At 45.2% G+C, this 114,459-nt stretch carries 122 protein-coding genes and 2 other annotated features (2 of these 124 cut by a window edge); of the genes, 24 read left to right on the forward strand and 98 right to left on the reverse strand.

The genetic code is table 11. From position 1 onward, the window contains the following. The 18 genes from Q7C19_RS07045 to Q7C19_RS07130 form a co-directional block, all read right to left on the reverse strand. Window positions 1-158, reverse strand: partial view of a cell division protein SepF gene (locus tag Q7C19_RS07045; protein ID WP_230088523.1) — the 5' portion only. Its footprint begins 322 nt before the window's first position; the window shows 158 of its 480 coding nt (coding positions 1-158); its start codon is at window positions 156-158; the stop codon falls past the left edge of the window. A 40-nt stretch (window positions 159-198) separates the two neighbouring features. Continuing rightward, window positions 199-870, reverse strand: a complete 672-nt coding sequence (locus Q7C19_RS07050; protein WP_375091906.1) for a YggS family pyridoxal phosphate-dependent enzyme — start codon at window positions 868-870, stop codon at window positions 199-201. After that, on the reverse strand, window positions 857-1,633 hold the full coding sequence (gene pgeF / locus Q7C19_RS07055) for a peptidoglycan editing factor PgeF (RefSeq protein WP_375091907.1): 777 nt from the start codon (window positions 1,631-1,633) through the stop codon (window positions 857-859). The genes Q7C19_RS07050 and pgeF overlap by 14 nt, the downstream gene beginning before the upstream one ends. Before the next feature lie 84 nt (window positions 1,634-1,717). Continuing rightward, window positions 1,718-2,872, reverse strand: a complete 1,155-nt coding sequence (ftsZ, locus tag Q7C19_RS07060; RefSeq protein ID WP_029342137.1) for a cell division protein FtsZ — start codon at window positions 2,870-2,872, stop codon at window positions 1,718-1,720. A 48-nt stretch (window positions 2,873-2,920) separates the two neighbouring features. Beyond that, entirely contained in the window at window positions 2,921-4,225 is a 1,305-nt protein-coding gene (gene ftsA / locus Q7C19_RS07065) for a cell division protein FtsA (protein ID WP_035406809.1), read from the reverse strand. A 229-nt stretch (window positions 4,226-4,454) separates the two neighbouring features. Next, window positions 4,455-5,234 (reverse strand): cell division protein FtsQ/DivIB, encoded by a 780-nt coding sequence (locus tag Q7C19_RS07070; RefSeq protein ID WP_035406806.1) that lies wholly within the window; start codon window positions 5,232-5,234, stop codon window positions 4,455-4,457. A 60-nt stretch (window positions 5,235-5,294) separates the two neighbouring features. Next, window positions 5,295-6,389 carry an undecaprenyldiphospho-muramoylpentapeptide beta-N-acetylglucosaminyltransferase gene (gene murG / locus Q7C19_RS07075; protein ID WP_035406803.1) on the reverse strand — a complete coding sequence of 365 codons (1,095 nt, stop codon included), beginning with the start codon at window positions 6,387-6,389 and terminating at the stop codon, window positions 5,295-5,297. Continuing rightward, window positions 6,386-7,732 carry a UDP-N-acetylmuramoyl-L-alanine--D-glutamate ligase gene (murD, locus tag Q7C19_RS07080; RefSeq protein WP_290751545.1) on the reverse strand — a complete coding sequence of 449 codons (1,347 nt, stop codon included), beginning with the start codon at window positions 7,730-7,732 and terminating at the stop codon, window positions 6,386-6,388. The genes murG and murD overlap by 4 nt, the downstream gene beginning before the upstream one ends. 33 nt (window positions 7,733-7,765) lie before the next feature. Next, window positions 7,766-8,728 carry a phospho-N-acetylmuramoyl-pentapeptide-transferase gene (gene mraY / locus Q7C19_RS07085; RefSeq protein ID WP_035406797.1) on the reverse strand — a complete coding sequence of 321 codons (963 nt, stop codon included), beginning with the start codon at window positions 8,726-8,728 and terminating at the stop codon, window positions 7,766-7,768. A 22-nt stretch (window positions 8,729-8,750) separates the two neighbouring features. Beyond that, on the reverse strand, window positions 8,751-10,070 hold the full coding sequence (locus Q7C19_RS07090) for a UDP-N-acetylmuramoyl-tripeptide--D-alanyl-D-alanine ligase (protein WP_069201481.1): 1,320 nt from the start codon (window positions 10,068-10,070) through the stop codon (window positions 8,751-8,753). 108 nt (window positions 10,071-10,178) lie between these two features. Then, window positions 10,179-12,191: a penicillin-binding protein gene (locus tag Q7C19_RS07095; RefSeq protein WP_231496838.1), complete on the reverse strand. Its 2,013-nt coding sequence runs from the start codon at window positions 12,189-12,191 to the stop codon at window positions 10,179-10,181. A gap of 122 nt (window positions 12,192-12,313) precedes the next feature. Continuing rightward, window positions 12,314-12,700 (reverse strand): cell division protein FtsL, encoded by a 387-nt coding sequence (gene ftsL / locus Q7C19_RS07100; RefSeq protein WP_023468808.1) that lies wholly within the window; start codon window positions 12,698-12,700, stop codon window positions 12,314-12,316. A gap of 13 nt (window positions 12,701-12,713) precedes the next feature. Then, on the reverse strand, window positions 12,714-13,652 hold the full coding sequence (gene rsmH / locus Q7C19_RS07105) for a 16S rRNA (cytosine(1402)-N(4))-methyltransferase RsmH (protein WP_056062348.1): 939 nt from the start codon (window positions 13,650-13,652) through the stop codon (window positions 12,714-12,716). A 161-nt stretch (window positions 13,653-13,813) separates the two neighbouring features. Beyond that, the gene (bshC, locus tag Q7C19_RS07110; RefSeq protein ID WP_375091908.1) at window positions 13,814-15,376 is read right to left on the reverse strand and encodes a bacillithiol biosynthesis cysteine-adding enzyme BshC; all 1,563 of its coding nucleotides are present in this window, start codon (window positions 15,374-15,376) and stop codon (window positions 13,814-13,816) included. Between the two features lie 29 nt (window positions 15,377-15,405). Next, complete coding sequence (locus Q7C19_RS07115) at window positions 15,406-15,762, reverse strand: DUF3397 family protein (RefSeq protein ID WP_035406782.1); 357 nt, start codon at window positions 15,760-15,762, stop codon at window positions 15,406-15,408. Then, the gene (locus tag Q7C19_RS07120) at window positions 15,759-16,568 is read right to left on the reverse strand and encodes a ketopantoate reductase family protein (protein ID WP_035409503.1); all 810 of its coding nucleotides are present in this window, start codon (window positions 16,566-16,568) and stop codon (window positions 15,759-15,761) included. The genes Q7C19_RS07115 and Q7C19_RS07120 overlap by 4 nt, the downstream gene beginning before the upstream one ends. Before the next feature lie 84 nt (window positions 16,569-16,652). After that, on the reverse strand, window positions 16,653-16,826 hold the full coding sequence (rpmF, locus tag Q7C19_RS07125; RefSeq protein WP_012370841.1) for a 50S ribosomal protein L32: 174 nt from the start codon (window positions 16,824-16,826) through the stop codon (window positions 16,653-16,655). 46 nt (window positions 16,827-16,872) lie between these two features. After that, a complete protein-coding gene (locus Q7C19_RS07130) occupies window positions 16,873-17,397 on the reverse strand; it encodes a YceD family protein (protein ID WP_023468813.1) in 525 nt (174 codons plus the stop codon). Window positions 17,398-17,553: 156 nt separating this feature from the next. Here Q7C19_RS07130 and Q7C19_RS07135 point away from each other — a divergent pair, with 156 nt between their 5' ends. After that, complete coding sequence (locus tag Q7C19_RS07135; RefSeq protein WP_375091909.1) at window positions 17,554-18,705, forward strand: tRNA(Met) cytidine acetate ligase; 1,152 nt, start codon at window positions 17,554-17,556, stop codon at window positions 18,703-18,705. Here Q7C19_RS07135 and Q7C19_RS07140 read toward each other — a convergent pair. Genes Q7C19_RS07140 through Q7C19_RS07160 form a run of 5 tightly spaced genes read right to left on the reverse strand, consistent with a single transcriptional unit; the run spans window position 18,678 to window position 21,514 of the window. Next, window positions 18,678-19,676: a SepM family pheromone-processing serine protease gene (locus tag Q7C19_RS07140; protein ID WP_052018992.1), complete on the reverse strand. Its 999-nt coding sequence runs from the start codon at window positions 19,674-19,676 to the stop codon at window positions 18,678-18,680. The two genes, Q7C19_RS07135 and Q7C19_RS07140, sit on opposite strands and share 28 nt — an antisense overlap. Further along, a complete protein-coding gene (gene coaD / locus Q7C19_RS07145) occupies window positions 19,673-20,167 on the reverse strand; it encodes a pantetheine-phosphate adenylyltransferase (RefSeq protein WP_056062364.1) in 495 nt (164 codons plus the stop codon). Before coaD ends, Q7C19_RS07140 begins: the two co-directional genes overlap by 4 nt. Further along, window positions 20,164-20,745: a 16S rRNA (guanine(966)-N(2))-methyltransferase RsmD gene (gene rsmD / locus Q7C19_RS07150; protein ID WP_081780349.1), complete on the reverse strand. Its 582-nt coding sequence runs from the start codon at window positions 20,743-20,745 to the stop codon at window positions 20,164-20,166. The genes coaD and rsmD overlap by 4 nt, the downstream gene beginning before the upstream one ends. A 46-nt stretch (window positions 20,746-20,791) precedes the next feature. Then, window positions 20,792-21,049 (reverse strand): YlbG family protein, encoded by a 258-nt coding sequence (locus tag Q7C19_RS07155; RefSeq protein ID WP_035406768.1) that lies wholly within the window; start codon window positions 21,047-21,049, stop codon window positions 20,792-20,794. A 24-nt stretch (window positions 21,050-21,073) separates the two neighbouring features. After that, a complete protein-coding gene (locus Q7C19_RS07160; RefSeq protein ID WP_035406766.1) occupies window positions 21,074-21,514 on the reverse strand; it encodes a YlbF/YmcA family competence regulator in 441 nt (146 codons plus the stop codon). A 122-nt stretch (window positions 21,515-21,636) separates the two neighbouring features. On the opposite strand from Q7C19_RS07160, the gene Q7C19_RS07165 reads away from it, so the two are divergent. Together Q7C19_RS07165 and Q7C19_RS07170 are read left to right on the forward strand one after the other, a co-directional pair. Then, complete coding sequence (locus tag Q7C19_RS07165) at window positions 21,637-22,383, forward strand: ATP-grasp domain-containing protein (RefSeq protein WP_290782775.1); 747 nt, start codon at window positions 21,637-21,639, stop codon at window positions 22,381-22,383. A gap of 110 nt (window positions 22,384-22,493) precedes the next feature. Then, a complete protein-coding gene (locus Q7C19_RS07170; RefSeq protein ID WP_035406760.1) occupies window positions 22,494-22,844 on the forward strand; it encodes a YugN family protein in 351 nt (116 codons plus the stop codon). Between the two features lie 143 nt (window positions 22,845-22,987). Here Q7C19_RS07170 and Q7C19_RS07175 read toward each other — a convergent pair whose 3' ends face one another. The 9 genes from Q7C19_RS07175 to cyoE form a co-directional block, all read right to left on the reverse strand. Further along, the gene (locus Q7C19_RS07175) at window positions 22,988-23,245 is read right to left on the reverse strand and encodes a hypothetical protein (protein ID WP_035406757.1); all 258 of its coding nucleotides are present in this window, start codon (window positions 23,243-23,245) and stop codon (window positions 22,988-22,990) included. A 6-nt stretch (window positions 23,246-23,251) separates the two neighbouring features. Next, the gene (locus Q7C19_RS07180; RefSeq protein ID WP_035406755.1) at window positions 23,252-23,857 is read right to left on the reverse strand and encodes an SCO family protein; all 606 of its coding nucleotides are present in this window, start codon (window positions 23,855-23,857) and stop codon (window positions 23,252-23,254) included. A 12-nt stretch (window positions 23,858-23,869) separates the two neighbouring features. Next, window positions 23,870-24,331 (reverse strand): DUF420 domain-containing protein, encoded by a 462-nt coding sequence (locus Q7C19_RS07185; RefSeq protein ID WP_290751586.1) that lies wholly within the window; start codon window positions 24,329-24,331, stop codon window positions 23,870-23,872. An 18-nt stretch (window positions 24,332-24,349) separates the two neighbouring features. After that, entirely contained in the window at window positions 24,350-25,255 is a 906-nt protein-coding gene (ctaG, locus tag Q7C19_RS07190; protein WP_035406749.1) for a cytochrome c oxidase assembly factor CtaG, read from the reverse strand. A 131-nt stretch (window positions 25,256-25,386) separates the two neighbouring features. Further along, a complete protein-coding gene (locus Q7C19_RS07195) occupies window positions 25,387-25,716 on the reverse strand; it encodes a cytochrome C oxidase subunit IV family protein (RefSeq protein WP_035406746.1) in 330 nt (109 codons plus the stop codon). Between the two features lies 1 nt (window position 25,717). Then, on the reverse strand, window positions 25,718-26,347 hold the full coding sequence (locus tag Q7C19_RS07200) for a cytochrome c oxidase subunit 3 (RefSeq protein WP_035406743.1): 630 nt from the start codon (window positions 26,345-26,347) through the stop codon (window positions 25,718-25,720). Window position 26,348: 1 nt separating this feature from the next. After that, window positions 26,349-28,217, reverse strand: coding sequence for a cytochrome c oxidase subunit I (ctaD, locus tag Q7C19_RS07205; protein ID WP_052018991.1), 1,869 nt, complete (start codon window positions 28,215-28,217; stop codon window positions 26,349-26,351). A 35-nt stretch (window positions 28,218-28,252) separates the two neighbouring features. After that, a complete protein-coding gene (gene coxB, locus Q7C19_RS07210; protein ID WP_081780348.1) occupies window positions 28,253-29,284 on the reverse strand; it encodes a cytochrome c oxidase subunit II in 1,032 nt (343 codons plus the stop codon). A 64-nt stretch (window positions 29,285-29,348) separates the two neighbouring features. Further along, entirely contained in the window at window positions 29,349-30,281 is a 933-nt protein-coding gene (gene cyoE / locus Q7C19_RS07215) for a heme o synthase (protein ID WP_035406737.1), read from the reverse strand. A gap of 342 nt (window positions 30,282-30,623) precedes the next feature. Between cyoE and Q7C19_RS07220 the strand changes: the two genes are divergently transcribed. Then, a complete protein-coding gene (locus Q7C19_RS07220) occupies window positions 30,624-31,499 on the forward strand; it encodes a COX15/CtaA family protein (RefSeq protein ID WP_069201484.1) in 876 nt (291 codons plus the stop codon). Between the two features lie 48 nt (window positions 31,500-31,547). Here the strand turns inward: Q7C19_RS07220 and Q7C19_RS07225 are convergent, their stop codons facing one another. The 4 genes from Q7C19_RS07225 to Q7C19_RS07240 form a co-directional block, all read right to left on the reverse strand. Continuing rightward, a complete protein-coding gene (locus Q7C19_RS07225; protein ID WP_483867426.1) occupies window positions 31,548-32,903 on the reverse strand; it encodes a cryptochrome/photolyase family protein in 1,356 nt (451 codons plus the stop codon). Window positions 32,904-32,978: 75 nt separating this feature from the next. Continuing rightward, a complete protein-coding gene (locus Q7C19_RS07230; RefSeq protein WP_375091911.1) occupies window positions 32,979-36,413 on the reverse strand; it encodes a pyruvate carboxylase in 3,435 nt (1,144 codons plus the stop codon). Continuing rightward, entirely contained in the window at window positions 36,406-37,677 is a 1,272-nt protein-coding gene (locus Q7C19_RS07235; RefSeq protein WP_035406728.1) for an FtsW/RodA/SpoVE family cell cycle protein, read from the reverse strand. Before Q7C19_RS07235 ends, Q7C19_RS07230 begins: the two co-directional genes overlap by 8 nt. Before the next feature lie 71 nt (window positions 37,678-37,748). Next, window positions 37,749-38,027 (reverse strand): Fpa/YlaN family protein, encoded by a 279-nt coding sequence (locus tag Q7C19_RS07240; RefSeq protein ID WP_023468835.1) that lies wholly within the window; start codon window positions 38,025-38,027, stop codon window positions 37,749-37,751. Between the two features lie 123 nt (window positions 38,028-38,150). Here Q7C19_RS07240 and Q7C19_RS07245 point away from each other — a divergent pair, with 123 nt between their 5' ends. Beyond that, the gene (locus Q7C19_RS07245; protein ID WP_056062372.1) at window positions 38,151-38,612 is read left to right on the forward strand and encodes a hypothetical protein; all 462 of its coding nucleotides are present in this window, start codon (window positions 38,151-38,153) and stop codon (window positions 38,610-38,612) included. Window positions 38,613-38,650: 38 nt separating this feature from the next. Here Q7C19_RS07245 and Q7C19_RS07250 read toward each other — a convergent pair whose 3' ends face one another. Together Q7C19_RS07250 and Q7C19_RS07255 are read right to left on the reverse strand one after the other, a co-directional pair. After that, window positions 38,651-39,967 carry a PhoH family protein gene (locus Q7C19_RS07250; RefSeq protein WP_035406722.1) on the reverse strand — a complete coding sequence of 439 codons (1,317 nt, stop codon included), beginning with the start codon at window positions 39,965-39,967 and terminating at the stop codon, window positions 38,651-38,653. A 40-nt stretch (window positions 39,968-40,007) separates the two neighbouring features. Further along, window positions 40,008-40,460 (reverse strand): PNPOx family protein, encoded by a 453-nt coding sequence (locus tag Q7C19_RS07255; protein ID WP_375091912.1) that lies wholly within the window; start codon window positions 40,458-40,460, stop codon window positions 40,008-40,010. Between the two features lie 117 nt (window positions 40,461-40,577). On the opposite strand from Q7C19_RS07255, the gene Q7C19_RS07260 reads away from it, so the two are divergent. Beyond that, window positions 40,578-40,781, forward strand: coding sequence for a YlaI family protein (locus tag Q7C19_RS07260; RefSeq protein ID WP_035406716.1), 204 nt, complete (start codon window positions 40,578-40,580; stop codon window positions 40,779-40,781). Window positions 40,782-40,824: 43 nt separating this feature from the next. On the opposite strand, the gene Q7C19_RS07265 is transcribed toward Q7C19_RS07260, so the two are convergent. The 3 genes from Q7C19_RS07265 to typA form a co-directional block, all read right to left on the reverse strand. After that, window positions 40,825-41,919 carry a PQQ-dependent sugar dehydrogenase gene (locus tag Q7C19_RS07265; RefSeq protein WP_375091913.1) on the reverse strand — a complete coding sequence of 365 codons (1,095 nt, stop codon included), beginning with the start codon at window positions 41,917-41,919 and terminating at the stop codon, window positions 40,825-40,827. Window positions 41,920-42,041: 122 nt separating this feature from the next. Beyond that, window positions 42,042-42,395, reverse strand: coding sequence for a YlaH-like family protein (locus Q7C19_RS07270; protein ID WP_058264776.1), 354 nt, complete (start codon window positions 42,393-42,395; stop codon window positions 42,042-42,044). A gap of 26 nt (window positions 42,396-42,421) precedes the next feature. After that, the gene (typA, locus tag Q7C19_RS07275) at window positions 42,422-44,269 is read right to left on the reverse strand and encodes a translational GTPase TypA (RefSeq protein ID WP_035406711.1); all 1,848 of its coding nucleotides are present in this window, start codon (window positions 44,267-44,269) and stop codon (window positions 42,422-42,424) included. Window positions 44,270-44,453: 184 nt separating this feature from the next. Here typA and Q7C19_RS07280 point away from each other — a divergent pair, with 184 nt between their 5' ends. After that, window positions 44,454-44,624: a DUF5325 family protein gene (locus Q7C19_RS07280; protein ID WP_162236131.1), complete on the forward strand. Its 171-nt coding sequence runs from the start codon at window positions 44,454-44,456 to the stop codon at window positions 44,622-44,624. Between the two features lie 40 nt (window positions 44,625-44,664). Here Q7C19_RS07280 and Q7C19_RS07285 read toward each other — a convergent pair whose 3' ends face one another. The 3 genes from Q7C19_RS07285 to Q7C19_RS07295 all read right to left on the reverse strand — a co-directional run bounded on the left by Q7C19_RS07285 (window position 44,665) and on the right by Q7C19_RS07295 (window position 46,322). Beyond that, a complete protein-coding gene (locus Q7C19_RS07285; RefSeq protein ID WP_035406708.1) occupies window positions 44,665-45,450 on the reverse strand; it encodes an inositol monophosphatase family protein in 786 nt (261 codons plus the stop codon). 124 nt (window positions 45,451-45,574) lie between these two features. Beyond that, window positions 45,575-45,763 carry a hypothetical protein gene (locus tag Q7C19_RS07290; protein ID WP_023468845.1) on the reverse strand — a complete coding sequence of 63 codons (189 nt, stop codon included), beginning with the start codon at window positions 45,761-45,763 and terminating at the stop codon, window positions 45,575-45,577. 283 nt (window positions 45,764-46,046) lie between these two features. Continuing rightward, window positions 46,047-46,322: a UPF0223 family protein gene (locus Q7C19_RS07295; protein WP_375091914.1), complete on the reverse strand. Its 276-nt coding sequence runs from the start codon at window positions 46,320-46,322 to the stop codon at window positions 46,047-46,049. 130 nt (window positions 46,323-46,452) lie between these two features. Between Q7C19_RS07295 and Q7C19_RS07300 the strand changes: the two genes are divergently transcribed. Further along, entirely contained in the window at window positions 46,453-47,940 is a 1,488-nt protein-coding gene (locus Q7C19_RS07300; RefSeq protein ID WP_035406702.1) for an aminotransferase class I/II-fold pyridoxal phosphate-dependent enzyme, read from the forward strand. Between the two features lie 61 nt (window positions 47,941-48,001). Here the strand turns inward: Q7C19_RS07300 and Q7C19_RS07305 are convergent, their stop codons facing one another. The 5 genes from Q7C19_RS07305 to pdhA all read right to left on the reverse strand — a co-directional run bounded on the left by Q7C19_RS07305 (window position 48,002) and on the right by pdhA (window position 53,282). Further along, complete coding sequence (locus tag Q7C19_RS07305; RefSeq protein ID WP_375091915.1) at window positions 48,002-48,307, reverse strand: SAV0927 family protein; 306 nt, start codon at window positions 48,305-48,307, stop codon at window positions 48,002-48,004. Between the two features lie 107 nt (window positions 48,308-48,414). Continuing rightward, on the reverse strand, window positions 48,415-49,827 hold the full coding sequence (gene lpdA / locus Q7C19_RS07310; protein WP_056062389.1) for a dihydrolipoyl dehydrogenase: 1,413 nt from the start codon (window positions 49,825-49,827) through the stop codon (window positions 48,415-48,417). Window positions 49,828-49,830: 3 nt separating this feature from the next. Next, the gene (locus tag Q7C19_RS07315; RefSeq protein WP_375091916.1) at window positions 49,831-51,117 is read right to left on the reverse strand and encodes a dihydrolipoamide acetyltransferase family protein; all 1,287 of its coding nucleotides are present in this window, start codon (window positions 51,115-51,117) and stop codon (window positions 49,831-49,833) included. A 101-nt stretch (window positions 51,118-51,218) separates the two neighbouring features. Continuing rightward, window positions 51,219-52,196, reverse strand: coding sequence for an alpha-ketoacid dehydrogenase subunit beta (locus Q7C19_RS07320; protein ID WP_035406692.1), 978 nt, complete (start codon window positions 52,194-52,196; stop codon window positions 51,219-51,221). A gap of 3 nt (window positions 52,197-52,199) precedes the next feature. Next, window positions 52,200-53,282 (reverse strand): pyruvate dehydrogenase (acetyl-transferring) E1 component subunit alpha, encoded by a 1,083-nt coding sequence (gene pdhA / locus Q7C19_RS07325; protein ID WP_035406689.1) that lies wholly within the window; start codon window positions 53,280-53,282, stop codon window positions 52,200-52,202. Window positions 53,283-53,659: 377 nt separating this feature from the next. On the opposite strand from pdhA, the gene def reads away from it, so the two are divergent. Next, window positions 53,660-54,199 carry a peptide deformylase gene (def, locus tag Q7C19_RS07330; RefSeq protein WP_023468853.1) on the forward strand — a complete coding sequence of 180 codons (540 nt, stop codon included), beginning with the start codon at window positions 53,660-53,662 and terminating at the stop codon, window positions 54,197-54,199. Between the two features lie 46 nt (window positions 54,200-54,245). On the opposite strand, the gene rnjA is transcribed toward def, so the two are convergent. Together rnjA and Q7C19_RS07340 are read right to left on the reverse strand one after the other, a co-directional pair. After that, window positions 54,246-55,913 (reverse strand): ribonuclease J1, encoded by a 1,668-nt coding sequence (rnjA, locus tag Q7C19_RS07335; protein WP_035406688.1) that lies wholly within the window; start codon window positions 55,911-55,913, stop codon window positions 54,246-54,248. Further along, window positions 55,910-56,125, reverse strand: coding sequence for a DNA-dependent RNA polymerase subunit epsilon (locus Q7C19_RS07340; protein ID WP_029342182.1), 216 nt, complete (start codon window positions 56,123-56,125; stop codon window positions 55,910-55,912). Before Q7C19_RS07340 ends, rnjA begins: the two co-directional genes overlap by 4 nt. A gap of 173 nt (window positions 56,126-56,298) precedes the next feature. On the opposite strand from Q7C19_RS07340, the gene Q7C19_RS07345 reads away from it, so the two are divergent. Then, window positions 56,299-57,075: a Cof-type HAD-IIB family hydrolase gene (locus tag Q7C19_RS07345; protein ID WP_035406686.1), complete on the forward strand. Its 777-nt coding sequence runs from the start codon at window positions 56,299-56,301 to the stop codon at window positions 57,073-57,075. 37 nt (window positions 57,076-57,112) lie between these two features. Here the strand turns inward: Q7C19_RS07345 and Q7C19_RS07350 are convergent, their stop codons facing one another. From Q7C19_RS07350 to Q7C19_RS07370, 5 genes are all read right to left on the reverse strand, one after another. Further along, on the reverse strand, window positions 57,113-57,781 hold the full coding sequence (locus Q7C19_RS07350; protein WP_035406684.1) for a potassium channel family protein: 669 nt from the start codon (window positions 57,779-57,781) through the stop codon (window positions 57,113-57,115). A gap of 104 nt (window positions 57,782-57,885) precedes the next feature. Then, complete coding sequence (locus Q7C19_RS07355) at window positions 57,886-58,908, reverse strand: cytochrome d ubiquinol oxidase subunit II (protein WP_035406681.1); 1,023 nt, start codon at window positions 58,906-58,908, stop codon at window positions 57,886-57,888. Between the two features lie 12 nt (window positions 58,909-58,920). After that, complete coding sequence (locus tag Q7C19_RS07360; protein WP_035406678.1) at window positions 58,921-60,318, reverse strand: cytochrome ubiquinol oxidase subunit I; 1,398 nt, start codon at window positions 60,316-60,318, stop codon at window positions 58,921-58,923. 234 nt (window positions 60,319-60,552) lie between these two features. Next, a complete protein-coding gene (locus Q7C19_RS07365) occupies window positions 60,553-61,665 on the reverse strand; it encodes an N-acetyldiaminopimelate deacetylase (RefSeq protein ID WP_214854656.1) in 1,113 nt (370 codons plus the stop codon). Continuing rightward, window positions 61,649-62,539, reverse strand: a complete 891-nt coding sequence (locus Q7C19_RS07370) for a transcriptional regulator CcpC (RefSeq protein WP_023468861.1) — start codon at window positions 62,537-62,539, stop codon at window positions 61,649-61,651. Before Q7C19_RS07370 ends, Q7C19_RS07365 begins: the two co-directional genes overlap by 17 nt. Before the next feature lie 65 nt (window positions 62,540-62,604). Between Q7C19_RS07370 and Q7C19_RS07375 the strand changes: the two genes are divergently transcribed. Continuing rightward, entirely contained in the window at window positions 62,605-63,000 is a 396-nt protein-coding gene (locus Q7C19_RS07375; RefSeq protein ID WP_035406674.1) for a disulfide bond formation protein B, read from the forward strand. A 69-nt stretch (window positions 63,001-63,069) separates the two neighbouring features. Here the strand turns inward: Q7C19_RS07375 and Q7C19_RS07380 are convergent, their stop codons facing one another. From Q7C19_RS07380 to Q7C19_RS07410, 7 genes are all read right to left on the reverse strand, one after another. After that, a complete protein-coding gene (locus Q7C19_RS07380; RefSeq protein WP_375091917.1) occupies window positions 63,070-64,341 on the reverse strand; it encodes an FAD-dependent oxidoreductase in 1,272 nt (423 codons plus the stop codon). A 115-nt stretch (window positions 64,342-64,456) separates the two neighbouring features. Beyond that, entirely contained in the window at window positions 64,457-65,275 is an 819-nt protein-coding gene (nadE, locus tag Q7C19_RS07385) for an ammonia-dependent NAD(+) synthetase (RefSeq protein WP_035406669.1), read from the reverse strand. Between the two features lie 33 nt (window positions 65,276-65,308). After that, complete coding sequence (locus Q7C19_RS07390; protein WP_375091918.1) at window positions 65,309-65,755, reverse strand: BsuPI-related putative proteinase inhibitor; 447 nt, start codon at window positions 65,753-65,755, stop codon at window positions 65,309-65,311. Between the two features lie 78 nt (window positions 65,756-65,833). Continuing rightward, the gene (locus Q7C19_RS07395; RefSeq protein WP_035406663.1) at window positions 65,834-66,046 is read right to left on the reverse strand and encodes a hypothetical protein; all 213 of its coding nucleotides are present in this window, start codon (window positions 66,044-66,046) and stop codon (window positions 65,834-65,836) included. 358 nt (window positions 66,047-66,404) lie between these two features. Then, the gene (locus Q7C19_RS07400) at window positions 66,405-67,496 is read right to left on the reverse strand and encodes a conserved virulence factor C family protein (RefSeq protein ID WP_056062400.1); all 1,092 of its coding nucleotides are present in this window, start codon (window positions 67,494-67,496) and stop codon (window positions 66,405-66,407) included. Window positions 67,497-67,582: 86 nt separating this feature from the next. Then, window positions 67,583-68,296: an alpha/beta fold hydrolase gene (locus Q7C19_RS07405; protein WP_214854664.1), complete on the reverse strand. Its 714-nt coding sequence runs from the start codon at window positions 68,294-68,296 to the stop codon at window positions 67,583-67,585. 8 nt (window positions 68,297-68,304) lie between these two features. After that, a complete protein-coding gene (locus Q7C19_RS07410) occupies window positions 68,305-68,862 on the reverse strand; it encodes a GNAT family N-acetyltransferase (RefSeq protein ID WP_035406655.1) in 558 nt (185 codons plus the stop codon). A 132-nt stretch (window positions 68,863-68,994) separates the two neighbouring features. On the opposite strand from Q7C19_RS07410, the gene Q7C19_RS07415 reads away from it, so the two are divergent. From Q7C19_RS07415 to Q7C19_RS07430, 4 genes are all read left to right on the forward strand, one after another. Beyond that, window positions 68,995-69,726: a hypothetical protein gene (locus Q7C19_RS07415; protein ID WP_035406651.1), complete on the forward strand. Its 732-nt coding sequence runs from the start codon at window positions 68,995-68,997 to the stop codon at window positions 69,724-69,726. Between the two features lie 247 nt (window positions 69,727-69,973). After that, window positions 69,974-70,267, forward strand: coding sequence for a hypothetical protein (locus Q7C19_RS07420; RefSeq protein ID WP_035406649.1), 294 nt, complete (start codon window positions 69,974-69,976; stop codon window positions 70,265-70,267). A gap of 346 nt (window positions 70,268-70,613) precedes the next feature. Beyond that, window positions 70,614-71,939, forward strand: a complete 1,326-nt coding sequence (brnQ, locus tag Q7C19_RS07425) for a branched-chain amino acid transport system II carrier protein (protein WP_035406647.1) — start codon at window positions 70,614-70,616, stop codon at window positions 71,937-71,939. Between the two features lie 65 nt (window positions 71,940-72,004). Further along, the gene (locus Q7C19_RS07430; RefSeq protein ID WP_035406645.1) at window positions 72,005-72,880 is read left to right on the forward strand and encodes a DegV family protein; all 876 of its coding nucleotides are present in this window, start codon (window positions 72,005-72,007) and stop codon (window positions 72,878-72,880) included. A 56-nt stretch (window positions 72,881-72,936) separates the two neighbouring features. On the opposite strand, the gene Q7C19_RS07435 is transcribed toward Q7C19_RS07430, so the two are convergent. Genes Q7C19_RS07435 through Q7C19_RS07445 form a run of 3 tightly spaced genes read right to left on the reverse strand, consistent with a single transcriptional unit; the run spans window position 72,937 to window position 74,596 of the window. After that, complete coding sequence (locus Q7C19_RS07435) at window positions 72,937-73,434, reverse strand: hypothetical protein (protein ID WP_290751677.1); 498 nt, start codon at window positions 73,432-73,434, stop codon at window positions 72,937-72,939. Then, the gene (locus tag Q7C19_RS07440) at window positions 73,434-74,054 is read right to left on the reverse strand and encodes a phosphatase PAP2 family protein (RefSeq protein WP_052018989.1); all 621 of its coding nucleotides are present in this window, start codon (window positions 74,052-74,054) and stop codon (window positions 73,434-73,436) included. Before Q7C19_RS07440 ends, Q7C19_RS07435 begins: the two co-directional genes overlap by 1 nt. Further along, window positions 74,054-74,596 (reverse strand): phosphatidylglycerophosphatase A family protein, encoded by a 543-nt coding sequence (locus Q7C19_RS07445; RefSeq protein WP_035406640.1) that lies wholly within the window; start codon window positions 74,594-74,596, stop codon window positions 74,054-74,056. Before Q7C19_RS07445 ends, Q7C19_RS07440 begins: the two co-directional genes overlap by 1 nt. Window positions 74,597-74,741: 145 nt before the next feature. On the opposite strand from Q7C19_RS07445, the gene Q7C19_RS07450 reads away from it, so the two are divergent. Further along, a complete protein-coding gene (locus Q7C19_RS07450) occupies window positions 74,742-75,254 on the forward strand; it encodes a YjcG family protein (RefSeq protein ID WP_056062411.1) in 513 nt (170 codons plus the stop codon). 4 nt (window positions 75,255-75,258) lie between these two features. Here Q7C19_RS07450 and Q7C19_RS07455 read toward each other — a convergent pair whose 3' ends face one another. After that, window positions 75,259-75,477, reverse strand: coding sequence for a hypothetical protein (locus Q7C19_RS07455; RefSeq protein ID WP_035406634.1), 219 nt, complete (start codon window positions 75,475-75,477; stop codon window positions 75,259-75,261). Between the two features lie 119 nt (window positions 75,478-75,596). Then, window positions 75,597-76,370 (reverse strand): enoyl-ACP reductase FabI, encoded by a 774-nt coding sequence (gene fabI / locus Q7C19_RS07460; RefSeq protein WP_029342212.1) that lies wholly within the window; start codon window positions 76,368-76,370, stop codon window positions 75,597-75,599. Between the two features lie 144 nt (window positions 76,371-76,514). On the opposite strand from fabI, the gene Q7C19_RS07465 reads away from it, so the two are divergent. Further along, the gene (locus Q7C19_RS07465) at window positions 76,515-77,684 is read left to right on the forward strand and encodes an FtsW/RodA/SpoVE family cell cycle protein (protein WP_035406631.1); all 1,170 of its coding nucleotides are present in this window, start codon (window positions 76,515-76,517) and stop codon (window positions 77,682-77,684) included. Window positions 77,685-77,738: 54 nt separating this feature from the next. On the opposite strand, the gene Q7C19_RS07470 is transcribed toward Q7C19_RS07465, so the two are convergent. The 3 genes from Q7C19_RS07470 to yjbM are packed head-to-tail and all read right to left on the reverse strand — an operon-like array spanning window position 77,739 to window position 80,107. Then, on the reverse strand, window positions 77,739-78,623 hold the full coding sequence (locus Q7C19_RS07470) for an RluA family pseudouridine synthase (RefSeq protein WP_035406628.1): 885 nt from the start codon (window positions 78,621-78,623) through the stop codon (window positions 77,739-77,741). Between the two features lie 25 nt (window positions 78,624-78,648). Beyond that, window positions 78,649-79,452 (reverse strand): NAD kinase, encoded by an 804-nt coding sequence (locus Q7C19_RS07475; protein WP_035406625.1) that lies wholly within the window; start codon window positions 79,450-79,452, stop codon window positions 78,649-78,651. A 10-nt stretch (window positions 79,453-79,462) separates the two neighbouring features. Beyond that, a complete protein-coding gene (gene yjbM / locus Q7C19_RS07480; protein WP_035396676.1) occupies window positions 79,463-80,107 on the reverse strand; it encodes a GTP diphosphokinase in 645 nt (214 codons plus the stop codon). 117 nt (window positions 80,108-80,224) lie between these two features. On the opposite strand from yjbM, the gene Q7C19_RS07485 reads away from it, so the two are divergent. After that, window positions 80,225-80,785: a CYTH domain-containing protein gene (locus tag Q7C19_RS07485; RefSeq protein ID WP_052019082.1), complete on the forward strand. Its 561-nt coding sequence runs from the start codon at window positions 80,225-80,227 to the stop codon at window positions 80,783-80,785. Between the two features lie 94 nt (window positions 80,786-80,879). Further along, the gene (locus tag Q7C19_RS07490; protein WP_035406622.1) at window positions 80,880-81,671 is read left to right on the forward strand and encodes a DsbA family protein; all 792 of its coding nucleotides are present in this window, start codon (window positions 80,880-80,882) and stop codon (window positions 81,669-81,671) included. A gap of 212 nt (window positions 81,672-81,883) precedes the next feature. On the opposite strand, the gene pepF is transcribed toward Q7C19_RS07490, so the two are convergent. The 3 genes from pepF to cls all read right to left on the reverse strand — a co-directional run bounded on the left by pepF (window position 81,884) and on the right by cls (window position 86,231). Continuing rightward, a complete protein-coding gene (gene pepF, locus Q7C19_RS07495; protein WP_035406619.1) occupies window positions 81,884-83,686 on the reverse strand; it encodes an oligoendopeptidase F in 1,803 nt (600 codons plus the stop codon). A gap of 64 nt (window positions 83,687-83,750) precedes the next feature. Continuing rightward, window positions 83,751-84,701 carry a competence protein CoiA family protein gene (locus tag Q7C19_RS07500; RefSeq protein ID WP_290751698.1) on the reverse strand — a complete coding sequence of 317 codons (951 nt, stop codon included), beginning with the start codon at window positions 84,699-84,701 and terminating at the stop codon, window positions 83,751-83,753. 18 nt (window positions 84,702-84,719) lie between these two features. Then, the gene (gene cls / locus Q7C19_RS07505; RefSeq protein WP_290751702.1) at window positions 84,720-86,231 is read right to left on the reverse strand and encodes a cardiolipin synthase; all 1,512 of its coding nucleotides are present in this window, start codon (window positions 86,229-86,231) and stop codon (window positions 84,720-84,722) included. Between the two features lie 70 nt (window positions 86,232-86,301). Here cls and Q7C19_RS07510 point away from each other — a divergent pair, with 70 nt between their 5' ends. Beyond that, window positions 86,302-87,024 (forward strand): SDR family NAD(P)-dependent oxidoreductase, encoded by a 723-nt coding sequence (locus tag Q7C19_RS07510; RefSeq protein WP_290751705.1) that lies wholly within the window; start codon window positions 86,302-86,304, stop codon window positions 87,022-87,024. A gap of 62 nt (window positions 87,025-87,086) precedes the next feature. On the opposite strand, the gene mecA is transcribed toward Q7C19_RS07510, so the two are convergent. The 3 genes from mecA to Q7C19_RS07525 form a co-directional block, all read right to left on the reverse strand. After that, window positions 87,087-87,713 (reverse strand): adaptor protein MecA, encoded by a 627-nt coding sequence (mecA, locus tag Q7C19_RS07515; protein WP_035406608.1) that lies wholly within the window; start codon window positions 87,711-87,713, stop codon window positions 87,087-87,089. A gap of 171 nt (window positions 87,714-87,884) precedes the next feature. Then, on the reverse strand, window positions 87,885-88,283 hold the full coding sequence (spxA, locus tag Q7C19_RS07520; RefSeq protein WP_012370920.1) for a transcriptional regulator SpxA: 399 nt from the start codon (window positions 88,281-88,283) through the stop codon (window positions 87,885-87,887). A gap of 172 nt (window positions 88,284-88,455) precedes the next feature. Next, window positions 88,456-88,593, reverse strand: coding sequence for a hypothetical protein (locus Q7C19_RS07525; protein ID WP_023468890.1), 138 nt, complete (start codon window positions 88,591-88,593; stop codon window positions 88,456-88,458). Window positions 88,594-88,816: 223 nt separating this feature from the next. Here Q7C19_RS07525 and Q7C19_RS07530 point away from each other — a divergent pair, with 223 nt between their 5' ends. Next, window positions 88,817-89,350 (forward strand): HD domain-containing protein, encoded by a 534-nt coding sequence (locus tag Q7C19_RS07530; protein ID WP_035406605.1) that lies wholly within the window; start codon window positions 88,817-88,819, stop codon window positions 89,348-89,350. A gap of 46 nt (window positions 89,351-89,396) precedes the next feature. Here the strand turns inward: Q7C19_RS07530 and Q7C19_RS07535 are convergent, their stop codons facing one another. The 5 genes from Q7C19_RS07535 to Q7C19_RS07555 all read right to left on the reverse strand — a co-directional run bounded on the left by Q7C19_RS07535 (window position 89,397) and on the right by Q7C19_RS07555 (window position 95,359). Next, window positions 89,397-90,350, reverse strand: coding sequence for an ABC transporter ATP-binding protein (locus Q7C19_RS07535; protein ID WP_035406602.1), 954 nt, complete (start codon window positions 90,348-90,350; stop codon window positions 89,397-89,399). Next, on the reverse strand, window positions 90,350-91,423 hold the full coding sequence (locus Q7C19_RS07540) for an ABC transporter ATP-binding protein (protein ID WP_035406599.1): 1,074 nt from the start codon (window positions 91,421-91,423) through the stop codon (window positions 90,350-90,352). The genes Q7C19_RS07535 and Q7C19_RS07540 overlap by 1 nt, the downstream gene beginning before the upstream one ends. Before the next feature lie 32 nt (window positions 91,424-91,455). Continuing rightward, window positions 91,456-92,487: an oligopeptide ABC transporter permease gene (opp3C, locus tag Q7C19_RS07545; protein WP_035406596.1), complete on the reverse strand. Its 1,032-nt coding sequence runs from the start codon at window positions 92,485-92,487 to the stop codon at window positions 91,456-91,458. After that, entirely contained in the window at window positions 92,487-93,413 is a 927-nt protein-coding gene (gene opp3b / locus Q7C19_RS07550; RefSeq protein WP_035406592.1) for an oligopeptide ABC transporter permease, read from the reverse strand. The genes opp3C and opp3b overlap by 1 nt, the downstream gene beginning before the upstream one ends. A gap of 332 nt (window positions 93,414-93,745) precedes the next feature. Continuing rightward, window positions 93,746-95,359, reverse strand: coding sequence for a peptide ABC transporter substrate-binding protein (locus tag Q7C19_RS07555; protein WP_375091919.1), 1,614 nt, complete (start codon window positions 95,357-95,359; stop codon window positions 93,746-93,748). 272 nt (window positions 95,360-95,631) lie between these two features. On the opposite strand from Q7C19_RS07555, the gene Q7C19_RS07560 reads away from it, so the two are divergent. Beyond that, on the forward strand, window positions 95,632-96,012 hold the full coding sequence (locus Q7C19_RS07560) for a DUF3899 domain-containing protein (protein WP_375091920.1): 381 nt from the start codon (window positions 95,632-95,634) through the stop codon (window positions 96,010-96,012). Window positions 96,013-96,068: 56 nt separating this feature from the next. Further along, window positions 96,069-96,275 (forward strand) — a binding site (T-box leader). Between the two features lie 51 nt (window positions 96,276-96,326). Next, complete coding sequence (gene trpS, locus Q7C19_RS07565; RefSeq protein ID WP_056062436.1) at window positions 96,327-97,328, forward strand: tryptophan--tRNA ligase; 1,002 nt, start codon at window positions 96,327-96,329, stop codon at window positions 97,326-97,328. A gap of 98 nt (window positions 97,329-97,426) precedes the next feature. Here the strand turns inward: trpS and Q7C19_RS07570 are convergent, their stop codons facing one another. From Q7C19_RS07570 to recD2, 15 genes are all read right to left on the reverse strand, one after another. After that, on the reverse strand, window positions 97,427-99,070 hold the full coding sequence (locus tag Q7C19_RS07570; RefSeq protein ID WP_294740592.1) for a peptide ABC transporter substrate-binding protein: 1,644 nt from the start codon (window positions 99,068-99,070) through the stop codon (window positions 97,427-97,429). A gap of 205 nt (window positions 99,071-99,275) precedes the next feature. Beyond that, on the reverse strand, window positions 99,276-100,832 hold the full coding sequence (locus tag Q7C19_RS07575; RefSeq protein ID WP_290772603.1) for a peptide ABC transporter substrate-binding protein: 1,557 nt from the start codon (window positions 100,830-100,832) through the stop codon (window positions 99,276-99,278). A gap of 97 nt (window positions 100,833-100,929) precedes the next feature. Further along, on the reverse strand, window positions 100,930-102,168 hold the full coding sequence (fabF, locus tag Q7C19_RS07580) for a beta-ketoacyl-ACP synthase II (protein ID WP_035406574.1): 1,239 nt from the start codon (window positions 102,166-102,168) through the stop codon (window positions 100,930-100,932). A gap of 1 nt (window position 102,169) precedes the next feature. Then, on the reverse strand, window positions 102,170-103,114 hold the full coding sequence (locus tag Q7C19_RS07585) for a beta-ketoacyl-ACP synthase III (RefSeq protein ID WP_290785222.1): 945 nt from the start codon (window positions 103,112-103,114) through the stop codon (window positions 102,170-102,172). Between the two features lie 106 nt (window positions 103,115-103,220). Then, on the reverse strand, window positions 103,221-103,919 hold the full coding sequence (gene mtnN / locus Q7C19_RS07590; protein ID WP_029342223.1) for a 5'-methylthioadenosine/S-adenosylhomocysteine nucleosidase: 699 nt from the start codon (window positions 103,917-103,919) through the stop codon (window positions 103,221-103,223). Between the two features lie 52 nt (window positions 103,920-103,971). Beyond that, on the reverse strand, window positions 103,972-104,445 hold the full coding sequence (gene greA / locus Q7C19_RS07595) for a transcription elongation factor GreA (protein WP_029342224.1): 474 nt from the start codon (window positions 104,443-104,445) through the stop codon (window positions 103,972-103,974). 56 nt (window positions 104,446-104,501) lie between these two features. Continuing rightward, window positions 104,502-105,149: a uridine kinase gene (udk, locus tag Q7C19_RS07600; protein ID WP_035406565.1), complete on the reverse strand. Its 648-nt coding sequence runs from the start codon at window positions 105,147-105,149 to the stop codon at window positions 104,502-104,504. Between the two features lie 16 nt (window positions 105,150-105,165). Next, the gene (locus Q7C19_RS07605) at window positions 105,166-105,804 is read right to left on the reverse strand and encodes an O-methyltransferase (RefSeq protein ID WP_081780346.1); all 639 of its coding nucleotides are present in this window, start codon (window positions 105,802-105,804) and stop codon (window positions 105,166-105,168) included. A gap of 71 nt (window positions 105,805-105,875) precedes the next feature. After that, on the reverse strand, window positions 105,876-107,024 hold the full coding sequence (gene mltG / locus Q7C19_RS07610; RefSeq protein WP_035406563.1) for an endolytic transglycosylase MltG: 1,149 nt from the start codon (window positions 107,022-107,024) through the stop codon (window positions 105,876-105,878). Window positions 107,025-107,102: 78 nt separating this feature from the next. Next, window positions 107,103-107,396 (reverse strand): DUF1292 domain-containing protein, encoded by a 294-nt coding sequence (locus Q7C19_RS07615; RefSeq protein ID WP_023468908.1) that lies wholly within the window; start codon window positions 107,394-107,396, stop codon window positions 107,103-107,105. Beyond that, on the reverse strand, window positions 107,383-107,670 hold the full coding sequence (locus Q7C19_RS07620; RefSeq protein ID WP_023468909.1) for a DUF1292 domain-containing protein: 288 nt from the start codon (window positions 107,668-107,670) through the stop codon (window positions 107,383-107,385). Before Q7C19_RS07620 ends, Q7C19_RS07615 begins: the two co-directional genes overlap by 14 nt. A gap of 14 nt (window positions 107,671-107,684) precedes the next feature. Beyond that, on the reverse strand, window positions 107,685-108,107 hold the full coding sequence (ruvX, locus tag Q7C19_RS07625; protein ID WP_375091921.1) for a Holliday junction resolvase RuvX: 423 nt from the start codon (window positions 108,105-108,107) through the stop codon (window positions 107,685-107,687). Next, entirely contained in the window at window positions 108,104-108,373 is a 270-nt protein-coding gene (locus tag Q7C19_RS07630; RefSeq protein ID WP_029342229.1) for an IreB family regulatory phosphoprotein, read from the reverse strand. Before Q7C19_RS07630 ends, ruvX begins: the two co-directional genes overlap by 4 nt. Before the next feature lie 34 nt (window positions 108,374-108,407). Continuing rightward, complete coding sequence (alaS, locus tag Q7C19_RS07635) at window positions 108,408-111,050, reverse strand: alanine--tRNA ligase (protein ID WP_214853112.1); 2,643 nt, start codon at window positions 111,048-111,050, stop codon at window positions 108,408-108,410. A 57-nt stretch (window positions 111,051-111,107) separates the two neighbouring features. Continuing rightward, window positions 111,108-111,318, reverse strand: a binding site (T-box leader). Window positions 111,319-111,360: 42 nt separating this feature from the next. Next, the gene (gene recD2, locus Q7C19_RS07640; RefSeq protein WP_056062464.1) at window positions 111,361-113,586 is read right to left on the reverse strand and encodes an SF1B family DNA helicase RecD2; all 2,226 of its coding nucleotides are present in this window, start codon (window positions 113,584-113,586) and stop codon (window positions 111,361-111,363) included. Window positions 113,587-113,702: 116 nt separating this feature from the next. On the opposite strand from recD2, the gene Q7C19_RS07645 reads away from it, so the two are divergent. Next, entirely contained in the window at window positions 113,703-114,251 is a 549-nt protein-coding gene (locus Q7C19_RS07645) for a VOC family protein (RefSeq protein WP_290772620.1), read from the forward strand. Window positions 114,252-114,298: 47 nt separating this feature from the next. Here the strand turns inward: Q7C19_RS07645 and Q7C19_RS07650 are convergent, their stop codons facing one another. Then, window positions 114,299-114,459 carry the 3' portion of a tetratricopeptide repeat protein gene (locus Q7C19_RS07650; protein WP_056062473.1) on the reverse strand. The gene runs 505 nt beyond the window's last position, so only the last 161 of its 666 coding nucleotides appear in the window; the start codon falls outside the window, past its right edge; it ends in the stop codon at window positions 114,299-114,301.

Here is a 114,459-nt window from a genome sequence, read left to right on the forward strand (position 1 = left end):
CTCACGCTGTCCTCCTTTTGAGTAACACTTGGGGTAGATTCCTCGTAATACTCTTCGTACTCTTGTTGTGAAGCACCTCTACCTTTATTTATTGTAGCATCATTTTCATATTCGAGTTCATCTAAATCATCGCTGTTGCCGAGAAATAGATTTTGCATTTTTGATTTGAAACCCATATCCATTCTCCCTTCTTCTCGTTTAGGTGTGAACGAGCGTCGTCCCGATTCGGACGAACGTCGCCCCTTCTTCGATGGCAATCTCAAAATCCGATGACATCCCCATGGATAACTCTGTACATGGAGCATACGACAATTTTTTTGCCTTGACCTCTTCTTGCAATGTTTTTAATGACCGGAATACCTCACGTATACGCGTCGTGTCTTCCGTCAACGGTGCCATCGTCATCAGTCCGATGACACGAATCGCGGGATACTGACCGATTTCGTGTAAGAACGACGGTACATCCTCCGGTGCAATACCTTGCTTCGATTCTTCTCCCGAGATATTGACTTGAATGAAACAATCAATGATTCGGTCCGTTCGTTTATTGATCTCTTCTGCCAAATGAAGACGATCGAGCGAATGCAGTACATCAATGGCATCGATGATTTGACGAACTTTACGCGTTTGTAACGTGCCGATGAAGTGCCATGTACAGGCTGTACGTCCAAGTTCTGCTTGTTTTTCGAGCAGTCCATCCGGACGATTTTCTCCAAGATGCGTTACACCGGCTTCTAATAATTCAGAAGCAACTTGACTTGAGACTGATTTCGTCACGCCAATCAACTGTACCTGCTTTTTGGATGAACTCTTTTCACTCGCTTGTTTTATCCGTCGTGTAACCTCTTGTACATTTTCAAGAATTGACATCCAATGACTCCTTTACGATCAAACTCGCGAACCGACCGCCGTGGTCGCCGTGGCGGTAAGAGAAGTAATCTTCCGCCTGACAATGTGTACATAGACCTGAGTCAAGGACATCACCCACTCCACAACGCTCAGCAAGCGCAGCATTTGTTTTTTGTAGCGATAACATCGCTTTTCCATCTTCCTTGCGTATGTAAGGAGACTCATCGAGTTCAAGTGCGTCGATCGCATCGATGACGGGTTGATCGACTTCGTAACAACAATCACGAATCGATGGACCAATGACCATCTGAATCGATGAGCGACTCGCACCTGCACGCTCCATTTGTTTGACTGTCTCTTCAACGATATTGCCAACAGTCCCCCGCCATCCAGCGTGCGTATTCGCGATGATTCCTGTCGTCGGATCACAGAAGACAAGCGGAACACAATCAGCGAAGAGCATCATCAGTAAGACATTCGAATCGGTCGTCACCAATCCATCTGTACCCGGAATCGCTGTTTCGTAATCCAGAGCGCCGCGTCCGGAGTCAAGTGTCGTCACCTGTTCAACGTGATTCCCATGGATTTGCTGCGCCCAAATTGAGTTCTCAAGAGATAGATCAAGCTGTCGAGCAATGACTTGTCGGTTCTGGATGACGCCGTCACGATCATCGTTGACATGTAATCCTAAGTTACCGTTTCCATGTGGTGCTGCAAACTTCGTCGTAAAGGCGGCACGTACGGTACCTGTTGATGTATCCCATTTGATCCATTGTCCAAACATGTTGATGCCTCCTTCGATTTTAAAAAAAGAGGCGCCGCTTTCGCGACACCTCTTGGTTTAGCAGTCGTGTCACTGGAACATCGATCAACGATTATTCCGGCGAAGGAAAGATGGGATGTCCATCGTTTCTTCGACATCTGGCGCTTTAGCTGGTTCAGGATTTGAGCTGACAGGCGTCTCTTCGACTTGTGGTTTAGACTCCTCTGTTGGTGGTGGAGTCGCTTGTTTTTTCTTCAATAGGTTTTTCATCATCTCTTGTGCGGATGGAATTTCGAAGTCGAGTGGTTCGTTTTCGAATTCTGTCGCGATGACTGTGACGATGATTTCATCTTCTAGGTTATCATTGATGACCGAACCGAAGATCAAGTTAACTTCCTCATCTGCTGCACTTTGAACGATCTGTGCGGCTTCCGTTACTTCATACAAGCTGAGGTTCGCACTACCCGTGATGTTCATTAGAACACCTTTCGCGCCTTCGATTGATGTTTCAAGCAATGGACTTGAAATCGCTTTTTTAGCGGCTTCCGTCGCGCGATGTTCACCTGTTGCGACACCAACACCCATCAAAGCAGAACCTTTTTCAGTCATGATCGTCTTCACATCGGCGAAGTCGAGGTTGATTAGACCAGGAACGGCAATCAAGTCCGTGATACCCTGTACACCTTGACGTAAGACGTTATCCGCTTCTTTGAACGCTTCAAGCATCGGTGTGTTCCGATCGACGATTTCAAGCAACTTATCATTCGGGATGACGATCAACGTATCGACTTTTTCTTTGAAGTTCTGGACACCAGAAACAGCATGTTGCATCCGTTTACGTCCTTCGAACATGAATGGCTTTGTCACGACACCGACTGTCAATGCGCCGATTTCTTTTGAAATCTCAGCGATGACTGGAGCAGCTCCTGTTCCAGTTCCGCCACCCATACCGGCTGTGACGAAGACCATGTCAGCTCCTGAAAGGATTTCTGTTAATTGTTCACGGCTCTCTTCAGCCGCTTTTTTACCGATTTCCGGATTTGCACCCGCACCGAGACCACGTGTCAATTTTGCGCCGAGTTGTAATTTCACGTCAGCTTGTGACATGTTCAATGCCTGAGCGTCTGTGTTTACAGCGATGAACTCTACGCCTTGGACACCGTGTTCAATCATTCGGTTGACGGCGTTCGAACCGCCACCGCCTACACCGATGACCTTGATTTTTGCTACTTGGTCCATCATTTCATCAAAATGCAACATAAAAAGGGCCCCCTAATATTTTTTACTCATTGGATTTTTTTGTAGGCATTAACCAAAGAATTTCTCAAAGAAACTACTGAATGACTTTTTCTCTTTTGGAGGCTGTTCACGCGTTGGTCGTTCTTCACGAGCAGGTGATGCCTGTTCGTTCATGAGCAGTGCATCCTGCTCACGTCCGGATGCTACGACTTCTTTCTCTTCTGCCCGGTCGAAACCTGATTTCGATACGGCGCTTCTTGAGAGTACATAACGTAACATACCAGCTGCAACGGCATACTTCGGATGACGAATACCAAGACTAGCAGGCTGATAAACATTGACGCTCTGCTTGAAAATCCGTTTTCCGAGCTGATCGATGCCAGGTAGTGAAGAACTTCCACCACATAAGATCAAGCCGCTATTCATGTGAGCGTATCCCGCTTGCGTCATTCGTTTTTGAATCATCTCGAAGATTTCCTCAAGTCGCGCTTCTAAAACGAATCCGATCTCTGATTGTGGTTCGAAACGATGTTCCCCGTTGATCGTGACGTATGAGACTTTCTCCTCCGGATCACCGAGTGCTTCGAGTGCAACGCCGTATTCTTCTTTAGCGAGTTTCGCATCTTGGTATTTGCAGTTCATCTTGTACGTCAAATCACGTGTCAGATGATCTCCACCGTAAGGCAACGTCGTCGAGTAGACGAGATCGTTCTTTTCATAGATGGAAAGCGTCGTCGTCTCATGTCCGATATCGATGATCCCAACACCGAGTTCTAGTTCATCAATCGATGCTGCGATTCTAGATACCGCTAAACTCTCCAGCACATATCCAGCAAGCTCTAAACCAGCCCGTTCAATGGAACGTTTAATGCTATGTAGGATCGTCTTCGCTCCGATGATGAGCTTCCCTGTTACTTCGAGACGATAACCAATCATTCCTCTTGGATCAGTGATTTCTGTTTGCTGATCAACCGTAAACGTCTTCGGCAAGACATCAACTACACTGAGTTCATTTGGAATTCGCATGACCATCGCAGAATGCAAGACATCTTTCACATCATCATCCGTGATTTCATTGTCCTCACCTTTGATTGACGTCATCCCCTGGCAATCCTTGACTTGAATGTGCTCGCCCGAAATAGCGACATATACTTCACCAATTGGTTCACCAAGTGTACGTTCCACTTCTGTGACCGCTTGTTTAATGGCATGTACCGTTTGATCGATGTCAACGATGACACCTCGTTTAACACCCGCGGATGGTGCAGAACCTTCAGCAAGAACGTTCAGCGTTCCACCAAGTAGTTCACCGACGATGAGCTTCACCTCCGATGTCCCAATGTCGAGTGCGGCAATCGTACCTTTCGTTTCCATGGGAGTGACACCTCCACTTTCATAATACTAATCCTTTTTATTCCTAATTATATTCTAGGAATAGATCAGGCTTCTTCTCGTTTAAGTCTACACTATATAAATACTTACGAAAAGAAGTTATTGCCCGTCTTAGCGTCCTAATAGATTACGATTTGATGACGATTCAAATAAAGGTCGACGAATGAAAACACATGTTTGTTTTTTTGTTCGTCAGCCCTTTACGAATCTTCTATTTTTTCCCTTTATATGGTTTGAAATAGATACCACCATCAATTGTAATTGTTCCTGTCTTTCCTTTTGGTAAGGCAGAAATGACCTTTACATATTCATTCAATGAATTAGAAAAGGCAGAAGTACTGAGCAAAACCGTATTCCCATCCGTCATGAACAACTTCAGACCACCTTTGTCAGTCTTATCATTAGCGACAATCTCGGATATCCGGCTCCGTACTTTCGGCTCGATTTTAACAAGCTCCTTCGTCAATCGATTTAGAGATTGATCGGTGAAGCCAGTCAGGATCGGAGCGTCAAACAATTCTTCCTTCGACTTACCGGGAATGATCGTTCCATCCGCAAGGACGATCCGGTCTCCCGGTTTATCTTTCGCATAGGCAATCTCTTTCTCTTCCGTCACCGTCACGCGATATTGGTGCAAAAATTGCTTTTGCATCGTTGCTTCTTGAATACCTGGGACCTTCTCAATCCGTTCAAGAACGTCTTCCTCTGACACATTAAAGGCATGTGTCTCTTTCACCTTGATCCCGGATGCTTGCAAAATATCCTCTGATTTCACATTGACGTTACCATCAACATCAAATCGAGCGACCCGGGAATAGCTTGACTGCAGATAAAAGACGACACCGACCAATAGACCAATCAAAATCAGGACATAAATGAGTCTTCGGTTAGCTTTTTTGCGACGTTGTTCACGGATATAAGGTATCTTATCCTCGAGACTGCGGACGTTCTTGTCCTCTTGCGGTCGTTCGACCGCTCTCCGTTCCCTCACGTCTCATTCCTCCTCTATACGTAACAGTTCATTTCCCTATCGGTCTTTTCCTGCAATAGTTTAGTTTTTTTGTCCTGTTAGTCGTAACAATTCATCAACTAAGTCTCGTGATGCATTCGGCATACCGAGCGCAAGTGCTGCTTCAGACATCTTTTGTTGTTGCGCCAATGCTTTTTCACATGCATCAAATAACCGTTCACCTGTCAGTTCTTGTTCACGAATCAATAGACTCGCACCTGTCTCGACGAGCGATGAGGCATTGACTTCTTGATGGTTTTCCGTCACGTAAGGACTTGGAATGAGGACACTCGGTAACCCAAGCGTCGTCAGTTCTGCTAATGTACTTGCTCCCGAACGCGAAATGACAAGTTGACTTGCTTTTAGGATGTTCGGTAAATCATATACAAATGGACGCAGTTGAATGCGTTCAGGTACTGAGCCAACGCGTGAAACAATCGTATCGTAATGAATCTGACCCGTAACGAAGAGGAGCGACCATCCGGCTTGTTCAACTTTCGGCATCATGTCGACGACTGCTTCATTGATGGCAGGCGCACCACGACTACCACCATAGATGACGACGAGTGGACGCCCTTCCTCGAAACCGAAACGTTGACGCTCTTCCGTTGGGTTGATTTGTAACTCCGCTACTTCAGAAGCGCGTGGGTTTCCGATCAGAACCGTCTTTGTTTCGTTTTTACCGAAGTGATGACCGGATCCTTTGAAGGATAATGCGACACGGTCCACATAACGCGCTAAAAATTTATTGGTGATACCGGGAAGACTGTTTTGTTCATGAACGAGTGTCTTAAAACCCATTTTTGCTGCCGTGTACAGAACAGGTCCACAGACGAACCCACCTGTACCGACGACAATATCCGGTTGGAACTGGCGCAGTAGTCGGCGAACCCGTCGGACACTCTTGACGAACCGGATACCCGTCTTGACGTTCTCGAACGACAGCGAACGACGGATGCCAGAGATCTCAATCGATTCAAATGGAATTCCTGCCCGACGGACGATATCCGCTTCGAGACCGTTTTCTGTTCCGATATAGAGGACCTCACACGGCATGCGTTCTTCGAGCTCTCGGATCATGGCAAGTGCCGGATAGATGTGACCACCTGTACCGCCACCAGAGACGACGATTTTCATACTGTTGTTCCCCCTACTTCATGTACGGCACGAACGAAGTGATCGCCGCGCTCTTCATATGTCTTATACTGATCCCAACTTGCGGATGCTGGTGATAAAAGAATGATGTCTCCAGGTTGTGATACTTCAAACGCTACTTTCACGGCTTCATCCATCGTCTTGACGACCGTTGATGAATAGCCGTTTTCAGATGCAAGCGTTCCGAAGCGATGTCCGGTTTCTCCCAGTCCGATGACATGTTTGACGTGCTTCATCGCATCGAGTAGCGGTGTCAAATCCGCTCCACGCTCGAGCCCACCACATAACCAGATGATGTTTGTCGTGAATCCAGATAGGGCTGCTTCTGTCGCGACGTTATTCGTCGCTTTCGAATCGTTATAAACTTTTCGACCAGCAATTTCACCGACGAACTGTGTCCGGTGCTCTACTCCTCCGAATGTCCGTAGCACATGCTGGACATTCGCTAATGGTAAGTCGAATGGTTCGACGAGCGCTAAGGCCGCGAGGACGTTCTCAACATTGTGACCACCACCGAGAGCAAGTTCTTTGACGGGTAGAATACTCGATCCATTGATCGTCAGCACATCATTCACTATTTCTGCATAAGCAGATTGACGACGTGAGAATAGGAGCGGCGTCACATTTGCTGTCTTACCGAGCTCGTTGACCGATGCATCATCAGCGTTCAAGATAAGCCGATCCGAAGATGTCATGTTTTTGAAAATCCGAGCTTTTGCTTCTCCGTATGATTCAAAATCACCATGATAATCGAGATGTGCCGGTGATAGATTTAAAAAGGCTGCTGTGTATGGTCGGAACTGATCGATCCCCATCAATTGAAAACTCGATAATTCAATGACGATGATGTCATCTCGTTTCGCCTGACGTGCGATTTCAATTGCCGGGAATCCAATGTTTCCTGCCAAATGCACACGTCGAGACCCTGTTTTCAACAATTCATGAACGAGTGTCGTCGTCGTCGTTTTCCCGTTTGATCCTGTGATAGCAATCCACGTCGCATCTGTTGCGTGATACGCCAGTTCCACCTCTGTCCAAACGGGAATGTTGCGTCGTAATGCTTCTTGTAACAATTCGATCTGATACGGAATCCCTGGATTCTTGACGATCAAATCGATGTCATCGAGTAGTGTAAGCGGATGCCCACCATAAACCGTTTGGACATCGAGTGATGCAAGCACTGCTTGATCACTCTCGGACGGTGTTTTCCCGTCATTCACTGTCACTTCTGCACCTACGCTCGCTAAATAACGAGCGGCTGCGATTCCACTTTTCGCCGTTCCGAGAACGAGCACCTTTTGATCATTCCATTGTCGTTGTTCCATTGTTGAATCGCTCACTTTCTCTCTTCGTTTTTATCACATAAATACGTAGGCGATGAATGCCATCAAACAGCTGATTCCTGCGAATGTACCGACAATCCGCCATTCGCTCCAACCAACCATTTCAAAATGGTGATGAATCGGACTCATTTTAAAGATACGTTTCCCTGTCGTCTTAAATGAGATGACTTGTAGAATGACAGATAGTGTCTCTACAACGAAGACAATGCCGATCAAGACAAGGAGAAGTTCTAGTTTTAGGACAATCGATAGACCTGCTAGTGCGGCACCGAGTGCAAGGGACCCTGTATCGCCCATGAAGATTTTTGCTGGATGAGCATTGAATAAAAGGAATCCAATTAGGGCACCAACTGCTGAGAAGGCAAAACAAGCAGCACCCACTTCATCCGCGATGAACCAACTGTACAAACCGAAGAAGAGGAATGTCGGAATCGCCGTAAATGATACGAGACCGTCTAACCCGTCTGTCAAGTTGACAGCATTCGAGAATCCGACTAACCAGAACAAGGCAACGAACGGATAGATGATACCAAAATCAAGTTTGAAGTCTGTGAATGGAATCGACAGATACGTCGCGTCACTCGTAAATCCACCACTCAACCAAACGAATAACAATCCGACGACGATTTGCCCAATCAGTTTTTGCTTCGAATTCAAGCCGAGATTACGCTTCTTGACGACTTTGATGTAGTCATCGATGAAACCAATCGCACCATATGCAAGTGTTAAAAAGAGTAACGATAACTGTGTCGTTGATAAATCACCCATGACGATTGCTCCAAGAACACTGACGATCATCGCGACGAGAATGACGATCCCGCCCATCGTTGGCGTTCCCGATTTGACCTGATGCCATTGAGGTCCTTCTTCCCGAATTTCCTGACCGAACTTCAATCGGTGTAGAAACGGAATTGCCTTTGGCATAACAAGTAGTACAACAAGAAATGCAAGAATAAGACTGATGAATAATGTGATCATAGCAGACACCCTTTTTCAAAAATTAGTTTTCGTTCAGATAGGTCAATATCCGTTCGAGCGCCATCCCACGTGACGCTTTCAATAAAACGATTGTTCGTTCTCCAAGCAGCGAACGCAATTGTTCAGCAGCATCCTCAACAGTTGCCGCAAATTGGATTTGGACGGATGGGTCGCTGATTCCTTCAGCAATCCACGCGCCTTTCTCCCCTACTAGAATAGCATGCGAGACCGGTAACGTAATCCGCTTTCCGACCGAGGCATGTAACAAGCGTTCCTGGTCTCCTAGTTCATACATATCGCCGAGCACGAGAACACGCGTCGTATACCCTTCTAATGCAGTGATTGTCTCAATCGCTGCATTCATCGATGTCGGACTTGCGTTATACGCATCGTTGATGACCGCCGTCTCCTCAAAGAGCAGTCGTTCCATCCGCATTGGTGTCAGTTCAACCGCGTCGAATCCTTCTTGGATCCGGGCATCCGTCACGCCAAGCGCGCGCGCTGTCGCAATCGCGTACGCTGCATTTCGGACTTGGTGTTTTCCTAACACAGGCAGATGAAAGGCAGTACCATCGTAAGCAAAGGCTGTTCCGAAAAATGTTGCTTCTGTCGTCTCGATCCGGTACGTATTCCCAATCTGATAACCGATTTTCTCCGCTTCGACTTCTGCTAGAAGTGGTTCATCCCCATCAACGAACAGATGACCTCCTGGTTTAAGACCAGACCGAATCTCAAGCTTTGCTTTGGCGATTCCACTACGTCCACCGACTTGCTCCGCATGGGATTCACCGATGTTCGTGACGAGCGCAATATCTGGTTCAGCAAGATTCGATAAGAATTCGATATCGCCAAAACCGTTCATCCCCATTTCCAGTACGGCGACTTCCGTGTCAGCCGGCATCATGAGAATCGTTAACGGCATCCCGATATCCGAATTGAAGTTCCCTTGTGTCTTATGTGTCTTGAACGTTGTCTTGAGTACACTTTCGACCATGTCTTTCGTCGATGTCTTGCCATTCGATCCAGTGATGGCAACGATTTTTGGCGCAATCCGCATTAAGTATTGTTTAGCGATCTCTTGCAAGGCAACCAGTGGTTCATCGACTTCTAAGAAAACGACATCGATGTCCGGTCGATCAATCCCTTTCTTCCATAAGGTGACGATCGCTCCTTGATTTTTTGCGCCTTCCAGGAAGCGATGACCATCGACGCGTGCTCCTTGAATTGGAACATAGAGACCATCTTCAAGATGTGCGCGTGAATCCGTTGCGAAGTGGCGGACAACCCGGTCGTCTCTGACATCAAGATGCAGCCACTCAGCAATTTGCGTAATTGTTAACATGATATATACCTCCATTCGATGACAGCAAAAGAGGACGAATGCAAAAGTCAACGAATGACTCCTGTTCGTCCTCGTCTTCCTGTAGAAATCAGGAAACTTGCCCCACCGTTATTCTTTAGGTTCAGCTAGTTCGACCGTCAACTTTCCATTTTCCTTCACTAGTGTACCAGTTCGAGCTGATTGTTTGGTTACAAAACCTTTACCGATGACATCGAGCTTCAAGTCATATAAGCTGACGAGCTTTTTGACGTCTCGCTGCGACCACCCCGTCAGATTCGGCATTTTGAATGTGTTCGCTGTCTTCAGCAAGACACGTTCTCCACTGACGAATTCTTGACCACGAGACGGAATCTGCGAAACGACCTCCGCTCCATCCCCAAGGATGATTGGAACAGCTTCTTGTTCTTTCGCCAAATCCGTTGCTTGTCGAGCGCTCTTCTTGATATAGCTCGGTGTAATCTTCGCTTTGACATCCACCGAATCTTTTTGCGTTTCCGGTTGAATGCTCCGGTACTGTAATGCTGTATTCATGACACTTTTGAACACCGGACTCATGATGAGTGGTCCTGAAACCGATGATTCATTTTTTGACGGACGATCGACCGCGATGTACATGATCAATTCCGGATCATCTTTTGGTGCCATGCCAATGAACGAGTGAATGAATTTTCCTTGAATGTATTTTCCGTTCTCAGAAATTTGAGCTGTACCGGTCTTACCGATGACACGGTAGTCTTTCAACTTGTACATTTGACCTGTTCCGATTTTACTGTTGACGACACCGTCCAGTGCATCCCGCGTCGCTTTGGCCGCCTCTGCCGAAATTGGCTTACCGACGACTTCTGTTTTCGCTCGGTACGGTGCTTTATCCGTATGATCAGCTTTTTGGATGATATGCGGTTTGACCATTTCACCGTCACCAGCAATTGCTGTTGCCCCTTGGAGTAATTGCATTGGTGTGACTGCAGTCGATTGTCCCCATGAAGTGATGAGCGCATTCAGCGGTTTTGACAAATCAGACTGACTGTTTACTTCTCCCGAGATGTCTATACCCGTTCGTTGGTCAAAATGAAACTTCTTAAAGTATTCTTTATACCGTTCGATCCCAAGTTTTTCTGCTGTCAACTTCGAGAACATGACGTTCGAGGAGTGATAGACGCCCTCGATCATCGGAATTGTGCCCCAACCAACATCATTGTAATCCTTGATGACCGTTCCTTTGTAATTATAGCTACCCGATTTATACTTCTCGTTCGGACGGAAGACTCCCGCATCAATCGCTGCTGCGAGCGTAAAAATCTTCATCGTTGAACCCGGTTCGAATCGTGAGGATACGGCGAAGTTCGTAAAATCTTTCATGTCACGTAAATTCGGGTTGAACGATGGCCGATCCGCCATGGCAAGGATTTCACCAGTCTTCGCATCCATGACGATACCCGTTGCGTTTTTCGGCTTATACGTGTTGTACATTTTTTGCATCTGTTTCTCAAGCGACTGTTGAATGCGATGATCGATTGTCAAGTACAGATTCGATCCGTCCTTTGGTTCATTCGAGACACGTGAAGAACCTTGGATCAACGGATTACCACTCCGGTCTTTCTCGAAGACGCGTGCACCGTAAGACTCACTCAAGGCATTATCATACTGTTTTTCGATCCCCATTTGTCCCTGTAACGCGACACGACCATTCTCCTCGGTGATCTTTTGGACGAATCCGAGTGTATCGGACAAGAAGATACCGTTCGGATAGTATCGTTTTGGCTCTTCGATCATCCGGATTCCAGGGAGTTTTAACTTGTCGATCTTCTCTTTTTGATCGAGTGTTAAGTCATTTCCCTTTTTTCCGAATTCGATTTGCGAACGTTCTTTGTTCTCAATCAAATAGGTTTCCAGTTCTTTCGTCGTCATTCCAAGTATCGGTGCAAGACCTTCAGCCGTCTTTTTGAAGTCGACGATCGTCTCATCCGGATCCTTGACGCCACCTAGTCGGTAAATACCAATCAGGTGATACGACGGAACATTAATGGCGATTGGAGAACCGAGACGGTCAAAAATTTCACCGCGTTCTGCTCCAAGCGTCTCCTGGGACTCCCATCGCTTTTTCTCAGCATAGGCAATCATATCTTCCCCATGGAATTGTTTAGTTGTCGCTAAGTATAAAAATCTGCCAATAAACACAAAAAAGAGAGTAGCAAATATCACCATGATAAAGGCTACTCTCCAACGGGATTTTTTCAGTGGATTCATTTAGGAATCACCTTGATGTTCCCTTTACGCATATCAAGACCCTGTTCTTTTGCAATCTTATAAATCCGTTCCGGAGAGCTTAAGTTCGTGACCTCTAGTTGTAAACGTTCATTTTCTTTTTTGAGTGACTGTGTGACTTGGTTTTCTTTCGCTAAGTCACGACTGACATTGTACGCCTCGTTGTGCGTACTGATCGTCAAACTCCCAAATAACACAAGACCACCAATCATCGCACTGTATAAGAATTTTTCAAAGGGATACAAGCGATACTTCGGACGGACGGCGACGCGACGTGCGATATCTTCCGTCTTCCGTGGTTCCTGAACAGGTTGTTGACGAACGGGTTGAACCGTTTGGACCGATTTACGAAGTGGTTCTGCCATTGGAATGCTCCTCTCAAGATTCTTTCATTTTTTCAGCGATTCGTAATTTTGCCGATCGAGCGCGACGATTATCATCCAGCTCTTCGACACCAGCTGTAATCGGCTTGCGTGTGACGAGTCGGAGTTCGGGCTCCATCTCGACCGGTATCATCGGCAATCCCGGTGGAAGCTCGGGTAGTGATGATTTTTCTTTGATCGCCTGTTTACACATGCGATCTTCAAGTGAATGGAACGTAATGACACATAAACGTCCACCAACCCGTAATACATCAATTGCTTGGTGTACCGCACGGTCAAAGACGTTCAATTCGTCATTGACGGCAATTCGGATCGCTTGGAACGTCCGTTTCGCAGGGTGACCACCTTTACGTCGTGCTGGTGCTGGAATCGCATCCTTGATCAATTCGACGAGTTCGAACGTCGTCTCAATCGGTTGCTCTTCCCGCGCTTTTTCGATTTTGCGTGCAATTTGTTTTGAGAACTTCTCTTCCCCGTATGTAAAGAAGATACGTACGAGATCATTGTAAGACCATTCATTGACGACTTCGTAGGCAGAAAGTGGAGAAGATTGATCCATGCGCATGTCGAGACGTGCATCGTGATTGTAACTAAATCCCCGTTCCCCTTCGTCTAATTGTGGTGAAGAGACACCAAGATCGAATAAGATGCCGTCTACTTTCTCGACGCCATGTGCTGCTAATTGCTCTTTTAGATAAGCAAAATTACTCTTTATTAAAGTAAAGCGACCTTCATACGCCGCGAGACGTTCTGCTGCATGAGCAAGGGCGACATCATCTTGATCAAATGCGTATAGATGACCTGTCGTCAGTTGTTTGACGATCTCTTCGCTATGTCCTGCTCCACCTAATGTACAATCGACGTAAATACCGTCGGGTTTAATCGCGAGTCCTTCGATTGACTCCCATTTCAATACCGTTTCATGCTCAAACATGTCCTGCCTCACCTTTCACTGTCCTTGAAGGACGTTACTCTTTTTCAATGTATCACATTCTCTCATGAAAACGTTACGAAAATGAGACAGTTTCCTTGATTTATTTAACTTTTGTGTAATTTTCGCTAAAAAATCAAAAAAACCTGCTTGTTTCAGCAGGTTTAAAGGAAAATTTTCAGTTGTTCAGCCGCATTTGCCTCATAAGCGTTCCTTAAGTCCCGAACAAAATCAGGACCATGATGATTCAACCACGGTAAGATGGAGTGAATCCTTTCTTGTGGCGCTCCATCCGGTAGCAAATGATAGGCCGTTTCTTTATACTGTCGCGTCTGTCGATCAAATTGACGTCGATCTTCTGCTAACAAACTAGCAATCGATTGTTTGAGTTGTTTCTTGATTTTCTCACTCTTACTCGAAGTTCGCAGTAGCTGATGTTCGAGCGAAAGAAACTCGGAGACGAAGCTATCTTTCAGCATCGCTGCCGTCTGCAGGCGCTCTGTCATCTGCTCTTCCGAATAGACGGGAATCGGAACGCCTGACCGGACGATCTCTTCGAGTGATACGTCGAGTTTCATAAGCCGTTTTTCATCGCTATGACGCACGAGTAATCCGCCCATACGAGGGATTAATAACGGCATCGTCCACTTCAGATGGTGAAACAGTGGGCGTAAGCGCGTCCAGTAAGCTAATTCTCCCGGTCCACCAATGTAGGCAAGCGTCGGGAACAGATAATCCTGCATCAATGGTCGGGTCACGACACTGTTTGAGAATCGTTCCGGACTGGCGTACAGTAACGCGATTAATTCAAGTTCTGTATACTGCTTCCCTTGTTTCGTCTCAAATCCGCTTGCTGTCGGATAAAGCAACTGACGACCGTGATCATCGATGAAAAGATGCGCGGCCTCCTCGTTCAAGAATGTGTCGGGTAATTCTTTCGTCTGTGTTATTCCGTCCGTCAATGCCTGTCTGAATTCCGCATTGTCTTGAATCAATCGTTCAAAAAACGGAATCTCGAGTTCACGGACAGGGTGTGTATCAGCATCAAAGAAGACGATATCGAAATCGATCAATTCGCCGATTAATTGTGAGAAAAACATGCCATACGATGTACATTCTTCAACGAGTTGTTTCAGCCGCGCAACTAATCGTTTCGTGTGGATCGTCTCCGGCATTGCCCGGAACGTTTCTTCAATGATTTCTAGAAGTGCCGGCTGATCAAAAGACAAGCGACTGACCGAGCGGGCAATCGTTTCCGCAGGGGCGACTGCGATTTTTCGCGTTTGAAAATCTGCTGTCGGAACATAAACATGATTGATCTCATCAAAATCGTGATCTTCGGTCGCGAGCCAAAAAATCGGAACGACAGGGCGATCAAGTGTCGCTTCCGCCTGCTGCGCGACCTTAAGACAGGTCAACAGTTTATAGATGGCATATAATGGTCCGCCAAAGATGCCGGTTTGTTGCCCTGTGACCACAGCTTGTGCCTCACCTGTACGAAGTTTCGCGACACGCTCCCGCAATCGCTCCGTCATATTTGGATTTTGGCGTTCGAGTTCGTCCGTTAGCGCCGCAAGATGCGGATAGTGACGCTCTTCAAGTAAGCGGCTTCTCGACGCTAAACCACTCGTTCCGAGGTGATCGACATATGTTAAGAATTCTTCTCGTGAAGCACGATGCATCAGCGAGTTGTCATCATATAAGGCTTCAAATGGTTGTACCTTCAAACAAAATCCCTTCTTTCTTACCTAACTCGTCAGCTGATGAACAGTTGACGTATACCGAGCACGAACAACACGAAATGAACGGGTAACGCTAGCAAGATGATGATCCGCCAACTGTGCCGAATCATTTGTCTTAAATCGACATCAAGTTGCCGAATCCGTTGCCAGAGCGCGTTCAACGCAAACACTACCAACACGACGATGACGATCCATCCTAAGTAATTTGTTCCGGTCAAGGCAATCAATGCGACATGAATGGCATATAGAACAATGAATGTCCCAACGTCGAGTGCGAATCGGACTGCCTTCCCGTGTTTTCGAAACAGAAGTAAAAAGATGAGATACAACGCAAGTAGGCTGAATAAAGGAAAAATGATGAAGACCGTCACTGCGGACCCTCCCTCTGTTTGATCTGTTCATAATAAAAAGATAAACGTGGCGTCGCAGTCGTCGCCTGACGTAACGCGTATCCAAGTATCGGTTCCACTTCTGTTTGGCGTCCTTGCTCAAGATCTCGTAACATCGAAGAACGATTTTTACTCGTGTTCTCCATGATTCGCTCGATTTCGGAATAAGTAATGCTATGATTCGGAAAAATCGTCTGCATTTCGTCAAATAATTGACGTGCTTCTTGTCGATAAGGCATTTCTAACAAGGATCCATTCTCAACACCGTAATATGCCGTCACTGGATTGATGACGACGTTGATGAACAGTTTCGTCAATAAGACCGCTTCCATATCCGACTCGAATTCAAAACGGAGCTGTATTGACGACAAGTTCGAAATTTCTTGATTTCCATATCGAATACGTCCTTGTCCAGTATGCCTGACTTCAAACGGCGCAGTGCGCATGGCTCCATGTTCGACGACACCGAATAAGACTTGCGGCAATTGCTCTTTCCATTTCAAATGATCCATTCCATTTTGCAGGAACATGACGGGACACGTCAGCCGTTTGAGGAATGGAATCACACTTTTTATATCATACGACTTTGTCGCTACAAACACCAAGTCTTCTGACTCGAGTCGATCAATCTTCCGGATTCGTACAAGTCGACTTGCCTGTCCATCGCGAATGATCGAACGTTCCTCTTCTTGTTCTTGTCGAGTATAGAGCGTGACTGCATGCTCTTCCGATAAATAAGAGGCAAGCAATAAACCGATGGCTCCCGCGCCAATGATTCCAACGTTCATCTTCATCATTTCCCCTTTCATGAAAAAAGCGACCCCAAAACCGATTTCTCGATTCGAAGGTCGCTTTTATACCGATCAATCAGCTTACTTGCTGACGATTTCTTTACCTTTGTACGAGCCACATGCTTTACAAACACGGTGTGAAAGTTTCATTTCACCACAGTTTGGGCACTCGACCATACCTGGTACACGGAGTTTGAAATGAGTACGGCGAAGACGTTTGCGTGTTTTCGACGTTCTGCGGAATGGTACTGCCATCGTTGTCCACCTCCTTGAAAAAATACACTCGCCTTTACTTCAGAAATCAGGAATCCTGATCTTTTTTAAAGAACTGAGCGAGACCCGCGAGTCGCGGATCGATTTTTGGTTCGGTTTCCTCTGGATCCTCTTCAGAAAGAATCGTCCAGCCTTCCCCCTCAACCAACTGATTCTCTTCATCATCCCCATGCACTTGCACTGGCACATGAAGTAAAATCAATTCTTGCACGAGCGGTCGAAGATCGACCGTATTCCCGATCGGCACGTTGATGTCATCTGCTTCGTTCGAAACAGCATCAACCTCGAGCAGGAATGGCTCGATGGATTCAATCTCGAATGGATAAGCGACGTCATTTAGCGTCCGGGCATCCGGAAGCGTCATTTCGCCGGTAATCCGGAGATTGAATATTAATTGATTCGATGTAAACGATGCATTTGCACGAACGTGCACAGGTTGCACCGCCCGGATATCCGGATGGAGGGCGACTAGCTCATTGAGCTCGATCGTCTCGTTAACCTGAAGTTGACCCAGATTGCGCAATTTATTCAATTGCATCAGGGACCATTTCATCCGAATCACCTCAATTGCAACAATATGAATTATAGAGAGGACATCTTGTTTTGTCAATGTTTTTTCTTTACACTGAAATCGCTAGAGAACGAACACTTTTGGACGTCTTTATCCATATTACCGCACTTAATTCGGTTTGCAAAGGAGAAAGTTTTCATGAGGATGACAGCTATCATTTCAGAGTACAATCCGTTTCATAATGGACACTATTATCAAGCGACGACAGCACGACGGGAAACGGATGCCGACGTCATCGTCGCCATCATGAGCGGGACGTTCATGCAACGTGGGGAGCCCGCTTTTACAGACAAATGGACACGTGCTCAAGCAGCAGTCGCAAGTGGTGCCGTTGATCTCGTTCTTGAACTCCCCTTTTATTTTGCCGTCCAACGCGCAGATCGGTTTGCGCTCGGTGGGGTGACGATCGCTGAGACGATTGGTTGTGAGTCACTTTCGTTCGGAAGCGAATGTGGAGACATCCATCCCTTTTTGCATGCGGCATCGGAACAAATTGAAGAGACTCCTGCATATAAGCAAGCGTTACGTGACGGATTAACAGTTGGTCTTTCTTCTGCTCACGCTGCTAGTCAAGCGTTCAAGAGTGTCTCACAGACGCTTGATTTGACACAACCGAACAATACACTTGGTTATTATTATGCTCGCGCCGCGAAGACCGTTTCGCTTCATACGACCAAACGAATTGGAAGTGGCTATCATGACCTATCAACCGGAGCTATTATGAGCGCCACTGCGATACGCGCCCATTACCAGACGCACGGTCAGCTGCTCGCACTTCCCGAACAGACGGAGGACGTCCTGACAAACGCTTCTTTCGCTCATTTTTCGCACTATTATCCATGGATTCGACAACGCCTATTGACGACTCCCGTATCTGAGTTGATACGAATCGCCGGAATTGATGCTTCACTAGCTCCTCGTCTCATCGAAGGTGCCAAACAAGCAGAGACGTTCGATTTCTTTTTAAATCACGTCAAAACACGTCGTTATACGCGTACAAGCCTGCAGCGTGCCATTGTCTATCTGTTGACTTCAACGACAACGGAAGAGGTCGCACGGATTGATTATGATCATGTTGATTTCGTTCGCCCCCTCGCTTTTTCAGAACAAGGACGACTGGCACTTAAGAGTATCAAAACGCGTGTCCCTGTTTTAAGTACGTTCACGAGCCATCCTTGGCTAACAAAAGAAAGCCAAGTGACAGCTGCATACGCACTGCCCTTGGCTCGCTACGACGCGTTGCTCGAACACCGTCGTTTTCCTTATTTCGCTGGAAGTTCTTTTAAATAATCAATCGCATCTTCAACTGTCTTGATCGGAACGAGCTTCATGTTCGTTCCGAGTTTTTTAATGGATGGTTTTGCTTCTTTGTAGTTCTCTCCTGCTGGTACGAACATGATTTCTGCTTCTGCCTCGTCAGCAGCGACTACCTTTTGCCACGCACCACCGATCGGTCCAACTTTACCGCCTTCTTCAATCGTTCCTGTACCGGCAATCTTATGTCCTTTCGCCAAATCACCCGGCGTCAATTGATCATAGATTTCAAGCGTGAACATCATTCCTGCAGAAGGACCACCGACATCCTCGATCTGAAACTTAATAGCGGGGTCTGTCGTTACGTTTGAGATCGGTAATGGTTCATAAATACCAAGTCCGACACGTTTGACTTCTTTCGACAACTGATCCACTCGAATCGTCGTCTTCTTGACTTCCGATTTACGCGTGAACTGAATTGGAACGGCTGTTTTTGCTTTTTTCGATTGAATCGTCTTCATGAAGCCATCAAATGACGTAATCGATTTCCCATCGACGCCCGTGATCCGGTCTCCAGCTTTCAGTTTCCCTTCGGCTGGACCACCTGGAATGACACCGGACACATAGACCCCTTTAAAGTCGATATCGACCTTTTTATCAGCTAATTCATAGGCCTCGATCGTCGCATTATGTTGTGCTTCTTCCATGTATAGTTTCTGACGTGTTTCATACTGTGCATCTGACTCTCCGTCGTACAAATAATCACTTACGCTCGACGTTTCGGAAAACGGTAGGAAGAGGCTTTCTACGAGGAAGTAAGGGGTTGCTCGACGTTGGGCGATCGTCAGCATCATCAAATCGCCTGGCTCCTTGTCACCCCCAGACACATCAATCAAATCTTCAGTCGATGTCGCATCACCTGGATAGGAGATAAAATACGGAAGTGGAACGAAAAACACGAGCAAGGCAGCAATGACCGCTGCTAAGGCGGGTTTCCAAGCTTTCATCGCAGTTCTCCTCTCGTATATCTCTGACGTAGCGCCTCTTCGACGGAAGATGGCACGAGATCAACGACGGAAGCACCGTATTTGGCCGCTTCCTTGACGATCGAAGAACTTAAGAAGGAATACTGGTTATTCGTCATCATGAACAGTGTCTCGATTTGATCGTTCATCTTTTTGTTGATGGATGCGACCTGCATTTCATACTCAAAGTCCGAGACCGCCCGTAGACCACGGACGATCGCGGTTGCGCCGACTTCCGCTGCGTAATCGACGAGCAAACCATTGAAGGAATCGACCTTGATATGTGGTAGATGCGACGTCACATCTGCAATCAACTCCATCCGTTCCTCAACAGAAAAGAGCGGTTGCTTCGAAGAATTGTTCAATACGGCAACGATGATCTCATCAAAAATCGGAACAGCCCGTTCAATGATGTCTAAATGTCCGTTCGTGATTGGATCAAAGCTCCCTGGGCAAATGGCGATTCGTTTCATACGTGGTCTTCCTCCGCTTCCATAAATTCATATAACGTGATTGAGATGACAGCGGAATAACGAAGTCGACGAACGACCTCTAGCCGTCCGATCCGGTCCGGTAATACAACAGCAGAGTCATGTTCACACACGATGACACCATTGTCTGTCAGCATGTCGTGTTGCTCTATGTACGTGACGTGTTCCGTCAGTCGTTCTTTTGCATAGGGAGGGTCTAAATAAATTAATTTAAATGGCTTTTCGGAGGCTAGTTCCGTCAAGGCGATCGTAACGTCTTTTTTCAACACACGTGCTTGATCCGTATAGTGCGTCGTCTGCAAGTTATCTTGAATGGTCTGAATGGCTTTATGGTGTTGGTCGACGAATACCGCCTCATCGCATCCTCTCGAAAGAGACTCGATGCCAAGACCACCACTACCCGCAAACAGATCAAGCGCTCGTCCTCCATTGAAATAGGGACCGATGACGTTGAACAACGATTCTTTTACTTTATCCGTCGTCGGTCGTGTCTGATCCCCTGGTACTGCTTTTAGCCGCGTTCCTTTCCGTTCCCCTGAAATGACTCGCATTTCCTTCATTCCTTTCAACAAAGAAGCGACGAGGATGTCCTCATCGCTCCTTGGATTATGCTTCTTCTTGCATTTTACCTTTTTTATTCGCGAACGTCTCCGTGATGAACGGTCGTTCTGAACGTTTGATCGATTCGACGAACGGAAGAGTCGAAATGACTTCCATCACCTGTTCATGCTGATCTAAATCGACATACAGATGCACGTATCGTTCACGTTTAGACGTAAAGTAGACGTTCCCGTAACGGCGTAATTGACGGGATGCTTTCATCGCATTGACATAGACGATGAGTCCCACTCGTTCCTTGATCACGCCAGCCTACCCCCTTCATCTTCATTATCCGCTACAACTGCAACTTCCACCGGTCGAACAGCCTCCGGCACATCCTTGGTCAAAGAATGGATTCCCCGTTGGTACTTTGATTTGCGGTGATACTTCACCAGCGAGTTTCAGACTAATTTGTCCAAGTAGCGTCTCGAGTTGTTTTTCTGCTTTTTTAAACTGCGCGACTTCCTCTTGTAGATCAAGTCGACGTTTGACTTCATGGACCTTTTTTGTGATCGTCTGATAGTCCGGATGGTACCGTCCAAATCGTTGCACGAGCTCGTAATCTTCTTTGACTTGATGAAAGTCTCGAATGACGGACTGTGCCTCCACTGACTCTTGCTGTGCTTGTTTCGCACATCTATATGCTTGCCCCGTTTCACTTTGAGCGAGAGATCGAATGAGGTCTTCCGCTGCGTTGATGAGGTCAATCGTCTTATCGGTATATATCACAACGAATCTCCTCCTTAACTTTACCATCTTATCATAACATTTCTCTCCCTCCTAGCCCGTTGAATTGTGTATAATTTGTTCAGAAGGAAGGAATGAACTTTATGCAACTGCTCTCTTTTAATATGTTCCGGACGATTGGAATCAAGACGGAACATGCCAAATCAGATTATCACTTTGATTCCTTGAAAAAGATTGAACAGGCGGACGTCGTCTTGTTCCCGGAATACTGGCAAATCCACTCGATCATCTATGGAATGAAGAAGCCGATCTTTCCATCTGCCGCTACGTTCCACCTAGGTCATGACAAAATCGAGATGACTCGGATTTTTCAGACCGTCATTCCGGACAATATCCCTCGGACAGGCATCTACGGGAAAAATGAGTTCACGGTCGATCGAGTCTTACGTGAATTTTCGTTTCCGTTCGTCGCTAAGACAGTCCGTAGTTCGATGGGGCAAGGTGTCCATCTCATCAAAAATGAAGCGGACTGGAAGAAATACACGGATACACACGAGACGTTCTACATCCAAGAGTACATTCCGAACGAAAAGGATTTACGTGTCGTCGTCGTCGGTGATCAAGTCCTCGCGGCGTATTGGCGCGTCGGTGGTGCACAGTTCTTAAATAACGTCGCTCAAGGTGGCGTCCTTGATTTCGATGATGTGCCACAAGGTGCAATTGATTTCGTGCTCGCGCTTGCGAAACAGCTTGATATCGATCACGCTGGTTTTGATCTTATCATCCGCGACGGACAATGGTACGTTCTCGAGTTCAACGTCTTCTTTGGTGGTGAAGGACTTAATCACCTCGGCATTCATGCACCAGATACGATCCTTGAGTACGTTGAACGAAAATACGGAAGTTCATGAATTCTTCAAAATGACTTCACAACTTTTACGTCATCGTTTCATTCATTATGGTATGATAGTTTGGAAAGACTAGTATCTACTAGCAAACTGGGGTATAGGGGGATTCAAACATGAAGTTTGAACAATATGGCATCGAAGGCAAGGAACTGAAGTTCGGTCTTCTTGAAACAATTATGGATCATCACCGTTTCGTTCGCGAAGGACAATGGGATTACGAACGTGCGATGTACGACATGAAATACGAAAAACAATCAACAGGCGAAGTATTCTATCTCCGTGTTCCAGTCTATGCGATCCAAGGTGAGATCGAAGACCGTCACGCTGTCGTCCGTATGATGACACCACTTCTAGGGAAACATTACTATCCACACGGCGTCGAGTATGATGAGACGTTCCCACCGGAAATCGTCAAGGACTGCGAACGTCGTTTAGCAGCACTGCTTGAAACACTTGAAAAATAAGCTACACGTAGAGGTTCCAATCGGGACCTCTATTTTTTTCGGTCTTTTTTCCAATAAAAAAGCCGATGACTTCGTACTACTTATGAAGTCATCGGCTTATTACCTATCTGTATAGTGATTGCGCAGCGTTCGTGTGTTTTATCTTAGCGCGTGACGAATTGTACGTAAGACACGACGTCATCGCCGAGTTGAATCTTAAGTTGTTGACGTACATGTTGATAGAGCGCATGCAGTGACGTCGCTGAGACATCCACTTTTACACTAAAAGCAATCTCTTCCCAGTCCATCCGTTTAATCCGATAGTGTCGAACCCCGTAATCTTCGATCGTACAAGCGAGTAACTCCTCGATTGCTTGAACAGAGACGATCACATCTCCTTGCATGTAATCTTCATAAGTCATCTTCCTTCACTCCTTCGCTAGTTGTGTGACTGAAGACATGACTTCTTCCAAGTCGACTGGTTCGTCCGGTGTCTTCGCCATCGAAGAGATCGCCCGAACTTTGTTCTCACGGTCTAAAATAAACATTTGCGTCCCGTGTGTCACTAAGCCGCTTTCTGCTTTTGAATAATAGAAGTTCAACTGACGTGTCAGACGATCGATGACGACTGGGTCTCCTGTCAGTACTCTCCATCCTTCAGCATCTGCTTCGAAGTTGGAAGCATACGTTTTTAAGACTTTCGGTGTATCGACTTTCGGATCGACTGTCACTGCAACGAGCTCGACGTCACTTCCATATAGCTCTTCGCTACGAAGCTTTTTCTCTAGTTTCCGATAATCATTTAGCGTCAATGGACAAATATCAGGACAGTTCGAATAGAAGAATGTCAATACCTTGACCTTTCCATCTTCCGAGTTAAACGACTTACCGTTCACGGCGTTCGTTAATTCAAATGGTGTCGGCTCAGCGATAACAGGCAATTTTTCTTTCATGAAGAAATAATAATATCCCCCGGCTGCCGCAACTAAGATGAGGACAACGGCAGCAACCGTCAAGTAACTATTTTTTTTCAAGTTGGCTCCCCCTTAATGACTCCAGATCGCCCGGAATACGTTCGTCGTCTCACCAGGATCGTAGACGACATATAATAGACAATAGACGATGACGCCGGTGATTGCCGTCAAAAACCAAATGATCGAAGCAACTGGTCCGATTTTACGATGACGCGCAAAGTTCTTCTTATAGGCATGATAGAGCGCCATCAATCCAAGCACCCCACCGGATGTCGCAAGTAGGATGTGGAAAATCAAGAATCCTGTGTAATATGGCTTGACGGATGCAGGACCACCAAAAGCGGTATTACCAAGTAGAATCGTCCGTAAGGCGTACATAATGAAAAACAGTAAAGCGAGTGCAGCAGCGATTGTCATCACGGTTTGGTGAGCTTTCATGTTGCGACGTGTCTGAGCAATCAAGAACCAGCCAATCGCTACGAAAATCGCACTGATGACAATCAGCGATACACAAATCAACGGCAAATAACTCATGTTCCAACTTCCTCCAATTTAATCCGCTTTTGGTGTGAAGGACATGCCTTCATCCACGGCAGTACTTTTCGAACGGCGTACCCATGTAAAGAAGGTCAATCCGAAGAATAGACCGTATACGAGTTCTTGACCGAGCTTCATCAGGACACCACCGAAGCGTTGATCCTCTAGTAAGTCATCAGTCGTTCCAAGCAATCGTTCCAGATTCAACCCGCTCAAATCATTGTTCGGCATACAGTAAGCGAGTACTTTCGCGAACGTCGCTGGATCCTGATACGCTTGATACTGGAAACTTTGACTAAAGATCATGAACGCACAAGCAGGTGTCAATAAGACACCGTTCGCGACGATATAGACCATCTTCTTCAGGTCAGACAAACTATCGTTTTCGTTGACGGGTGCAATGATCGGATACCACATCGTCATGCTCAAGAAAATAAGTGTTCCATGGAACAGACGGTGAACGGTATAGTTCGTCAGGACATAATCAAAAATAAATGGCATATGATAAAACGTAAACAAGGCATTAAAGACGACGAGTGCAATCAACGGCTTGACGAAGAAACGAAGAATCTTCCCAAGATACGGTATATTGAACAAGCGCTTATAAAGCCACTCTGGTAGTGCAATCAACAAGAGCGGCGGTGCGACCATATAGACGAATACCATCTGCAACATATGTGCAGAGAAGGTGATATGCGCTAGCAGGTCTAACGGACTTCCAAAACCGATGTAAAAAACGACCAATGCCGCGAGCATCGAAAATTTTTGTCCGAGCGTTGTTTCCGGCTCGTCCGGACGACGCAGCTTTTCTGTCACGACAGCATATAGGATATACAATCCAACGAGTATCAACGCATAATACGGACTCCATAAGACAGTCCATTCGAATTGCGAAAGTGCTCCCCTTAAATTGCCTAACATATTTCTTCACCCCGTTCCTTTCTCTTACAAACTAAGATTACCGTTCCCCTATTTCATTGTAAAGGTTTCTCATAAAACGATTCCAAAATAAAAGACCATCCTGCTAAACGTTAGCAGAATGGTCACATTTCTTACCAGATTAACAGACGGAGCGTTGCGACGATCGTCAAGGCGACGAATATACCAAGACCCATCATAACTTTGATCCATGTGTTGCCTTTATTGTTCATGTGCATGAACATATAAAGCTGGAGATAAACTTGAACGATTGCCATGATGATCAAGAATCCACCAGCTGCCCAGTGAGGCATGAGATCTGCCATGACTGCACCGAAAGCGATGAGCGTCAAGAAAATCATGAGTGCGAAACTGATGAGTTGCAGTTGAGTCTCACGACCACGTTCTGCTTTCATTTCGAGTTCGACTTGATTGCGTGTTAATTGCGGTTCGTGTTTTTCCATCTTATTTCACCATCCCCATGAGGTAGACGACTGAGAAGATAAAGACCCAGACGACGTCAATGAAGTGCCAGTAAAGACTTGAAACATAATACTTCGGCGCGTTCACGACTGTAATGCCACGATTCCAGTTCCGGATCAACAATGTCGAGATCCAAAGAAGACCAAATAAGACGTGTCCACCGTGGAACCCAACGAGTGTATAGAAGGCAGAACCAAATGCACTCGACGTAAACGTATGACCGATGTGGTAGTAGTGATTGAACTCATAGATCTCACCACTTAAGAATCCAAGACCGAGAAGCAATGTGATGATGAGCCAAAGCTTCATCTTTTTCACATCGTTACGTTTCATTGCCATCATTGCAAGAACGCTTGTCAACGAACTTGTCAAGAGGAGCATCGTCATGATGAAGACGAGACCCATTTCGAAGATGTCATAACTGCGTAGACCTTCTTTAGCACCGGAGTTATGAAGTCCGATGTATGTTCCGAAGAGAGAGGCGAACAAAGTCGTCTCTCCTCCAAGGAAGAACCAGAAGGCTACATATTTATTCTTACCCTCAAGTGTTGCTTTTTCAACATGATCCGGAATACCCGTGATCGGGTTGTTTGGTACTGAATGATGACCCATCTTACTTCGCCTCCTTTTCTGCTTCAAGGCGTAGATCTTCTTCGACGACTGATTTCGGGATGTAGTATCCTTCATCGTCGATCCAAGAACGGAAGAACATCGCGATGAATGTCATCGCAAGACCAATCAAGGCAATGACCAGACCGACAGTACCGTAATCTAGGCGAAGAATGAATCCAAGACCTGCAAGGAACAGACCGACTGACATAACGAACGGCAAGATCGAGTTGTTCGGCATGTGGATATCACCGACTTCTTCCGAAACAGAGACTGTTTTGTTACCTGCCATTTTTTCGAGCCAGTACGTATCTAAACCTTTGACGAGTGGAATTTGTGCGAAGTTGTATTCTGGAGTTGGAACAGGAAGTGTCCACTCAAGCGTACGTCCATCGCCCCATACGTCGCGTTTTACATATTCTTTTGACATCAATGCGGCAACGATCGAGATGACGAGAATGATCGTCGACACACCCATGAAGGCTGCACCGATTGAAGAAAGTAAGTTCATTGTTTCCCAGCCTTGGTTTGGCAAGTACGTGAAGACACGACGTGGCATACCTGTAAGACCAAGAATATGTTGTGGGAAGAATGTCAAATGGAAGCCGATGAAGAACAACCAGAATTGAATTTTACCCCAGAACTCGTTGAGTTGTTTCCCGAACATGAGTGGGAACCAGTAGTAAAGACCTGCGAAGAGACCAAAGACGACCCCACCAACGATAACGTAGTGGAAGTGGGCAACGACGAAATAACTGTCGTGGTACTGATAATCGGCAGGTGCTACTGAAAGCATGACCCCTGTCATACCACCAACAAGGAATGATGGAATGAAGGCGACCGAATAAAGCATCGCGACTGGGAACGTCAACTTCCCGCCCCATAGCGTAAAGAGCCAGTTGAAGATCTTGACCCCTGTCGGTACAGCGATCGCCATCGTCGCTACTGCGAAGATCGCGTTCGCAACCGGACCGAGACCGACTGTGAACATGTGGTGAACCCATACCATGAATCCGAGGAAACCGATCAACATCGTCGCAAAGACCATCGTCGTGTATCCGAAGAGACGTTTACGAGCAAACGTAGGGATGATTTCAGAGAAGATACCGAATGCCGGTAAAATCAAGATGTAAACTTCCGGGTGACCGAAGATCCAGAAGAGGTGTTCCCAGATGACGATGTTCCCGCCCGCTGCCGGGTCAAAGAAATGCGCTCCGAAGAGTCGCTCGAACGTCAAGAGGAACAATCCAACCGTAAGTGGTGGGAATGCGAAAACGATCAAGGCAGAAGCAACGAATGCTGTCCATGTGAAGAGCGGCATCCGCATCAGTTTCATACCTGGTGCACGCATGTTCAAAATTGTAACGAGGAAGTTGATCCCCCCCATAAGTGTACCGAAACCAGAAATCTGTAACCCGAGTGAGTAGAAGTCAACACCAAGCGACTCTGGTACTGTCGAGAGTGGTGCGTAAGCTGTCCAACCTGCGTTTGGCGCAGCGCCGAAGAACCATGAAAGGTTCAGTAAGACTCCACCAAAGAAGAACAACCAAAAACCAAGTGCATTTAAGAATGGGAACGCAACATCGCGTGCTCCGATTTGAAGCGGTACTGCTGCGTTCATGTAACCGATCAACATCGGCATCGCTGCCAAGAAGATCATCGTCGTACCGTGCATCGTGATCAATTGGTTAAAAAGTTCACCGCTGACGAAATCGTTCATCGGTTTAATCAATTGAAAACGAATCATTAGGGCTTCTACGCCACCAACTAGAAGGAAGAACAATCCAGAGATGATGTAGAGAATCCCGATTTTCTTATGGTCGACTGTCGTTAGCCAGTCCATGATGCCGCTTTTTTTCTGCGGCATACCCATAGTATGTGTCCCCACTATGATTCCCCCTTAAAAAATTATTGGAGCTTTTTGTCCAATAGATAATCTGCCAATTCGCTCAATTCTTCATCGCTGATCTTATCTTCAGAGAATCCAGGCATTTTTGTACCTTGTTTCTCTTTTTGTGGATCGCGAATCCATTTTTCGAGGTTTTCTTTATCATGCTTGAGGTAACCCGCGATACGCTGACGATCACCGAAGTTCGTCAAGCTAGGTGCGACTTTCCCGCCGCCATGACAGCTGAGACAGTTCTGGGCGTAGACTTGCTCACCAGTCGTCCAGTTCTTTTCATTCTTTTTATCAAGCTGTTTTGTTTCTGCTTCTTTTGCAGATTTCATGTCTTTCAACCATTTGTCGTAGTCATCCTGCTCCATCGCAACGACTTTAAAGTCCATCAATGCGTGAGAAGGACCACACAACTCGGCACATTTACCGTAGTACGTGCCTGCTTCTTTTGCTTGTAACCACATTTCGTTATCAAGACCTGGGTTTGTATCTGTCTTACCAGAAAGAGCCGGTACCCAGAATGAGTGAATGACGTCTTTAGACGTCAAGTTAACCGCAACACGTTTACCGACTGGGATGACAAGTTCTTGTCCTGTCGAAACACCTTTGTCTGGATATTCGAATTCCCACCAGTAAAGGTTCGCTGTAACGTTGATTTGTTCGTTTTTCTTCGCTTCTTTTGCATCCGCAAGTTCAACCGTTGTTTTGATCGTCGGAATTGCAAGAACGATCAAGAGAAGGATCGGAATAACTGTCCAGATGATTTCAAGCGTGTGGTTCCCTTCGACTTGCTTCGGAACCGTGTTATCACCTGATTTACGACGGAATTTCATAAGTACGTAAATATAAATGACGGCTACGATCGCAAGGACGAACAACATGACCCACAAGCTAAGCTTGATGATCTCAAGTTGCATTTCAGCGCCTTCTCCGCGAGGCTGTAGCGCAGACAATTCCGGAATTCCACAACCTGATAACATGAGTGCCATCAAGCCGATTGGAAGAAGCCGGAAGAGCATTTTTACTGATTTTTTCACAACCATCCCCACTTTCTTTGTCCCCAATTTTGTCTTTCGTAATGGTGTACGTGAATTATGTCAAATCGTTTTAGAAAGAAACGAGTACGACCGTCACGATCCAAGCCGTGAAATAAAACAGTGAGAAGAAGAACATCTTCGACGCCCATTTGATTTCGGCTTGTTCATCTTGGATCTTCAGACCTTTCAGTCCCATATAGAGCCAATATCCACCGAGCAATGCCATGACGATCATGTAGATGATGCCATAGTGTGCTAAGAGGAGTGATGATGGAATAAGTACTGCAATCCACCATACAATTTGTCGTTTCGTGATCGCGAATCCGTTTACGACAGGTAACATCGGGATACCTGCTGCCCGATACTCCTCTGTCCGTCGCATCGCGAGTGCGAGGAAATGTGGTGGTTGCCACACGAACATGATGAGGAATAAAATCCACGCATCAATGTGAAGCGTCGGAGTGACTGCCGCAAATCCAATGATTGGTGGCACAGCTCCTGATATACCACCTACGACTGTATTGATCGTGTGTGTTCGCTTTAACCACATCGTATAAATCACGACGTAAACGAATGATCCGATCAATCCGAACACTGCCGCCACATGGTTGACGATCAACAACAATACCGTACCGGTCGCAAGAATCCCGAGTCCTAGCGCGAGTATTCGCTGTCCATCCATCTTCCCAGTAACGCTTGGTCTTCCCATCGTCCGTTCCATCTTATAATCGATGTCCCGGTCAATGTAGTTATTGAGGTAGCAACTTCCGGCAATGACTAATCCACTCCCGAGAAGCGTCCACAGTAACATCCACTTGGTTTGCCATAGATACAATAGGACATCATCCGTTATGTACGATGCCGCTACGACATACCCTGCGAAGACCGTAATCAGATTGGCACGGACGATCCCCATTTTTGCTAGGGTGATATAGTCCTTGAATGTGGGCTGATCCGCCTGCTCGATTGCCATATCCAGTGCCTCTCCAGTAACTTTCGCCATGCTGTTCCCTCCTTTTCACCATCTGCTTCCGTGTAGCACCTAGGCTTCACGTAATTTCTTCACAGAAATAACACAGACATGCCACGAAACGTCCTTTTCTCTATAAAAGATACCACATATTTAGGACCGTGACGTATGAAAATACTTTCGACATAATGAACAAAATGTGAAATCTATGTGATTTTCATCACAGTTCACCATATTTACCTAATACTAGAATAGCGTTGTTCTAAAAGATTGCAAGCGTTTCGAGACTTTTTATGCGATACTAGTCCTATGGAAATCCATGTATTTCGTATTTTTTAGAAAGGTGGTGTCCAAATCTTGAATCGAAAGCTTTCGATGTTTTCAGCCTTCGTCACGTTTACGATGATGATCGTCTTGCTGATGGGTGGGACAGTCACAAAAACGGACTCGGGAGATGGCTGCGGAACAGATTGGCCACTCTGTCATGGGGAACTCATCCCGACAAACCCAAGTGTTGAAACGATGATTGAATATAGTCACCGCGCTGTGACCGGAGTCGTTGGACTCCTAATCATCGCCTTATGTCTCTGGACGCTCGTTGCCTTTAAGGATCGATTAGATACGAAGATTTTTGCATTTCTTGCCTTCATCTTCATGTTGATTCAATCCATCGTCGGAGCAGGAGCTGTCGTTTGGCAACAATCAGATCTCGTCATGGCGTTACATTTTGGTATCTCCTTGATTTCCTTTGCTGCCTTATTGATTTTAACGATATTGATCATGGAGCGTCCTGGTCAGGAATTCAGGGAATCTGTCCCAGCATTCTTGCGTAAGCTCTTGTACGGTCTGCTCGTCTACACGCTGATCGTCGTCTATACTGGTGCTTACGTTCGCCATGTTGGCGCTACATATGCGTGTGTGGGTTGGCCCGTTTGTTCCCAACCGTCGATGACGTTCGAAGCCTGGGTCCAAATGATTCACCGAATCATGGCTGGGCTATTATTCCTCTATACGTTGTTCGTTCATATTACAGCCATTCGCTTAAAACACCGGACGACGAAAATCGGCATGGCATTCGCGACGTTCTTCATCTCGTGTCAAGTTGCTACAGGTGCTTGGATCGTTCTCGGTGGACATGCAACATATGTACCGTTACTGCACGCCTTCTTGATTACGTGTTATTTCGGTGTCTTATCCTACTTGACGTATCATGCATTCCGAACACGTAAAGCAAATAGCCGTCTTCAATAAGGTCGTAAAAAAAAGGATGTTCCTCCGCTGAGGAATATCCTTTTTTCATTATTTGAATCGAGCGATTGCACGCTTTCGCGCTTCATCATGTGCAACGATTGGTTCTGGGTATCCAGAGTCTTCTCGTTGTTGCTGCGTCGGTTCATGAATATATTGCTTCGACAGATCTTTGATTTCCGTGACATACTGCCGAATGAACTCTCCGTCCTTATCGAACTTCTTTGATTGTGTCGTCGGATTGAAGACTCGGAAGTACGGTACGGCATCCGTCCCGACCGATGCCGCCCATTGCCAACCACCGATGTTCGAAGCCGCTTCATAATCGACGAGTTTCTGTTGGAAATAACGTTCCCCTTTTTGCCAATCGATCAATAGATCTTTTGTCAGGAACGACGCGACGATCATCCGCAGACGATTATGCATCCAACCGGTTTGGTTCAATTGACGCATCGCTGCATCGACGATCGGATAGCCGGTTTTCCCTTCACACCAAGCCTTGAATCCGTCCTCGTTTTCTTCCCACTCGATTTCTCGGTACTGGGTGTTGACCGCTTGTCGTTTCGATTCCGGGAAGTGCATTAAAATCATGTAATAGAACTCACGCCAGATGAGTTCGGTGATGAATGTCTGCTTCCCTTTCGACTCTTTTGCATCTTGAATAGCTGCATAGACCGTTCGAATCCCGATCTCACCGGTCCGTAGATAACGTGAGAGTAAACTCGTACCGTCCATCGCTGGAAGATCGCGATTCTCTTCGTAGTTTTCAAGCGATTGCTCGATGAATTTCTTTAAGCGTTGTTTCGCTTGCTTCTCACCCGGATGAAATGCCGCATCAGACTGTGCCTTTTTAAAATAGGCATCAATAAAACTATTAGTGTGCTGGCGCTTATGATAATGATCCCGTAGCGTTTGCCACTTCACATCATAGGGTGTTGGAATTTCTTTTTTCATGAACGCATTCTTATACGGCGTGAATACTTTATAGAACTTTCCATCCTGCTTTTTAATGTCATGTGGATGGAGCAGATGCCGGTCTAACAAGCGCTCCGTTTGTCGTTCCTTACGTTTTTTGATGATTCCCTCATCCCGCGCCTTGAATGGTTCGACATATTCCGCGTTGAATAACAAAACGTCCGCATCATTGGTTGCATCTAAGAAAGCTTGTTCATCGCCTTCGATGAAGCGAATCGGTATCTCTTTTTCTTTACAATCATCTGAAAACAATTCGAGCGCTTGAAAGAAATATTGTTGCCGCGCTTCGTATTCTCCAATGTAATCTGGATTGAGCCAAAAGACGAACTCGACTGTCGCTTTTGGATTTTCCTTCAGTAATTCAATCGCACGTGCCAACATGTGGTTGTCTTGTAATCGAAAATCGCTTCGAATCCAACAAATGATGTTCAACCGCATCCTCTCCCATTACATATTGAATGAAAAACAGGCAGCCCGCCGAGCGTGCGCCTGTTTTTCATTGTGACCTTATACGAATTCAATCAATAAGTCTTGACTCGCAATAGCTTCGCCTTCTTTAACATGGACGGCTTTGATCTCACCGTCTTCTGGTGCTTGGATCGTCGTTTCCATCTTCATCGCTTCCGTAACGAGAAGTTGTTCTCCTTTACGGACACGAGTGCCTGTCTCAACGAGTACCTTCAGCACACTACCCGGCATCGACGCACCGATCTGTTTTGCGTTACTTCGATCTGCTTTTGGACGGCTTGATGAACTTTCCTTAATACTGATGTCCTTGACTTCGACTTCACGAGGAACACCATTCATCTCATAATAGATTGTCCGCATCCCGTGATCGTCTGGCTGACCGATTTGAATCAACTTGAGATATAGTGTCTTCCCTCGTTCAATTTCGACCTCGATCGTTTCGCCTAGCCGCATACCGTGGAAGAATGTATTCGTATCAAGAACCGAGATATCGCCATATCGCGCGACATACGAACTGTAGTCCATAAAGACTTTTGGATAGAGCGCGTAAGCGAGAGCATCAAATTCAGTGACTGGTCGTTCAAGTTTCTCAAACAACTCATTTTTTATTGCATCAAAGTTGAGTGGTTGCATCATCTTACCAGGACGTTCCGTCAACGGAGCAGCTCCCTTCAAGATGGCACGTTGTACTTCTTGCGGGAAACCGTCCGGCGGAGTTCCGAGTTCGCCCTTCATCAGTTCAACGACTGAATCCGGGAAATCAAGTCCACTTGCTCGGTGCAGTACGTCTTCTTCCGTCAGATGATGTTGGACCATGAAGAGCGCCATGTCTCCAACGACTTTCGACGACGGTGTGACTTTAACGATATCGCCAAACAACATGTTGACACGCGCATACATTTCTTTGACTTCAGACCAACGATCCGCAAGCCCGACCGCTTTTGCTTGTTGCTGTAAGTTCGAATATTGCCCACCCGGCATCTCATGATCGTAGACGGTTGGATTTGGTGCGATCATATCAAGTTCGAATGCTTGATACAAATGACGCACGTCCTGCCAATAGTCCGAAATCTGTTCGAACTTCTGTGCTGAGACGAGTGGTTGACGTGGATGACCACTTAGGGCATGAATCAAGCTACCACCCGCTGGCTGACTCGTCAGTCCTGACATACTTGATGCCGCGACGTCAACGACGTCGACCCCGGCATCGATCGCACGCGCATACGTATAAATCCCGTTTCCACTCGCATCATGGGTGTGAAGATGGATTGGTAACGATACTGCATCTTTAAGTGCCGATACAAGCGCATAGGCTGCTTCCGGTTTCAAGAGACCCGCCATATCCTTGATGGCAATGATGTGAGCACCGCTCTCTTCCAGTTGTTTCGCCAGATTGACGTAATACGGCAGATGATATTTCGGACGATTCGCATCGAACAGATCCCCTGTGTAACAGACAGCTGCTTCCGCGATTTTACCTGTTGGCAAGACCGCATCGATGGCGAGTTGAATTGATTCCGGGTTGTTCAAGCTGTCGAAAATCCGGAAGACATCGACTCCCGCTTGCGCCGCTTCCTTGACGAAGGTATGGATGACATTATCTGGATAGTTCTTGTAACCAACGCCGTTCGCACCGCGAAGTAACATCTGAATCAGGACGTTCGGCATCTTTTCACGCAATTTCATCAGACGAACCCATGGATCCTCTGATAAGAATCGATACGCGACATCAAACGTTGCCCCTCCCCATGCCTCGACTGAGAACAATTCAGGAAGCAGTTTCGCTTCCGCCTCTGCGATCGCAACGAGATCCTTCGTCCGCATTCGTGTCGCAAGTAACGATTGATGAGCGTCACGGAATGTCGTATCCGTTAACAAAACGTTGTCTTGTGCTTTCAACCATTTCGCGACAGCTTCCGGTCCTTCTGCATCAAGGATCGCTTTTGCGCCTGGCGTGTAGTCTGCCGGAAGATTTTTTGGAATTCGGACGTCACGCGCAAGTGGCTTGTCCAGTTTTCCGATTCCCGGGAATCCATTGACGGAAACCTCTCCGATGTACGTCAACAGCTTCGTTCCCCGGTCTTGACGTTTTGGGAAGATGAATAATTCTTGTGTATCATCGATAAACGATGTATTGTAATCGCCGCTGACGAACGCGTGGTGTTTCAAGACATTGCTCAAGAATGGGATGTTCGTCTTAATACCACGAATCCGGAATTCACTTAAGTTTCGACGCATTTTCGCGACCGCTTGGTCATACGTCAAACCGTGCGTCGAGATTTTAACGAGCAACGAGTCATAATACGGTGAAATTTCTGCTCCGACATAGGCATTCCCACCATCGAGACGTACGCCAAAGCCGCCTGGTGAACGATACGCTTTAATCTTACCTGTATCCGGCAAGAAGCCGTTCTCTGGGTCCTCTGAAGTAATTCGGCTCTGGATCGCAAAACCAAGCATCTTAATCTCTTCTTGTTGTGGAATGCCGACAAGGTCGCTATGTAACGATTCGCCTTCAGCAACACGGATTTGAGTCTGAACGATGTCAACGCCTGTGATCATCTCCGTAATCGTATGCTCGACTTGTACACGTGGGTTGACTTCGATGAAATAGAACGATTCATCTTGTGTGACGAGAAATTCGACCGTACCCGCATTTTCGTATCCGACATGTTTCATCAACGTGACAGCCGCGTCACAGATCTTTTTACGCCCTTCTTCTGAAAGCGTGACACATGGCGCCACTTCGACGACTTTTTGGTGACGTCGTTGTACGGAACAGTCTCGTTCAAACAAATGAATGATGTTTCCATGTGCATCCCCTATGATTTGGACTTCAATATGTTTTGGTCGTTCGATTAATTTTTCAACGTAAATTTCATCCGAACCGAATGCTTTTAAAGCTTCAGATTTCGCTCGTTCAATCATGTCTGGAAGCTCTTCTTCTGTCCGGACGACACGCATACCACGTCCACCACCACCAAGCGATGCTTTGACCATGAGTGGATAGCCTGCTTCTTTTGAGAACGCATACGCTTCATCAATTGATGAGATCGGACCATCTGTTCCTGGAATGACAGGAAGACCCGCTTCAATTGCAGTCGTCCGTGCCCGTACCTTATCTCCGAACTTATACAGGTGATCTTCTTGCGGCCCGATGAAGATGATTCCTTCTTCGCGGCAACGTTTGGCTAGCTCAATATTCTCAGAGAGGAATCCATAACCAGGATGGATCGCATCACATTCGGCTTTTTTCGCTGTTGCGATGATATCTTCAATGTCGAGGTAGGCTTCGATCGGTTTTTTTCCTTCTCCGATCCGGTACGCTTCATCGGCTTTATAACGATGAAGAGAACCCATGTCCTCTCGTGAATAAATAGCAACGGTACGAATACCGAGTTCTGTCGCTGCACGGAAAACGCGAATCGCGATCTCCCCGCGGTTTGCTACGAGAATCTTCTGGATTTTAGTCAACTGATGCTCCCCCTTTAGTTAATGAGCTCGTGGCACTCATCGAACGTGCAGTTTGCACTTCTTTATGATAAGCCACCCGATATTTGTTTTGCATAGAAATGTTTGCCATTACACCAAGCATCGTACTCATGACGAGTAACGATGACCCACCGTAACTGATGAATGGCAAGGTGACACCTGTACCTGGAAACAGACCAGACATGGCTGCAATATTGATACATGTCTGGATGAAAATAATACCGGAAATCCCAAGTGCGAGCATGCTCGAATAAAGTGAGACACACCGGTTAGCGATGATCGCCCCTTGAATCATCAGGTAAAACAATAGACCGAGTACGACAAGGACCCCGATGAAGCCGAGTTCTTCCGAGATGATCGACATGATGTAGTCGGTTTCAGGCTCTGGCAGATAACCATACTTTTGAAAACTATTCCCAAGACCCACTCCGAACAATCCCCCATGGGCAATCGATATGACGGAGTTGATGAGCTGATATCCCTTACCTTCTGCGTCAAGAAAGGGATTCAAACTCGCTTGAATCCGTTGCATCTGATTATCCGAAAAATTGTTCCATGCGTACAAGAAGATGATCGGAACGGTAACGACACATAACATGATGTAACCACTCGGTAATCCTACTGCAAATAAAATCATCGCCGTGATGAGTAACAGAATGAATAATCCGCCGTCATCCGGTTGCATACGAATGATGATCGCGTAAGGTGCAAGTAACACAAGCATTGGAATCAAGATCCAGTCCGAGAAACTAAGTAAAATCCGTTTTCCGGGGGACGTCGCTGGAATTTGACGATGGATGAAGTGATGGACAATCCCAATCACGCCATCCATCTTTCCTTTGTGCTTTTGATCAAAATAACTGGCAAGCCCGACGACGAGCACGAATTTACAAAGCTCGATTGGTTGAATTAAGAAGATACCGAAGTTCAACCAGGCGCGAGCTCCGTTTAGGGGAGCCGAAAATAGTGTTGCCATCAGCATCAACCATGTAATCGCGTACAAGAGTAAACGAATGACTGGTCCACGAAATACTTCATGATTCACTTGCGAAACTAAAAGGAACAGCACGATGGCCATCGCATCGAACATCAACTGCTTCTCAAAGAAGGACGTATTCGCATAATCGCCACCGTTCCAAACGCTGGCACTATAGACCATGACTGTACTGATCGCCATGAGGATGAGCATCGTAAAGAAGAGACCGTAGTCAAAAAATGCTCGTTTTTCTTTAAACTTCGCTAACATATGTACACGTCCTTTTTTTCGTTTTCTAAAAAAAAATACCCAAACGCCGCATTTCACGTTTGAGTAGAAAATCAGCACGTCTCCGCATCATGTAAATCAGATAATTGCTGTTCAAGTGATTCGAGCAACTGTTTCCCTTCACCCGCATCAATCAGTTCAAGACGTACCGCAAAATCAATCTGACGGGACAATCCGAACATTTGTGTATCCAATACTTCCTCGTAAAGAGGACATTGTGGCATCGTTAAATTCGCAAGCTGGACCTCGATCAACCGGCGGATTTTTTGTGCATCCGCTTCTAGTAGCTCAAGAGCGCGCTGGCGATGAACTGTCTCGATTTCAGTTGACAATCCAATCCCTCCTCATCAAATGACGCGTTCCTGTTATAGCTAAACTTTACCTTACTTTCGCCAACAATTCAACGTTTCGGTATAATGGATTTGTTGGACTTACACATTTAGGGGGTATAACAAATGATTTTTCCGATTAACGGTAAAGTACGGCACCAGTTGACGATTGATCCGACAGTTTGGATCTTTGATGAACGAAAGGTTGCGATTGAGAAGATTGGCCAACCAGCAGATACGAGCGAACAAGAGGCGTACTACGCGAAAATGGGGGCAGCGTGGGATAAAGGCATCATGGAAGGCAGTCGTACGGATCATAATCGTCCGATGACACGCGCTGAAAAAGAAGCCGCGCTTCAAGGGTCATTCGCCATGGCGCTCGCACCGTTCATCCGGAATGCTGAACTCTTACCGGAAGCGACCGCTATTCGTTTCGAAGGTGAAGAAACGGTCGAACTTCCACTTGAGCAACTCGACGAAGTGTACCTGCAGTTCTCACAAGACGGCAAAGTGTTAGCAGATGGACCCGTTCACCTGTTGCACGGACAACGGATCGTCAAATCTGTTCACACGGTTACCGTCATATAAGGAAAACGTGGTGCGCCTGAATAGACGCACCACGTTTTTTATAATAAGTCGGCTGCGAGGCGCGCCAGATTCGAGCGTTCCCCTTTGACGAGTTTGACGTGTCCCGTCATTTTCTCATTTTTAAGGCGTTCTACGGCGTAGGATAAACCGTTCGAATATTCATCTAAATACGGGTGATCGATCTGTTGTGGATCACCCACTAACACGATTTTTGAGTTTTCACCGACACGTGTTAAAATCGTCTTGACTTCGTGTTTCGTCAAATTCTGCGCTTCATCGATGATGATGAATTGCCCCGGCATGCTCCGTCCTCGAATATATGTCAACGCTTCCAGTTGAATCGTCTTCATTCCCGCGAGAATGTTACCAAGTTCGTCTCCTGATCCCGTATTAAAGAGATGTTCGAGGTTATCGTAGATCGGTTGCATCCACGGACGAAGCTTTTCCTCCATCTCACCTGGCAAGTAGCCAATATCATTTCCCATCGGCACGACTGGACGAGCAACGACAAGTTTTTTATATTTATGCTCGTCTTCTACTTGCAGGAGCCCCGCAGCGAGTGCAAGTAATGTCTTTCCGGTACCTGCCTTCCCAACGAGTGTAACGAGCGGTACATCGTCTCGAAGTAATAACTCAAACGCCATCCGTTGTTGAACGTTTCGGGGAATAACACCCCAGACTTGATCGACATCGATCGAAAGTGCCCGGATGATCGGCAAATTCTGATCAACGACAGCAATGGCAGAGGCTTTTGACATATTACTTTTTAGAATGATGAATTCATTCGGTTGCACTTTTTCCGGCAATACATCAACTGAAAGTCGTTTATCCTGATAGAAAGCATCGATATATTCTTGATCGACGGTCACTTCGATGAATCCTGTATAAAGACCAGTCAAGTCAGCGATATGATCCGTCATATAGTCCTCAGCGACTAATCCATACGCATCCGCTTTAACGCGGACTAAGATATCTTTTGAGACGAGAATGACATCTCGTGGCGTCGCTTCAGTTTGTTGTTCACGATGAATCGACCATGCGAGCTCGATAATCTTATTATCGTTCGATTCATGGATAAACGGCGAGCCCTCGTAAATGGAGTCACCGATATCGACGCGAAGAATGCCACCGTTACCAAGCGGAACTCCCGCATGAAGCTGACCGGTTTCCCGCAATTGGTCTAAAATGCGAGCTGTTTCTCGTGCGTTGCGCCCCACCTCATCCATGTTGCGTTTTTTTCCATCCAGTTCTTCTAGTACTATCGCTGGTATGACGACATCATGCTCTTGAAACTGAAAGAGAGAAAGTGGATCGTGCAGCATGACATTGGTATCAAGTACGTATATTTTTTTCATTCCATCGTTCGCCCCTTTAGAGTCGAGTTTGTGATGAATGTTACGCTTTTAGGATGCGATGAACAAGTTGATCCAACCGTTCAGCTGCCTGTTCATCGTATGTTTTTTCAATGGTCGGTCGTTGTGTGACAGCTGCTCCGTAAAATAAGATGTCACGTACCTCTTCGACGCGCCCCTCATAAAAAGAGAGCGAAAGTGGAAGTGGTTCTTGCGGCGTAAACACCTTGACGTCCGTACACGTTAAGCTGTGTGTCGACTGCTCTGCAAAGAAGATCAAGGTGAAAACCGGATGTTCTCGTAACGTTTTGACGAGATGAGAATCTGCTTCGATCGCAAAACGAACCGTTTGTGAATCCTTCGCATATACCCAACTAATTGCATGTGTGATCGGCCAATGTTTGGATTGATCATGCGTGATCAAAAAAACAAGTGGTAATTGTGATAACGCATCTACTTGATGTGAGCTGAGATGTTGCTCTACTTTATTTGCCATGACATCACCTCCTCTATGACTTAGTGATGATATTTCGAGATATACTTCTCGATTCCCTTTTTTACATCTGAATAATCTTCTAATATGATATACTAAGAAAAAAAGGGAGGACCCGACATGCGAGTGAAATGTACGATTTGCGATAAGCGTGAGACGATTGATGATTGGTCCTTCACGGCGAAGCGATTACGCAATAAACCAGTTCGTGTCCATCTATGTGATGAGTGTCGATCTCGCGTAGAAGAACGGACACTTGAACGCCATGCCTCTGGACAATTTCATTTATACCCTACTTGGGAAACAAAACGAAAACACTGGTAAATAAAAGGTCTGTGGGAAACTTCCCTGGCAGACCTTTTTTTGTTCACCGCTTGATTCGAACCAATCGATCATCCTCGGTCGACGGAGTCCCTCTACCATCTGTATTGTTCGTAATATAATAAATTGACGTCTCATCAATCCACACATCGCGAATCCGCCCTTGATTTTCGACAATCGTTTTGACCTGTTTCGTCTTTAGATTAATCGCTTGTAATCGTTGACCTACAAGTGTTGCAAAATACAACGTATCATCCGCTTCTGCAATCCCACTTGGTGCAACGGATCGCTCTCCCACTTCGTACCACGGTGTCACGAGTCCCTCTGCTTTCTCTGTTCCTTCAATCGTTGGCCATCCATAATTTTTTTGTTCAATTCGATTAATTTCATCGTGTCCACTTTGTCCGTGCTCACTTGCATACAGTTGGTCATCGACGAAAACAAGCCCTTGTGGATTTCGGTGACCAAGACTATAGACATAGCCTTTTTGATTCCCCTTGAACGGTTTTCCTTCAGGTGTGATGCGTAAAATTTTTCCTGCAAGTGAATCGATGTCTTGCGCCAGTTCAGGATTTGCTGCGTCTCCTGCTGTGACGTAGAGTGCACCTTCTGGACCCCACTCAAGTCGTCCTCCGTTGTGAATCGTCGCTCCCGGAATATCGTCGAGTAACACACGCTCTTCGACCCACTGATGGCCTTCCTCTTTGATTGCAATGACACGATTGGTCGCTTGATTTTGTTTTGCATACGTATGATAGACGTATGCCGTCTTATTATTCTTAAAATCAGGGTCAAGTACCATACCGAGTAATCCACTTTCTCCTTCAGCAATTACATCTTTCTTCAGTTGCAAGCGCATCCTCTCATAATCACCTTGTTTTCCTTTGACGATTGTTCCTTCGCGCTCTGTAATATAAAAAGTCTCTCCTTCGCGAACGATATTCCATGGGGCGTTTAGCTCTTTAAATACGACTCCTTCTTGCGTTTGTGATGATTGCGTATCTTCTTGATTACCTGAATCCTGTTGATTGTTTTTTTGTGTCTTCTGATTGGTTTCCTTTGTTGACGATTCTTCTGACGTTTGTGTACAGCCGATCAGAATACCCGCTAACAGCAGGGGTATGACATACCTTATTTTCACTGTTTTCTCCCCCCTTTTAGTATCCCTGTTCCCGCTACGCTTTAAATCATGCATCTGAATTAGCACAAAAAAAGAACGAACCTCCGAAGAGATTCGTTCTTTTGATTCATGACATGCTTCCGTCAAGAAGCTGTCCGTTCACGTTCACGCTTGACCATCCACATCCGGAAGCGATAAATACCAAGTACGAAGACCATCGCAAGGAGTACTTCAGGAATCGGCCATGTCCAGAAGACAAGCGTCAATGCTGCCGAGAAGACAGCGAGCAACAGATAGACGATCAGTGATTTCCACCATGCTAGTTCCTTAGCAAATCCTAACTTAAAGACGACAAGCGTCAAGATGACGACGGTGATCATTAAAGGATAAAATCCCGTTTCGATGTTATTCGGATCACTTCCGACACCGAGAAGTTTCGCGATGAACGGAATATCGTATTTCGGAAAATCAGAAGCAACGGCAGCTTGTGCATTCATTGCCAATCCCCCTATTCGTTCAAGACTCAATCTTTACCTAGACGACGACGTTTTTCTTGCTTTTCACGTTCGTTTTTGTTCAAGACTTGTTTACGGAGACGAACCGATTGTGGTGTGATTTCACAGTACTCATCTTCATTCAAGAATGTCAACGACTCTTCAAGTGAGAAGACACGTGGACGTTTAAGAACGTTCGTTGAGTCTTTTGCAGATGCACGCATGTTCGTTAATTGTTTTGCTTTAACGACGTTGACAGCGAGATCGACATCACGGTTACATTCGCCGATGATCATACCTTCGTATACTTCAATACCAGGCTCGATGAAGATCGTTCCGCGGTCTTCAAGAGCTGAGATCGCGTAAGCAGTTGCTTTACCCGTTTCGATTGAGACCATAACACCACTACGACGTCCACCGATATCCGCTTGGATGAACGGACGGTATTCTTCGAACGTGTGGTTCATGATTCCGTATCCGCGTGTAGCAGAAAGGAATTCGTTACGGTAACCGATCAAACCACGTGAAGGAACGATGAATTCCATTTTCGTTTGACCGTTGTCCATTGTTTGCATGTTCGTTAATTCACCTTTACGGAGACCAATCGATTCCATGACAGAACCTGTGTACTCTTCTGGTGTATCGATGACGACGCGTTCGAATGGCTCGACTTTGACACCTTCTTCTTCTTTGATGATAACTTGCGGTTTAGATACTTGGATTTCGTATCCTTCACGGCGCATGTTCTCGATCAAGATCCCGAGGTGAAGCTCCCCACGACCAGAAACGATCCAGCGGTCCGGTGAATCCGTGTTTTCGATACGGAGTGAAACGTCCGTCTCAAGTTCTTTTTCAAGACGCTCTTCGATTTTACGTGAAGTAACAAGATCCCCTTCACGACCAGCGAATGGCGAGTTATTGACGATGAATGTCATTTGAAGCGTTGGCTCATCGATACGTAATAATGGGAGTGGATCAACGTGTGAAGTTGGGCAAACTGTTTCACCGACGTTGATGTCTTCCATACCAGCGATCGCAATCAAGTCTCCTGCTTTTGCAGTTTCGATTTCGACACGTTTTAGACCGAAGTAACCGAACAACTTCGTGACACGGAAGTTCTTCGTTGAACCGTCAAGTTTTGAAAGTGAAACGCTATCGCCAACTTTGATTTCGCCACGGAAGACACGACCAACACCGATCCGTCCGAGGTAGTTATCATAGTCAAGCATCGTAACTTGGAACTGAAGTGGCTCCATTGTGTTATCGACAGGTGCTGGTGTATGCTCAAGAATTAAATCAAGAACGTTCGTGATTGTATCTTCTTGTTTATCTAATTCAGGTTCGAATGAACTTGAGCCGTTGACTGCCGATGCATAAACGACTGGGAATTCGAGTTGATCTTCGTCAGCTCCGAGGTCGATCAAGAGATCCACGACTTCGTCGACGACTTCAAGAGGACGGACCATCGGTTTGTCGATTTTGTTGACGACGACAATTGGTTGAAGTCCTTGCTCGAGTGCTTTTTTCAAAACGAAACGTGTTTGTGGCATACAGCCTTCACGTGCATCGACAACGAGGATGACGCCATCCACCATACGCATGATTCGCTCAACTTCTCCACCGAAATCGGCGTGTCCTGGCGTATCAACGATGTTGATGCGTGTGTTTTTGTAGTCGATTGCAGTGTTTTTCGCAAGAATCGTGATTCCACGTTCCCGCTCGATGTCATTTGAGTCCATTGCGCGTTCTTCGACTTGTTCGTTCGTACGGAACGTACCAGACTGTTTTAAAAGCTCATCGACTAATGTTGTTTTACCATGGTCAACGTGAGCGATGATCGCAACGTTGCGTAAATCATTTCGTACTAATGTTGTCATAGGTGTGTACCTCTTTCTATTCATTTAAATAAATCTTATCATACTTTCGGTCAACTTTAAGAGTATAGCACAGGTAGAGTCCTAATTGGCAATGACTAAGATTCGACATCATCTCGAAAGCCTTTTCATTATTCTTCATTCACGCTACACTGTTAACGTACTCACGGGTAGAGGGGGAAAAAACATGCGTCTACTATTTTTGTTACTTGCCATGCTTGCAGTAGGATCCATGGCAGGCATCGGCATTTTCATCGCGGAACAAAACGTACCGATGACGATCGCCTCTGTCGTCTTGATGATAGTTGCGATGGGTGCCGGATTCGTTTTAAAGGCACGTTTGCGCAAACAAACATGACTGAGAAGGTTCCTTTCGTTTAAAACGAAAGGACCTTTTTTCAATCCTCTTGTGTTTGTACAAACGTCAATACATCTTCAACGAATGTCTGGCTCCCTGCTAATACACTCGTTTGCTCGAGAAACGACATCGGCTCTCCGGTAATCGTCCCGACACGTCCACCAAGCTCTTCAATCAATAATTGACCGGCTGCATAATCCCAAGGCATGTTACGCATCGTGATATATCCATCAACGCGTCCGGCAGCCGTCCATGCGAGTTCAAGGGAAGCTGCACCAATCGCTCGTACACCTACTGCGTGTCGCACGAGCGGAGCAAGACGATCCGTGTTAATTCGACGGTTCGGCGTCACCCAGGTAGCATTCATACAGATGATCGCTTCCTTAACGCTCCGTTCTGTCAGTTGAGGTAACCGAATACCGTTTTGATAAGCCCCTTGTCCTTTGATGACATGAAATAGCTCGTCAGCCATGACATCATAAACAAATCCGTACCGTAATTCCCCTTCCATCATGATCGCAATTGAGATGGCGAACATTCGCTTTTGACGGATGAAGTTCATCGTTCCGTCGATCGGATCAACGAACCAAATCGTACCTTCGAGTGTATCGGGTCGAGCGATGCGCCCCTCTTCACCATAAATATGATGATCCGGATAGCGATCTAGAATACCTTTAATCAATAAATCCTCGACGGCTTGATCAATCTCCGTCACTAAATCACTTTTTCCGGTTTTCTGTTCAATGTGATACGACACATCAATCTTTTCGCGAATGTATTTCCCTGCTCGCTTGATCAAGTCTATCGCATCCAACTCGATTTGCATCTTCCTTCACTCCTTCATCATCGTTTCCAGCTTCTTCTATAGTAACAAAAAAAGAAAACCAGCGAACGATTCGCTGGTTGAAGTAGTGATATTTTATTATAAGGTAGAGAAAAGGACGTTGAAATCAAGCTTCAAGACGTACCATCTCTTGACGATATTTTTCGAGGCGCTCTTTACTTGCACCAACAGCTTCTGCGTCACTTGCCACCATCGCATCATGTAATGTAGCAAGCTCATAGTCGATTTCGAGACGCAATACAGGAATGCGTTTTTCTGCATCTTTTCTCTTGTATGCTTCTATCACTTGTTTCACAGTAACCACACTCCTTCGCGGGATAAACAGAAGTTTAATTTGTCAGACAATTGCGACTTATCAGTGGATTGAATCAATAATAGTACGATTCAACTTAGATGTAAAGCATCTAATTTTAAAAAATACAGTTTCACATATTTGTAAGGATAACGTCTTGTATGTAGTATATAGCCGCTTCCCTTCCACTTTAAACAAATGATGATCATTTTCCGCACATTTCCAGTCCGTATAAAAGATAAGACTCCTATACGATCGCATAGGAGTCTTATCTTTTATGATGTCATTATTTTTTCATGCGCACGATTGGATCTTCTTGGCGTTTTGCCTGTTGCATCGTCCGATAACTTGAGCAACCTGTCTCTTCCATATAAAACTGATCCCACTGTTTTTCCTCGGATTTCGAGGTGACGATTTGCTTAAATTCCCGATATGCCTCGAGCAAACGTTGTCGTTCTACACCTGATTCATACGCTTGTTCGACTAAATTGAAAAAGTCGATGACTTTCACAATTTCTTCCGTCGACCAATCGGAATTGAGCGGATAATTCAATGCCATCATTCCCACTTCCTTTCTGCACTTTTCTATTTTACACGGAAAAGAAGCATAAAACAGTTGCAACCGTCCGAAAACTTGTTATAGTTAGCTTGTTTGATTGTATTTTTATTCGGTTTTAAGGGGGGGAAATCTGGTGCAAACAAAAAGCTTAACACAGCTCGATACACCTTTATTCGATGCGCTACTCGCGCATGCGAAACGTCAACCAATTCAATTTCATATTCCCGGTCATAAAAATGGTCAAGGAATGGATCCAGCCTTTCGATCGTTCATCGGTCAGAATGCGCTCGATATCGATTTAATCAATATCGCTCCCCTTGATGATCTTCATCATCCAAAGGCAATCATTAAGGAAGCTCATCAATTGGCAGCTCAAGCCTTCCATGCCGACGAAACGTTCTTTTCCGTACAAGGAACGTCAACCGCAATCATGGCAATGATCATGAGCGTCGTCGGACCTGATGATAAAATTCTCGTTCCTCGGAATGTTCATAAATCGGTGATGTCAGCTATCGTTCTTTCTGGTGCGCACCCGATTTTCATTCATCCTGAATTCGATGAGACATTTGGTATCGCACACGGTATCACACCAAGCGCGGTAGAACGTGCCCTTGCACTTCATCCTGATACAAAGGCAGTGCTCGTCATCAACCCGACCTATTTCGGCGTTGCTGGCGACTTGGAGAGCATCGTCAAACTTTCCCATAGTAAGGGTATTCCGGTACTCGTCGACGAAGCACACGGCGTCCATATCGCCTTCCACGAAGATATGCCGTTATCTGCAATGCAAGCAGGAGCTGATCTCGCAGCAACGAGTGTCCATAAACTCGGTGGATCACTCACTGGAAGCTCTGTTTTAAACGTTCGCCGGGGTCTTGTCTCTCCGGATAAGGTCCAAGCGGTACTCTCGATGTTGACGACGACTTCAACATCCTATCTACTGCTTGCTTCTCTTGACTGCGCACGGCGCCATCTTGCAATCAACGGTGAAGCGATGAATCGTCGGGCACTCGAACTCGCGACACGGATGCGTTTCGGATTAGCGAAGCTTCCTTATCTCGCCGTTTTCGGCGAATCCGATCTTCATTCAAGTGCGACGTTCGCTTTTGATCCAACGAAAGTGCTCGTTTCCGTTAAGGGACTTGGTATTTCTGGTCACCTTGTCGAAGAGTTTTTGCGTGAAGAACATCGGATCGAAGTTGAACTTTCTGATTTAAATAATATCCTTGTCATCATCACTTCTGGTGACTCGGAAGAGACAATCGATGCATTCCTACATGCGATGTCTTTACTTGTTGCACGCTATCAGAATAATGGCGCTGAAACGACTGATCACTCAATCGTCCTTCCAGACATTCCAGCGCTCGCTCTCAGCCCACGTGATGCTTTCTATGAAGAAACAGAGACAATTCCGTTAGTCGATGCGGTCGGACGGATTTCAGCTGAATTCATGATGGTGTATCCTCCTGGTATTCCCATCTTTATTCCTGGCGAAATGATCACGGCAGACAATCTTGCCTATATTAAAGAAAACATTGAAGCTGGTCTTCCGGTTCAAGGTCTTGAGGATCATTCGCTCGAGACGATCAAAGTCATTCAGCAATCGAATGCAATTCGGTGAAGACAAAACAAAGCAGTAATCCTTACTAGATGAGGATTACTGCTTTTTTAATTGGATCGTTTCATTCTGCATATTCATCGTTTGGCGAACAAGGAATGAATGCCGCTAATGCTTCACCAATTAATGCAACATCCTCTTGCTCAATTGCAAAAGTACGAGCTAAAACTTCTCCATTTAACACATCCTGTTGATCAAATAACGCTGACTGACCACCAGTTAAACTAACGACGAGTACTTTCCAAAAAAATTGTCCTGTACAGATGACAGCGAAATCATAGCGAGCGAATGCGGTCGTCCAGCCTACAAAGCGAACCTTATCCATCTCTGATACGTAATACAGCTCCTCTAAGGCAGTCACGGATTTCATATGCGTCCACCCTCTCCATTTTTTATTCTTTTCCTTTTTTGAATCAAGACAAAACAAAAAAAACACCTCATACACGGTCGGCTCCCCGTGCATGAGGTGTTTCGGAATTATTTAATGATATGGATCGGGCTACCGATTGCAACTTCAGCAGTTTCCATTGCGATTTCACCAAGTGATGGGTGCGCGTGGATTGTGAGTGCGATATCTTCAGCTGTCATACCAGACTCGATTGCGAGTCCCATTTCAGCGATCATATCAGAAGCGCCTGTACCAGCGATTTGCGCGCCGATCAAGAGACCATCTGATTTACGAGTAATCATTTTCAAGAAGCCGTCTGGCTCGTTGAGTGCAAGTGCACGACCATTCGCAGCGTAAGGGAATTTAGACGCGACATAGTCGAGTCCTTCTTCTTTCGCTTGTGCTTCCGTGTAACCGACTGTAGCGAGTTCTGGGTCTGTGAAGACGACCGCTGGAATCGCGCTGTAGTCGAGGTATGCAGGGTGTCCTGCAGCTGCTTCAGCAGCGATTTTAGCTTCGAATGAAGCTTTGTGCGCAAGTGGTGGTCCTGGAACGATATCACCGATTGCGTAAATGTTTTCGTTTGAAGTACGGCACTGATCGTCGATTTCAACAAGACCACGGTCGCTGACTTTGACTTCTGCCATTTCAAGACCAAGATCACTTGTGTTAGGACGACGACCAACAGTGACGAGGACGTAGTCCGCTTCAACTGTTTGTGCTTCACCGTTGACTTCGAATGTTACTTTAACACCATCTTCTGACTCTTCCACACTTTGTGCAAGTGCTTCGTTGTGGATCGTGATGTTACCTTTTTGTTTGAGCTTTTTCTTGACGACTTGTGTCATAGCAGGCTCGAAACCAGAAAGGATGTCTTTTGTTCCTTCAAGAATGACGACTTCTGTATCGAAGTTCGCATACGCTGTACCAAGCTCCATCCCGATGTATCCGCCACCGATGACGATGAGTTTTTTCGGGATTTCAGGAAGGTTCAATGCGCCTGTTGAAGAAAGAACGCGTTTTGACCATTTGAAAGCTGGAAGTTCGATTGGAGTCGAACCAGTCGCGATGATACATTTCTTGAATTTGTAAGGAGTCGAAGAATCTTCGTTGATGATACGAACTGTATCTTCTGATTGGAAGTAAGCTTCCCCAACGACAGTCTCGACTTTGTTACCTTTAAGAAGACCACTAACGCCGCCAGTCAATTTGTTGACGACAGATTGTTTCCAAGATTGAACTTTCGAGAAATCGACAGTTGCATTCTCAGAAGTGATCCCCATATCGCTTGAACCTTTAGCGTGCTGGAAGTTATGTCCTGCAGTGATCAAGGCTTTTGATGGGATACATCCTACGTTTAAGCAGACACCGCCGACGTTTTCACGTTCAACGATTGTTACTTTCATACCAAGTTGCGCGCCGCGGATTGCAGCAACGTAACCACCAGGGCCAGCCCCGATTACGAGTAAATCTGTTTCTTGTGCGAATTCACCTACTACCATTGCTTATCCCTCCATGATGAGAAGTTGTGGGTCGTTCAATAGGCGTTTAACTAAGTTAAGCGCGTTTTGTGCAGTTGCACCATCGATGAGACGGTGGTCGAAGCTGAATGAAAGTGCAAGAACTGGTGCAGCAACGATTTCGCCGTTTTTGACGACCGCTTTTTCAGCGATACGACCGATACCGAGGATTGCAACTTCTGGGTGGTTGATGACTGGTGTGAACCATTGACCGCCAGCAGAACCGATGTTAGTGATCGTGATTGATCCGCCTTTCATCTCGTCGCCAGAAAGTTTTCCGTCACGTGCTTTACCAGCAAGGTCATTGATGTTGTCAGCAAGTGCGAAGATCGATTTACGATCTGCATCTTTGACGACTGGTACGACAAGACCGTTGTCTGTATCAGCAGCAATACCGATGTTGAAGTAGTTTTTGTAGACGATTTCTTCGTTTACATCGTCGATTGATGCGTTGATTGCCGGGTATTTTTTAGCAGCAGCAGTCAATGCTTTTACGACGAACGGAAGGTAAGTCAATTTCGTACCTTGAGCAGCCGCAACTTCTTTGAAGTTTTTACGGAGTGCAACGAGGTTCGTAACATCCACTTCGTCCATGAGTGTTACGTGTGGAGCTGTATGTTTCGAATTAACCATTGCTTTCGAAATCGCTTTACGGATTCCTTTGATTTTCTCGCGTGTTTCAAGTTCAGGTTGAGCAGCAACGTATGGCTTCACTTCTGTTTTTGGTGCAGAAGCAGCTGGTGCTTTTTCTTCAGTTGCTGATGCATCAGAAGTTTGTCCACCGTTTGCGAATGCATCGATGTCTTCTTTAACGACACGACCGTTGTCTCCAGAACCTTGGACTTCACGGATGTCGACACCTTTTTCACGTGCATATTTACGGACAGATGGCATCGCGATGACGCGTTCTGATTTATGGATTTGAACCTCGTTTGGTTTGTCTTCCACTTTTTGATCCGTATCTTGAACGTCTTTCGCATTTTCTTCAGCTTTTGGTTGCTCTGCTTCTTCAGAAGGAGCAGAACCTTCGCCTTCGACTTCGAAAGTGATGAGGACGTCGCCAACGACAGCTACGACACCTTCGTCAACTTTTACTTCTTTAACAGTACCATCAACTGGCGATGGAATTTCAACGACTGCTTTATCGTTTTGTACTTCAAGAAGAACATCATCTTCTTTGACAGTGTCGCCCGCTTTTACGAACCACTTTACGATTTCACCTTCATGAATACCCTCACCGATATCCGGCAATTTGAATTCAAATAAACCCATTTGAATATGCCTCCTTTTAGTTCACTCTTCTAGTCGATTGTTATCTGTAAAAACGGAAGCAAGGAGAGAATGTACCCCTCTCCTTATTTTCCGAAATGCTCTTAGAAATTGTAGACAGTCTTGACTTTCTCGACGATATCTTTGTGATCCGGGATCCAGACGTCTTCACCTTGTGCGAATGGGAAGATCGTATCTGGAGCAGCAACACGAAGAATCGGTGCTTCGAGGTCAAGGATTGCACGTTCTTGGATTTCAGTTGCAACCATTGCAGCGATACCCGCTTGTTTTTGTGCTTCTTGAACGACGACGACACGGTTTGTTTTCTTGACAGAAGCAAGAATCGTATCGATATCGATCGGGCTGATCGTCATCAAGTCGATGATTTCGACGCTGATGTTTTCTTTTTCGAGCTCTTCTGCTGCTTTAAGTGAAGCGTGCACCATCGCACCGTAAGTGACGATTGTTACATCTGTACCTTCACGTTTTACATCAGCTTTTCCGAGTTCGATCGTGTAATCGCCCTCTGGCACTTCACCGCGGAATGAACGGTAGAGTTTCATGTGCTCGAGGAATACGACTGGGTCGTTATCACGGATTGACGCGATCAAGAGACCTTTTGCATCGTATGGTGTTGAAGGAATGACAACTTTAAGTCCTGGTGACTGAGCCATGAGTCCTTCGAGGTTATCTGCGTGAAGTTCCGGTGTTTTAACACCGCCACCGAATGGTGAACGGATTGTTACAGGTGCATTGTATGTGCCACCTGAACGGTAACGGAGACGCGCGAGTTGTGCTGCAACTGAATCGAATACTTCGAATACGAATCCGAAGAATTGGATTTCCATGATTGGACGGAATCCTGTCAGACTGAATCCGACAGCAAGACCACCAATACCTGATTCCGCAAGTGGTGTATCGAAGACACGGTCTTCGCCGAGCTCATCTTGAAGACCTTCTGTCGCACGGAATACCCCACCGTTTTTACCGACGTCTTCACCGAACAAGAGAACTTGTTCGTCGCGTTTCATCTCGACGCGCATTGCGTCAGTGATCGCTTGGATCATCGTCATTTGTGCCATGGGTTATTTCGACTCCTTTGCTGTATACTCATCAAGCTGCTCTTGCAGGTTTAGTGGAAGCTTCTCAGCCATCACGTTGATGAAATCTGTAACTTTTTGTTTTGGTTCTTTGTCAGCTTGTGCAAGTGCTTCCTTAACGTCAGCTTTAGCTTGCTCGATGACTTCGTTCTCTTTATCTTCGTTCCAAAGACCTTTTGCTTCCATGAAAGCACGGAAACGGACGAGTGGATCTTGTGCTTGATACTCATCATCCATGTCTTTTGTACGGTAACGTGTTGGATCATCACCAGCGAGTGTGTGTGGTCCATAACGGTAAGTCAATGTTTCAATCAATGTCGGAACACCGTTAAGTGCTTCTACGCGTGCTTGTTTCGTAGCTGCGTATACAGCAAGAACGTCCATACCGTCGACTTGGATACCATTGATACCAGCAGCAACAGCTTTTTGAGCGATTGTTTTCGCCATAGATTGTTTTTCGACAGGTGTCGAGATTGCGAAACGGTTGTTTTGAACGACGAAGATTGCAGGTGCTTTGAAAGCTCCAGCGAAGTTCATACCTTCATAGAAGTCCCCTTGTGAAGAACCACCATCACCTGTGTAAGTGATCGCTACTTGTTCTTTACCGCTTTTCTTAAGACCGAGAGCAACACCAGCCGCTTGAACGATCTGCGCACCGATGATGATTTGTGGCATTAAGACGTTAACACCTTCAGGAATCTGACCACCTGTGATGTGACCGCGTGAGAACAAGAATGCTTTGTAAAGTGGGAAGCCATGGAAGACCATTTGTGGAATATCACGGTATCCAGGAAGAATCCAGTCATCTTTATCCAAAGCGAATTGCGTACCGATCATTGACGCTTCTTGTCCAGCTACTGGAGCGTAGAAACCAAGACGTCCTTGACGGTTAAGTGAGATTGCACGTTGGTCCCAGATACGTGTGTATACGAGACGGCGCATTAATTCCGTAAGCTCTTCATCCGAGAGGTCTGGCATAGCGTCTTTATTGACGACTTCACCTTTCTCGTCAAGAATGCGGAACGTTTCAAAGTTTTCTTCCACGTTTTTAAACATGTTTACGTTCATCTTTTCACCTCATCCTTTCACTGCGTTCAGCGAAATATTCCTCTGACTGATTTGCCCACATGACAATAGTGTCCAAAAAACGAAGTCCCGTGTGACTATCCTTTGAACATGTGTCTGTGTACCTATTCAGTTGAGTAAACTGTATTATCATGAATCGACACGTTATAGTGTCTTGTTCATTACGTTACAAGTATAAATCTGTAACACCTTAAAATCAAAGGAAATGTTTTATTTTTTTCGCGTTTCACATTGTGAATTCAATCACAAAACTAGAATATTCCATCTTCTGTATCATTCGATATTTTCCTACTGTGTTAGTTGTCATCATTCCCCACTTTCCTATGCTATACTTTTTGTAGACGAAAGGAGTGTTGTTCATGATCACCATGAATGAAATCGTACGCGAAGACGTTCCTGCTCTTCACGAACGGTCAGTAGAAGTGACCTTCCCTCTCAGCGATGAGGATAAGGAAACGATGCGACTCATGCGCGAGTTCCTCGCCAACAGTCAAGATGATGAAATTGCGAAGAAATACGATTTACGAAGCGGCATTGGACTTGCAGCACCACAAATCGGTGTCAACAAGCGCATGTTCGCAATCCGCTTACCGGATGGTGATGATTTGCTGGAATTTGGTATCTATAATCCAAAAATCATCAGTCATTCCGTCGAGCAGACGTATTTAACGGGCGGCGAAGGATGTCTGTCCGTCGACCGTGAAGTCGAAGGACATGTACCGCGCTATATGCGTATTACCCTAACTGGCATCGATCATAACGGAAATCCTGTAAAATTACGTTTAAAAGGTATGAAAGCAATCGTCTGTCAACACGAATATGATCATTTGGATGGTGTCATGTTCTATGATCGGATCGATAAAAAAGAACCATTCAAGGAATATGGTCCTGCCACATAATACAAAAATCCTCGTTTCCGTTTCCGGAAACGAGGATTTTTTCGAATCAGACTTCCATGATGATCGGCATGACCATCGGATGACGTTGTGTTTTTTCAGTTAAATACGGTGTGAGCGTATCATTGATGACTTGTTTGATGTCCGTCCATTTCGTGTTACGGTTCGCAAGCGATTGATCAAGCGAACGCTTAAGTAGACGTTCAGCATCTTTAATCAAATTACCTGACTCACGCATGTAGACGAAACCACGCGAGATGATATCCGGTCCTGAGACGAGACGATTCGTTTTAGAGTCAAGCGTCACGACAACGACGACAAGTCCCTCTTCTGAGAGAATACGGCGGTCTCGTAAGACGATGTTACCGATATCACCGATTCCTTTTCCATCGACATAAACGGCATTCGCTTGAATCTTCCCAGTGATAGCGGCTGCATTCGCATCTAATGCCAGTACTTCACCGTTATCCATGACGAAGCAGTTCTCTTCCGGTACACCAGCATCCATCGCAAGCGACATATGCTTCTTCAGCATCCGGTATTCCCCGTGAATCGGCATGAAGTATTTCGGATTCAATAGACGTAACATGAGCAACTGCTCTTGTTGACTACCGTGACCTGATGTATGGATATCATTCAGTTTACCGTACATGACATCTGCGCCAGCTTTATATAGCTGATTGATCGTCTTTCCGACAGAAACGACGTTTCCTGGGATTGGTGACGAAGAGAAGATGACGAGATCATCTGGAATGATTGAAATTTGACGGTGTGTTCCGTTTGCGATACGGCTAAGGGCCGCCATCGGTTCTCCTTGTGAACCGGTACAAAGGATCGTCAACTCGTTTGATTTATAACGCTTCATCTCGTTCGGCTCGATGATCGTACCCTTCGGCGCCTTGATGAAGTCAAGTTCTTGACCAATCATCATGACCTTATCCATGCTACGTCCGAAAACGACGATTTTTCGTCCTGCTTCAACAGAAGCATTGACGACTTGTTGGAGACGATAGATGTTCGATGCGAATGTCGCGAAAATGATTCGTCCTTCCGCCTTACGGAAGATGTCTGAAATCGTTTCCCCAACGACACGTTCGCTCATCGTAAAACCTTCCACTTCAGCGTTCGTAGAATCCGATAAGAGGCACAAGACGCCTTCCTTACCAAGTTCAGCCATTTTCGCTAAATCAGCAGGTTCTCCGACCGGTGTGAAATCGAACTTAAAGTCCCCTGTATGCACGATATTGCCTTGTGGTGTCTTGACGACGACACCGAACGAGTTCGGAATCGAGTGTGTCGTACGGAAGAACGAGATACTCGTCTTCCGAAACTTGATGATCGAATCTTCATCGATTTCATGAAGTTCTGCATTCCGAAGCAAACCGTGTTCTTCTAGTTTGACTTTAATGAGACCCATTGCAATTTTTCCAGCGTAAATCGGTAAGTTTACTTGTTTAAGCAAGAAAGGAAGACCGCCAATATGGTCTTCGTGACCGTGCGTGATGAAGACCCCTTTGACCTTATCTTTGTTCTTGATCAAATAAGTGTAGTCCGGAATGACATAGTCGATTCCGAGTAATTCATCCTCAGGGAACATGACACCCGCGTCGATGACGATGATTTCATCTTGGAATTGAACGACATACGTGTTCTTTCCGATTTCCCCGAGTCCACCGAGTGCGAAGACGGCGGCTTGATGGTTTTTGACGAACTTCATTCGAACGTCGCAACCTTGAAGTCAGGATGTTGTTGTTCGTATGTCAAAAATTCTCCACTAACTTCGCGGATGAACTCAATGTTGATCTCTTTGAGGTGGTCAATCGTTGATCGCACGTCACGAATGCTTTCCCCTTCTACATACATCGTTTCTGTCCGTTCACGAACAGGTGCTTCCGAACGAAGCGGTTGGTAAAATACTTTAAAAATCATGTCTAGCAACTCCTTATCAGTACATTGTTTTTTGTCCTTAGTACAGTATACACGATACATGGACTATTTTTCATCCTTATTCCGCATGTTCCCTTCCGGCAACACGCTTTTGGTTATGCTATACTTTCACATGAACAGGTCATTTCGACCAATTAAAAAGAGAAGGTGAAACCATGGCAAATCAGAAAGTCGTCTTTTTCGATATCGACGGAACCTTATTGCATGATGGTCATTTCGTTCCGGAATCAACAAAACAGGCAATTCGTCAACTTCAAGAAAACGGTGTATATGTAGCGCTCGCGACTGGACGCGGTCCCGCAATGTTATCTGGGATTCGTGAGTTGCTCAACATTGATACGATCATCGGTTACAACGGGCAAATTGTCGTTCATCAAAACGAAATCATCTACAAACGTCCACAACCTAAAGTCGATCTGACACATTTGACGCAACAAGCAAAGGAAAACGGACATACGCTTGTCTATCTTGGCGAAACAAAAGGTTTTACAACGAAATCAAATGATTTTCATGTCGTTGATTCGCTCGGAGATCTCGACATGCCGTTACCGCTTCACGATGAAGAAGCCTTCTTGTCTCACGATGTGTTTCAAACGCTTGTCTACTGCACGGCAGAAGAAGAAGCAGATTACATCAAACGTTACGATGCTTTTGATTTCATTCGCTGGCATCCCCATGCGATGGATGTCATCAACGTCGGGTCCTCGAAAGCAGAAGGCATCAAACAGTTCTTGAAATTGACAAACATTCGCCGCGAGGATACCTTCGCTTTTGGAGATGCTCTCAATGACCTTGAAATGCTACGCTATGTCGGAACCGGTATTGCAATGGGCAATGGGCTTCCGGAAACAAAAGCCGCTGCCGATTATGTCACGAAACCAATTCTTGAAGACGGTATCGCACATGGACTCAAAGAATTCCAACTCATCTAATAGATAGATGTAAAGCTGAGGCATGCCTCAGCTTTTTTTAGTTCTTTACTTTATGAATCGCGCGTTCTAAGCGATCAAGATCTTCGTTCTCACCAATGACGACGAGATAATCACCTTTTTCGATGACTTCATCTGCCTGCAAGGAGATCATGACATTTTCACCCCGTTTGATGGCGACAACGTTTGCTCCATATTTACTTCGTAAGTCGAGATCAATCAAGGTTTGTTTTGCCATCCGATCACTGACTTTAATCTCAACGATTGAGAATTCTTGTGATAAGTCTAAGTAGTCAAGGATATTCGAACTCATCAATCCGTTCGCAATCCGAACCCCCATATCCCGCTCAGGGTGAACGATGAAATCCGCTCCAATTTTTCGCAATACTTTTTCATGGTAATCATTCGTTGCTTTGACGGTGATCGATTGCACACCGAGCTCTTTTAAAATCAACGTCGTCAAGATAGACGCTTGAATGTTTTCCCCAATAGCGACGATGACATGATCAAAGTTTCGAATCCCCAAACTTTTTAAAACGTTCTCATCGGTCGTATCGGCAATGACAGAATGTGTCGCAATCCCCATGAATTCGTTGACACGTTCCTCATCGGAATCAATTGCCAAGACATCATAGCCGTTTTTCGATAATTCGCGGACAATCGAGCCACCAAAACGCCCTAGTCCGATTACTGCAAACTCTCCATTCATTTTCACAACTCTCCTTCACAATCGCTCTTCATTAGTAGTGTACCCGATTCAATTTAAAAATACTATAAACGCCTCTGCGAATCGCAGAGGCGTTTATCCATTCATTATTTTGATGATTTTCCACGTACATAATCGTTATCGAACAAGAAGAGCCGTAAAATCAAATACAACGCCGGAATTAAGAGTAAAAGTCCGAAGATGAAAACGACGACGAGTGCGGAAGCCATCGTTTCGTTTACGACTGCTTTGTTGATATCGATATATGGATACAAGATATACGGCAAGTGTGTATATCCGTAACCGAACCACGCGACTGCATACTGTAACATGACCGCGACGAACGCGATGCCATAGTTTTTCTTCATATAGACGAGTGTCACGGCAATGAGGAAAAATAAGAAACTAGCAGCGAACCACCACCAGTTGCCGTTTAGGATATTTTCATAATGCCATGCCGCTTGGTTCTTCAGTCCAAAGAAGACGAGCGCACAGACGAGGATTGTTGGTCCACTCCAAAAGAGTGCCCATTTCCGAATAAGCGGCGTAGCTCCCTCATCTTTCGCTTTATCCGCGTAGAATAAGAGGAACATCGCGCTGATGTATAAGACAGATACGATAGCGAGCGCTACGACCGTCCACGAGTAAAAGTTCGAAAATAATTTCGTTCCTAAAAACTCAACTGTATCATTCGTTTTGCGGATGAAACCACCTTGACTGATTGTCAATGTTGTCGACATCGCAGCAGGAATCAGCAACCCTGTCGCTCCATACAAAAATGTGTAGAACATGCTGTCGTTTGATCCATAATTGGCGAACGCATAAAAACTACCACGAATCGCAATCAAGACAAGAACAATTGACGCTGGTACGAGTAGTGCCGTACCGAAATAGTAAGCGGAGTCTGGGAAGAACCCAACTAGTCCTACGAAGAAGAATACGAAGAAGACATTCGTTACCTCCCAAACAGGAGAGAGGTAACGAAGAATCAATCGATTCGTCAGATGATCCCGCTTCGTATATTTTGAATAAAAGGCGTAAAATCCAGCACCGAAGTCAATTGAGGCAACGATGAGATATCCGTACAGGAAAGTCCAAAGGACCGTGATCCCTAGTGTTTGAACGTCCAAATCGTTCCCTCCTTACTTGTTATCATCCACGAACATTGCTTCACCGCGTGCATGGTGGTTTTCAGCAAGTTCTTGAAGTTCTTTTCCAACCGTGTTTTTCTTAAACATCCGTAACAAGACGACCGTACAAATCGTACCAAGCAACAAGTACAATGCACTGAATAAAATGAGCATCGGACCAACCGCTGTTGAAGTCGTCGCCGCGTCCGCTGTTCGCATGATACCGTAAAGCGTCCAAGGTTGACGACCAATCTCAGCGTACATCCATCCCGCTTCGATTGAAATCATCGCTAACGGACCACCGATGAACACCCCTCGTAAAATCCACTTATTATATGGATTCAATTTTTTCAATCGGAATGCCAAGATGAACAAAGCAGAGATAGCAGTCAAGTACATCCCAATCGATACCATGATATCAAAGAAATAGTGGACGATCAGTGGTGCTTGATCTTCTTTTGCGAATTCGTTTAAACCGATGACTTCCGTATTCGGAGCCCCACCTGCAAGAATTGAGAGCGCATATGGGATTTTGACGGCTCCTTTGATTTCATAACTGCCGTCTTCTTGCTGATCAAGTATCCCACCAAAAATCAATTCTGCTTCATTTGTCGTATCAAAATGCCATTCCGCAGCTGCTAGTTTTTCTGGCTGGTATTTCGCTAAATATTTCCCTGAGAAGTCACCGACAAGTGCTGTCGAGAACGCGAAAATCAGACCAGCCATGACAGTGAGACGAAGAGCTTTCTTATGATATGCCGTCTCTGCTGCTGAGAGTGTCTTTTTGCGAAGCAAATGGAACGCCGCGATTGCTGCCAAGATAAAGGCAACAGTCAAGTAAGCTGAAACGATGACGTGTGTCGCCTTCGTCGGTGTCGCTGTATTAAACATTGCTTTTAATGGTTCGATTTGCGTTAACGTACCATTGACGATCTTAAATCCTTCTGGTGAGTTCATGAAGGAGTTGACTGTCGTGATGAAGAACGCTGATGCTGTCGCACCAATGACGACTGGAATCCCAATCAACCAGTGCAACCATGGATTTTTGAACCGGTCCCACGTATACAAGTAAATACCAAGGAAAATCGCTTCAAAGAAGAACGCGAACGTTTCCATAAATAGTGGCAAAGCAATTGTTTGACCCGCTACTTGCATGAGTGACGGCCAAAGTAATGATAGTTGCAAGCCGATTGCCGTCCCTGTTACGACACCGACTGCTACGGTAACGACGTATCCACGCGTCCACCGTCTTGCTAATAAGATATAATCTGGATCTTTGCGTTTCAGACCGATGAATTCAGCTGCCAGTACCATGAGCGGTACTCCGACACCAATCGTCGCGAAAATAATATGAAACGCTAGTGTGAGCCCTGTCAACAATCGACTGAGCACTACGGGATCATTGAACATGTATTTAGCCCCCTCTTCCTAAAACATACTTCTCTATATGGTCTATAACCGTATCATAGAGAACATAACCCTTTGTGTCTGTTTATAATGTTTGATGTAACAAATTGTTCACATATACACGTGATTTTTTTCACAAAATGTTCGAAAACTCTTATTCCTACATATATTAAAAACTTTCCCATTCCTGAATTCGAAAGGGAAAGCTTTATATCCTTTATTATTTCATAAAAATTTTTAAACATACTCTCGGAAATAATGGTCAAGTAAATCAATGACAAAAGAAATGGCTGATTCATCCGGGTTTAATGTTGGTTGATGCAAACCAGATGTCGGATTATCGACGCCGAGCCAGAACATCATCCCTGGGATCTCTTTCAGCATGAAACCAAAATCTTCCCCTGTCATCGCCGCGTCACATTCGATATAGTTGGCATTCATCTTTACGAATGATGAGAATTTATCCACGATTTGCCGGTCGTTGACGACTTCATAATAGCGATTACCGAATTGCAGATCGATTTTAACACCAAACGAAGCTTCGATTCCTCGAATGATGTCACGGACACGACGTTCGAGTTTTTCCATGTCTTCGCCGTTTAGCGCACGCATCGTTCCGTCAAGAACCGCTCTACCGGCAATGACATTCTCACGAATACCTGCATCCACTTTCCCAATCGTGATGACACTACAATTCATCGGATTAATGGATCGACTGACGATCGTTTGCAATTGCATGATCAAGGCTGCTTGCGCAACAACTGTATCAATCGTCAAATGAGGAAAAGCCGCATGACCACTTTGACCATAGATCGTGATATGAACTTCTCGAGCACTCGCGAACAGTACGCCTGGACGACTAGCAATCGTACCGACTGGATATTCCGGTGCAACGTGAAGACCATACATCTCACTCGGACGATATTTTTCAAACAATGGACTTTTAATCATCGGCTCCGCCCCGCCCGGTCCTTCTTCTGCCGGTTGGAATAAAAAGACGACATCATCCATGACTGGTAGTTCAACGATCCGTTTCATCAACCCTAAAGCAATCGAGGCATGCATGTCATGACCACACGCATGCATGAACCCTGGGTGTTCTGAGCAATACGGAAGCCCTGTCGCTTCTTCAATCGGTAACCCATCAATATCTGCGCGATACCCGATCGTTCGGTTTCCAGTCAATCCTTTCACTCGAACGAAAACACCTGTTTCAAATGTGTCATATGTGACACGATCTGGCGGATATGCACGAATTTGTTCCAATATAAAAGCTTGCGTCTTAAATTCCTTGAACCCTGGTTCCGGTATTTTATGAAGCGCGCGCCGCATCTCAATGGCGTATTCCATCTGACTGACTTCCTCCTTCTTCTTTTACGATGTCCCAAAAAGCTTGGACTTGTTTTAATTCAAGCATCGATTCCGTGGACAAGATCCAAGTATCTCGCTTCAGTACTTTTCCGGATGATGTCTTCAACGGAAGCTGCATGACTTCATTCGATTGCTGAATCGTCGACTCAGGTAAGATAGCAAAACCGATGCCATGTAACGCCATCTGTTTGCATGTCTCGATTTGGTCGACGACCAAAGTCCGAGAGGGTGGACTTGCGAACCGATCTTGCCACCACTCTAAAATTTCTTGATAGTACGTCGAATCACTTTTGAACTGGATGAACGGGCGATCCGTCACACGCAATTGTTCAATCGACGTCAACTCACTATCAACTAGATAGAGCGGGTCTGAGAAAAGGCGCTCTTTAACACCTTTCCAGTCCGGGTTTCCACGAATGATCCCGATATGAAAGTGTTCCTCTAACATATGACGCATCATCTCACTTGACCATCCGGTGACCAACTGGACACGCACATGCGGATAACGCTCGACGAATCGTTTTAAGACACGCGGGAGCCAGTATTGTCCCATGATGGAGGCGACAGCAATCCGAAGCGTTCCGTAAACGGCACCCTCTTCTGCCGTCAATTCACTTTTTAGTTCGAGTTCCTTCCGATTCATCTCTTTTGCGAGACCAATCACTTTTTCTCCTTGCGGTGTGATGCTTAAGCCACGCGATGAACGAATGAATAGTTTGGTTCCCCAGCGTCTCTCAATCGCAACAAGACGTTGACTAAGCGCAGGTTGTGAAACGAATAATCGTTCAGCAGCTCGCCTCATATTCAATTCTTCCGATAAAGTGATCAACATTTCCATTTCCGACACTTGCAATGTGAGATTCGACTCCTCATGATATAAGATGGCATTAGTTTAACACGTTAGAAAGGACGATACATATGACACGCTATCATTTTATGTTCATCATCTCAACGATTGCAACGCTTGGCAGTCTCTATTTTAGTGAAATTCGTGGATTCATTCCCTGCCCTCTCTGTTGGTGGCAACGACTATTCATGTATACGACAGCCTTTTATTTGCTCATATCCTTGTTCCGGTCGAAAACGATCGATCCACTCTTTGTACGCCTATATGTGCTTGCCGGCTTTGGTGTCGCCTTGTACCATGTCATCCTTGAGCGTTTACCCGATGGCGAAGCGTTATGTTCGAGTGGCTGTCTCATCAAATGGGTCAACTATTTCGGTTTCTTGACGATTCCGATGATGAGTCTCATTGCCTTTACATTACTCTTGATTCTAGCGTTCTATCCAGCACGTTCAAACAATGAAGCGTAAGATATGAATCTTTGGTCAATACAAAGAAGGAGAAGTCAATTCGGCTTCTCCTTCTTTTGTCGTTTTACATCACGTCCATCGATTGAAAACACTTACGGCGCTTGAGAACGCAAGCTCTGAGAGTTGTCCCGTCCCTTCACACCAGTCTCCGACGAAAGCGACACCTGCATGTCCCGGAATTTGAGTCGCAAGAGGACCTTGCCCCATTTTCCATTTGATTTCTTGTACGACTGCTCGTTTAATCGTTCGTTCTGCAACGATACGTTCTCTCCAGTCTGTGAAATGAACGTCAAGCATCTGTTCGATTCCCTTTCGAACATGTCCGATATAATCAGGATCCTCAAGTCGATCGTGTTCAAGATAAGCGATTGCTTGAAGGACTTGACCATCCTTTGGTGCGAGGCTTGCATCATAATGCGATAAATCCGTGATGAACGCTCGATGCGAACGGTCGTAGATGTATGAATACGGTGTTTGGATATAAGGCTGAAGTCCGAGATCATACACGAAAACTTCGACGGGTTCATGACTCGCATGCGGTGTCACGAATTTTTGGATCGTCGTTGGAGTCGCCATTTTTAAGATTTCACGTGGTGGTACGGCAAAGATGATCCGTTCCAAATTCCATTCTTGTTTTTTTCGATCACGTACCAAGAATCCTGTCGTAGTCAATTCGACTGCTGTTATTTTTGTTTTTTTCAAGATCTCTCCGCGATTCTCTAGGATGATCCGTTCCAATTCCTGTACTAACCCTTGCCAGCCCCCTTCGATGTATGAGACAGGCTTTCGCGTCCGAAAAAGCTTTTGATAATACTCGAAATAGACATCTGATGGAATTTTTTCTGGTTCTGCCGTAAAAAAATTCGTTGATGCCAAATCAAGCATCAACTGTGCCACTTGTTCATCGACGCGTTCTGTTTTTAACCATTGCCCGATGGATTGTTGCGGATTCCCTCGTTCGACTCGTAAAATCGTTTTAATAATCTCCCATGTAAAACGTACTTTGTTCGTTCCTTCGATGACTTCTGTTTTCAGTAGTCCCCAGGCATTCGCAGGAACAGCCGTCAAATGACCTGAAAACTCATATTTCGCACGACTCGCTGAAAAATCAAGCCACGTCACTTCGATACCGAGTTGTTTCGTTAATTTGCGAAGAATTGATTGATCGCGTCCATAAATCGCATGGGCACCGTAATTAAATGTAAAGCCCTTTACGGTTTGAGAGGTGGCACGTCCTCCGAGTAATCCAGCATCCCAGAGCGTGACCGGTGTTCCTTGTTTTGCAAATAACGCCGCTGCTGTCAATCCGGATAACCCTCCACCTATGATTCCAATCGTCATACTCTCGCCTCCTCAACCATCGTTTCTCTTCTTTTCCCATAACGACCGGAGAAGAATCGAAGAACATGAAAAAAGACATGATTTCAATCATGAAATCATATCTCCTTATTTTTGATTATGCTTTCCACCATTCATCAAGTGGTGAGACGGGCATATGATGCTTATGTCCAACACGTTTATACTGCGTCTCTAACTTTTCTTGACTTGCTTCTGAAATCGACTTACCTTCCAAATAATCATCAATTTCTTCGTATGTCATTCCGAGTGCCACTTCGTCTGGTAGTGCCGGACGATTTTCTTCAAGGTCTGCTGTCGGAACTTTTTCAATCAAGACTTCTGGGGCGTTCAAGTAACGTAAGAGTTGTTTCCCTTGCCGTTTATTCAGTCCCGTTAATGGCGTTAAATCACATGCACCATCCCCATGTTTCGTGTAGAATCCCGTCACGAATTCGGCTGCATGATCCGTTCCAACGACTAAACAGCCATAATGAGCGGCTAAATCATATTGACTCTTCATTCGTTCTCGCGCTTTCGTATTTCCTTTGCTAAAGTCTGAAAGTTCTGCACCTGTCGCCTCTTCGAATGCCCGCATCGATGCTTCGACCGCTGGTTTGATATTCACACGAAGCGAATGATCCGGTTGAATAAAAGTCAACGCTGCCTGTGCGTCTGCTTCATCTTGTTGTTCACCGTAAGGCAAGCGGACCGCATAAAATGAGACATCTTGTCCCTCTTCTTTTCGCAACTCTTCAACTGCTAGTTGGCATAGACGACCTGCGAGCGTTGAATCTTGTCCCCCGGAGATGCCTAATACGAATCCCTTCGCCCCTGTATGCTTGAGATACGCCTTCAAGAAGGCTACCCGCTCGTTTACTTCTTGGGCTGGATCAATGATAGGTTTAACGCCTGTTACTTGGATGATTTCTTGTTGCATGAATAAATTCACTCCTTCACATCGTTTTGATCGTCATTTTGAATTAATCATTTGGTGATCCGTCGTTTGTTTTGCATTTGCTCCTTTGAACTGGCGGATTGTCGATACGCGAACTTCCTTGCTATCACCTAAAGAGGAGATCGGTAATTCAACCGTGTACTGTTTCGTTTCGCGTTTTGTGAACGTATCCTTCTCAATCGCTTGCGTGAATACTTGCTCTTTCTCAAAATCATACGTTACGTGTTGTTTCGCATCAATCAATTGAGCCTGAAATCGTTGCGAGGAAGGATATGTCACGTTTACACTGTGATCATTTGGATTCGTTAAGGAAATGTCTAATTGCATCATACTGTCTTGCTTTGTCGTTTTGACTGCAATCTGAATCGGTTCGTTCATGGTTTTTGTTGCCTGTTGTTTCTTTTCTTGGCAACCTGCTAAACAAACAGTAAGCAGCAACAGAATGAAAACGAGACGTTTCATTTCATCCCTCCTTTTATCTAATCAATTTTATCACAAAAAAAAGCGAGAGAGGATTTCCTCTCTCGCACATTTCATCTCTTATGCTACAGGTAAAGTAGATGGATTCATCTTGAATGAAAACAATTGCTCTAAACCTGTCGCAAACAGTTCGTCACAAATATCTTCTGCCGCGTTTGCTGGTGCAACCAATGTAATCGTACGACTGTCAATTGTTTCGATCGTGACATATACCCCAGTTGTTGTCCGTTCCTTGTATCCTACTGCTAAATCAGTTTCAGCGAAAAGTAACATATCCCCGATTCTCCCCTTTTCTCATTCATATGCCAAGCCAAAAGATGACCTACATGCTTCGAATTCGTTATTGTAGGTTTACTGTATCAAAGAGATGAAAAAGAAGAGAATAGTCATTCGACATTTCATTTCAAAACAATATTCCAGTTCAAATAGGGATATTTTGGAATAATCTATATAGTTGTTGCATGCAAGCGTTTTTACGAGCGTTTCCAACACATTTCATTTCGATTTCAAAAAGATGACAACATAATTTTGATTATTTTACCATCATTTTTAGATAACAGGGAAAATATACCTAGATAATCGATGGCTCATTTTGTCGAATGATTCTTTCACACAATATTATTTTGAGTTCTCATGAACTTTCATCTATCATTCGATTCATTTGTTGCCAGACCGTCCCTAGTGCTTCTTCCCCACTTTCGATTCGAGTCAAGGCGAGTTCCGCCTGTAAAGCGACTTCATATTCTCGGTCTCGGCTCGCTTCACGCAGTCTTGGAATCGACTGTTCTGTTCCAACATCGAACAGGAATCGAGCAGCCCGCCAACGTACTAGTTTATTTTTATCCGTCAAAGCCTCCATCATCATTGGTTCAGCCTCTGGCATCGCCCAATCCGAAATCGTATCACCTGCTGTTCGTCGTACGATACCTGATGGATCATGGAGTGCACTTGTCAGATACTCTAATAATTCTTCCCGATGTTCTTCGAACATCCCAAGCTTTACGATTGCTTGACGACGAATTTGCATTTTTTCATCCTGTAATAATCGTGCATACGCCGGAACCCATTCCATTTCAACAGGCAGTTCATCAAGCGCCGCGAATCGTTCTTTCCAATCAGACGAACGAATAGCTTGACCACTAAAGGCAATATCTTCCCCTGCTGCGAGCGACTTGAGACGTTCGATACGTTCGACTGGATATGCGATCTCAATCTCATTCGCTACTTCACGCAAACTTTCGTCAAGGTCACCGTATCGAGGTGCTTGTTCCACCCAGCGTCGATCGCTAATGACATTCTGAACGAATGGTTGGACGAATAGCGCTGCTTCTCGGAATCGTTCTGGCAACCCTTCTCGTTTTTCTTCTAATCCTTTCACACCTTTGATTTGCATTGGTACGCCTAAAATGAACTGTACAAATAAATGGACTGGCTCATACTCAGCATCTGTCTCGTGCTGTTCAACGTCATTTAACGTTTCACCGAACGCACGTCGTATATCGATGACAAGCGAACGCCAATCATATTTCGGATAACGCTCGATCGATAAAAAGTCACTGACCTGATAAACAAACTTAACGCCAGGTATTTCAAGTAATCGCTGAATGTGTTCCGGTGCGCCAAAGGCATGCTCGAATGTCTGCCCCTTTTCCGAAAAGACCTCATCAACGATGACTTTCATGTTATTTGGACTTGGTGTTGGTTCAATCGCTACGATTTTCATGTGTATCCCCTCCACTTCTATCATTTCAGATATCTAATCTGAAATGCAAAGCAAATGCCCTACAGACATGACCGTAGGGCAAAAACTTACTTGAATGCTTCTTCGATAATTGCAACGAAGGCATCCGGTGTCTCAAGCATCCCCATGTGTCCACTGTCTGTTGACCGATGTATGAGATGATCATTTGTTGGTGCAAAAGCACTTTCCTCTGAGATCAATGGATCCTTCGTACCATGAATGATGACACCTTTTACGTTTGCTTTCGTTAAAGCTTTCGTCATATCCCGACGATCTCGCATCGCAGAGAGTGCACGGATGGCTCCTTCGACGGTCATCATATACCCAATTTCAAGTGCTTCAGCAACAGCGAATTCATCGGCTCCTTCCGCAAATAAGGACGGAACAAGACCATTGACAAATTCTCTTACACCAACTTCTTCGACGCGCGTGATATTTTGATTTCTTTTTTGTTTCGCTTGTTCATCATCTGCTTTCGCCGTTGAGTAAACGAGACCATATCCACTGATTTGGTCGGCATACCTTTCCACGATTGCAGCCGTGATGTACCCGCCAAAAGAGTGACCAACGATGATTGGCTTTTCAACACCACGTCGCTCTAGATCATCCATGACCCATTCTGCGAATCCCTCAATCGTATCAGGTCCGACATCCAGTCCTTCATGTCCTGGTAAACTCAACGGTAAAACTTCAAAAGAATGTCGTAAATTTGCCTCTACCCGATTAAAATAATCTGTCCCTCCTGTAAATCCATGTAGGAGTACAAGTGTTTGTTTTTCCATTGACTACCTCATCCCTTCCACTCAGATGCGAGCATACGGTACATCGTCAAGTTCATGAAACGACCATGACTATATGCATAATCTTCTAATAATCCTTCTGCTTGAAACCCTAATTTTTGCACCAATGCATTGGAAGCAAGATTCTCAGGTGCTACGAGAGCACTGATGCGATGGAGAGCGAATTCCTCAAATCCGTAAGTCAGAACAGCTCGAGCCGCTTCGGAAGCCACTCCGCGTTGCCAATACTCTTGACTGACTTCAAAGCCAATTTCAGCTCGATGGTATTGGGAGAGCCAGTTATGAAAACCAATCGTACCGATCAATTGATTCGTTTCTGCATCAGCAATTGCCCAGCGAATCGCTTTACCTTGTGTAAACTGTTCCTTGAAGTAACTGATGACATTTTTTGCTTCATAGACTGTCACAAGCGGATCTGATCCGTAATAGTACATGACTTCATCATCTGATAGGATTTTAAACAATTCACGTGCGTCACGGTTTTCGAGCTCACGTAATACGAAGCGCTCGGTTCGCAATTCCGGGAATGGCTTTCGCAAGCCCCACATGCTCCATCACCTCTCTTTATGCTTCTCTATGTAGTATGCCCGTTTTCAGGAGTAAATATCCTTTCAGGCAATTCGAAGTTTTGCTACTATTGAATTATGAAGGAGTTAGTCACGGAAAGGAAGCGAAGTGGTATGTCAAGTGCGTTACTTTACTTATATGAGGACGAGGAAAATCAACGCTTGACGATGTCAGGGGTGCATTTCTCTGATTTCGCCGCAGCCGTCGATTTGAAGCGTCCTTTGCTTATTTCAGGAAGTGATTTCAAGCAGACGAAACAATCGTTTCGGACAATGCTACATTATATCGAAGCGCATGAAATCGAACAGTTTTCACAATCCACGGATGTACAGCGTCATCCATTGATCGCTATCGATATTCGTTCCTCCCATTCACTCGACGTATTAACGGATGTCGAAATCGCAGAGTTGTTATTTCTAATGCATATGAAACGTGGAATGCCACTTCCCTTCCTTGATTCGATTGAAAATGAATTGGTCTATTTTAGCGAGCATGACGGACTTCATGCTTCCGTTTACTTAAAAGACTGGGCACGCGTCGAACAATTGATTGCTGATCTTGTGCAACGAAAATTCCGACAGCACGCACGATCCGTTGCCTCTGTTGCTTTAACAGCTGAAATCATGATCCATATCCGTCATTTTCTCGGAGAAGGGGTCCTGATTGATTTCGAAAGCGCAAAGCGATCTGTTTTTTCAAGAAATATTACGATTCCTGTCTACGTGGCTGGCCGTTATGAAGACATGAGCGTATTACATGAAGATTTTGAAGCCGAGAAAGAATCGATTCTTAGACGTGGAACGCTTGTGTGTCGAAAAAAGAAATGGAGTTTTGAGTTAGATTGACCTTTAGCATCTTTTTCTTTTAGAAAAGGATGCTTTTGTTCTATTTGAATTTTAAATGATGATTCCTTCTTTACGGTTATTATGGACAATGTGACAATATCGTTAAAAAATTTTTCGAATTTTCACACAAAATAAGACTAGCATCTTGTGAGGACTTCGCTATAATGAGGATAACCTTTTTAAGTTAGAAGTTAGACCTGTTTTTTTGTAGGGATGGTACTGGAATTAGCAGAAGGAGGAATTCAATATGGATCAGTTAAAAGTGAACGGGATTGGCTCATTCACGAAATTTGCGACGAACGGGAACATCCTCAAATTAAAGGATGCGACACTCGGTGAAGTGAAACTGTCGCTGAATGAAGCGAGTTCAATGACCATCGCCCCTGTCGATGAAGAAAATGGACTTTTCGTCATTAAAGGGCAACAGCAGGAATCGCTTGTTGAACTGACGTTACCACGTCAATCCTGTGAGGTCGTTCACGCTTGGCTCCTCCATAAATTGAAACGCCATAAAAAAATACGCTCGATTGCGACAAGCTGACATTTGTATGAAAATCCTTAACTCAAGACTTCCATTCATGAGTTGAGGGTTTTTTCTGTTTAAAAGTCTCGGTGATAAATTTTCAGAAAATATTGTTTTCTTAGATTCTTCATGTTATCCTTAGAAAAATTCAAACAGGAGGTTTTAAACATGACATATACATCGCTTATCCCAGTACGACTGATTGTGATTAGGACCAGGGACTGAAGATTCATTTCTCGATTGAGAAGATGAAGACCAGGCCCTTTTCGTCATTTCGACAAGGCGTCTGATCACACGACGCCTATCCACGCACATCGTGGATGAGGCTTTTTTTATTGAAATTAGAAGGAATGGAGGACAACACATGTTTAAGACAAAAGATACGTTCGCTTTAGGATTTATGATCTTCGCATTATTTTTCGGTGCGGGTAACCTAATCTTCCCACCAGAACTCGGCGCCCTTGCAGGTAAACAATTCCTCCCAGCCATCCTCGGCTTTATCGTGACAGGTGTGGGTCTTCCGTTGCTCGGCTTACTTGCTGTCGCATCTATCGGAGGCGGTATCAAAACGCTTGCTGCTCCTCTCCCTCGTTTTGTAGGTGCTGCCTTGACGTTTGCTCTCTACGTTGCCATTGGACCTTTCTTCGGAATCCCTCGGACATCGGTTGTCACGTATGAGCTCGGTGTTGTACCATTTCTCGGTGCGCCTTCACAAATGACATTAGTTCTCTCATCAAGTCTCTTTTTCATTGCTACGCTTTACCTCGTATTGCGTCCTGGTAAATTACTTGAAATCATCGGACGTTTCATCACACCTTTATTGCTGATTGCACTTGCTGCGTTAAGCATCAGTAGCATCGTCTCACCACTTTCAAGTGTCGCTTCACCAAGCAAAGCCTATGAGACGACAGGTCAAGCATTCATCCAAGGTTTTCTTCAAGGATACTTAACGCTTGATGCACTCGGCGCCTTAGTCTTCGGTGTCGTGGTACTTCATACATTAAAAAGCCGAGGCGTTCATGAACGAACAGCACAATTTAAAGTCGTCACTCGTGCTGGAACGATTGCTGCAGTTGCTTTGACTCTCGTCTATATCGGACTCGGAATGATCGGACGTAATACATTTGCCGCAATCGGAAAAGTCGATGGTCCGACCCTTCTTCAGCATTATGCGAATACAGCATTCGGTTCAATTGGTTTAGCTGTACTTGGTCTTGCGATCCTACTTGCCTGCTTGACGACTTCAGTTGGTCTCGTCACTGCATTTGCAGAATATATGATGACTCTTTCAACACGTGTCACATTAAAAACAGCAAGTATCTTCACGACTGTTCTTGGTCTCACGGTATCTATTGTCGGATTACAGACATTGTTATCAATCGCTGTTCCCGTGTTGATGTTCCTTTATCCAATCGTCATCGTCTTAATCGCATTAACATTCATGCGTCATCTGTTCCGTCGTAAGTCGGTCGTTTATCAGTTCACTCTTGGAGTAACGATTTTCTTCTCACTTTGTAGTGCGTTAAACCAACTTTCTCTTTTCCCGGGAAATCTCAAAACCTTCTATCAATCACTTCCTTTAGTGGATCAAAGTTTAGAATGGTTATTTCCGACACTTATCGCCTTTGGTCTCAGTTCATGGTTTGGACACGTTTCCACCCCTTCCGTCATACAAAAACGCGCTAGCTAGTGATTCCGTTTTCATAGCTATGGTATGATGAACAAAATGGGTATATTAATGGAGGCGTCATATACATGGATAAGATTGCTTGGATTACCGACAGCATGGCTTTTTTCGAGCCAGGAGAGGCTGAAAAAATCGGAGTCCATGTGATACCGACATTACTCATCTTGAACGGGGAGTCTTACCGGGAGTATGTCGATATCTCGATTGAACAATTGAATCAAAAAATGCAGGACGATTCGAAAATCTCACCTACGACTTCGCAACCGTCTTTTGGTGACTTCGTAACTCTATACGAACAGTTACTCGAAGACGGTTATGATTACGGATATGCGATTCACATCACGAGTGGCTTAAGTGGTACCTACTCCAGTTCGGTCGCTGCAGCTGAGGCTGTCGGTTTCCCGCTGTATGCGATTGATTCATACACGGGTGCTGCCAATCAACAAGAACTTGTCCGGATCGCACAGCGACTAGTAGCTGCTGGTAACGATCCAAAGGAAGTCATGTCGACACTTGAAACGTTTAAACACAAATCGCATTTTTATCTGATTATTGGAAATATGGAGACGATGCGACGTAGTGGTCGAGTTTCAGGAAGTCAATTTTTATTAGCGAATATGCTCAACATCAAGCCGATCGTTCAATTTAATGAAGAAGGACAGCTTGTTCCTTTCAAGAAGGTACGCTCGATCAAAAAAGCATTTAAGGAAATGGTGACCGAGATCACTTCTAAAGTGACAGCACAAGGAGTCTACGATCGAACACTATATATCGGTCATACGCTCGCTCATACTGCTGCTGAAGAATTAAAACGTTTGATTGTAACGGAACATCCTGAAATCAACGTTCGTATCACGCAATTCGGTCCTTCCATCTTGGCACATGCTGGTGCTGAGACGGTCGGCGTGTTCTGGTTCGACGACATTTCTCTACCTACAACTTGATACCTAACATTAAAAAATAAAGAACCGGACGGTCTTAAAAAAGACCGTCCGGTTCTTTATTTTGTTTCGTATTTACGAAATAATTCTTCTAGCAACATCGCTTCGTCCAACGTTCGATGAATCGGTTCGTGCGGAAGTGCGATTTGATTCGATAATGTGTCGGAAGGATATACATCAAACGACACTTGTTCCATCTCAATAAGATACTCAAGGATAGAATCAAGTGAGCTTTCCTTTTTAAATTGACGAAGCCAGTTTTCATATCGACGATCTACTTTTCCTTTTTTCAGCAATATCTCTCCACTAGCAATGATTGCCCATTTAGGCGGCGCATCGATTTGGAAAAGTTCCAACTGCTGATATTCTTCCATCGTTCGTTTCGTCACCGGAATGACACCGTTGATTGAGACCAATCGTTTTAATCTAAGATGCGCTCGCATCGTCATGAATCGCGGTCGTCCGGCGACTCGCTCAACAAGCAAGGTCGGTTTATCAATAGAACGCATCGTTTCTTCATCAAATAATAAACTATGATCTACATCTAATACTAGCATTAAGACACTCCTTTTTTTCTGCGGGAGACGATGAATGCATAGGAGCTACATAAAAGAATCGCTGCAAAACAATAACCACCGATGACGTCTGAAAAATAATGAACGTTTAAAATGATGCGGGAAGCTCCCATGGCAAGAAATAACCCAATCGTCAACACCGATACGATTACTTTGCCAGTCGTTTTTAAATGCCGGAAAGCGACGACAAGAAATCCTACATATACAGCGAATGCCATCGCGGAATGACCACTTGGAAAACTATAGCCAACACCACCAACTAACTCATTCAATGAAGGACGTTCTCGTACGAAGGCAAATTTGACGACTTGATTCAATGCTCCTACAGAGATCGCCATCAATACATACCAAATACTTGCGATACGATCTCGCCACAAGACATAACTCACTACTCCAAGTAACACCGTCATTGTCATCGCCCCAGGACCAGAGCCTAGTTGAGTGAACCAAGAGACATAGTCCCCTGGAACATGTTGAGACATGTACGACGATAATTGAGCGTCAAATAAAAAATAGCCCGTCATTCGAATCGAGACGGCGATGATCACGAACAAGACGACAGCGATGGATGCACCCACCCACGCCGCTCTTGCCCCCCGCATTAGTATGTCCCCTTACGTTCTTCTAATTCTTCTGCTGAATAATCTTCCTTATCCCGCAAACGATGTGCCAAACGCCCTGATGCATTTGCTGCGATGGCTGCAACGATATCGTCCATGAACGTATTGACTTTTCCGTCTCCGAGCTTCGTATCCAGTTCTTTGATGATCCCAACCTTCGCCTTATCCAAATATCCGAATGTCGTAACAGCGATAGAACCGTACGTATTGACAGCACCAATCGCGATCGTTTCATCTACGCCAAATAATCCTTCATCGCTTTGGATGATGGACAAGAGTGGTTCTGATAATAATCCTTTTTCAGCAAGAATATCTAATTCTGCCCCGACAAGGATCGCATGTTGTAATTCACGCTTTTCAAGAACTCGTTCAACCGAACTGACACATGTTTCTACTGTCAGATCCACTGTGTATGGTGCTTGCATTTGGTAAACGATCTCAGCAATCGCATGAATCGTCACCCCGCGTTCATGTAACTTGTCAATTGCTGCTTGTTTGACCTCTTTTGAATGTGTTTTCTTCATGACTGTATCCACCTCTCCAACAAAGTACTTCATTAGTATACACGGATTCTAAAGCTCCTCTCAAACTTCTTTGACATCGACGCCAGAATCCGTCATGATTATTTTGTAAAGCGTTATCATTTCAGGGGAAAGTAGGGGATTTTCGATGAACATCGGGGTTGTATTGTTTCCATCGAAACGCGTTCAAGATTTTGCCAATTCATACCGAAAGAGATATGACTCGAAGTATTCACTGATTACACCGCACATCACGTTACGGGAGCGGATGGGAGTCGATGAGACAGAATTAGATCACATCGTGACAGAGTTAAATCGAATCGCGTCCGAAACGAAACCGGTCAATCTGCACATCCAAGGAGCACGGTCGTTCCATCCGACGAACAATGTCTTGTTCCTTAAAGTAATGCCATCGGATGAGTTAGAACAATTACATCGCGCCTTGCATACAGGACCACTCGCACATAATCCGAAATACGATTTCTTGCCACATATCACGATTGGTCAAGAACTGTCGGATGTCGAATTGTTCGATGTACTAGAACGTCTCAAGATGGAAGATATCCGTTTCCAAGAAGATGTCACGAAAATGGCTTTATTGTATGAACTGGAAAATGGAGCTTGGAGTGTCTACGAGACATTCCGCTTTACAGGTCAATGAATGATTAAACTTCCCGGTCGAAGCTTCGACCGGGAAGTTTTAGTTCTGGTAACACTCCATATGCATTCGCCTGTTCTTCTAAAAAATCTTGCGTTTCATGTTCTCGATAAGGATCGACTGGGCGTATCGGTTGAACCCTTGCGACCGGTTCAGTTTTCAGTTGTGGGTCGACTCGTACTTGACGATTCACATATTGTACGACCGTAAAATCGATTGCGTTCATCCTCTGCACTTCCTCTCCCCTTCTAATTCTAACGTTGTTCATAATTGACACTTCCCCGATTAAGCACAAAAAAAACCAAGCTCCCCTCCTAAGGGAAGCCCGGTTCACTAAATCACCTATTACAGAATGTGGAATCCACTATCGACGTGAAGGATTTCTCCTGTTACACCACTCGACATTTGCGAAAGTAAGAATAATCCACTCTGACCGATTTGTTCCGTCGTAACGTTACGGTGAAGTGGCGCGCGTTCTTCGATGCTATCAAGGATTGAGTTGAAATCGCCAACACCTTTTGCTGAAACTGTCCGGATCGGACCAGCAGAGATCGCATTGACACGAACACCTTGCTGTCCGTATTCAGCAGCGAGATAACGAACGCTAGCATCTAATGCTGCTTTCGCAACACCCATGACGTTGTAGTTCGGAACCATCTTCTCACCACCAAGGTACGTCAATGTGATGACAGATGCGTCTTCTGTAAAGAAGTCTTTCGCTGCCTTGACGACTGCCGTCAAACTGTAGGCAGAGATATCAAGTGCTTGCGCGAACTGTTCACGTGTTACACCAGAAAATTCACCACGAAGTGCTTCTTTATCCGCGAATGCGATCGAGTGAGCGATTCCTGAAATCTTACCGTGATCTGCATGGATCGTCTGGAAGACCTGTTCGATTTCTTCATCACTCGTGACATCACACGTATAATAAGAAGCCGGACGTGATAATTCCTGTCCTAATTTTTCAAGTGGTGCTTTGAAACGTTCCCCGACATATGTAAATGCGAGGCTTGCTCCAGCAGCGTCGAGTGCACGTGCGATGCCCCATGCAATCGAACGTTGGTTGATGACGCCCATGACGACGTACGTCTTGCCTTCGAGTGAAGGATAAATATTCATGATAAAGTCCCCCTTGAATTAGTACCTGGTAATAAAACCTATCTTCAGGTTACAAAAACGTAACGCTTCTGTCAACCATCGCTCTTGATATTGCGGATTTGATAAATTACGGTAATATAGAAAGTGATAGAAAGTAGGGATGAAATGAATCGATTCAAATCATTTACACAACGTTATGATCATACGTTGTTGTTTTTACTCGCCTGTCTGATGGTCATCAGCGTCATCGCCATCTATACGGCCCAACCTTCGCTTAAAGGTGCTATCAGTGCCATCAACTTCTCCGCCAAACAAATTCAGTGGTATGTCATCGGTTTCATAGCGTTATCCGTCGTCATTTTCATCGACTATGAACAGCTGAAGCGATTCCACTGGTTTTTATACGGAGCTGGTATCCTGTCATTGATTGGTCTTGTTATTTTCCGTGGTACACCAATCGTTACTGAAATCAAAGGAGCGTATGGGTGGTATCAATTCCCGGTCATTGGTACAGTTCAACCGGCTGAGTTCATGAAATTCTTTTTGATTGTTTCGCTCGCTGCCGTCATCACCGAACACAATGCCCGTTATGTTCAACACGAACGCGACTTCTTATTGCTCGTTAAAATGGTTGCTGTCACGGCTTTGCCACTTGGTCTCATTATCATCCAACCCGATTTAGGAATCGGTTTGATCTTATGTGTCATTCTTGCATGTGCCATGTTGTTATCTGGACTGAACTGGAAATGGCTCTTGACGATGTTTGCCCTGTTCGCAGGTTCTGTCATCATCTTCTTTTACCTGTTTTATTTCCACAACGACTTACTCGCAACGTTTTTCCCAGGTCACGCGATGAACCGGATCATGGCTTGGTTGCAACCTTTTGAATATGCGGATGATCTCTCGTATCAGCTCGTCCAAGCAATCAATGCAACAGGTTCTGGTCAAATGTTCGGGGTTGGATACGGAAAACTGCAGGTATTCGTTCCGGAACTGCATACGGACTTCATCTTTACGACGATTGCCTCACACTATGGTTTCATCGGGGCTGCCATCGTATTGATCGTCTTATTCCTGTTCGTCTATCGCTTGATTCAAATTGCTCTTGAGACGGCGGATCCATTTGGTACCTATATCGTGACAGGATATGTCGCCATGTTCACGTTCCAAATCTTCCAGAACATCGGGATGACGATCGGTGTCTTACCGATCACAGGTCTTCCATTACCATTCATCAGTTATGGTGGATCAACGATGATCGTAAACCTCGTCGGTCTAGGATTAATTATGGCAATCGCTTCTCAGTCTCGGATTTCCATGTTTGATGAAGATTAATCGCATACGATAAAAGGCAGTGGATTAAGTCCACTGCCTTTTATCGTATGTTCATTATTCCAATCGAAGATCCTCGGGAAGCGGCGCTTCAAATCGGACACGTTCTCCTGTCGCAGGGTGAAGGAACGTCGCTGACGCGCTATGGAGTGCTTGACGCGGGAGCAATGGTTCACCCTGATACATCGTATCACCAATCAAAGGATGTCCTAAAAAAGCAAGATGGACACGAATTTGATGCGTCCGTCCCGTCTCTAGTCGAATATCCAGTAAGGAAAACTCTCGATCCAAAGCTTGGACCCGTCGACTATTTAAAATATGCGTAATGGCCCGTTGACCATCCGGTCGTACCATTCGTTCCATGAAGGAATGATCGGTTTGACCAATCGGCTGATCAATCGTTTGTACCGGTACATGTCCGGGTGCATAGGCTAAATAATGCCGCTCTAATTCGTTTGATCGTTGCATGAGACTCATCCGGTGGTGGGCAAGTCCGTGTTTTGCGAATAAGACGAGACCACTCGTGTCTCGATCGAGTCGATTGACGATATGGATCGCATACGGAATTCCTTGTTTTCGATAATAACCAAGAACATAATTCGACAATGAGTGTTCCGGATGCAATCGTGACGGAATCGATGCCATCCCCGGTGGTTTATTGACGACGAGTAACCAATCATCTTCAAACAAGATATCGAGTTCCCCTTCTGTCGCTACCATGTCCGGTGCTGGTGTTTCTTCCGGGAAGAAGACGTGGACACGGTCACCCGCGCACAAGACGTCGTGGACGTTGACATGATGACCGTTCCGCGTGATATCTCCATGATTTTTGATTGATACTAACATTTTTCGTGAGATACCTAGACGGGTCGTACAAAAATGACTGACGCGCCAGCCATCCTCGATATCAGTAACCGTCTGTTGTAGCTGAAATCCATTCATGTTTCCATTTCCTTTACATACTGCGTCAACGTCTTTCGTCTGCTAGGAAAGATTCCCGCACCCGTTGCCAAAACGGGAAAGAACGAAAACGAGCAAATTTCACTTTTTTATCTGATACCCGACACCGGATCGATGTCACATTTTGATGGACAATCGAAGCATAGTGGTCATAGGTCATCTGAAAATCAATCGGATTGACGGGACGAATTTCGACATCATGATGTTTCGGTAACAACATCGGTGAGCCGATCGTCCGGTAAACACGATTATTGATCGAAGCCATTTCTGTGATTTGGATCGCTTCGAGTGCCGGGTGGACGATCGCACCGCCGAGCGCCTTGTTATATGCCGTCGAACCAGAGGGTGTCGATATACATAACCCGTCACCTCGAAACGTCTCGAAATAGTCGCCTCGAATCGATAAATCGCAGACGAGTGTTTGATTGAAACTTTTGATCGTACACTCGTTCAAAGCAAGCAGTTGATTATGCGAGCCATCCGCATAGTCAATTGATAGTTCAAGCAGCGGGTATTCGACCGTCGCTAAATCCTGCTTCGCGATATGATCAATCAACTCATCCATCTCTTCAGGACGCCAATCCGCATAAAAACCAAGGTGCCCTGTATGAATCCCTACAAGGGTAATCGTCTCTACTTGATCGAGATACGAATGGAACGCTTGTAACATTGTCCCGTCTCCCCCGATTGAAACGACGATTTCCGGTTGACTGACATCAAGCACACATCCCCGCTCCGTCAACGCCTGCTCGAGTTGTTGTTTTAGCGCATGAGAACGCTCATCATCACGAGCCGTGATTGCAAAACGCATGGTCATCCCCCTACTCTTTTAATCGTTCCGACGCCTTAGCGTCGCGTTGAAAGACGAGTTGCGCGTCTTGAATTTCTACTTTCAATTGACTCATCTCCGCGTCAAGCAAAAATGCCGCTTCTGCCGCACGCCGCAGGCGCTCCCGTGTTTCTTCCGGAATGTTCCCTTGGTACTTGTAATTCAACGAGTGTTCGATCGTCGCCCAAAAGTTCATCGCAAGCGTACGAATTTGAATCTCGACTAATGTCGGTACTTCACCTTCGATCGTCTGTACTGGATAAGCAATGATGACATGATACGATCGATAACCACTATCCTTCTTTTGAGTGATGTAGTTACGTTCCTCGACGATTTTAAAATCACCGCGCGAACGTAATAGTTCAAGAACATGAATGATATCATCGACGAATTGACACATGATGCGTAATCCGGCAATATCCTGCATATCTTGTTCCAATGATTCACGCGCAATTGCTTTTCGTTCTGCTTTTTGAAGAATGCTTTTTACAGGTTTGACCCGTCCTGTGACAAATTCAATCGGTGAATGCTCTCCCCGTTGCTGAAATTGTTTACGAATCGCTTTTAGCTTTACTTTCAACTCATCGACCGCGATTTGATACGGCGCAAGAAATAAATCCCAATTTTCTTTTGTCATCTGATTTGTCACCACTTTTAATCGAATAGTATTGGTTCAGTGCCTGTTCCTACCTCATTCATGTTATCATATTTTCAGACATTCAACTAGAAAGGCGTGATTCCGATTAGACAAGAATTGGAAATCGAATTCAAGAACTTATTGTCTGAACAAGAATATCTATCGTTATTTACCCATTATGCGTCAACTAAACAACCCATTTGGCAAGCAAATGATTATTTTGATACGCCTGATTTCGAACTTCGAAAAAAAGGTGCTGCCTTACGGATACGTGAAAAAAAACAAGGACTTGTCCTTACTTTAAAACAACCTCATGAAAATGGATTGCTTGAAACACATGTCACACTATCAGCAAGTGAAGCGGAAGATCTATTCAAATACGGTCTGATTCACTCCGAAGAGATGAATCACCAGTTGTCGTCTTTTGACTTGCAAGGTTCGTTGGAACATTTAGGACGTTTAGAAACCGAACGCATCGAGACGGTGCTTCCAGAAGGCTTACTCGTCCTTGATAAAAGTCGCTATCTCGGACATACCGATTATGAGTTAGAGTTTGAGGTCAGCAACTTCGAACAAGGGCAAAAGGATTTCGAGCGAATTCTTTCAGAACACGACATTCCACAGCGCAAAACAAAAAATAAAATCGTTCGCTTCATGGAACGTAAAGCGCTTTCTTGATTTTTCGTGTAAGAATGAACAAGCAAAACCTTTGCTCTTTCTTTTTTTTCGTTGCTAAAATAGGGTAACGATAACAACAGGAAGGGGTGAACGGATGGAACACGCACAATGTAACGGATCTTATTGTTCATTGGACGAACCATCGATTCAACAACCGACGAAACCTCTGGAAATCTATCATTTTTTAGATGTGACACAAACGGACGGTTTACGGTTGATACCCGTTCTCAAGAAATTAGAGCTAGAATATGGTCATCTTTTTCGTCTCCGCACGATTGCTACGATTCCTTGTGCTCCTTCACGTTCCGCGTGCGATATGTCACCACTCGTCATCCTAAAAGCAATCGAGCTTCAAGGAAAAACGTTTGGTATGCGGTTCATGCGACGCCTTCGGATGCTTCATAATGTCGAAGGTGAGAGTGCTTACAGCCGTCCATCATTGATGCGGTTAGCCGAAGCATTGACAGAGTATGGTCTGGATTTAGATGAATTCCACCGTGATGTCTCGTCGGACACGATTCAGCAAATGCTCGAGAAAGAGACTGAACTGGTCACGGAATGGGATGTCCGAATTCTTCCGACACTCGCTTTCGTTGGAGATGAGGAAGCCATTAAGGCAGAAGGACCTTATGAGTATTTGGTCTATGTTTCGATCTTAAGTGAACTGCTAGATCATACGATTGAAAAACAATCGAAGCCACCACTTGAACAATTCTTGAGACGGTATGAAACAGCAACTACGGCTGAAATCGCCTTTATTTATGACGCTCCTGAATCCCAGGTTGAACACGAACTAAAAAAACTGGTCTTACAACAGAAATGTGCTTCTCTATCGTACTGTGATGGAAAAGTATGGCGTCATTTAAAAGATTCAGCACATGCTTAATACAAAAAGGACAGTGGAGCAAGCTTCACTGTCCTTTTTTGGTATTCACTCATAGAAAAAGAAGAAGTCCTTCATGACGAGAAGGACTTCTTCTTTTGACCATTGGATGGGGGAAAAAGAGAATCGACTGGGGAATGTGACCCTCTTCACAATATAAGTATACCGTGAGTCTTTTTTCTTTTCCACTCTTTGTTCACTTTATCACAAAGATGTCACTCTGCTAATAACGCTTCGAATTCATCTAGGACTCGTTCAAATTGACGAAGTGCTGCTTCAACTGGTGCTTTTGTTGTCATATCAACACCAGCAGCTTTTAGTACTTCGATTGGATAATCGCTTGATCCCGCTTTTAAGAAATTATTGATGTAACGTTCTACAGCCGGTTGTCCTTCTTCTAGGATTTGATCCGTCAAAGCAGCCGCCGCCGAAATGCCTGTTGCATACTGATAGACATAGTAATTGTAATAGAAGTGTGGAATCCGAGCCCACTCCAAACCAATCTCTTCATCTAATACAATCTCTTCTCCGAAGTATTTTTGATTCAAGGCATAATACGTTGACGTCAAGAATTCTGGTGTCAACGATTGTCCAAGACGCGCCGCATCATGAATCGCATGTTCGAACTCAGCGAACATCGTTTGTCGGAACAATGTTCCGCGGAATGTTTCAAGTTGATTGTTTAATAGATAAAGTTTTTCTTTACGATCCGTCACTTTCTTCAATAGATAGTCGTTTAACAACGCTTCATTTGTCGTTGAAGCGACTTCAGCGACGAAGATTGAATAATCGCCATATGGATATGGTTGAGATTTCCGCGTGTAGTAGCTATGAACCGAATGTCCGAATTCATGTGCGAGCGTAAAAAGATTATTGATGTTATCTTGCCAGTTCATCAAAATGAATGGTTGTGTATCGTAAGCACCAGAAGAGTATGCTCCACTCCGTTTACCACGCGTTTCCCGGACATCAACCCAGCGCTCAGACAACCCTTCTTCGAGAATATGTTTATATTCTGCTCCAAGCGGCGCGAGCCCTTCGACCATCAATTGTTTCGCTTCTTCATAAGAGACCTTCATCTCGACCTCAGAAACGAGGGGGGTATACATATCGTACATGTGTAACTCATCAAGACCGAGGACCCGTTTACGTAAGGCAACATAGCGATGAAGCAATGGTAAGTGCTCATGTACCGCTTCAACCAACCCATCATAAACGGATTCAGGGATTGCATTACCATGTAAGGCTGCCGCGCGTGCCGAAGGGAACTTCCGAACATCTGCATAGAAGTTGTCTTTCTTAACTGACCCAGCAAGAGTTGAGGCGAGCGTATTCGTGTATTTCGCATACGTTCCGTACATCGCTTTAAATGCGGCTTCACGCACCGAACGATCAGATGATTCAAGGAATGTGATGAAACGACCATGTGTCAATTCTGTCTCTTCCCCGTCTTCCCCCTTAATTTTCGGGAATGTCAAATCTGCATTATTCAGCATACCGAATGTCGTACCGGATTGACCGAGAACTTCTCCCGCCTTCGCTAGAATCGCTTCTTCCGCTTCCGTCAACACATGCTCGCGTTCTTGGTTCAACTCATCAAATGCATGACGGTACATCGCAAGGTCTGCATTCTCATTAAGATACGCTTCTATCGTTGTTTCAGGTACAGCTAACAATTCCGGTGTCATGAAAGCAAGTGTGGCTCCGATTTGTGACGCAAGCGTCCGAGCACGGTCGTTCATGGCTTGATAGAAGCTATCCGCTGTATTTTCGTCATAACGCATGTGCGCGTATGTATAGAGCTTATAAAGACGTCTTGAGACTTCGTCTCGTAACTGTAACCCTTCATAGAGCGTATCCGCACTTTGTCCAAGACGACCCTTATACTCGACGAGTAATGGAAGCATCGCTTTCACCGATTCAAATTCTTCTTCCCACGCTTCGTTTGATGCATAAATCGATTCTAGATTCCAAGTTTCTGAAACGTCAACATCTTGACGTGTTAATACTTCTGCCATTTCCCTCACTCCTTTAATTCAGTTATACCTGTTTTCTTTTCGACAAACAATCGAAGTGCTCCTGCTAAAACAGCCGATTCGCCTCCTCGATCCGCTCTAACCATTCCGTGATAAGTAAATCGATCATCGGTCGTTCAAACGGTATATCCAATCGATGAAGTAAATGAAAGACGGCTTGTTCTAAAGCAGTAGAGGAATAAACCCCTTTTAACCGCAAAAAGACTGCCATTTGAAACTCAAAAGGATGAACGGGATACGATAATAAGTGACTGATCGGAAGAAAGACCGATGACGGCAGATTCAGAAGATGAAACCCTGCCTCATATAATGGAAGTTTAAGCATTCGTGGAGGTAACGAAGGATAAAAAGGACGCTGTCGATAGCGCAAGACGATTCCTTGCCATCGAGCCATTGAAAATTTCCGAGGAAATGACGGAAGTTCCGTCGAAAGGAAGTCGGATAATGAAAGGGATTGAACGGTACAATAGACATAATGTTTCGCAAAAGGGAGCGGATGTCGAAACCGTCGGATTTGATTGTCAACAATCAAGTCCAAATACTCATTTTCTAAGAAGGCTTGACGCATCCATCCTTGTAAACGAAATGTGACACCATGTGACGGATGAAACCCAATCCAACGAACCGTTTGTCCTTGTTTCGCATCAAGTCTTGCTCGTCTAATCCATTCATCTGCCGACATCGGAGAACGCTGAATTTCAATCCCAATCTCTTTTTCCGGAATCCACAGGTCGAAGCGTCGCTGTCCAATCGTCCATTCGGTCTCGACGCGAACGCCTGCATTCATCAACGAATCTGCAATTCGTCGTTTCCAAGATACATGTAAGCTACTTTCTCCTGAACATGCTGAGATATGTGCAAAATGTGGTCGTCGTCCCTGCCTGACGCGCAATGGCTTCAGACAATACGGACAACGTAAGGACATCGCTTTTAATTCATGGACAGAAAACCTATGAATCAGAATGCGTTTACCTGACCCATCAATGGCTTCAAACATCAGCATCGTCCCCTTTTACTAGAGTAGCGGTGAGAATAAGCGTGAAATTGATTCAACTAAACGGCGGCGTAATGGACGACGATGAAACAAATCAGCATCAACTTGTGTAGACTGGCTAAAATCCTCATAAAAATCACGTGTTAATTGATGTACCGAATTTGTTCCGTATAAAAAAGCATTTACCTCGAAATTCAAATGAAAACTCCGTAAATCCATATTCGCTGTTCCAATCGTTGCGATGGCGTCATCCACGACGATGACTTTCGAATGCATGAATCCTTTGTTATACTCATAGATTTTCACACCAGCCTGGAGTAAATCATCAAAGTAAGAGCGACTCGCATAAAATACGATTTTATGATCCGGAAAGCTTGGCAGAAGAATACGAACATCAATTCCAGACATAGCGGCTGTCTTTAGTGCTGTCATCAAATCTTCATCTGGTATTAAATATGGAGATGCAATGTAAACAGATTCACGCGCTTCTGTGATGAGTCCGAAGTAAAGTGACTTCATTGCCTCATGTGGCTCATCAGGTCCACTGGCAATGATTTGAACGCCTCCCGTTGCTTCATCGACATATTCCAGTGGTTCCATATAAAACGGTGTAAACAGGCGTTCCCCCGTCATATAGTACCAGTCTTGGAGGAAAATCAATTGAAGTTCAGAAACAGCTTCTCCGCGTACAAGAAGATGCGTATCACGCCAAAATCCAAAATGCTGATCGCGACCGATATACTCGTCCCCAACGTTAATTCCACCCGTAAAAGCAACTGTTCCATCAATGACAACGATCTTCCGATGATTTCGGTAGTTAGACTTACTCGAAATGAACGGTAATACGACAGGGAAAAATGCCCGAACTTCAACACCTGCATCCTGCATCTTCTTGAAATAATGCTTATCTGTCGAAAAACACCCGACGGCATCATAAAGAAAACGGACTTCAATTCCTTGTTGTGCCTTTTCAATCAATACTTCCTGTAACTGCAATGCGAGCTCGTCATCCCGTACGATATAGTATTCCAAATGGATATGATGTTGTGCTTGACGAATCTCTTCTAAAAGAATCGGAAATTTCTCCTGACCATTCGTCAAAATTCTTGTATGTGTATTATACGAAATCGGAAGTCGACTGATCGAATCGATAAGTGTGACAACTTTTCCATAACGTCCTTCTTGGAACACTGATTGGTGTACTGCTGTTTTAAACTGGGTACGGTATTTAATATAAGACTCTTCATCAAGCATTGCTTTCAATCGAAACATTCGTTTCCGGCGGTAGTTCTGACCAAACGTAAAATAAACAAACACGCCGACAACAGGTAGTGCCATCATGACAAGTGCCCAGACGAGTGTTCGTTCTGGGTTACGATTTTCAAGCAAAATGATGACGAACACGCTCATGACGACCAAAATGATGACGATGGACAGCCAGCCTACCATATAGACACTCCAATAGTAGGATAAAAAGGCGATTAAACCGATGGTCAAGATGAGGGTCATGAGAAGTTGTACACGTCGTAGCATGAATCCCCCTCCTTTTATGTATGTTGTAAAAATTGTAGTTAAGAACTCATGACAGAAAGGAAGCGTTTAAATGGGTACGTATATCATTACTGGTGCAACAAGTGGAATCGGAGAAGCAACTGCCCTCCAACTGATTCGAGAAGGTCATACCGTTCTTGCCATTGGTCGTAATCAAGACAAAGGAGCTTCTCTTGAATCTAGCGGAGAAGGACGTTTATATTTCTTCCCTGTCGACTTGACTGATTCCTCTGCCATCGACAGGTTCTTTGAAGAAACACTCGAAGATTTTCCAGAAATCGACGGGATTTTTAATAATGCAGGGACATTTGGAAAACCCGTCGCACCCGAGAGAATCTCCGATCAACAAAAAGAAGTGTTCCAAGTGAATTATCATGCCCCTGAACGAATCATCCAGCTCGCGACGAAACGTTTCTCAAAAGGTGCCTCTATCGTCAATAATAGCGCGATCGTCGGTCACGTCAAGTTTCCCGCCATGCTCTTACCCTATGCATCGTCTAAGAGCGCTTTATTGACACTGACAAAGACATACGCTGCCCGCTTCCATGGCAAGTATCGTTTTAATGCCATTTGTCCGGGACCGGTCGACACATCATTGAGCCACGCATTATATGGCGGGAAAGATAAGTTTGATCTTGCGATGAAGCATCATCTTCGTGGCGAACCTGCACAACCTTCTGAAATCGCAGAAGTCGTTTGTTTCTTACTCTCGAATAAAGCGAGTTACATCAATGGGCAAGCCCTTATCGTAGACGGTGGTTATACCCTCACTTAATGTCAGAATAAAAGGAGGTATCACGATTCGTGATCCTCCTTTTACTCGCACTTTTAGTTCCTTTAATTCGGAAAGTATTTCCGAATAAAGGCAAAGACGTCTGAAGCAATGATTTGTTTTCCATATTCAGCGACAGGATGAATCGTTTGTTCGCTGAAATGAAGATATTCGGCAATTAAACTCATGACATTTTCTTGTGCTTCTACATTCACATCATCTTCGAAATGAACATGTAGTAGATAGAGTCCATCCTTTTGGTAAAGCGCTGTTTCAAGTTCTGCGAAGACAGGAGCATTCGCATATTGACTAAGCGCAATGATATGCTCGAAATCATGAGTTTCGAATAAGACATCCTGGCTTAATTCTGTATCTTTATCTTCTGTCTCAGACATCGCTGATCGTAAAAGTGAATCGAGTTCGTCTTCATCGACTTGCTCACCATCGACTGCATTTTTTGCGATCGTTACAGTGACTTCAAGACCTTTTTCAAAAGCTTGCACTTGTATCCATAGTGGACCTTCGAAGGAGATGGACTCTTTTTCATTCGCTTCGTCCATCATCTGCCAGAATAACTGTTCTCCCCGTTCCCGATTATACCAAATCTCATCTCGGGCAAAACCACGGCGTTCGATGTCAGTATAAGTGATGAAGAACTTGACCGTATTGTCATTGACGCGTTCGATTTTCAATCTGTCCACTCCTTTCTTCTCGTTCCTTATCTAGAATACGAACGAGGACATGACTTGGATTCATACTTTCGAATCCGAAGGATATATTTCTATTCCTTTGTTATCTTTATTTTAACCTTTTTTATCGGTAACAAAAAGCACACTGCTCACGAAGCAGCGTGCTTTTTAAAATTACTCGTTTACAAGACGCTGTGCTTCCAAAAGTTGGAATGTACGCACCTTGCGTGGTAAGAATCGACGGATTTCATCCTCGTTATATCCTACTTGAAGACGTTTTTCGTCAATCAAAATCGGACGACGCAATAATCCAGGATATTCTTGAATTAAATCGTATAGGTGCTGCAACGATAAGTTTTCAACGGAAACATCGAGTTTCGAGAAGACTTTTGAACGCGTTGAGATAATCTCGTCCGTTCCATCTTCCGTCATTCGAAGAATCTGTTTGATTTCATCGAGCGATAATGGTTCTGAAAAAATATTACGTTCTACGAACGGGATTTCATGTTCTTCAAGCCACGCGCGTGCTTTCCGACAAGAAGTACAACTTGGTGAAGTATAGAGTGTTACCATTGAAAAACATCCTCCCCCTGATTTAACATCATTTAACACCTAAGTGAATACATAGATATCGATGATGGTTCTATTACTTGACAGTTTACATCTAATAAAGCAGAAAACCTAGCTTTTTTATAAAGATGAAAGAACTTTTCGTAAAAAAGCTTGTTAAAGCCACCACGTGGCTTTAACAAGCTGGCGTGTGATCAAATGGCTGAGAAATCGTTTCTTTTGCTTTAGGAAGTTTCATTTCTTTTAGTTTTTTCTCTAAAATATCCCGCAAAAGGCGCTTCTTCAGCTTTTTCTTTTTGTCACGTTCTTTCATATTCCGACACCCCAATCGGTCCGAAACAGAACTAACAACCTACGAAAGCAAAATAATCATCTTCTACATTAGTAATTATACCACGTATATCAAAAATCTATTCCTACTTTAAACAATTAAATATGTGAGATTGTCGATTAAGTAATGAAAAATAGTTGCAATTTCTTTCAATTTTCTGTAGAGTGTATAGAAATATCAACGCTCAGGAAGGAGTTTTTCATTCATGTCATTAACACTCGTCACTATTCTCGATCATCCGATCGCTCAAAAATATTTATCCCGTTCTGGCTTGAATCATGCGATTTCAGTAGCTGAACGCGCTCTGACGCTCGCTACGAAGCGAGGTTTAGATGCGGATACAGCTACGAAAGCTGCACTCCTCCATGACATCGGGCATTACGAATGGTATACCGATGGCACTTGGAACTATGATCTCTATCGTCAAAATGATATTCATGCCATTAAAGGGGCTGAACGCGCCCATAAACTTTTGATTCGCCTTGGTGAAGAACCAGCACGCGCCAAAGAAATCGCACTTGCCGTTCTTTTGCATACGGATTCGTATCTTCCACCTGGTGCAATCAACCGGACACCACTTCAACAACTTGTGCACGATGCGGATACGCTGGAAGAACAACCAGGCGGACTACATCACTATGAAAAAATCGATTTTGATGAAGCCATGCGCCGTCTTGATGCGATTGATTCTGTCGTTCATCGCTTCGCGCATCTTCCACGAATTGCATCAGAAAATTAAAAGGCATTTCCACGATCAACGTGGAAATGCCTTTTGTTTTAAACAATTATACGAGTTGCGCTTGATATGCTTCCAGTTCTGCATCCGTCATCGAAACAAAATGACCTGGTTCGATTTCACGAAGTGGTGGAATGCTTGAATCTTCATCTGATTTACCAACAGGTCCACTCGTCGGACGATCATAAACGATCCGCTTACGTGTACGCTCGTGCTCTGGATCCGGAAGAGGAATCGCAGACAAGAGCGATTTCGTATAAGCATGGACCGGATTCTCATATAAGCGATCCGCACTACATAGTTCAACGAGGTGACCTTGGTACATAACACCGATACGATCCGAGATATATTTTACCATCGATAAGTCGTGGGCGATGAACAAGTAAGTCAAACTACGGTCACGCTGCAGTTTTTTCATCAAGTTGACGACCTGCGCTTGAATCGATACGTCAAGTGCCGAGATTGGCTCATCCGCGATGATGAAGTCCGGTTCTACAGCAAGCGCACGCGCGATTCCAATCCGTTGACGCTGACCACCCGAGAACTCGTGTGGGTAACGGCTCGCATGTTCTTTCGTCAAACCAACTGTTTCGAGTAAATCGTACACACGGTTATTCCGCTCGTCTTTCGACTTTGCTAGACCATGAATATCAATTCCCTCAGCGATGATATCACCGACTGTCATCCGTGGGTTAAGTGACGCATAAGGGTCTTGGAAAATCATTTGCATCGCACGGTTGAACTTCAGTTTATCTTTACGCGACTTTTTACCATGAACGTTTTCACCTTTGAACATGACTTCGCCGTCTGTCGCCTCATACAATCCGATGATTGAGCGACCAGTCGTTGATTTACCACAACCCGATTCACCTACAAGACCAAGTACTTCGCCTTCATAGATATCGAATGATAAACCATCAACCGCTTTAACGACACGTCCGCGTCCAATGTTGAAGTGTTGCTTCAAGTTTTTTACTTCAAGTAATTTATTACGGTTTTCCATTATTTCAGACCGCCTTTCAGAAGCGATTTCGCGAATACGCTATCTGGGCGGTATTTCAACGCCAGATCCCGAATTGCAAGTGGTGGCTCAACATACGGTGCTTGTGGGTGGAGCAACCATGTCGCCGCTTCGTGAGTATCTGTAATTTTGAAGAAAGGAGGTTCTTTTTCAAAATCAATCTTCATTGCATATTTATTTCGTGGTGCAAACGCGTCACCGACTGGTGGATGAAGTAAGTTAGGTGGTGTTCCTGGAATCGCCGGTAAATCTTGTGAACGGTCATCCGATGGACGTGGCATTGAACCAAGGAGTCCCCAAGTATATGGATGACGTGGCTCGTAGAAAATCTCATCGACTGTACCCTTCTCAATTAATTTACCTGCATACATGACCGCTACACGATCGGCCATATTCGCTACGACGCCTAAATCGTGCGTGATGAAGATGATCGCTGTACCCGTTTTTTGTTGAATGTCTTTCAACAACTCGAGGATTTGCGCTTGAATCGTAACATCGAGTGCTGTCGTCGGCTCATCGGCAATCAAGACTTTCGGATTACAAGCAAGTGCGATTGCGATGACGATCCGTTGACGCATCCCACCAGACAATTGGTGTGGATATTGTTTCAGACGTGCTTCTGGGTTTGGAATCCCTACAAGCGTCAGTAATTCAAGCGTACGTTTTTTAGCAGCATCACCTGTCAATCCTTGGTGACGTTTTAAACCTTCGGCAATCTGTTTGTAGATCGTCATTGTCGGGTTAAGTGATGTCATTGGATCTTGGAAGATCATTGCGATATCACGACCGCGTACTTTTTGCATTTCTTTATCGGAAAGCTTAACCAAATCGCGACCTTCGAATAAGATCTCACCTTTTGTGATTTCACCTGGCGGATTTGGAATCAGACGCATGATGGCTTTTGAAGTAACCGATTTACCAGAACCGGACTCACCAACGATTGCGAGTGTTTCACCTTTTTTTAAATCGAACGATACTCCGCGGACGGCTTGAACCGTCCCGGCGTACGTATGGAAAGCGACATTCAGGTCGCGGACTGACAAGATTGTTTCCATTTTGGATGAGCTCCTCTCTAATCTAATATTTGTTAGCGACGTAGACGTGGATCGAACGCATCACGTAATCCATCTGCCAACATGTTGAAGCTGATCATGAGGAGTACGAGCACTGTCGATGGAACGACGAGCAAGAAAGGAAACGTCTTAAGTTCTTTGTACCCTTCATTGATCAGTGTACCAAGCGACGGTTGCGGTGGTGCAAGCCCAAGACCGATGAAGCTTAGGAAAGCTTCGAAGAAGATTGCCCCAGGAATCGTGAACATGAGCGAGATGATGATTGTACCCAAGGTATTTGGAATCAAATGCTTGAAGACTAAACGTGCGCTAGAAGCACCAAGTGTACGTGCTGCGAGAACGAATTCTTGGTTCTTTAGTTTCAGGATCTGACCACGAACGAGTCGACTCATCCCGATCCAACCAGTAATCGTCATCGCGAGGATGATCGTCGTGATTCCTGGTTCAAGAATCAAGATGAAGAGGATGATCAGGATTAAGTTCGGTACCCCTGTCAGGATTTCCGCGATCCGTTGCATGATATTATCGACGCGACCGCCGTAATAAGCTGAAATACCACCGTATGTGACACCGACGAGAACGTCAATAAGCGCTGCCATCAAACCGATGAAGAGTGAAATTTTAGTCCCTTCCCAGACACGTGACCAAAGATCACGACCAAGGTGGTCCGTACCAAACCAATAATTTTCTTTTACTTGTTTTTGTTTATAAAAATCGATTGGTGTCTCACCAAGTGTTGCCATACCATCAAAGCCAGCCCACTCTAATCCTGTTACTTTAGGTGGAAGTTTAGCTTGAGTGATTGTTTGGGTATAAGCATCTTTACCAGAGATTGCAGGACCCGCTAATGACATGATGGCAATCACGATGATCAAGACAAGAGAAATGATCGCTGCTTTGTTTTTACGCAAGCGCATCCAAGCATCCTGCCAAAAGTTTAAGCTTTTACCGGCAATTCGTTCACCGGCTTGTTCATTGAACTCAACTTGTTGAAACAATGATGAATCGAACTGTTCCGCTTTTGCATTTGAATTTTGTTCAGCCATTATTTACTACCCCCCAAACGAATCCGTGGATCAACGACACCGTATAGCAAGTCGACGATTAAAATCATGAGAATGAAGATTGCCGAGAAGAACAGCGTCGTACCCATGATAACTGTATAGTCATTTTGTGTGATTGACGATACGAACAACTCACCAAGCCCAGGTACAGCAAAGATTTTTTCGATGACAAATGTACCTGTAATCAATGCAGCAGTCATAGGTCCAAGAATCGTAATAGCTGGAATCAATGCATTCCGAACCATGTGTTTCCAAGTGATTGATTGACCATCTAGGCCTTTTGCTTTAGCTAACGTGACGTAATCCTGACCTGTAACCTCAAGCATTTCCGTCCTTACGAATCGGGCAATCGAGGCGGTGACCCCAAGAGACAACGAAATCGTTGGTAGAATCGTATGCGCCGGACTTTCCCAGAACGCTACTGGCAAAGCGCCCCATTTCACGCCGACATAATACTGAAGGAGTGAGGCGAATACGAAAGATGGTACTGAAATCCCGAGAACCGAGATGAACATTGCTCCGTAGTCGACAACTGTGTTGTGGCGAAGTGCAGCAACTACACCAAGTACGAGACCTAATAGTACACCAAGTACGAGTGCTTGAACTCCAAGTTGAGCCGATGGTCCAATTCGTTCAGAAATTAAATCTGTAACTGGACGGCTGTCATATTTGAACGATACACCAAGGTCTCCTTGGAATAAGTTAACCATGTACGCTGCATAGCGTTGTGGTAGTGGATCATTCAAATTGTACTTATCCCGAAGGATATTCAACTGTTCAGGAGAAAGTTTCTCCTGGTTCTGGAATGGTGAACCTGGTAGCAGATCCATCAGGAAGAAAGTGAACGAAGCGATGAGTAAAAACGTCAATACGCCGTAAACCAGGCGTTGAGCTAAATAACGGCCCATAAGATGGCACCCCCTATAAAGATTTTCTGTTTTTTTCGAAACATCAATAAAATCAGTATGACCCACAATTGTCGGAACATTCAAGAATTTTGTTATAAAAATTTAAAATTCTTTTTAATTGTGCTTTGATTCGATGTTCGATCAGACGCTTTTTTAACGTCGTCCAATAGTCAGAATTTTTCGTTTGATTCCATTATACTTTGCTAACAAAGTAATTAGAACCACTTTTTTACGAAAATTTCACATTTCCGCTAAAAATGAGTTTCCGTTCATTCAAAGTAGTATAAAACAGGAGCGCACCCGAACTGACTTAGGGACGCTCCCGTTCTCGATTACTTCACATCAACATATTTGTATTGGAAATCTGCTCCGAACAATTGACGGTTGAAATCTTTGACCGTCGGACGGCTCAAGTATGCAGAACCCGCTTGATAGATTGGTGCGATGGCTTGATCTTTTTCAATCAATTGCGCCTCAGCTTGTTTGAACAAATCTAAACGCTTCGTCAAGTCTGACTCATCGTTTGCCGCGTTTAATAATTTATCATACGCAGCTGATTTGTACTTCACGTCATTTTGGCTGTTCGTTGATTCGAAGATGGACAGGTTAGACATTGGATCTTGATAATCTGGACCCCAAAGTGAGTAAGAGATTTGATAATCTCCTTTTGTTTCAAGATCGAGTTTGTTCTTGAACGGCTGTTGTTTGATCGAAACCGTGACGTTCGGAAGATTCTTCTCGATTTGACCTTTCATGTACTCACCGATTTTCTTCGCATCTTCACTATCGAACGAAAGCAATTCAATCGTCGTTTTCTTATCGCCATTTGCTTTTTTCCAAAGATCTGCTGCTTCTTTCGCGTCACGGTCGAACCAGTTGATGTCGCTCGTGTAGTCTTTGCCTGATGCATCTTTGACGAAGTCTTTTGGAATGAAGCTTGTTGTTGGAATCGAACCGTTCGCAAGAAGCGTATCCGTGATCCCTTTTGGATCGATCGCACGAGCGATTGCTTTACGCGCATCGACATTTTTCATCGTTTTATCTTCGTTGTTGAATTTCAAGTAAGCGATCGAAGAGCGAAGCGCTGTCTTGAATTCAGGTTTCGATTTGTAAGCTTCAACTTGCTCTGAAGTTAGACCTGCGTAATCGATTTCGTTTGAATCATACAAGTTTGCGACTGTTGACGTATCTTTAACGACACTAATCGTGACTTCGTCGAGTTTGACAGCATCTTTATCCCAGTAGTTGTCGTTTTTCTTCAGAACACGTTTTGAATCCGTTTTCCAAGATTCCCAAACGAAAGGACCGTTGTAAAGCAATTTATCTGGTTTAAGCGAGAAGTCTTTTTCGTTTTTCTTGTAGAAGTCTTCACTGATTGGTGTATACGTACCGAACGATGTCAGTGAGAGGAAATACGGAGCTGGACGCTCGAGTTTTACTTCTAACGTTTTATCATCGATTGCTTTAACACCGAGTTCATCAACAGGCTTTTTACCTTGTGTGACATCAGAGCCGTTTTTTAACGTGTCAAAGATGTACGAGTAACTAGAACCTGTTTTTGGATCAGCAGCACGTTTCCAAGCGAATTCAAAATCTTGTGCTTTGACGGGTGAACCGTCTGACCATTTCGAATCACGAAGTGTGAACGTATACGTCAAATTGTCACTTGAGATATCCGTTTTTTCTGCAAGTGCTGGAATCGCTTTTCCGTCCTTGTCTAAACGATAAAGACCTTCCATCGTGTTTCCGATCATGTTGAAAGCGACGGAATCCGTAGCTTTCGCTGGGTCCACTGTCGTGATGTCCGAAGTGTCCGTTAAACGTAGATTTTTCTTGCCGTCTGTCGAACCTGAATCTTTGTCTCCGCCACCTGTCGAACATCCAGCAAGCACAGCGCTTCCTGCAAGCATGACTGATAAAGCGAGACCGACTGTTTTTTTGTTCATCGGTAAGTCATCTCCTTTTCAATTTCCAAGTTGCCATAATGCCTATGACATCAATAACGTCCCGTCGAAACTGCAATGTATTCCCCAAAATGCATTGACCTAGTTTCAAAAACTTAAACGAAGTGATAAATTGATTTTATGTGAGAATAGCATTAACGTCAAGTGAATAGTCACACTATTTGCTATTTTGCATCATTCGTTTGTTACCGATTCGTAACAGCGTTAAAAGTTTCGTATACTAAGAATATCTATGTACGTAAAGGGGGATTTTCATGCGATCGACGTATTTCCGACCAATCATCGTTGCGGTCATTCTTGTTCTGCTTTACACGATTTGGGCAACTATGACGGATTCGACTCACAGCATCTTGTATCATCTGTCTGGTGGTTTATTCATAGCAGGATTCTTGTTAGTTGCAGTAGGATTCTTCTCGAATATGTCTGCTAACGGTTTCTTCCGTGGCATGACAGCTGGATTCAAAAAGCAGCGGGAAGCGAAGTTGCGAGAGATTGATGGCGATTATTACGAAGATGAAGACGAGGAGGAAGAAGTGCTTCGCAAAAAGCAACGCCGTGCTTCAGCACGGACGAAACCCTATGTCTCAAGCGGTATCATCTTCATCGTCGTCTCACTGATCATCTCATATTTTTAAACGAAATCAACGTGACGCTCTACCTAAGGTATGGTAAACTCAAGCTAATCAAACAAGAAAACACGATGACAAAGAGTAGTAACTTAGATCCATTCCTCTCAGAGAGTCCATGGTGCTGAAAATGGACAGGTGATGCCTAAGTGAATGGACTTTCGAGTGGCTGATTCGAAAACAAGTAGAGTCAGATGGGTTTGCCCATTACAGCAAATTGAGCGGCTATGTACATAGCAACTTGGGTGGCAACGCGATGACTCGTCCCTTGATTTTCAAGGGGCGTTTTTTATTTTGATTTTATTATTTGGAGGGATTTCATTATGAAAACGATTTTCTCAGGTATCAAACCAACAGGAACGGTCACACTCGGAAATTACTTAGGTGCCATGAAGCACTTCGTGAACTTACAGGATGGTCATGATGCGTATTATTGCGTCGTCGACCTGCATTCGATCACGGTCGATATCGATCGTGTTGAACTGATGAACAATACACGCGCCCTTGCTGCTCTTTATATCGCAAGTGGTCTGAACCCAGAAAAATCAACGATTTTCGTTCAATCAGAAGTCAAAGCGCACGCGCAACTCGGCTGGATGTTGACATGTCTTTCCGGTATGGGTGAACTAGAACGTATGACGCAATATAAAGATAAATCACAAGGAAAAGAGCGGATTGGTGCAGGGTTGTTCGTCTACCCGACGCTCATGGCAGCTGATATCCTTCTCTACGACGCGGAACTCGTTCCGGTCGGTGACGATCAAAAACAACACATTGAGTTAACGCGCGATTTAGCCCAACGATTTAATAGCCGCTATTATGAGACGTTCACATTACCAGAACCGATCATTGCGGAATCAGGTGCCCGGATCATGAGTTTGACGACGCCAGATAAAAAGATGTCAAAATCTGATCAAAATCCGAAAGGCTTCATCTCGATGCTTGACGCACCAGATGTCATTCGTAAAAAAGTGAAATCAGCTGTCACAGACTCAGAAGGCATCGTAAAATTCGATCGTGAAAACAAACCAGGTGTGTCGAATTTACTTGAGATCTATTCCCTACTCGCTGGTATCTCGATTCCAGCTCTTGAAGCAAAATACGAGGGCTCGAATTATGGAACATTCAAAGCAGATGTCGCAGAAGCGATCATTGCGGAACTCGAACCGATTCAACAGCGCTATTATGAATTGATTGACTCTGAAGAGCTTGATCAGATTCTCGACGCTGGACGTGATCGCGCAGAAGCAGTTGCTGCCAAAAAACTCGCGAAGATCGAAAAGGCAATGGGCTTACAACGGAAACGTGCGAAAGTAAAAAAATAATTCGTCCTCTACGCGAAAGACCGGGATGTCCCGGTCTTTTTTTATATTACAGATAAAAAACGGCTTCCGAATCAAATCGGAAGCCGTTTTTATTTTGCTTATTTTCCTTCGATTGAAGCCCATTTGTATGAGAAGTCTGCGCCGAAGTTATGCTCGACGACTCCTTTAACGTATGGTTTAACGAGGAATGCGCGTCCACGCTGATAAACAGGTGAGATCGCTGCTGAATCAAGAAGGATTTTTTCAGCTTCTTGCAATTCAGACCAACGTTTTGCTGCATCTGTTTGTGTTTGTGCATCTTTGATGAGTTTATCGTACTCTTTGTCCGACCATTTTCCACGGTTGTATGGTCCGCCTGTAACGAAGAGATCGAGGAACGTCATTGGATCTTGGTAGTCAGGACCCCATCCTGCGAGTGAGAACTGGAAGTCACCTTTGTTTTCAAGATCAAGTTTGTTTTTGAATGGTTGTTGTTTGATCGTAACCTTCATACCTGGAAGGTTTTTCTCAAGTTCACCTTTCAAGAACTCACCGATTTTCTTCGAATCATCGCTATCATAGTTCAAGAGTTCAAGATCAACCGATTTTTGACCGATTTCTTTGAGACCCTCTTCCCAAAGTTTTTTCGCTTCGTCAGCATTGAATTCGTTGAATCCAGGATACTTGTCGCGGAAATCTTTTCCGTCAGCATCTTTTGCGAAATCTTTAGGTACGAGGTAGTTTGCTGGAAGTGATCCGTTTGCGAGGATGACATCCGTGATTCCTTTTTTGTTGTAACCCATGTCGATCGCGCGACGGATTTTTTCGTTATCAAGTGCTTTTACCTTTGTGTTGAGGTAAAGGTAGAAGATTGTTGATTCACCTTTTGTTTTGAACTCTTTATTGTCTTTGTACTGAGCAACAAACTCAGAAGTTAGACCTGTACGATCGATATCACCTTTTTCGTACAAGTTGACACCAGTTGCTGTCTCTTTGACGACCTTAACGTTGATCGTTTTAAGTTTAACGGCATCTTTATCCCAGTAGTTATCGTTTTTAACCATTTTCCAGCCTTGCTCACGTGTCCATTCCGTTAACTTGAATGGTCCATTGTAAAGCGACTTGTCTGCAGTCGAACCAAAGTCTTTTCCGATTTTCTTCGAGAGTTCTTCTGATTTCGGCATGAATGGTCCGAATCCAGTGAGTCCGAGGAAATAATCTGCAGGTGCTTTTAATTTAACTTCAAGCGTTTTGTCATCGACCGCTTTAACGCCGACAGCATCACGATCGCCTTTTTTCGTGTTATATTCTTCTGCACCTTTAATGTTGTAGAAGACATATGCATACTGTGAAGCGTTCTCTGGGTTGAGAACTTCTTTCCATGCATATTCAAAGTCTTTTGCCGTGATTGGTGTACCGTCAGACCATTTCGCATCACGTAATTTGAACGTGTATGTTAATTTGTCATCTGAAACCGTGTGACTTTCAGCGATACCTGGAGTCGGTTGCTGCTTGTCATCTAGACGATAAAGACCTTCCATCGTGTTGTTCAACACGTTGAATGAAACTGAGTCTGTAGAAGTCGTCGGGTTGAGTGTCGGGATATCCGAACCTTCGATCAAGTTAAGTGTTTGATCATTTGATTTCTTGCTTGAACCTGTGTCGCCCGATTTGTCGCCTGAATCCGTTGTCGAACAAGCTGCGAGGAACGCACTTGATACGAGTGCTACCGATGTAGCTAAAGCAAAGCTTTTCTTCTTCATGTTACGATGACCCCCCTAGGTTTCTAAAAAAATGATACTGTCAGGTTTTTGACCGAAAAAAAAAGAATTACTATATTCGAATCAAACCCTTCGTTACAAATAGTTTACAATGTTCTGATAATTTTGCAAACCTTTTATCCGATTTTTCTAAATATTTTTTCAAAAAAGACTGGGACCTTAAGAAATAATGGTCCCAGTTAAGTGATTATTTTAAAATTTTCATCGAGCGGAGTAGGTATTCCGGTCCATAAATCGGTACTTCAATTCCTTGAATCGTATCAGAAACATATAATTTCTCAGTCGTCTGATACAAAGGAACGACGACAGCATCCTGATGGATTAACCGTTCTTCGGCTCGATGATAGAGTGCTTGTTTTCGTTTTATCTCTTTTTCTTTTCTTGCTTTTTCAACTGTCTGGTCGTATACCTTGGATTGATAATTCACCGAATTTAAAGGATTATCTGAGACGAACTGATTTAAATAGGCTAGCGGTCCTGGATAATCTGGCATCCATCCAGTCAAAGTCATCGCATATCGTGATGATTGTTCTTTGTCGATTTTCTCTTCAATCGCGACTGGCTTAAGAATGATATCAATCTCAGGTATTTGTTTCTCAAGATAGGTTTCGAGTTGTTCCCCAATCCGTTTTGCTTGTGGATCATCAAAATTAAGCATCTCAATTTGTTGTTTACTATGTTCTTGTGATTTTTCAGGTTTCTCTTGAACGGATTCTGACATCAATACGTTCGTATCCGTGACGACGAATCGATTCGTCGGAATACCTGCATATCCTAAAGGAAGTTGAACCGATTCTTTTTCCATCAAGGCGTGAGCAATCCGCTTTCTGAGTGTCGTATCGCGGAACGTGTCATTTTTTTGATTAAAGGCGATATAAAAGACACCACTCCGCTTTTTTTGATAGGTCGGTCGTGAAACCTGATCACCTTGTGTTTCGACACTTTCTTGTAATGGAAGGATAGCCGCCTTGCTTTTCTCATACGAACTCCATTGCGTCTGATGATCGGGAGTGATACGGCTTTCTATTTTCGCTACTGTGACAACGTTTTGCTGATGATACTGATCATTTTTCTTAAGCGTATATCCGCTTTTCGACATTTTTTCTAGTGTAAATGCACCATTTCCAACAAGTTCTTCCCACTTCTTTGATTCCGGTTGTGGATAGAAGACGGACATCGCAAGTAATTCCTTTAGATTCGAAACCGGCTGATTCAACGTGATGATGAGTTGATTGCGTCCTTTGGCTTTGACTCCTAAACGCTCTGGTTTCATTTTTCCATCATTGACGGCGCGTCCATTTTTAAATACTTCGAACAAGAAACCATACGGTGAATTGGTTTGATTAGCAGCGATACGCCGAAAACTATCGACGAATTGCTGCGCCGTAATCGGCTGACCATTGGCATCCTTCGTTTCTTTGAGTTGAATCGTATACGTCAATCGATCTTTCGAGACTGACATATCCTGCGCTAAACCTCGACGGACCGATGTTCCGGAAGTAAAGACATATAATCCTTCATACAATTGCGCTAAAAGTGTCTGTGAACGACTATCTGTCGCCAGCGCAATATCTGACGTTTTCGGAAGCGATGATTCAATCAGTTCGACTTTTGCTGTTTTTGTTTCGTTACTTGTTTTAGTTTCTTGAGACGACGACAGACGATATATGAGCATGCCACTAAGTGCAATCAGTAAAAATAGGAGCAGTGCCATGATCGATGTCTTTTTTGTGATGTTAGCCATAAACGACTCCTTTCTGCGTCAAACACGCATTTCTCTATTGAATCAGAATTTCATCAAAAAAGCGACCCCCTTGATGTTTCAAGGGAGTCGCTTGAGCTTAAGCTTCATACCGTTTGAAGACGAGTGATGCGTTGTGTCCACCGAACCCAAGCGAGTTGCTGAGCGCATAAGTCATTTCGACGTGACGTGAACCTTCTGTCACGTAGTCGAGATCACAGCCTTCACTCGGCTGTTTCAGATGGATCGTCGGGTGAACTGTTTGTTCTTGTAACGATTTAATTGTTGCAATCGCCTCGACACCACCTGCTCCACCAAGTAAGTGACCGATCATCGATTTCGTTGAGTTGACGACGAGTTGTTTCGCTTGTTCACCAAAGACACTGTGAATCGCTTTTGTTTCAAGAATGTCGTTCATCGGTGTGCTCGTTCCATGAGCATTGATGTATCCGACTGCCTCCGGAGTGATGCCCGCATCTTGAATCGCCATCGCCATCGCGCGTGCTCCACCGTCTCCGTCTGGATCCGGAGCTGTGATGTGGTACGCATCAGCTGTTAATCCATACCCACTGACCTCTGCATAGATTTTTGCACCACGTGCTACCGCATGCTCGTATTCCTCAAGAATCAGGATACCTGCGCCTTCTCCCATGACGAATCCGTCACGTCCTTCATCAAATGGACGACTTGCCGTTTCAGGATCGTGATTCGTCGACATCGCTTTGTTGGCACAAAAACCAGCAAATGCTAAGTTCGTGATCGGTGCTTCCGCTCCACCAGCGATCATGACATCCGCATCGCCACGTTCGATGACACGCAGTGCTTCTCCGATGGCATTCGTTCCTGAAGCACATGCAGTGACGGAACAGTTATTCGGTCCCTTGGCTCCGGTATAGATCGATACCTGACCGCTTGCCATGTTCGGAATCATCATTGGAATGAAGAATGGGCTGACACGACGGTGTCCACGTTCAAAGTAGATTTTCGCTTGTTTCTCGATCGTCTCAACGCCACCGATTCCAGATCCGATCCAGACCCCAGCACGTTCTGCAATTTCTTTAATGTCGATTCCAGCATCTTTTACAGCTTCCAGGCTAGCGACAAGTGAATAATGAACGAAGCGATCCATTTTCCGTGCTTCTTTCGCCTCAATGAATTCTGTGACATCGAAGTTCTGTAATTCGCCCGTAACCTTCGTTGGATACTCATCGATATCAAGACGCTCCATCGGACGAATTCCGTTCGTTCCTTCTTTTAATGCATCCCAGAATGTATTCGCATCATTCCCGATTGGTGTCAATGCCCCGATTCCTGTGACTACAACGCGTTTTCTCATCATCTTATGTGTTCTCTCCTTTAGTCCAAGTAATATATGCTGCTCCCCAAGTCAATCCGGCACCGAAGCCAGCAAGTACAAGTTTCGTACCTAGTGTCAGACGACCTTGCTTACGTGCTTCTTCGAGTGCGAGTGGAATCGAAGCAGCAGATGTATTCGCATGCTCATCGATCGTAACGATGACCTTTTCTTGCGGAATGTGCAGTCGTTCACACGCTGCATCGATGATGCGTAGGTTCGCCTGATGCGGAATCAAGATATCGACATCTTCAAGCGTGCTGTCTGCTTTTTGAATGACCTTCTCAACGATTTCCGGTAATTTACGAACGGCGAACTTAAAGACTTCGCGACCGTTCATCTCGATTGGTCCATCGATATCCTTAAACAACAGATGGGCTCCACGTCCGTCTGTTCCGAGTTCAAAAGCATTTAATCCCTCTTGCTCAGTTTGTCCGATGACGACCGCTCCTGCACCATCCCCGAATAAAATCGCTGTCGACCGGTCTGACCAGTCAACAATACTCGACATTTTTTCGGCACCGATGACCAGTGCATGTTTTCCTTCGACTGTTGATAACATGCTTGCAGCTGTTTGTAATGCGAAGATGAATCCACTACAGGCCGCACTGATATCAAAAGCGGTCGCCCCTCGTGCTCCCAGGCGCTCTTGAACGATACAGGCTGTAGAAGGGAACGCACGTCCTGTTGCCGTTCCGACAACGATCAAGCCGATGTCCTCTACTGTCAATCCAGCATCATCAAGCGCTTTCTGAGCCGCTTCTGTCGCTAAGTCTGTTACATCCACATCATCGGCTGCAATTCGTCGTGCCCCGATTCCTGTTCGTGTCCGAATCCATTCATCACTTGTGTCGAGCGTCGTTGCTAGCTCATCATTCGTTACGCGACGTGATGGCAAAGACGTTCCTAATCCTACAATCCCGATCTTCATAAGGCATCCCCTTTTGTTATTAGTATCTGGTACTAATATAAAGCGTTAATTTGCTTTTGTCAAAGAAAAAAGGAAGAGCAAGGTCTCCCGTGCCCTTCCTTCTACCTCATTCTGCTAACGTCCGAACGACTTCCATGACCATTTTAGCGGAATTGATTGACGCAATCTCGAGGAATTCATCAAACGAGAGTGACGCTTCTTCATTAGCGCTATCTGAAATCGAACGTGTCACGACGAACGGAACACCAAACTGATGACAGACTTGTGCGATTGGCGCAGCTTCCATCTCGACGGCTGCGACTTCTGGGAAGTGCGCCTTGATTTGAGCAGAACGCTCTGAATCATGGATGAATGAGTCACCTGTCGCGATCAATCCATGAACGACACGAATTGCATCCATGCGCTCGATGACAGCTTCTGCTGTTGCTACGAGCTTTGGATCTGCTTGGTAGGCAGCTGGCATTCCAGGTACCTGACCATATTCGTAACCAAACGCTGTCACGTCTACGTCATGGTGACGTACTTCTGTTGAGACGACGACATCCCCAACCGTTAAGCCTTCTTTAAATCCGCCTGCTGAGCCGGTATTGATGACAGCAGTTGGTTTGTAGTGGTCAAGCAATAATGTCGTACCGATCGCAGCGTTCACTTTCCCGATTCCTGACTTCAAAATGACGACAGGAACGCTATTCAAGAGTCCTTCATAAAAATGATAGTTTGCAATGACTGTATCTTTACGTTCTGACAACTCGTTGCGCAATAAGTTGACTTCCTCTTCCATTGCGCCGATGATTGCGATTGGCATGGTCCATTCCTCCATCAAACAGAAAGCCGGATTGCTCCGGCTCCTGTGTTCTTTATTTGATCGATGTAATTTTTACTGCGTATTCGCCGCCTGGTGCTGGTACAGAGACTTGATCTCCGACTTGGTGCCCCATTAAACTTTTTGCGATTGGTGATTCGTTCGAAATTTTACCCGTGAACGGATCTGCTTCGGCACTACCAACGATCGTATACGTATCTTCTTCGTTGTCTTCGACACTCAAGAAAGTGACTGTCGTTCCGATACCGACGACTGAGATATCCTTCTCTTCTTCCGAGATGATGGCAACGTTGCGAAGCATCTCTTCCAGTTGAGCAATCCGGCCTTCGACCATTGCTTGCTCTTCTTTTGCTGAATCATACTCTGCGTTCTCTGAAAGGTCACCGAACGAACGGGCAATCTTGATGTTCTCGACGACTTCTTTCCGGCGGACTGACTTCAATTCATTCAATTCATTTTCAATGTTCGCTTTACCTTCAAGCGTCATGTAGTATTGCTTTTCTGCCATTTTTGTCACGCTCCTTTTTATTCCACTAGTATAGTATATTCACATCTTTTTTGGAATCAATATCCTCTTTGATCAAGTGCCGAACGATAATCAAGGATCGCTCGGATTTTCGTTACGAGTAAATCGATTGCCACGTGGTTTTCGCCGCCCTCTGGTACGATGATATCCGCATAACGTTTTGTCGGTTCACAGAACTGCAGATGCATCGGACGGACGACATTCGTGTACTGCTCAACGACAGAATCAATTGAACGCCCACGTTCGTTGATATCACGTTGCATCCGACGAAGAATGCGAACGTCCGCATCCGTATCGACGAACACCTTAATATCCATTAGTTCCCGTAACCGTTCATCTTCAAGCGCTAAAATTCCTTCTACGATGATGACATCACGTGGTTCGAGACGAATCGTTTCTTGAGCACGTGTATGTGCGACATAATCATATACCGGTTTTTCAACGGCAATGTTTTCGCGGAGCGCTTGAATGTGTTCGATCAAAAGACCATTATCGAAAGCAAATGGATGATCATAGTTTGTCTGATATCGCTCTTCCATTGATAATTCACTTTGGTCTTTATAGTATGCGTCCTGTTCAATCATGACGATTGATTCGCTTGGGAACGCATCGACAAGTGAACGTGCCACCGTCGTCTTCCCTGAACCCGTTCCGCCCGCTACGCCTATTACTACCGGTTTTTGCATGTCATTCGTTCCTCCATCATTTCGACTTTTTCCGACTGACGGATACACCGTCACCGAGCGGAAAAATCGTCGTATCATATTGTTCTTGTTCCATCATCCAGACCGTGAATTCTTTGACGAGACGCACGAGCCGACGTCTTCTTCGATCGAACGTCTTCGGGTCAGGCTCAAGGACATCTCCGTGTAAGAAGAGATTGTCCGTATAAAGCACGCCACCCTCTGGAATGAGTCGCCCATATCCCGCAAAGAATTTTTTATACTGTCCTTTAGCTGCATCGATGAAGACTGCATCAAACTGGTCTTCAAGCGTTTCGGCTAATTCTACTGCATCACCAAAAATGATGTCAATCCGATCCGCCACATCTGACCGGGCGATGAAGGTTTTTGCTTCTTCATACCGCTTTGCATTCCGTTCGATTGTCGTAATACGCGCATCCGGTAACGCGCGTGCCATCCGGATCGCACTATAACCAATTGCTGTTCCGACTTCTAGAATACGCTTCGGTTGCTGTAATCGCAGGAGCGACAACAAGACTTCGGAACCGGTCAACTCGATGATCGGTATATGATGTTCTTCCGCATAACGCTCCATTTCTTCTAGTAGGGCATCACGAGGATGAATCATCGATTCGACATAGGTCGTGAAATCCTTCACGCCATTCACTCCCTCTTCCGCATAAACAGGTTGACTTGAAGCGTCATTTCCGCTTCAACCCAACCCGTTGCTCATTGCTCTTTACTCGCTTCGTATTCCACCCATTCCGGTTTATACTTAACGACGTTTCGTTGATGTTCTTCATATGTCTCTTCGTAAAGAATCTGTCCTCGTGGATGTGTATCACTTGGTGGACGGGCGAAGAAATAGACATATTTTGTTTTATTCGGGTTCAAGACAGCTAATACGGAATCCTTACTGACCGTTGAAATCGGACCAATCGGAATTCCTTCGTACTTATACGTATTGTACTTCGAGTTATTCTCAAGATCCTTCAGCGTCGTCAATGCCGTATTCTCGCCTGTGCCATACCAAACCGTCGGGTCCGACTGAAGTTTCATGCCATCATCTAAACGGTTTTTGAAGACGCCTGCGATTTCACGACGATCCTTCGGTGTCGCGGCTTCACGCTCGACCATTGAACCGAGACTGAGCACTTCATGGAAGGTCATGCCTGACTTTCGAATGGCATCCTCATTTTCATCGTAGACTTTTTCTGTCTCGTCGAGCATCGTCTCGACGATTTGATCAATGCTTTTTCCTTTATCGAACTCATACGTTGCTGGGAAGAGATATCCTTCAAGTGCGTACAAGACGCCATTCTTCTTCACTTCATCCGTCAACATCGGATATTTTTCAATCATGGCATCGATGAACATCGCATCCGTCAATTCTTTACGAATCGTCTCTTCTTTGAACTTCGTCGCTTTCGCGATTAAATCAATTTGACGATCCATCGTGATGCCTTCAGGTAACGTGATTTTCACATCCGCTGCCTTCATGACCGTTCCCGTTTTCAATTCATTGATGATTTCATCCGGGGACATGGCTTGTGACAGGGTATATGTACCCGCCTGGAATGACGATTCATTCTTATAACGGACGTAATAACGGAAAATCGTCTCGTTTGCAATCAAATCTTTTTCCTTTAGTAAGGAAGCGATCGTACTCGTTCCTGCGCCTAAAGGAATTTCGACTTTGACGGATTTCGTCGCTGCTTCATCGACCGGTTCAAGCGCATTTTTCAAAAAGACATAGATGACCGCACTGGTAACTAGAAAAATCGTCAACAATACAGAAAGGATGATCAGCGTGATCCGGCGTGATGTCCGGCGTCGCCTTTTTTCGATTTCAGCATTTTGCTTCCATTCGTTCTCCATCGGTTCCTCCTTCTTCTCTTAAAACAAGGTGACACCGTAAGAGAAAGTCTCTTACGACGTCACCTGTCATGAGTCGGGTTAGTCTAACTGATCTTCGAGCGTGTTAAAGACTTCTTCGATTTCATCCCAAGTCGCTGTATCGTCTTCGTCGATTGGTACGAGGTTGAAGTCGTTGTCTCCATCACCGTATTCGTCGAGTTCGTAAACGAAGATATCGACTTCTTCTGCTTCGTCATAATCTGCTCCGATTGGCTCGAGGAAGATGTATGTCTTGCTCGAACGTGGGCTTTCATAACGCAGACGTTCTACGAATTCGAAATCATTTCCTTCGCCGTCCGGAATTACGTAACGTGTTGGCTCATTCTGTTGCATCAGTGATCCGCTCCTTTAACGCAAGCTCGAGTTCATCCCAAGTTTGCTCATCATTTTCATCGATCAGGCTCAATTCAAAATCATCTTCGCCTTCTCCATATTCATCGATCTCACAGATGATTAGATCATCCGCTCCTTCGTCAGGGTTACCGATCATTTCAAGAAATAGATAGGTTTTTCCTGTACGTTCACTTGAGTAACGGTACCATTCTTCGAAAAGATGTTCGCCGCCCTCTTCATCTGGAAAGAGATACTGACGTTTTTCTTCAGCCATCGGTTTCTCCCCCTTCATCGATTCGCCCGATCCAAATACGATTGCAGGATCATGACGGCAGCCATCTTATCGATGACTTGTTTTCGTTTCTTGCGGCTGACATCGGCATCGATCAGCATCCGTTCTGCTTGCATCGTCGTCAACCGTTCATCCATGAAGACGACTTCAAGCCCAGTATGCTGTTCAATTTCCTTCGCAAAGGCTTCACTCGCCTCCGCACGGGGACCGATGGAACCGTTCATGTTTTTCGGAAGACCAATGACTAGGATTTCGACATTGTATGTCTCCCTGATGACATCGAGCTGTTTGAAGGCTTCTGGGTAATCCGGTTCCGTCCACTTGACCGTCTCGACACCTTGCGCCGTCCAGCCCATCAAGTCACTGACCGCTACCCCGATCGTCTTCGAACCGACGTCTAGTCCCATTGCACGTTTCATTTTGAATTTCCACTCTCCGCCAAATAAGATTTCACGAGTTCTTCGAGCAATTCGTCACGTTCAATCTTACGAATTAAGTTACGTGCGTCATTATGACGAGGAATGTAAGCAGGATCTCCAGATAGGAGATAGCCGACGATTTGGTTGATCGGATGATATCCTTTTTCTTCTAAAGCATGATAGACCGTCAACAACACATCCCGTGTCGCTGCTTTGTTATCGTCTTCTGGAAAGTTGAATTTCATCGTTTGATCCATCTGACTCACGTTCATCACCTCTTTCATATACACTACGTTTCTATTATGCCAGTGATTGCACGTATTGTGAAGCGTACGCGAGTGCTTCTTCTAATTTCGACGCATCTTTCCCACCAGCTTGAGCCATGTCAGGGCGACCGCCACCGCCACCACCGCAGCGTGTTGCGACTTCCTTGATCAATTTACCAGCATGATAGCCTTGGTCGATTAAATCTTTTGAAACGCTTGCGACGAGATTGACTTTTTCACCTTGCGCACTACCGAGAACAATGATTGCTGATCCAAGTGAGCTCTTCAACTCATCCATCATACCGCGGAGGGCATCCATATCTGAGACGTCGACACGTTTCGCAAGCACACGTACGCCGTTGATTTCCTCAACATCGTCCTTTAGTGAAGCAGCTTCGATGTTCGCAAGTTTTGCTTGCAACGATTCGTTCGCCCGTTCCGTCTCACGAAGTTGTTGTTGCAGTGCTTCGATACGGACCGGAACTTCCGTCGTTTTCGTTTTCAAGACAGCTGCTGCTTGTTCGAGTGTTTCTAAGTGTTGATTCATCACACGATACGCGCCTGCACCTGTCACGGCTTCGATCCGGCGTGTACCTGCACCGATCCCAGACTCTGAGACGATCTTGAACAGACCGATCTCTGCAGTGTTTCCGACGTGGATTCCGCCACACAATTCAATCGAGTATGTGCCTGCTGAGACGACACGGACCGTTTCCCCGTACTTCTCACCGAACAATGCCATCGCGCCTTTTGCTTTTGCATCAGCGATGTTCATCTCTTCGATATCAACCGGTAATGATGCCCAGATCGCTTGGTTGACGTCTTGTTCGATTTTTGTCAACTCTTCTTGTGTCACGGCACCGAAGTGTGAGAAGTCGAAGCGGAGACGTTCTGGAGAAACAAGTGATCCCGCTTGGTTGACGTGTGTTCCGAGCGTGTCTTTCAATGCTTTATGAAGCAAGTGTGTTGCTGTATGGTTTTTCGTGACGGCTTTACGTTCTGCTGCTTCGACGTTTGCAACGACATCCGCCGCTTCCGTTGCGATTCCTGTACGGACGATGACCGTATGCAAGTTTTGACCGTTTGGTGCCTTTTGAACATCTTTGACATCAAGAACGAAGTCTTTGCCTTCGATTGTTCCTGTATCCGCGACTTCACCACCACTTTCAGCGTAGAACGGCGTGATATCGAGAATGACTTGCGCTTCTTCACCAGCAGCCACTTCTGTGACTCGTTCTCCATCATGCAACAATGCGATGATTTTTGCATCCGCCTTAAGGTCGGTATAGCCGACGAACGTACTTTTATCTTTTAGTGTCGAGAGGACTTCCGATTGTTGTTGCATCGAACCGCTCTCTTCACGTGCTGCCCGCGCACGTTGACGCTGTGCGTCCATCGCTTGTTTGAAGCCTTCTTCATCAACAGACATCTGATGATCTTCCGCATACTCAACTGTCAATTCGAGTGGGAAACCATACGTGTCATACAGACGGAACGCATCTTCGCCACTGATGACATGCTCACCGTTTGCCTTAGACGTCTGAGCGACCGTGTTCAAGATTGCAAGACCGTCATGAAGCGTCTCATGGAAACGTTCTTCTTCGTTTTTAATGACGCGTTTGATGAAGTCCGCTTTTTCCGGAACTTGTGGGTAGAAGTCAACCATGACGTTCCCGACCGTATCAACGAGTTCATACATGAACGGACGTTCGATCCCGAGCATCTTCGCATAACGAACCGCACGGCGTAGTAAACGACGAAGGACATATCCACGTCCTTCATTCGAAGGAAGAGCACCATCACCGATCGCAAATGATACAGTACGGATGTGGTCTGCGATGACTTTGAATGCTACATCAAGTTTCGAATCATCACGGTAGATCTTGCCGCTGATTTCTTCTGTCTTATGAATGATCGGCATGAACAGATCCGTATCGAAGTTCGTCGGCACGTCCTGCATGACACACGCCATCCGTTCGAGTCCCATCCCAGTATCGATGTTTTTACGCGGAAGTTCCGTGTAGTTGCCGTGTCCGTCGTGGTTGTACTGACTGAAGACGATATTCCAGATCTCGAGATAGCGTTCGTTTTCGCCACCTGGATAAAGTTCTGAATCGTTCGGATCGTCTCCGAAAGCTGGACCACGATCGAAGAAGATTTCCGTATTCGGACCAGATGGACCTTCACCGATTTCCCAGAAGTTATCTTCAAGCGGAATGATCCGCTCAGCCGGTACGCCGAGTTCAAGCCAGATTTGACGCGCTGCATCATCTTCCGGATGAATCGTGACCGAAAGACGTTCTGGGTCAAGACCGTACCAGTCATCACTCGTCAAGAGTTCCCATCCCCATTTGATTGCATCTTCACGGAAGTAATCACCGACAGAGAAGTTTCCAAGCATCTCGAAGAACGTATGGTGACGCGCTGTTTTCCCGACGTTTTCGATATCGTTCGTCCGGATTGATTTTTGTGCGTTGACGATACGTGGATTATCAGGAATGACACGACCATCAAAATATTTCTTGAGTGTTGCAACACCCGAGTTGATCCACAAGAGCGATGGATCCTCGACCGGCACGAGTGAAGCACTCGGTTCGATCGCATGCCCTTTGCTTTGGAAGAAATCAAGATACATCTGACGGATTTGTGCACCCGTTAATGGTTTTAGAGCTTTCATGAACAGTTACCTCCATTGGTTTTATTTGGACGCAAAAAAACGATGCTTTCATCCCTGAAAAGGGACGAAAGCATCGCTTCCGTGGTACCACCCTCGTTCGTAAGCAACCTATTGCCTACCTCGAACATCTGATAACGGGGATGACCCGCAGGTGTTTACACCCGACTCCGGAAGGAGCTTCAAAGGGACTCGAGAAAGTGATTGCAGCAGACTCACTTCTCTCTGGACTCGAGTTTTCCTTTTACTTGTCTTCCATCAACGTGTTACGTCCATTCATCTATCGTGATTATTACCTATCGAACAGCATCCGTCAAGTCTTTGTCACCCCACCGAGTCGTTCGATCAATCGTGTTCGGCGCCGGGGTTCCTCTTCTTGCGACGCTTTATGGAACGCACGCGGATCACCGAATAATAACAAACTCGATTTTGCCCGAGTAACTGCCGTATAAATTAAATTTCGGGAATGTTTGAACGCCCCCGTGAAATAGACCGGCATCAAGACGATCGGAAACTCAGATCCTTGCGCTTTGTGAATCGTAATCGCATAGGCGTGCGTGAATTGATCCCAATCACTCCGGTTGTACTCGACCTCCGTCTGATCGAACCGGGCGATGATTTTATCGACTTTATCGACATTCTCTTTAGCGAAGAAGATATTGACGATTTCGCCGATATCTCCGTTATAGACGTTTTCTTCCGCATTGTTGACGAGCTGGAGAATCTTGTCCCCGGTCCGGTAAATCCGCGTCCCTTGTTTGACTTCCCGTTTCTTCGGTTCCTCCGGGTTATAGACGCGTTGCAAGGCGACATTCAATTCGTCGATCCCGACCTGACCCCGGTAGGTCGGCGCGAGGACCTGGACATCGAATTTCGAGTAGCCTTTTGCGAGTGCTTTTTCCGCGAAGGCCGAGATGCCCCGTAACGTCTCTTGCGGAGACGCAGTATAGAAGCGGCGATCCGCAAGTGGTGATAACAAATCAGCAGACGTCGTCCGATTCTTCAAATCGTGCGCAAGACGCAATATCGAAGAATCTTCTGCTTGACGATGGACGACGTTCAAACGGACGACGGGAATTCCTTCCGTATCCATCAAGTCTGCCAGCACCTGTCCTGGACCGACGGATGGCAATTGATCGCGGTCACCGACGAACAAGATCTTCATGCCATTCGGGACGGCGCGAAGCAAACTCGATAACAAGTAGATATCAATCATCGACGATTCATCGATGATCAGTACTTTTCCCGTGATCGGCTGATCCTCATTCAGTTGGAAGTTCGTTCCGTCATACTTTAAGAGACGGTGAATCGTCATCGCCGGTACATCTGTTGCTTCCGATAGACGTTTAGCGGCACGTCCCGTTGGTGCAACAAGGACGTATGGATAGACATCCCCTGTCTTGACGCGACTCTTCTCAAGCGGCCAGTCATGAATTTCTTGCAACGCATGCAAAATTCCCTTGATGACAGTCGTCTTACCGGTACCCGGTCCACCAGTCAAGACCATCAGCGGCGCTTTGACCGCTAACTCGATCGCTTCTCGCTGTTGCGCGGCATATTCCATGCCAAACTGTTCTTCGAGGTGCCCGATTGCTTCAAGAATCGTCGCGACATCGACTTCTTGTTCAGCACCGTTTGCCATGACGCGTGCTAGCTCCTTCGCCGCTCGGACTTCCGCATAAAAGATCGTCGGTAAATACAAGCAACCTTCTTCAAGCTTGACCTTATCTTCAGCGAGCAACAGTTCGATCGCTTGTTCCAGCCGCTCTCCCGGATCTTCCCCTAGCAGACGGGGTGCCCGTTGCAACAGAGAGTCGACCGTCGCGAAGGCATGTCCCTCGCCCGCTTCTTGTTCTAATATATGCATGATCGAAGCAGCGACACGCTCTGGATGTAGCCCGACAAGTCCGAGGTGCGCGGCAATATGATCGGCTGTCTTAAAGCCGATCCCGTTTACTTCATACATCAAGGAATACGGATTCTCCCGAATCCGTGCCATGGCGTCGCCCTCGTACGCGGCATAGATCTTTGCCGCTAGCTTCGGTGTGACATCAAACGGTGCTAAGAACAGCATCAACTGATCGACACCGTATAACGTGGCGAGTCGATTCAATATGATGTCGGCTTGTTTTTGTTTTAACCCAGGCACCTGATTCAGTACCCGTTCATCCTTTAATATGAGATCCACTGCGTCTTCTCCGAGAGCATCGACGATATTTTTCGCTGTTTTCGGACCAATGCCGGTGAACGAACCATTCGTCAAGAAGCGGATCGTCGCATGCTTTGTCATCGGAACCGATCGGCGAATCAGCTCCGCCTTCAGTTGTTTTCCGAAGCGAGGATGATCAACGAGACGACCGAATGCTTGATACGTCCCTCCGAGTTCGATTCCGACTCCTGTACCCGTAATGACGAGCTCGGTTTCTTTTAATTCAAAGTTCTTTTCTTTGACGGCGACCAATACAATGGAGTGTGCTTCTTCTTCAGAAGAAAAGAGCACACGTTTGACGCGCCCGACGACTTGATGGGGGTGCTCCATCACTCCACCTTCTTTCTCTCTTTTTCATTCGCTGCTTTCATCATAGCATTCGTTTACCAGATTTTAAATCAGGGAAAGATAACGTGAAACATTTCGTTAAGAGGAGGAGTTCAAGGATGGCACGTTTACCGATTGCAGGATTGTGTGAATTAGTACTTGAAGTCGAGGATATGGATCGCGCCCTTGGCTTTTGGAATGAGACACTTGGTATTCCGATTGTCGAGCAATGGGCACCTGAGGATGCTGAGCCGAGCAAAGAACAATCTAAACAAGATGGGGTCTGGGCAACGTGGCTCTACATTGGCGGCAACACCCGACTCGGTCTTTGGCTGAAACGGGACTTCACGATGGAAGAACGAACCGTTAAACATTTACCGGTCTCCGAATGGGATACGTTGTACGATGAAGGCGGAGTCCATGTCCACTGTGCCTTTTACGTTGAGAAGGACGAGTTCCAGCAAGCCTTAAATCAGCTTCGGGAAGCTTCAATCACCGTGAAGCTAAGAGAATGGGATGAACAGGAGACCTCGAACCAAAAAGAGTATTCCGCTTATTTCAAGGATACAGAAAATAACGTCATCGAACTGTATACGAAAAACATGGATGAAGCCTATGAAGACTTTTCCGGACCTCCGCTTCGTGTCATCCGTGAAGTCGGGAATTAAATACCATACAAAAAAGACGACTCCGCCTGGAATCGTCTTTTTTTAGATCAATCTGCTTGTTTTAATAACGCATCCATCTTCGCTTTTGCATCTCGTGCAAGCGCGTGTTCAGGCTGATAGGCAAGAACGGCTTCAAGTTCTGCATAACAGGCTTCCTGTTGACCGAGGAAGGCAAGAGCAATCGCATAATTGTATCGTGCATCTGTAT

The sequence above is a fragment of the Exiguobacterium sp. PHA03 genome (assembly GCF_041945985.1).
Lineage (GTDB): Bacteria > Bacillota > Bacilli > Exiguobacteriales > Exiguobacteriaceae > Exiguobacterium_A.

What these genes read in the sequence shown, in the direction of transcription:
- Q7C19_RS07135 (WP_375091909.1), top strand. Translation starts at nt 17,554, where the DNA reads ATGAGGATGACAGCTATCATTTCAGAGTACAATCCGTTTCATAATGGA.
- yjbM (WP_035396676.1), bottom strand. Translation starts at nt 80,107, where the DNA reads ATGACAAAAGAAAATTGGGATTTATTTCTTGCGCCGTATCAAATCGCG.
- Q7C19_RS07575 (WP_290772603.1), bottom strand. Translation starts at nt 100,832, where the DNA reads ATGGCTAACATCACAAAAAAGACATCGATCATGGCACTGCTCCTATTT.
- def (WP_023468853.1), top strand. Translation starts at nt 53,660, where the DNA reads ATGATCACCATGAATGAAATCGTACGCGAAGACGTTCCTGCTCTTCAC.
- Q7C19_RS07365 (WP_214854656.1), bottom strand. Translation starts at nt 61,665, where the DNA reads ATGGAATACGCCATTGAGATGCGGCGCGCGCTTCATAAAATACCGGAA.
- murG (WP_035406803.1), bottom strand. Translation starts at nt 6,389, where the DNA reads ATGAAAATCGTCGTCTCTGGTGGCGGTACAGGTGGTCACATCTATCCG.
- rsmH (WP_056062348.1), bottom strand. Translation starts at nt 13,652, where the DNA reads ATGTTTGAGCATGAAACGGTATTGAAATGGGAGTCAATCGAAGGACTC.
- typA (WP_035406711.1), bottom strand. Translation starts at nt 44,269, where the DNA reads ATGACAACATTAGTACGAAATGATTTACGCAACGTTGCGATCATCGCT.
- Q7C19_RS07415 (WP_035406651.1), top strand. Translation starts at nt 68,995, where the DNA reads ATGTCAAGTGCGTTACTTTACTTATATGAGGACGAGGAAAATCAACGC.
- recD2 (WP_056062464.1), bottom strand. Translation starts at nt 113,586, where the DNA reads ATGGAGCACCCCCATCAAGTCGTCGGGCGCGTCAAACGTGTGCTCTTT.
- Q7C19_RS07305 (WP_375091915.1), bottom strand. Translation starts at nt 48,307, where the DNA reads ATGAAATCCGTGACTGCCTTAGAGGAGCTGTATTACGTATCAGAGATG.
- rpmF (WP_012370841.1), bottom strand. Translation starts at nt 16,826, where the DNA reads ATGGCAGTACCATTCCGCAGAACGTCGAAAACACGCAAACGTCTTCGC.
- ctaG (WP_035406749.1), bottom strand. Translation starts at nt 25,255, where the DNA reads ATGTTAGGCAATTTAAGGGGAGCACTTTCGCAATTCGAATGGACTGTC.
- udk (WP_035406565.1), bottom strand. Translation starts at nt 105,149, where the DNA reads ATGCAAAAACCGGTAGTAATAGGCGTAGCGGGCGGAACGGGTTCAGGG.
- Q7C19_RS07095 (WP_231496838.1), bottom strand. Translation starts at nt 12,191, where the DNA reads ATGATTGCCTATGCTGAGAAAAAGCGATGGGAGTCCCAGGAGACGCTT.
- Q7C19_RS07140 (WP_052018992.1), bottom strand. Translation starts at nt 19,676, where the DNA reads ATGAAAGCTTGGAAACCCGCCTTAGCAGCGGTCATTGCTGCCTTGCTC.
- Q7C19_RS07510 (WP_290751705.1), top strand. Translation starts at nt 86,302, where the DNA reads ATGGGTACGTATATCATTACTGGTGCAACAAGTGGAATCGGAGAAGCA.
- nadE (WP_035406669.1), bottom strand. Translation starts at nt 65,275, where the DNA reads ATGCAACAAGAAATCATCCAAGTAACAGGCGTTAAACCTATCATTGAT.
- Q7C19_RS07430 (WP_035406645.1), top strand. Translation starts at nt 72,005, where the DNA reads ATGGATAAGATTGCTTGGATTACCGACAGCATGGCTTTTTTCGAGCCA.
- Q7C19_RS07450 (WP_056062411.1), top strand. Translation starts at nt 74,742, where the DNA reads ATGAACATCGGGGTTGTATTGTTTCCATCGAAACGCGTTCAAGATTTT.
- Q7C19_RS07360 (WP_035406678.1), bottom strand. Translation starts at nt 60,318, where the DNA reads ATGTTCAATGATCCCGTAGTGCTCAGTCGATTGTTGACAGGGCTCACA.
- brnQ (WP_035406647.1), top strand. Translation starts at nt 70,614, where the DNA reads ATGTTTAAGACAAAAGATACGTTCGCTTTAGGATTTATGATCTTCGCA.
- pgeF (WP_375091907.1), bottom strand. Translation starts at nt 1,633, where the DNA reads ATGTTTGGACAATGGATCAAATGGGATACATCAACAGGTACCGTACGT.
- Q7C19_RS07410 (WP_035406655.1), bottom strand. Translation starts at nt 68,862, where the DNA reads ATGTGGGGCTTGCGAAAGCCATTCCCGGAATTGCGAACCGAGCGCTTC.
- pdhA (WP_035406689.1), bottom strand. Translation starts at nt 53,282, where the DNA reads ATGAACGTAAACATGTTTAAAAACGTGGAAGAAAACTTTGAAACGTTC.
- Q7C19_RS07315 (WP_375091916.1), bottom strand. Translation starts at nt 51,117, where the DNA reads ATGGGTTTATTTGAATTCAAATTGCCGGATATCGGTGAGGGTATTCAT.
- Q7C19_RS07235 (WP_035406728.1), bottom strand. Translation starts at nt 37,677, where the DNA reads ATGTTAGCGAAGTTTAAAGAAAAACGAGCATTTTTTGACTACGGTCTC.
- opp3C (WP_035406596.1), bottom strand. Translation starts at nt 92,487, where the DNA reads ATGGCTGAACAAAATTCAAATGCAAAAGCGGAACAGTTCGATTCATCA.
- Q7C19_RS07120 (WP_035409503.1), bottom strand. Translation starts at nt 16,568, where the DNA reads ATGAACGTTGGAATCATTGGCGCGGGAGCCATCGGTTTATTGCTTGCC.
- cyoE (WP_035406737.1), bottom strand. Translation starts at nt 30,281, where the DNA reads ATGGCGAAAGTTACTGGAGAGGCACTGGATATGGCAATCGAGCAGGCG.
- Q7C19_RS07615 (WP_023468908.1), bottom strand. Translation starts at nt 107,396, where the DNA reads ATGCAACAGAATGAGCCAACACGTTACGTAATTCCGGACGGCGAAGGA.
- mtnN (WP_029342223.1), bottom strand. Translation starts at nt 103,919, where the DNA reads ATGCCAATCGCAATCATCGGCGCAATGGAAGAGGAAGTCAACTTATTG.
- Q7C19_RS07295 (WP_375091914.1), bottom strand. Translation starts at nt 46,322, where the DNA reads ATGATGGCATTGAATTATCCGCTCAATTCCGATTGGTCGACGGAAGAA.
- Q7C19_RS07400 (WP_056062400.1), bottom strand. Translation starts at nt 67,496, where the DNA reads ATGAAAATCGTAGCGATTGAACCAACACCAAGTCCAAATAACATGAAA.
- Q7C19_RS07395 (WP_035406663.1), bottom strand. Translation starts at nt 66,046, where the DNA reads ATGTTACTTTTCGCTGAAACTGATTTAGCAGTAGGATACAAGGAACGG.
- mltG (WP_035406563.1), bottom strand. Translation starts at nt 107,024, where the DNA reads ATGGAGAACGAATGGAAGCAAAATGCTGAAATCGAAAAAAGGCGACGC.
- ftsL (WP_023468808.1), bottom strand. Translation starts at nt 12,700, where the DNA reads ATGGCAGAACCACTTCGTAAATCGGTCCAAACGGTTCAACCCGTTCGT.
- coxB (WP_081780348.1), bottom strand. Translation starts at nt 29,284, where the DNA reads ATGGTTGTGAAAAAATCAGTAAAAATGCTCTTCCGGCTTCTTCCAATC.
- Q7C19_RS07420 (WP_035406649.1), top strand. Translation starts at nt 69,974, where the DNA reads ATGGATCAGTTAAAAGTGAACGGGATTGGCTCATTCACGAAATTTGCG.
- Q7C19_RS07560 (WP_375091920.1), top strand. Translation starts at nt 95,632, where the DNA reads ATGCGATCGACGTATTTCCGACCAATCATCGTTGCGGTCATTCTTGTT.
- greA (WP_029342224.1), bottom strand. Translation starts at nt 104,445, where the DNA reads ATGGCAGAAAAGCAATACTACATGACGCTTGAAGGTAAAGCGAACATT.
- Q7C19_RS07585 (WP_290785222.1), bottom strand. Translation starts at nt 103,114, where the DNA reads ATGAAGATCGGGATTGTAGGATTAGGAACGTCTTTGCCATCACGTCGC.
- Q7C19_RS07535 (WP_035406602.1), bottom strand. Translation starts at nt 90,350, where the DNA reads ATGGAAAACCGTAATAAATTACTTGAAGTAAAAAACTTGAAGCAACAC.
- Q7C19_RS07195 (WP_035406746.1), bottom strand. Translation starts at nt 25,716, where the DNA reads ATGGAAAAACACGAACCGCAATTAACACGCAATCAAGTCGAACTCGAA.
- Q7C19_RS07280 (WP_162236131.1), top strand. Translation starts at nt 44,454, where the DNA reads ATGCGTCTACTATTTTTGTTACTTGCCATGCTTGCAGTAGGATCCATG.
- Q7C19_RS07645 (WP_290772620.1), top strand. Translation starts at nt 113,703, where the DNA reads ATGGCACGTTTACCGATTGCAGGATTGTGTGAATTAGTACTTGAAGTC.
- Q7C19_RS07220 (WP_069201484.1), top strand. Translation starts at nt 30,624, where the DNA reads ATGTTTTCAGCCTTCGTCACGTTTACGATGATGATCGTCTTGCTGATG.
- Q7C19_RS07260 (WP_035406716.1), top strand. Translation starts at nt 40,578, where the DNA reads ATGCGAGTGAAATGTACGATTTGCGATAAGCGTGAGACGATTGATGAT.
- Q7C19_RS07620 (WP_023468909.1), bottom strand. Translation starts at nt 107,670, where the DNA reads ATGGCTGAAGAAAAACGTCAGTATCTCTTTCCAGATGAAGAGGGCGGC.
- fabI (WP_029342212.1), bottom strand. Translation starts at nt 76,370, where the DNA reads ATGAATATTTATCCTTCACTCGAAGGCAAGACGTACGTCGTCATGGGC.
- Q7C19_RS07435 (WP_290751677.1), bottom strand. Translation starts at nt 73,434, where the DNA reads ATGCTAGTATTAGATGTAGATCATAGTTTATTATTTGATGAAGAAACG.
- Q7C19_RS07470 (WP_035406628.1), bottom strand. Translation starts at nt 78,623, where the DNA reads ATGAATGGATTTCAGCTACAACAGACGGTTACTGATATCGAGGATGGC.
- murD (WP_290751545.1), bottom strand. Translation starts at nt 7,732, where the DNA reads ATGGAACAACGACAATGGAATGATCAAAAGGTGCTCGTTCTCGGAACG.
- Q7C19_RS07320 (WP_035406692.1), bottom strand. Translation starts at nt 52,196, where the DNA reads ATGGCACAAATGACGATGATCCAAGCGATCACTGACGCAATGCGCGTC.
- Q7C19_RS07500 (WP_290751698.1), bottom strand. Translation starts at nt 84,701, where the DNA reads ATGTTTGAAGCCATTGATGGGTCAGGTAAACGCATTCTGATTCATAGG.
- ftsZ (WP_029342137.1), bottom strand. Translation starts at nt 2,872, where the DNA reads ATGTTGCATTTTGATGAAATGATGGACCAAGTAGCAAAAATCAAGGTC.
- Q7C19_RS07570 (WP_294740592.1), bottom strand. Translation starts at nt 99,070, where the DNA reads ATGAAGAAGAAAAGCTTTGCTTTAGCTACATCGGTAGCACTCGTATCA.
- trpS (WP_056062436.1), top strand. Translation starts at nt 96,327, where the DNA reads ATGAAAACGATTTTCTCAGGTATCAAACCAACAGGAACGGTCACACTC.
- Q7C19_RS07175 (WP_035406757.1), bottom strand. Translation starts at nt 23,245, where the DNA reads ATGACTTATGAAGATTACATGCAAGGAGATGTGATCGTCTCTGTTCAA.
- mraY (WP_035406797.1), bottom strand. Translation starts at nt 8,728, where the DNA reads ATGATCACATTATTCATCAGTCTTATTCTTGCATTTCTTGTTGTACTA.
- Q7C19_RS07455 (WP_035406634.1), bottom strand. Translation starts at nt 75,477, where the DNA reads ATGAACGCAATCGATTTTACGGTCGTACAATATGTGAATCGTCAAGTA.
- Q7C19_RS07285 (WP_035406708.1), bottom strand. Translation starts at nt 45,450, where the DNA reads ATGCAAATCGAGTTGGATGCGATAGACTTGATCAAGCGAGCAGGGAAA.
- Q7C19_RS07245 (WP_056062372.1), top strand. Translation starts at nt 38,151, where the DNA reads ATGATTTTTCCGATTAACGGTAAAGTACGGCACCAGTTGACGATTGAT.
- Q7C19_RS07090 (WP_069201481.1), bottom strand. Translation starts at nt 10,070, where the DNA reads ATGTTAACAATTACGCAAATTGCTGAGTGGCTGCATCTTGATGTCAGA.
- Q7C19_RS07200 (WP_035406743.1), bottom strand. Translation starts at nt 26,347, where the DNA reads ATGGGTCATCATTCAGTACCAAACAACCCGATCACGGGTATTCCGGAT.
- spxA (WP_012370920.1), bottom strand. Translation starts at nt 88,283, where the DNA reads ATGGTAACACTCTATACTTCACCAAGTTGTACTTCTTGTCGGAAAGCA.
- Q7C19_RS07475 (WP_035406625.1), bottom strand. Translation starts at nt 79,452, where the DNA reads ATGCGTTTTGCAATCACGGCTCGTGATGATGAGCGTTCTCATGCGCTA.
- Q7C19_RS07255 (WP_375091912.1), bottom strand. Translation starts at nt 40,460, where the DNA reads ATGGCAAATAAAGTAGAGCAACATCTCAGCTCACATCAAGTAGATGCG.
- rnjA (WP_035406688.1), bottom strand. Translation starts at nt 55,913, where the DNA reads ATGAAGTTCGTCAAAAACCATCAAGCCGCCGTCTTCGCACTCGGTGGA.
- Q7C19_RS07050 (WP_375091906.1), bottom strand. Translation starts at nt 870, where the DNA reads ATGTCAATTCTTGAAAATGTACAAGAGGTTACACGACGGATAAAACAA.
- Q7C19_RS07250 (WP_035406722.1), bottom strand. Translation starts at nt 39,967, where the DNA reads ATGAAAAAAATATACGTACTTGATACCAATGTCATGCTGCACGATCCA.
- ruvX (WP_375091921.1), bottom strand. Translation starts at nt 108,107, where the DNA reads ATGAAACGTGCAATGGGACTAGACGTCGGTTCGAAGACGATCGGGGTA.
- rsmD (WP_081780349.1), bottom strand. Translation starts at nt 20,745, where the DNA reads ATGAAGGAAATGCGAGTCATTTCAGGGGAACGGAAAGGAACGCGGCTA.
- Q7C19_RS07445 (WP_035406640.1), bottom strand. Translation starts at nt 74,596, where the DNA reads ATGAAGAAAACACATTCAAAAGAGGTCAAACAAGCAGCAATTGACAAG.
- Q7C19_RS07525 (WP_023468890.1), bottom strand. Translation starts at nt 88,593, where the DNA reads ATGAAAGAACGTGACAAAAAGAAAAAGCTGAAGAAGCGCCTTTTGCGG.
- Q7C19_RS07345 (WP_035406686.1), top strand. Translation starts at nt 56,299, where the DNA reads ATGGCAAATCAGAAAGTCGTCTTTTTCGATATCGACGGAACCTTATTG.
- Q7C19_RS07130 (WP_023468813.1), bottom strand. Translation starts at nt 17,397, where the DNA reads ATGAAATGGTCCCTGATGCAATTGAATAAATTGCGCAATCTGGGTCAA.
- ctaD (WP_052018991.1), bottom strand. Translation starts at nt 28,217, where the DNA reads ATGGGTATGCCGCAGAAAAAAAGCGGCATCATGGACTGGCTAACGACA.
- alaS (WP_214853112.1), bottom strand. Translation starts at nt 111,050, where the DNA reads ATGAAAGCTCTAAAACCATTAACGGGTGCACAAATCCGTCAGATGTAT.
- Q7C19_RS07530 (WP_035406605.1), top strand. Translation starts at nt 88,817, where the DNA reads ATGTCATTAACACTCGTCACTATTCTCGATCATCCGATCGCTCAAAAA.
- Q7C19_RS07340 (WP_029342182.1), bottom strand. Translation starts at nt 56,125, where the DNA reads ATGATTTTTAAAGTATTTTACCAACCGCTTCGTTCGGAAGCACCTGTT.
- Q7C19_RS07555 (WP_375091919.1), bottom strand. Translation starts at nt 95,359, where the DNA reads ATGAACAAAAAAACAGTCGGTCTCGCTTTATCAGTCATGCTTGCAGGA.
- Q7C19_RS07380 (WP_375091917.1), bottom strand. Translation starts at nt 64,341, where the DNA reads ATGACGATTGGAATCATAGGTGGAGGGTTATCCGGATTGACAGCAGCG.
- fabF (WP_035406574.1), bottom strand. Translation starts at nt 102,168, where the DNA reads ATGATGAGAAAACGCGTTGTAGTCACAGGAATCGGGGCATTGACACCA.
- Q7C19_RS07390 (WP_375091918.1), bottom strand. Translation starts at nt 65,755, where the DNA reads ATGAAACGTCTCGTTTTCATTCTGTTGCTGCTTACTGTTTGTTTAGCA.
- coaD (WP_056062364.1), bottom strand. Translation starts at nt 20,167, where the DNA reads ATGAAACGAATCGCCATTTGCCCAGGGAGCTTTGATCCAATCACGAAC.
- Q7C19_RS07465 (WP_035406631.1), top strand. Translation starts at nt 76,515, where the DNA reads ATGAATCGATTCAAATCATTTACACAACGTTATGATCATACGTTGTTG.
- Q7C19_RS07350 (WP_035406684.1), bottom strand. Translation starts at nt 57,781, where the DNA reads ATGAATGGAGAGTTTGCAGTAATCGGACTAGGGCGTTTTGGTGGCTCG.
- lpdA (WP_056062389.1), bottom strand. Translation starts at nt 49,827, where the DNA reads ATGGTAGTAGGTGAATTCGCACAAGAAACAGATTTACTCGTAATCGGG.
- Q7C19_RS07405 (WP_214854664.1), bottom strand. Translation starts at nt 68,296, where the DNA reads ATGGAAAAACAAACACTTGTACTCCTACATGGATTTACAGGAGGGACA.
- Q7C19_RS07170 (WP_035406760.1), top strand. Translation starts at nt 22,494, where the DNA reads ATGAAGTTTGAACAATATGGCATCGAAGGCAAGGAACTGAAGTTCGGT.
- Q7C19_RS07440 (WP_052018989.1), bottom strand. Translation starts at nt 74,054, where the DNA reads ATGCGGGGGGCAAGAGCGGCGTGGGTGGGTGCATCCATCGCTGTCGTC.
- Q7C19_RS07165 (WP_290782775.1), top strand. Translation starts at nt 21,637, where the DNA reads ATGTTCCGGACGATTGGAATCAAGACGGAACATGCCAAATCAGATTAT.
- Q7C19_RS07490 (WP_035406622.1), top strand. Translation starts at nt 80,880, where the DNA reads ATGGAACACGCACAATGTAACGGATCTTATTGTTCATTGGACGAACCA.
- Q7C19_RS07185 (WP_290751586.1), bottom strand. Translation starts at nt 24,331, where the DNA reads ATGAGTTATTTGCCGTTGATTTGTGTATCGCTGATTGTCATCAGTGCG.
- opp3b (WP_035406592.1), bottom strand. Translation starts at nt 93,413, where the DNA reads ATGGGCCGTTATTTAGCTCAACGCCTGGTTTACGGCGTATTGACGTTT.
- Q7C19_RS07540 (WP_035406599.1), bottom strand. Translation starts at nt 91,423, where the DNA reads ATGGAAACAATCTTGTCAGTCCGCGACCTGAATGTCGCTTTCCATACG.
- ftsA (WP_035406809.1), bottom strand. Translation starts at nt 4,225, where the DNA reads ATGGAAACGAAAGGTACGATTGCCGCACTCGACATTGGGACATCGGAG.
- Q7C19_RS07270 (WP_058264776.1), bottom strand. Translation starts at nt 42,395, where the DNA reads ATGAATGCACAAGCTGCCGTTGCTTCTGATTTTCCGAAATACGATATT.
- cls (WP_290751702.1), bottom strand. Translation starts at nt 86,231, where the DNA reads ATGCTACGACGTGTACAACTTCTCATGACCCTCATCTTGACCATCGGT.
- Q7C19_RS07375 (WP_035406674.1), top strand. Translation starts at nt 62,605, where the DNA reads ATGACACGCTATCATTTTATGTTCATCATCTCAACGATTGCAACGCTT.
- pepF (WP_035406619.1), bottom strand. Translation starts at nt 83,686, where the DNA reads ATGGCAGAAGTATTAACACGTCAAGATGTTGACGTTTCAGAAACTTGG.